The sequence below is a fragment of the Streptomyces sp. NPDC057694 genome (assembly GCF_042799415.1).
In the GTDB taxonomy this organism is placed as follows: Bacteria; Actinomycetota; Actinomycetes; order Streptomycetales; family Streptomycetaceae; genus Streptomyces.
Genome location: NZ_JBHVIX010000004.1, coordinates 125207 through 239527, shown reverse-complemented (window position 1 = coordinate 239527; position 114321 = coordinate 125207). Strand labels below are relative to the sequence as shown.

96 protein-coding genes and 3 pseudogenes (2 of these 99 only partly in view) are annotated in these 114321 nt (G+C 72.1%); 54 read left to right on the top strand and 45 right to left on the bottom strand.

Translation table 11 applies throughout. The annotated features are described in order from the left end of the window. The 3 genes from ACFVDP_RS13250 to ACFVDP_RS13240 form a co-directional block, all read right to left on the bottom strand. Positions 1–174, bottom strand: the 5' end (the start) of a protein-coding gene (locus ACFVDP_RS13250; RefSeq protein WP_383487911.1) for an ATP-binding protein. 2529 nt of this gene lie to the left of the window's left edge; 174 of the gene's 2703 nt are visible here — the first part of the coding sequence; it begins with the start codon at positions 172–174; the stop codon falls past the left edge of the window. 8 nt (positions 175–182) lie between these two features. Next, complete coding sequence (locus ACFVDP_RS13245) at positions 183–668, bottom strand: hypothetical protein (RefSeq protein WP_383487909.1); 486 nt, start codon at positions 666–668, stop codon at positions 183–185. Positions 669–2365: 1697 nt separating this feature from the next. Then, entirely contained in the window at positions 2366–2974 is a 609-nt protein-coding gene (locus tag ACFVDP_RS13240) for a TetR/AcrR family transcriptional regulator (protein WP_383488549.1), read from the bottom strand. 70 nt (positions 2975–3044) lie between these two features. Between ACFVDP_RS13240 and ACFVDP_RS13235 the strand changes: the two genes are divergently transcribed. Next, complete coding sequence (locus ACFVDP_RS13235) at positions 3045–3455, top strand: hypothetical protein (protein ID WP_383487906.1); 411 nt, start codon at positions 3045–3047, stop codon at positions 3453–3455. A 390-nt stretch (positions 3456–3845) separates the two neighbouring features. Beyond that, entirely contained in the window at positions 3846–4592 is a 747-nt protein-coding gene (locus ACFVDP_RS13230; RefSeq protein ID WP_383487903.1) for an SAM-dependent methyltransferase, read from the top strand. A gap of 112 nt (positions 4593–4704) precedes the next feature. On the opposite strand, the gene ACFVDP_RS13225 is transcribed toward ACFVDP_RS13230, so the two are convergent. Further along, a complete protein-coding gene (locus tag ACFVDP_RS13225) occupies positions 4705–5715 on the bottom strand; it encodes a D-alanyl-D-alanine carboxypeptidase family protein (RefSeq protein ID WP_383488546.1) in 1011 nt (336 codons plus the stop codon). A 209-nt stretch (positions 5716–5924) separates the two neighbouring features. On the opposite strand from ACFVDP_RS13225, the gene ACFVDP_RS13220 reads away from it, so the two are divergent. Continuing rightward, positions 5925–6854 (top strand): aldo/keto reductase family oxidoreductase, encoded by a 930-nt coding sequence (locus ACFVDP_RS13220; protein WP_383487900.1) that lies wholly within the window; start codon positions 5925–5927, stop codon positions 6852–6854. Between the two features lie 25 nt (positions 6855–6879). Here the strand turns inward: ACFVDP_RS13220 and ACFVDP_RS13215 are convergent, their stop codons facing one another. Further along, positions 6880–7440 carry a hypothetical protein gene (locus tag ACFVDP_RS13215; RefSeq protein ID WP_383487897.1) on the bottom strand — a complete coding sequence of 187 codons (561 nt, stop codon included), beginning with the start codon at positions 7438–7440 and terminating at the stop codon, positions 6880–6882. Positions 7441–7468: 28 nt separating this feature from the next. Continuing rightward, positions 7469–8368, bottom strand: a complete 900-nt coding sequence (htpX, locus tag ACFVDP_RS13210; RefSeq protein WP_383487894.1) for a zinc metalloprotease HtpX — start codon at positions 8366–8368, stop codon at positions 7469–7471. A 210-nt stretch (positions 8369–8578) separates the two neighbouring features. Here htpX and ACFVDP_RS13205 point away from each other — a divergent pair, with 210 nt between their 5' ends. From ACFVDP_RS13205 to ACFVDP_RS13185, 5 genes are read left to right on the top strand one after another with little or no spacing between them, the layout of a single operon-like run. Next, on the top strand, positions 8579–9637 hold the full coding sequence (locus ACFVDP_RS13205; RefSeq protein WP_383487891.1) for a PIG-L deacetylase family protein: 1059 nt from the start codon (positions 8579–8581) through the stop codon (positions 9635–9637). Next, the gene (locus tag ACFVDP_RS13200; RefSeq protein WP_383487888.1) at positions 9630–10700 is read left to right on the top strand and encodes an ATP-grasp domain-containing protein; all 1071 of its coding nucleotides are present in this window, start codon (positions 9630–9632) and stop codon (positions 10698–10700) included. The genes ACFVDP_RS13205 and ACFVDP_RS13200 overlap by 8 nt, the downstream gene beginning before the upstream one ends. After that, positions 10697–11437, top strand: a complete 741-nt coding sequence (locus tag ACFVDP_RS13195; RefSeq protein ID WP_383487885.1) for a PHP domain-containing protein — start codon at positions 10697–10699, stop codon at positions 11435–11437. Before ACFVDP_RS13200 ends, ACFVDP_RS13195 begins: the two co-directional genes overlap by 4 nt. Then, on the top strand, positions 11425–12918 hold the full coding sequence (locus tag ACFVDP_RS13190) for a glycosyltransferase (protein ID WP_383487882.1): 1494 nt from the start codon (positions 11425–11427) through the stop codon (positions 12916–12918). The genes ACFVDP_RS13195 and ACFVDP_RS13190 overlap by 13 nt, the downstream gene beginning before the upstream one ends. Beyond that, entirely contained in the window at positions 12915–13121 is a 207-nt protein-coding gene (locus tag ACFVDP_RS13185; RefSeq protein WP_383487879.1) for a hypothetical protein, read from the top strand. Before ACFVDP_RS13190 ends, ACFVDP_RS13185 begins: the two co-directional genes overlap by 4 nt. A 38-nt stretch (positions 13122–13159) precedes the next feature. On the opposite strand, the gene ACFVDP_RS13180 is transcribed toward ACFVDP_RS13185, so the two are convergent. After that, positions 13160–14380, bottom strand: a complete 1221-nt coding sequence (locus tag ACFVDP_RS13180) for a hypothetical protein (protein WP_383487876.1) — start codon at positions 14378–14380, stop codon at positions 13160–13162. Between the two features lie 189 nt (positions 14381–14569). Between ACFVDP_RS13180 and ACFVDP_RS13175 the strand changes: the two genes are divergently transcribed. From ACFVDP_RS13175 to ACFVDP_RS13145, 7 genes are all read left to right on the top strand, one after another. Continuing rightward, on the top strand, positions 14570–15967 hold the full coding sequence (locus ACFVDP_RS13175; protein WP_383487873.1) for a DEAD/DEAH box helicase: 1398 nt from the start codon (positions 14570–14572) through the stop codon (positions 15965–15967). A 229-nt stretch (positions 15968–16196) separates the two neighbouring features. After that, entirely contained in the window at positions 16197–17075 is an 879-nt protein-coding gene (locus tag ACFVDP_RS13170; protein WP_383487870.1) for a polyphosphate polymerase domain-containing protein, read from the top strand. After that, positions 17072–17749: a DUF4956 domain-containing protein gene (locus ACFVDP_RS13165; protein WP_383487867.1), complete on the top strand. Its 678-nt coding sequence runs from the start codon at positions 17072–17074 to the stop codon at positions 17747–17749. Before ACFVDP_RS13170 ends, ACFVDP_RS13165 begins: the two co-directional genes overlap by 4 nt. Next, on the top strand, positions 17749–19395 hold the full coding sequence (locus tag ACFVDP_RS13160) for a CotH kinase family protein (RefSeq protein WP_383487864.1): 1647 nt from the start codon (positions 17749–17751) through the stop codon (positions 19393–19395). The genes ACFVDP_RS13165 and ACFVDP_RS13160 overlap by 1 nt, the downstream gene beginning before the upstream one ends. 171 nt (positions 19396–19566) lie before the next feature. Further along, positions 19567–20325 (top strand): response regulator transcription factor, encoded by a 759-nt coding sequence (locus tag ACFVDP_RS13155; protein WP_383487862.1) that lies wholly within the window; start codon positions 19567–19569, stop codon positions 20323–20325. Positions 20326–20372: 47 nt separating this feature from the next. Next, positions 20373–22064, top strand: coding sequence for a sensor histidine kinase (locus ACFVDP_RS13150; RefSeq protein WP_383488543.1), 1692 nt, complete (start codon positions 20373–20375; stop codon positions 22062–22064). Beyond that, positions 22033–22845 carry a fumarylacetoacetate hydrolase family protein gene (locus ACFVDP_RS13145; RefSeq protein ID WP_383487860.1) on the top strand — a complete coding sequence of 271 codons (813 nt, stop codon included), beginning with the start codon at positions 22033–22035 and terminating at the stop codon, positions 22843–22845. The genes ACFVDP_RS13150 and ACFVDP_RS13145 overlap by 32 nt, the downstream gene beginning before the upstream one ends. On the opposite strand, the gene ACFVDP_RS13140 is transcribed toward ACFVDP_RS13145, so the two are convergent. The 6 genes from ACFVDP_RS13140 to ACFVDP_RS13115 form a co-directional block, all read right to left on the bottom strand. After that, on the bottom strand, positions 22829–23524 hold the full coding sequence (locus tag ACFVDP_RS13140; RefSeq protein WP_383487858.1) for a type 1 glutamine amidotransferase domain-containing protein: 696 nt from the start codon (positions 23522–23524) through the stop codon (positions 22829–22831). The genes ACFVDP_RS13145 and ACFVDP_RS13140 overlap by 17 nt on opposite strands. A gap of 111 nt (positions 23525–23635) precedes the next feature. After that, positions 23636–24829 (bottom strand): helix-turn-helix domain-containing protein, encoded by a 1194-nt coding sequence (locus ACFVDP_RS13135; protein WP_383487855.1) that lies wholly within the window; start codon positions 24827–24829, stop codon positions 23636–23638. 165 nt (positions 24830–24994) lie between these two features. Next, a complete protein-coding gene (gene ccrA, locus ACFVDP_RS13130; protein WP_383487852.1) occupies positions 24995–26284 on the bottom strand; it encodes a crotonyl-CoA carboxylase/reductase in 1290 nt (429 codons plus the stop codon). A 27-nt stretch (positions 26285–26311) separates the two neighbouring features. Further along, complete coding sequence (locus ACFVDP_RS13125) at positions 26312–27328, bottom strand: alpha/beta hydrolase (protein ID WP_383487849.1); 1017 nt, start codon at positions 27326–27328, stop codon at positions 26312–26314. A gap of 28 nt (positions 27329–27356) precedes the next feature. Next, positions 27357–31424: an acyltransferase domain-containing protein gene (locus ACFVDP_RS13120; protein WP_383487846.1), complete on the bottom strand. Its 4068-nt coding sequence runs from the start codon at positions 31422–31424 to the stop codon at positions 27357–27359. Then, complete coding sequence (locus ACFVDP_RS13115) at positions 31421–33178, bottom strand: fatty acyl-AMP ligase (RefSeq protein ID WP_383487843.1); 1758 nt, start codon at positions 33176–33178, stop codon at positions 31421–31423. The genes ACFVDP_RS13120 and ACFVDP_RS13115 overlap by 4 nt, the downstream gene beginning before the upstream one ends. Before the next feature lie 221 nt (positions 33179–33399). Between ACFVDP_RS13115 and ACFVDP_RS13110 the strand changes: the two genes are divergently transcribed. Further along, a complete protein-coding gene (locus ACFVDP_RS13110) occupies positions 33400–34815 on the top strand; it encodes an MFS transporter (RefSeq protein WP_383487840.1) in 1416 nt (471 codons plus the stop codon). Here ACFVDP_RS13110 and ACFVDP_RS13105 read toward each other — a convergent pair. Together ACFVDP_RS13105 and ACFVDP_RS13100 are read right to left on the bottom strand one after the other, a co-directional pair. Beyond that, positions 34763–36169 carry an AMP-binding protein gene (locus tag ACFVDP_RS13105; protein ID WP_383487837.1) on the bottom strand — a complete coding sequence of 469 codons (1407 nt, stop codon included), beginning with the start codon at positions 36167–36169 and terminating at the stop codon, positions 34763–34765. The two genes, ACFVDP_RS13110 and ACFVDP_RS13105, sit on opposite strands and share 53 nt — an antisense overlap. Positions 36170–36294: 125 nt before the next feature. Further along, positions 36295–37344 carry a YihY/virulence factor BrkB family protein gene (locus tag ACFVDP_RS13100; RefSeq protein WP_383487834.1) on the bottom strand — a complete coding sequence of 350 codons (1050 nt, stop codon included), beginning with the start codon at positions 37342–37344 and terminating at the stop codon, positions 36295–36297. Between the two features lie 83 nt (positions 37345–37427). On the opposite strand from ACFVDP_RS13100, the gene ACFVDP_RS13095 reads away from it, so the two are divergent. Further along, positions 37428–37883, top strand: a complete 456-nt coding sequence (locus ACFVDP_RS13095; RefSeq protein ID WP_383487832.1) for a GNAT family N-acetyltransferase — start codon at positions 37428–37430, stop codon at positions 37881–37883. Here the strand turns inward: ACFVDP_RS13095 and ACFVDP_RS13090 are convergent. The 5 genes from ACFVDP_RS13090 to ACFVDP_RS13070 all read right to left on the bottom strand — a co-directional run bounded on the left by ACFVDP_RS13090 (position 37880) and on the right by ACFVDP_RS13070 (position 41848). Next, on the bottom strand, positions 37880–38653 hold the full coding sequence (locus tag ACFVDP_RS13090; protein WP_383487829.1) for an NAD(P)H-dependent oxidoreductase: 774 nt from the start codon (positions 38651–38653) through the stop codon (positions 37880–37882). The two genes, ACFVDP_RS13095 and ACFVDP_RS13090, sit on opposite strands and share 4 nt — an antisense overlap. Before the next feature lie 88 nt (positions 38654–38741). Beyond that, a complete protein-coding gene (locus tag ACFVDP_RS13085) occupies positions 38742–39347 on the bottom strand; it encodes a DJ-1/PfpI family protein (RefSeq protein WP_383487826.1) in 606 nt (201 codons plus the stop codon). Beyond that, on the bottom strand, positions 39344–40330 hold the full coding sequence (locus ACFVDP_RS13080) for a GlxA family transcriptional regulator (RefSeq protein WP_383487823.1): 987 nt from the start codon (positions 40328–40330) through the stop codon (positions 39344–39346). Before ACFVDP_RS13080 ends, ACFVDP_RS13085 begins: the two co-directional genes overlap by 4 nt. Positions 40331–40402: 72 nt before the next feature. After that, positions 40403–40798, bottom strand: coding sequence for an ANTAR domain-containing protein (locus ACFVDP_RS13075; RefSeq protein WP_383487821.1), 396 nt, complete (start codon positions 40796–40798; stop codon positions 40403–40405). A gap of 90 nt (positions 40799–40888) precedes the next feature. Further along, positions 40889–41848 carry a helix-turn-helix transcriptional regulator gene (locus ACFVDP_RS13070; protein WP_383487818.1) on the bottom strand — a complete coding sequence of 320 codons (960 nt, stop codon included), beginning with the start codon at positions 41846–41848 and terminating at the stop codon, positions 40889–40891. A 300-nt stretch (positions 41849–42148) separates the two neighbouring features. Here ACFVDP_RS13070 and ACFVDP_RS13065 point away from each other — a divergent pair, with 300 nt between their 5' ends. Next, positions 42149–42490 carry an ANTAR domain-containing protein gene (locus ACFVDP_RS13065; RefSeq protein WP_383487815.1) on the top strand — a complete coding sequence of 114 codons (342 nt, stop codon included), beginning with the start codon at positions 42149–42151 and terminating at the stop codon, positions 42488–42490. Between the two features lie 26 nt (positions 42491–42516). On the opposite strand, the gene ACFVDP_RS13060 is transcribed toward ACFVDP_RS13065, so the two are convergent. Further along, positions 42517–43038, bottom strand: a complete 522-nt coding sequence (locus ACFVDP_RS13060) for a GNAT family N-acetyltransferase (protein WP_383487813.1) — start codon at positions 43036–43038, stop codon at positions 42517–42519. On the opposite strand from ACFVDP_RS13060, the gene ACFVDP_RS13055 reads away from it, so the two are divergent. Beyond that, on the top strand, positions 43037–43612 hold the full coding sequence (locus tag ACFVDP_RS13055) for a helix-turn-helix domain-containing protein (RefSeq protein WP_383487810.1): 576 nt from the start codon (positions 43037–43039) through the stop codon (positions 43610–43612). The genes ACFVDP_RS13060 and ACFVDP_RS13055 overlap by 2 nt on opposite strands. Further along, complete coding sequence (locus ACFVDP_RS13050) at positions 43609–44961, top strand: MFS transporter (RefSeq protein WP_383487807.1); 1353 nt, start codon at positions 43609–43611, stop codon at positions 44959–44961. The genes ACFVDP_RS13055 and ACFVDP_RS13050 overlap by 4 nt, the downstream gene beginning before the upstream one ends. On the opposite strand, the gene ACFVDP_RS13045 is transcribed toward ACFVDP_RS13050, so the two are convergent. Continuing rightward, the gene (locus ACFVDP_RS13045; RefSeq protein ID WP_383487804.1) at positions 44915–45313 is read right to left on the bottom strand and encodes a DUF5997 family protein; all 399 of its coding nucleotides are present in this window, start codon (positions 45311–45313) and stop codon (positions 44915–44917) included. The genes ACFVDP_RS13050 and ACFVDP_RS13045 overlap by 47 nt on opposite strands. Positions 45314–45371: 58 nt before the next feature. On the opposite strand from ACFVDP_RS13045, the gene ACFVDP_RS13040 reads away from it, so the two are divergent. Beyond that, positions 45372–46169, top strand: a complete 798-nt coding sequence (locus ACFVDP_RS13040; protein ID WP_383487802.1) for a LysR substrate-binding domain-containing protein — start codon at positions 45372–45374, stop codon at positions 46167–46169. Positions 46170–46197: 28 nt separating this feature from the next. Here ACFVDP_RS13040 and ACFVDP_RS13035 read toward each other — a convergent pair whose 3' ends face one another. Further along, a complete protein-coding gene (locus tag ACFVDP_RS13035) occupies positions 46198–46776 on the bottom strand; it encodes a TetR/AcrR family transcriptional regulator (protein ID WP_383487800.1) in 579 nt (192 codons plus the stop codon). A gap of 243 nt (positions 46777–47019) precedes the next feature. Between ACFVDP_RS13035 and ACFVDP_RS13030 the strand changes: the two genes are divergently transcribed. The 4 genes from ACFVDP_RS13030 to ACFVDP_RS13015 are packed head-to-tail and all read left to right on the top strand — an operon-like array spanning position 47020 to position 51833. Continuing rightward, the gene (locus ACFVDP_RS13030; protein ID WP_383487798.1) at positions 47020–47598 is read left to right on the top strand and encodes a (2Fe-2S)-binding protein; all 579 of its coding nucleotides are present in this window, start codon (positions 47020–47022) and stop codon (positions 47596–47598) included. After that, a complete protein-coding gene (locus ACFVDP_RS13025) occupies positions 47595–48602 on the top strand; it encodes an FAD binding domain-containing protein (RefSeq protein ID WP_383487795.1) in 1008 nt (335 codons plus the stop codon). Before ACFVDP_RS13030 ends, ACFVDP_RS13025 begins: the two co-directional genes overlap by 4 nt. Then, positions 48599–50728 carry a xanthine dehydrogenase family protein molybdopterin-binding subunit gene (locus ACFVDP_RS13020; RefSeq protein ID WP_383487792.1) on the top strand — a complete coding sequence of 710 codons (2130 nt, stop codon included), beginning with the start codon at positions 48599–48601 and terminating at the stop codon, positions 50726–50728. Before ACFVDP_RS13025 ends, ACFVDP_RS13020 begins: the two co-directional genes overlap by 4 nt. Further along, a complete protein-coding gene (locus ACFVDP_RS13015; protein WP_383487789.1) occupies positions 50721–51833 on the top strand; it encodes an XdhC family protein in 1113 nt (370 codons plus the stop codon). The genes ACFVDP_RS13020 and ACFVDP_RS13015 overlap by 8 nt, the downstream gene beginning before the upstream one ends. A 226-nt stretch (positions 51834–52059) precedes the next feature. Here ACFVDP_RS13015 and ACFVDP_RS13010 read toward each other — a convergent pair whose 3' ends face one another. After that, on the bottom strand, positions 52060–52569 hold the full coding sequence (locus tag ACFVDP_RS13010) for a DinB family protein (RefSeq protein ID WP_383487786.1): 510 nt from the start codon (positions 52567–52569) through the stop codon (positions 52060–52062). A 171-nt stretch (positions 52570–52740) separates the two neighbouring features. On the opposite strand from ACFVDP_RS13010, the gene ACFVDP_RS13005 reads away from it, so the two are divergent. Further along, a complete protein-coding gene (locus tag ACFVDP_RS13005) occupies positions 52741–53622 on the top strand; it encodes a phosphotransferase (protein ID WP_383487784.1) in 882 nt (293 codons plus the stop codon). Here the strand turns inward: ACFVDP_RS13005 and ACFVDP_RS13000 are convergent. From ACFVDP_RS13000 to ACFVDP_RS12985, 4 genes and pseudogenes are all read right to left on the bottom strand, one after another. After that, positions 53540–54889, bottom strand: a pseudogene (locus ACFVDP_RS13000) (nucleobase:cation symporter-2 family protein); the annotation flags it as partial. The gene ACFVDP_RS13005 and the pseudogene ACFVDP_RS13000 sit on opposite strands and share 83 nt — an antisense overlap. A 19-nt stretch (positions 54890–54908) precedes the next feature. Then, on the bottom strand, positions 54909–55895 hold the full coding sequence (locus tag ACFVDP_RS12995; protein ID WP_383487781.1) for an isopenicillin N synthase family dioxygenase: 987 nt from the start codon (positions 55893–55895) through the stop codon (positions 54909–54911). A gap of 209 nt (positions 55896–56104) precedes the next feature. Then, complete coding sequence (locus tag ACFVDP_RS12990; protein WP_383487778.1) at positions 56105–57424, bottom strand: amidohydrolase family protein; 1320 nt, start codon at positions 57422–57424, stop codon at positions 56105–56107. Beyond that, positions 57421–58794, bottom strand: coding sequence for a uracil-xanthine permease family protein (locus tag ACFVDP_RS12985; RefSeq protein ID WP_383487775.1), 1374 nt, complete (start codon positions 58792–58794; stop codon positions 57421–57423). The genes ACFVDP_RS12990 and ACFVDP_RS12985 overlap by 4 nt, the downstream gene beginning before the upstream one ends. A 292-nt stretch (positions 58795–59086) precedes the next feature. Here ACFVDP_RS12985 and ACFVDP_RS12980 point away from each other — a divergent pair, with 292 nt between their 5' ends. Further along, positions 59087–60136, top strand: coding sequence for a chitinase (locus ACFVDP_RS12980; RefSeq protein ID WP_383487772.1), 1050 nt, complete (start codon positions 59087–59089; stop codon positions 60134–60136). Here the strand turns inward: ACFVDP_RS12980 and ACFVDP_RS12975 are convergent. The 5 genes from ACFVDP_RS12975 to ACFVDP_RS12955 form a co-directional block, all read right to left on the bottom strand. Beyond that, complete coding sequence (locus ACFVDP_RS12975; protein ID WP_383487768.1) at positions 60133–60495, bottom strand: hypothetical protein; 363 nt, start codon at positions 60493–60495, stop codon at positions 60133–60135. The genes ACFVDP_RS12980 and ACFVDP_RS12975 overlap by 4 nt on opposite strands. A gap of 47 nt (positions 60496–60542) precedes the next feature. Next, complete coding sequence (locus tag ACFVDP_RS12970) at positions 60543–61223, bottom strand: hypothetical protein (RefSeq protein WP_383487766.1); 681 nt, start codon at positions 61221–61223, stop codon at positions 60543–60545. Between the two features lie 89 nt (positions 61224–61312). Beyond that, positions 61313–61972: a histidine phosphatase family protein gene (locus ACFVDP_RS12965; RefSeq protein WP_383487764.1), complete on the bottom strand. Its 660-nt coding sequence runs from the start codon at positions 61970–61972 to the stop codon at positions 61313–61315. 101 nt (positions 61973–62073) lie between these two features. Continuing rightward, positions 62074–63741: a urocanate hydratase gene (gene hutU / locus ACFVDP_RS12960; RefSeq protein WP_383487761.1), complete on the bottom strand. Its 1668-nt coding sequence runs from the start codon at positions 63739–63741 to the stop codon at positions 62074–62076. A gap of 205 nt (positions 63742–63946) precedes the next feature. Then, a complete protein-coding gene (locus ACFVDP_RS12955; protein WP_383487758.1) occupies positions 63947–64732 on the bottom strand; it encodes an IclR family transcriptional regulator in 786 nt (261 codons plus the stop codon). Between the two features lie 135 nt (positions 64733–64867). On the opposite strand from ACFVDP_RS12955, the gene ACFVDP_RS12950 reads away from it, so the two are divergent. From ACFVDP_RS12950 to ACFVDP_RS12930, 5 genes are all read left to right on the top strand, one after another. After that, positions 64868–65524: a maleylpyruvate isomerase N-terminal domain-containing protein gene (locus tag ACFVDP_RS12950; RefSeq protein WP_383487756.1), complete on the top strand. Its 657-nt coding sequence runs from the start codon at positions 64868–64870 to the stop codon at positions 65522–65524. A gap of 52 nt (positions 65525–65576) precedes the next feature. After that, positions 65577–66008, top strand: a complete 432-nt coding sequence (locus ACFVDP_RS12945) for a hypothetical protein (protein ID WP_383487753.1) — start codon at positions 65577–65579, stop codon at positions 66006–66008. A gap of 444 nt (positions 66009–66452) precedes the next feature. Beyond that, entirely contained in the window at positions 66453–68498 is a 2046-nt protein-coding gene (locus ACFVDP_RS12940) for a flotillin family protein (RefSeq protein ID WP_383487750.1), read from the top strand. Positions 68499–68642: 144 nt separating this feature from the next. Beyond that, a complete protein-coding gene (locus ACFVDP_RS12935; protein ID WP_383487748.1) occupies positions 68643–73529 on the top strand; it encodes a DNA repair ATPase in 4887 nt (1628 codons plus the stop codon). Positions 73530–73618: 89 nt separating this feature from the next. Continuing rightward, on the top strand, positions 73619–74677 hold the full coding sequence (locus tag ACFVDP_RS12930) for a PucR family transcriptional regulator (RefSeq protein WP_383487746.1): 1059 nt from the start codon (positions 73619–73621) through the stop codon (positions 74675–74677). A gap of 3 nt (positions 74678–74680) precedes the next feature. Here the strand turns inward: ACFVDP_RS12930 and ACFVDP_RS12925 are convergent, their stop codons facing one another. After that, positions 74681–76027, bottom strand: coding sequence for a VWA domain-containing protein (locus ACFVDP_RS12925; RefSeq protein WP_383487743.1), 1347 nt, complete (start codon positions 76025–76027; stop codon positions 74681–74683). Further along, positions 76024–76881 (bottom strand): AAA family ATPase, encoded by an 858-nt coding sequence (locus tag ACFVDP_RS12920; protein ID WP_383487740.1) that lies wholly within the window; start codon positions 76879–76881, stop codon positions 76024–76026. Before ACFVDP_RS12920 ends, ACFVDP_RS12925 begins: the two co-directional genes overlap by 4 nt. A 145-nt stretch (positions 76882–77026) precedes the next feature. On the opposite strand from ACFVDP_RS12920, the gene ACFVDP_RS12915 reads away from it, so the two are divergent. The 3 genes from ACFVDP_RS12915 (at position 77027) to ACFVDP_RS12905 (ending at position 79192) form a co-directional block, all read left to right on the top strand. Further along, positions 77027–77524, top strand: a complete 498-nt coding sequence (locus ACFVDP_RS12915; protein ID WP_383487738.1) for a winged helix-turn-helix transcriptional regulator — start codon at positions 77027–77029, stop codon at positions 77522–77524. Between the two features lie 100 nt (positions 77525–77624). Then, positions 77625–78146: an SRPBCC family protein gene (locus ACFVDP_RS12910; protein WP_383487735.1), complete on the top strand. Its 522-nt coding sequence runs from the start codon at positions 77625–77627 to the stop codon at positions 78144–78146. Next, the gene (locus ACFVDP_RS12905) at positions 78146–79192 is read left to right on the top strand and encodes an LLM class flavin-dependent oxidoreductase (protein WP_383487732.1); all 1047 of its coding nucleotides are present in this window, start codon (positions 78146–78148) and stop codon (positions 79190–79192) included. The genes ACFVDP_RS12910 and ACFVDP_RS12905 overlap by 1 nt, the downstream gene beginning before the upstream one ends. A gap of 541 nt (positions 79193–79733) precedes the next feature. Here ACFVDP_RS12905 and ACFVDP_RS12900 read toward each other — a convergent pair. Beyond that, positions 79734–80720 carry a Ppx/GppA family phosphatase gene (locus ACFVDP_RS12900; RefSeq protein WP_383487730.1) on the bottom strand — a complete coding sequence of 329 codons (987 nt, stop codon included), beginning with the start codon at positions 80718–80720 and terminating at the stop codon, positions 79734–79736. Positions 80721–80764: 44 nt separating this feature from the next. Continuing rightward, on the bottom strand, positions 80765–83887 hold the full coding sequence (locus tag ACFVDP_RS12895) for a carboxyl transferase domain-containing protein (RefSeq protein ID WP_383487727.1): 3123 nt from the start codon (positions 83885–83887) through the stop codon (positions 80765–80767). A gap of 98 nt (positions 83888–83985) precedes the next feature. Here ACFVDP_RS12895 and ACFVDP_RS12890 point away from each other — a divergent pair, with 98 nt between their 5' ends. Then, positions 83986–84630 (top strand): TetR/AcrR family transcriptional regulator, encoded by a 645-nt coding sequence (locus ACFVDP_RS12890; RefSeq protein WP_383487725.1) that lies wholly within the window; start codon positions 83986–83988, stop codon positions 84628–84630. Positions 84631–84661: 31 nt separating this feature from the next. Here the strand turns inward: ACFVDP_RS12890 and ACFVDP_RS12885 are convergent, their stop codons facing one another. Together ACFVDP_RS12885 and ACFVDP_RS12880 are read right to left on the bottom strand one after the other, a co-directional pair. Continuing rightward, positions 84662–85369: an HAD family hydrolase gene (locus ACFVDP_RS12885; RefSeq protein ID WP_383487722.1), complete on the bottom strand. Its 708-nt coding sequence runs from the start codon at positions 85367–85369 to the stop codon at positions 84662–84664. 34 nt (positions 85370–85403) lie between these two features. Continuing rightward, positions 85404–85889: an Lrp/AsnC family transcriptional regulator gene (locus ACFVDP_RS12880; RefSeq protein ID WP_383487719.1), complete on the bottom strand. Its 486-nt coding sequence runs from the start codon at positions 85887–85889 to the stop codon at positions 85404–85406. A 210-nt stretch (positions 85890–86099) separates the two neighbouring features. Between ACFVDP_RS12880 and ACFVDP_RS12875 the strand changes: the two genes are divergently transcribed. From ACFVDP_RS12875 to ACFVDP_RS12845, 7 genes are all read left to right on the top strand, one after another. Continuing rightward, positions 86100–87776 carry a glycoside hydrolase family 13 protein gene (locus ACFVDP_RS12875; RefSeq protein ID WP_383487717.1) on the top strand — a complete coding sequence of 559 codons (1677 nt, stop codon included), beginning with the start codon at positions 86100–86102 and terminating at the stop codon, positions 87774–87776. A gap of 86 nt (positions 87777–87862) precedes the next feature. Continuing rightward, complete coding sequence (locus ACFVDP_RS12870) at positions 87863–88675, top strand: MerR family transcriptional regulator (protein ID WP_383487714.1); 813 nt, start codon at positions 87863–87865, stop codon at positions 88673–88675. 265 nt (positions 88676–88940) lie between these two features. After that, positions 88941–89399: a MarR family winged helix-turn-helix transcriptional regulator gene (locus ACFVDP_RS12865; RefSeq protein WP_383487711.1), complete on the top strand. Its 459-nt coding sequence runs from the start codon at positions 88941–88943 to the stop codon at positions 89397–89399. A gap of 74 nt (positions 89400–89473) precedes the next feature. Continuing rightward, the gene (locus ACFVDP_RS12860; RefSeq protein ID WP_383488541.1) at positions 89474–90784 is read left to right on the top strand and encodes an MFS transporter; all 1311 of its coding nucleotides are present in this window, start codon (positions 89474–89476) and stop codon (positions 90782–90784) included. 61 nt (positions 90785–90845) lie between these two features. Next, complete coding sequence (locus ACFVDP_RS12855) at positions 90846–91424, top strand: isochorismatase family protein (RefSeq protein WP_383487708.1); 579 nt, start codon at positions 90846–90848, stop codon at positions 91422–91424. Between the two features lie 158 nt (positions 91425–91582). Then, entirely contained in the window at positions 91583–93085 is a 1503-nt protein-coding gene (locus ACFVDP_RS12850; protein ID WP_383487705.1) for an NCS1 family nucleobase:cation symporter-1, read from the top strand. Positions 93086–93119: 34 nt separating this feature from the next. Next, positions 93120–93845, top strand: coding sequence for an aspartate/glutamate racemase family protein (locus ACFVDP_RS12845; protein WP_383487703.1), 726 nt, complete (start codon positions 93120–93122; stop codon positions 93843–93845). Between the two features lie 10 nt (positions 93846–93855). Here the strand turns inward: ACFVDP_RS12845 and ACFVDP_RS12840 are convergent, their stop codons facing one another. Continuing rightward, the gene (locus ACFVDP_RS12840; RefSeq protein WP_383488538.1) at positions 93856–95778 is read right to left on the bottom strand and encodes an NAD-binding protein; all 1923 of its coding nucleotides are present in this window, start codon (positions 95776–95778) and stop codon (positions 93856–93858) included. Positions 95779–95976: 198 nt separating this feature from the next. On the opposite strand from ACFVDP_RS12840, the gene ACFVDP_RS12835 reads away from it, so the two are divergent. Then, positions 95977–96570 (top strand): uridine kinase, encoded by a 594-nt coding sequence (locus ACFVDP_RS12835; RefSeq protein WP_383487700.1) that lies wholly within the window; start codon positions 95977–95979, stop codon positions 96568–96570. Between the two features lie 19 nt (positions 96571–96589). Here ACFVDP_RS12835 and ACFVDP_RS12830 read toward each other — a convergent pair whose 3' ends face one another. From ACFVDP_RS12830 to ACFVDP_RS12820, 3 genes are all read right to left on the bottom strand, one after another. Continuing rightward, positions 96590–97870 carry a YeeE/YedE family protein gene (locus tag ACFVDP_RS12830; protein ID WP_383487698.1) on the bottom strand — a complete coding sequence of 427 codons (1281 nt, stop codon included), beginning with the start codon at positions 97868–97870 and terminating at the stop codon, positions 96590–96592. A 256-nt stretch (positions 97871–98126) separates the two neighbouring features. Continuing rightward, on the bottom strand, positions 98127–99434 hold the full coding sequence (locus tag ACFVDP_RS12825; RefSeq protein ID WP_383488535.1) for an amino acid permease: 1308 nt from the start codon (positions 99432–99434) through the stop codon (positions 98127–98129). A 328-nt stretch (positions 99435–99762) separates the two neighbouring features. Then, positions 99763–100413, bottom strand: a complete 651-nt coding sequence (locus ACFVDP_RS12820; RefSeq protein WP_383487695.1) for a CatB-related O-acetyltransferase — start codon at positions 100411–100413, stop codon at positions 99763–99765. A 160-nt stretch (positions 100414–100573) separates the two neighbouring features. On the opposite strand from ACFVDP_RS12820, the gene ACFVDP_RS12815 reads away from it, so the two are divergent. Both ACFVDP_RS12815 and ACFVDP_RS12810 read left to right on the top strand, forming a co-directional pair. Further along, the gene (locus tag ACFVDP_RS12815) at positions 100574–101191 is read left to right on the top strand and encodes a TetR/AcrR family transcriptional regulator (RefSeq protein WP_383487693.1); all 618 of its coding nucleotides are present in this window, start codon (positions 100574–100576) and stop codon (positions 101189–101191) included. A gap of 122 nt (positions 101192–101313) precedes the next feature. Then, the gene (locus ACFVDP_RS12810) at positions 101314–103005 is read left to right on the top strand and encodes a tetratricopeptide repeat protein (protein ID WP_383487692.1); all 1692 of its coding nucleotides are present in this window, start codon (positions 101314–101316) and stop codon (positions 103003–103005) included. 37 nt (positions 103006–103042) lie between these two features. Here ACFVDP_RS12810 and ACFVDP_RS12805 read toward each other — a convergent pair whose 3' ends face one another. Then, positions 103043–103537 carry an FBP domain-containing protein gene (locus ACFVDP_RS12805; protein ID WP_383487689.1) on the bottom strand — a complete coding sequence of 165 codons (495 nt, stop codon included), beginning with the start codon at positions 103535–103537 and terminating at the stop codon, positions 103043–103045. An 85-nt stretch (positions 103538–103622) separates the two neighbouring features. On the opposite strand from ACFVDP_RS12805, the gene ACFVDP_RS12800 reads away from it, so the two are divergent. The 7 genes and pseudogenes from ACFVDP_RS12800 to ACFVDP_RS12770 all read left to right on the top strand — a co-directional run bounded on the left by ACFVDP_RS12800 (position 103623) and on the right by ACFVDP_RS12770 (position 110360). Then, positions 103623–104198, top strand: a complete 576-nt coding sequence (locus ACFVDP_RS12800; RefSeq protein ID WP_383488532.1) for a TetR/AcrR family transcriptional regulator — start codon at positions 103623–103625, stop codon at positions 104196–104198. A 32-nt stretch (positions 104199–104230) separates the two neighbouring features. Continuing rightward, entirely contained in the window at positions 104231–105427 is a 1197-nt protein-coding gene (locus tag ACFVDP_RS12795) for a GDSL-type esterase/lipase family protein (RefSeq protein ID WP_383488529.1), read from the top strand. A gap of 27 nt (positions 105428–105454) precedes the next feature. Next, the gene (locus tag ACFVDP_RS12790; protein WP_383487687.1) at positions 105455–106900 is read left to right on the top strand and encodes a glyceraldehyde-3-phosphate dehydrogenase; all 1446 of its coding nucleotides are present in this window, start codon (positions 105455–105457) and stop codon (positions 106898–106900) included. Positions 106901–106971: 71 nt separating this feature from the next. Beyond that, positions 106972–107135, top strand: a pseudogene (locus tag ACFVDP_RS12785) (nitrate ABC transporter substrate-binding protein); the annotation flags it as partial. A gap of 209 nt (positions 107136–107344) precedes the next feature. Further along, positions 107345–107953, top strand: a complete 609-nt coding sequence (locus ACFVDP_RS12780) for a hypothetical protein (RefSeq protein ID WP_383487684.1) — start codon at positions 107345–107347, stop codon at positions 107951–107953. Positions 107954–109146: 1193 nt separating this feature from the next. Continuing rightward, on the top strand, positions 109147–109479 hold the full coding sequence (locus tag ACFVDP_RS12775; RefSeq protein ID WP_383487681.1) for a hypothetical protein: 333 nt from the start codon (positions 109147–109149) through the stop codon (positions 109477–109479). A gap of 199 nt (positions 109480–109678) precedes the next feature. Next, positions 109679–110360: pseudogene (locus ACFVDP_RS12770) on the top strand (ATP-binding cassette domain-containing protein). Here the strand turns inward: ACFVDP_RS12770 and ACFVDP_RS12765 are convergent. Then, the gene (locus tag ACFVDP_RS12765; protein ID WP_383487678.1) at positions 110333–113398 is read right to left on the bottom strand and encodes an NACHT domain-containing protein; all 3066 of its coding nucleotides are present in this window, start codon (positions 113396–113398) and stop codon (positions 110333–110335) included. The pseudogene ACFVDP_RS12770 and the gene ACFVDP_RS12765 sit on opposite strands and share 28 nt — an antisense overlap. A 153-nt stretch (positions 113399–113551) precedes the next feature. Here ACFVDP_RS12765 and ACFVDP_RS12760 point away from each other — a divergent pair, with 153 nt between their 5' ends. Beyond that, on the top strand, positions 113552–114321 hold the 5' portion of the coding sequence (locus ACFVDP_RS12760) for a sensor histidine kinase (protein ID WP_383487675.1). Its footprint extends 985 nt past the window's final position; 770 of the gene's 1755 nt are visible here — the first part of the coding sequence; its start codon is at positions 113552–113554; the stop codon falls past the right edge of the window.

Genomic DNA, 114321 nt, shown 5'->3' with positions numbered 1-114321 from the left:
GGTGAACTCCGGCATGCTGTGCGCGTTCTCCTGGAGGAGTACGGCTGCCTTCTTCCTGAGCCCGAGGTACGACGTGCGCAGTCGCTCACGTTGTTCGTGATGAGGGTCCTCACCCGAGCGCGCGGCAAGAGCGGTCTGCCACAGAGCGGTGCTGGTGTAGTCGTGCTCGGACACGGGGGCGGTCACCTCATTGCTGGCAGGAGCAGACATACGGCGATCACCCACATGGTGAGCACCGAGAGCAGGATGAACAGGACGACGTACGTCTCGTACCAGCGCAGGAAGTTGCCCGGACGGGGCCGTTTCCGGAAGGTGGGGCCGATCAGCTCGTCGGTGATGTCGCACTCTTCGTTGCGGTAGTCGAGCCAGGCCAGCGCGCCGACCGTGATCAGCAGGGCGGTGAAGGCGGCGACCAGAGTGACGAGGGTGAGCAGGCCGATGACTCCGCCTCGTGCGGTGGCCGGATCGAGACCCCACTTCCGGTACCCGACGAACAGGACGAGGGCAGCGCTGACGAGCGCGGTGGCAAGGGTCTGGTAGAGGGCGAGGAACCGGTGCGCGTTCTCGTTGACCGTATGGATCTGCTGGAGGACGTATCGGTACCGCTCCAACGCGAACTCATTGCGGAGCGCGGCCATCTCAGGCCTGCCCTCTCCCGGCGTCGCCATCGCCCTCCCCGTCCCCTCCAGCAGCATAGGCAACTCATGCTTGCCCGGCGCACGTTTCATCGACACCTCGTCGACCGGGCCTCGGGCTCGCAGTGCGCGTCAGCGGCGGTGGACTCCACGCAGCGCATGGAACAGCCGTACCGACTGCACGGCCAACTCGACAGCGTGCGGCGGAACTTCGCACGTACACCCAGCTCGTCGGCGCGAGACGTTGTCGGCCGGAGCGAGGCCTCCTTTTGCATCCCGGTGCAGCCTCCTGTGGTCGGAGAGACGACGTACTTGACGAAGGCGGCTTCGTGTCGGAATGGCGGGGTGAACCCACGACCTTTTCGTCCCTCGGGATGGCCCCTGCCCTTGGGGCGCGGTGCCTGTCACCTGAGACGACCGTCCGCTGACGTCCACGGTTGTTCTGCCTTGCATATCTCTCGTTAACCTGAACACGACATGTTGGGCAGCCTCGGCTTGCAGAGCCTCCACGAGTGCTTGGTGTACCTGGGTGTACGGCAGTCCGGCGTGTGAGGTGCGGACGACGGCGACCGCCCGCTCGACCTTCAAGAGCACCGTGACAGCTTCATCGACGAACTCTGGCTCGACCAAGTCCTCGGCGGCGACGGCATCTTGCCCGTGGTGACCCTCATGGAAGTAGCCGCTTTCAACGAGCGGCCCTTCCGGATTGACGCAATCTTCGTACACAGCGCCAACCCCATTGGCTCCGAGACCGTCGTCCGGTCGCTCACACACTGGGGCTACTTGGTCCGGCGGGCGACGACCTAGGAGTTTGATTTCGAGGTCTGGCCTCATTCTTATTAGGTCGATCACTGGGGAGCCGCAAGGCCGGCCAACGGGCCGTAGCCTCCGGCTGCTCGTTCGCCGGAGTGCGGCGCAGACCGTCACCGTCCGAGCTTGTTGGTGTCAGCCCACCAAGAGGGGCTGGACAGAGAGGGTGTTGCGCTTTGTCTGCGTCTCGGAGAGAGCGAGGACCGCAGCGAGCCCCGCGAACAGATGCGCAATAACGATAGCGATCACAGGGATCACCTCCCCTTCGAGCCAGACAGCCAGCATGAACAGGCATGTAGGTGTGAAGAGATGCAATGCAACTTCTCGGATCCAAGGTGCCCAACTGCGGTCTGCGATTCCGCCTTTGCATCGCCCCGACATCGGAATACTCCGAGAGGCCGACGAAGCGCAACACCGTCCGTGTGAGTGTAGCCGTAGTCGTTCTCCGCAACCCGCGGCGGACGCGTCGGGACCTTCATGCCGTGGCTGCGTGGTTGATGCGTGGGTCTTCTTCAAGGTTTTGGTGCGGGCGCTGGCATGGTGGCGTTGGGCATTCAGGCTGGGGTGGGCTGGCGACGGCGACGCGCGACATCGACGGCCTCCGGCAGTTGCTGGACAGGGCGCACAGCCACGTGCTGCCCATCACGGCTTGTTGGCTCATCGGGAACGGCGCCCCCTCCCATCCGGTGCCGGCCGATCCCCCGCCGGAGGCAGGAGCGGCGCCCCGAGCGGAGCCGGGAAGCCCGCCCGGCGGAGCGCAGCGCAGTAGGGTGCTTGATGAGGTAGAAAAACTTGTAACGGCCTTCCAGCTTCGAGCAGTTGGACTAGGTGTCAGAGCGGGCGGTGAGGGTGCGTCCGTCACCCAGGTTTTCTCGGGCTGGCCTCGACCGGACGGTCACGTCGAGCGGCGGGCTCCTGTCTCATGGCCGACGAGAAGACATCCCGGACGCCAGCGCGCGGGCCGCATCGGCGAAGTACTGCTCGTCGGAGCCTTCCGCGAGGCCGAGGATCACTCCTTGGCCGAGTCCGACGAACAGGGCCCTGAGCGCGGTCACGAGGTGTCGTGCCTGGCCGGGTGTCACGGCACCGTCGGCGTGTGACCTGCCGGTGAACAACTCGACGAGATGGCCCTCCTGGGTGCGGATGGATTCGGCGAACCGGGCGCCCAGGTCCGGGTCGTGCACGGCCATGTCGAGCAAGGTGATCTGCAGGGAAAGGCCGGACCGTGCGTCCGGGGCGTCGAGGCTGCGCCGGTAGCGCCGGGCGAAGGCGTCGGCTGCTTCCAGGAGGTCCAGGCCCGGGGGAACCGCTCGTTCCATCTCCGCGTAGTGGGGTCGCAAATAGTCCGCGATCGCCGCGACCACCAGGCCGCTCTTGCTGCCGAACAGTGAGTAGACGGCGCCGGTGGTCACCTCGGCCCGTTCGGCGATCTCGTCCAGCTTCGCCCGGTGCCCGTCCCGGGAGACGGCCTCCAGCGCGGCATCCAACAGGGCGCGTCGATTGCGCTCCTTGGCCTCGGCCCTCGTCATTCTCATAACTTGATTATTGCCGTAATCTTGTTACTGGAACAGACCGGGACACCTCAGGGGGACAGTGTCGATGGCTCAGACCGCAGCAGCCGCATCGGCCCGCCGTCGGACGGGGATTCTCGCCGACGGCGTCTTCAAGGTGGTCCTTGCCGCCGTCTACGCCGTCGGTGCCGCTCCGCTCGGTGGTCGGCTCGGCGTGCCTGTCTGGCTCATGATCGCCTCGGGGGTGGCCCTGCTGATCGGCGGCGGCGCCGAACTCGCATACCTGCGCAGGCGGACCGTACCGACGTACATGCGGCTCATGATCGGCTACGACAGCTGCTGGGTGCTGGCCACGGTCGTCGGCTTGCTGGTGGCATGGCGGAGCAGCGGTCCGGACAGCGTGGCGGGCGAGATCTGGATCGGCTGTCAGACGGTCGCCCCACTCGTACTCGTTGCGCTGCTGGCAGCCGCCCGACCCGCCGTCCGGCCTCGGGTGTGACCGTCACCGAGCGGACAAAATGACCGCCGTTGTGTGTCGGGTGTTATCGTTGCCGGTGAAGTGACGGCACAGTCGCTTACGGAGATCGAAGGAGGTGAGTTGCATGGTCGCTGTGGAGACCACCGCTGTCTGCGGTGCCCGGATCATCCTCACTTCCCGGGCCTCGTCCTGACCCTCGCCTGCCTTCCTCCTGTACGGGAGTAGTTCCGGCATGCCTGCCGTCCGGCGGGGCCCCGTTCAAGGGTCTCCACATTGTCTCGTCAACTCGCTTCACCACCTCCTTCACCTTCATCTCCAGCTGCCGACCGGCTGACCCCTTGCGCTGACGCGCGCTCTCGGCGCCCTCGAGCGGTCCCCTCACTTCACGGCATGACGGAAAGGAATCAGGTCATGGACCTTCCCCGCATCTTCACCATCCGCGAGAGCGGCCACCGCATCCACAACCCGCTGACCGCGGCCAAGCTCGCCTCCCTGGGGGAGTCGTTGTGCCTCGCTCCCGGGGCCCGCGTGCTCGACCTGGCCAGTGGCTCGGGCGAGATGCTGTGCACCTGGGCGCGTGACCTGGGCTTCACCGGCACCGGGGTCGACATCAGCACCGTCTTCACCGAGCAGGCCCGCGCCCGCGCCGCCGAACTCGGTGTCGCCGACCGCGTCGAGTTCCTGCACGGGGACGCCGCCGGGCACGTCGCGGACCAGCCGGTCGATCTGGCCACGTGTCTCGGTGCCACCTGGATCGGCGACGGCTTCGCCGGAACGGTCGGGCTGCTCGACCGCAGCCTCCGTCCCGGCGGACTGATGCTGATCGGCGAGCCGTACTGGCGGCGGACCCCTCCGGACGAGGAGACCGCCAAGGAGTGCCACGCCACGACCATCACCGATTTCCTCGAACTCCCGGACCTGATCGGGCAGTTCCAGGGACTCGGGTACGACGTCGTGGAGATGACACTGGCCGACCAGGACAGCTGGGACCGGTACGCCGCCGCCCAGTGGCTCAGCATGCGCCGCTGGCTCGACGAGAATCCGGACGACGACATGGCTCCCGAAGTACGGGAGGAACTCACCGACGAGCCCGCCCGCTACGCGCGCTCCACACGTGAGTATCTCGGCTGGGGCGTCTTCGCTCTCATGAAGCGCTGAGTCGTGAAGTGCCGACGCCGTCGTCACTCTCATCGGTGAACATCGGTGAACACTGAAAAGGCCCCGCTCCTCCAGCAGTTGGAGGAGCGGGGCCCCGGCAGGAGCCGCCCGGTCAGTGGGCGAAGCCCCAGTCGAGGATCTTCGCGGCGTCGTCGAAGACCTCCTTGTCGGCCCCGACGATCGCGCCGACCAGCGTGCGGTTGTCCCGCTGCGCGGCGAAGACGAGCGAGTAGCCGGCCTCCGCGCCGCTGCCCGTCTTGATGCCCAGGGCGCCGTCGTAGCTGCTCAGCAGGTCGTTGGTGGTGACCCAGGTGTAGTACCGGGTGTGACCGTTGGCCGCGGGGGCCTCGGTCTCGAACTGCTTCGTCTTCACGATGTCGGCGAACACCGGCTGCAGCATCGCGCGCTGGCCGAGCTTGGCCAGGTCGCGGGCGGTGCTGCGGTTGTCGCCGTGCGAGATGCCGTCGAACGAGTCGAAGTGCGTGCCGGTCATGCCGAGTTGCTGCGCCTCGGCGTTCATCTGGCTCTCGAAGTCGGCGACCCGTGCGGCCGTCGTGTCCCCGGTGCCGAAGCTGTCGGCCAGGGCCATCGCGGCGTCTCCGCCGGACGGGATCAGCATGGCGTGCAGCAACTGGCGGGCCGTCAGCGTGTCACCGGTCTGGAGGTCGGCGGTGCTCGCGCCGTTCTCCTGGACGTAGTCGCGGTACTCCTGCTTCACCGTGATCTGCCGGTCCAGCCACTCCGGGTGCCTGAGCACGACCAGCGCGGTCATGATCTTCGTGGTGCTGGCCATCGACACGCTCTGGTCGGCCTTGGCCCCGGCCCACATCTCCCGCTCCTGGCTGCCGTCACGGGCGTCCAGCAGATAGGCGTTGGCGAGGGCGGTGTCGGGCACGTCCTGGGACTGGGTTCTCGTCTCCGACGCGCTCCGGGCCTGGCCGGCAGGGGCGAGCGTGGCGTCGTCCGCCGACTGGTCGCTCTCTCCGGCGGAGTGGGTGACCGCCGGCGTGTCCGCCTGCGCGATGCTGCCGGCCGCGATCGGTACGACGGCGCCGAACAGGGCGAGCGTCGCGACACGGGCTCCGGTGCGGTGCAGCCGGTTGGGGCGGGCGTGGCTACCCATAGGCATCCCTTCTCCCGGCGTGAGGGGCGCCGGTTTCTTTCATAAGGAAAAGATCAGTGCATACCGAACCTACTTGCGGGTCGACAGCCACTGTCAAGATCGCCATGTCATAACCGGGTAACAGGCCAGATGGTTCTGACGATCCATGAAGATTGCGTGCCGACACCTGGTGGATCTTGTGCCGCCGCGGCGCCTGAGAGGATGCGGGAATGAAGACGATCTCCTTCCCGCGGACCGAACTGCGCGCCTCGAACATCGTCCTGGGGCTGATGCGCATCTCCGAGCTCCCCGACGACGACATCCGCACGCTGTACGGCAGCGCGCGGGACGCCGGTATCAACACCTTCGACCACGCCGACATCTACGGCCCCACGCGCCATGCCTGCGAAGAGCGCTTCGGGCAGGCCGTCAAGCTCACCGCCGCCGAGCGCGAGTCGATCGTCATCCAGAGCAAGGTCGGCATCCGGCCCGGCTACTTCGACTTCTCCAAAGAGCACATCCTGCGCACCGTCGACGAGTCGCTCGCGGCCCTGCGCACCGACTACCTCGACCTGCTCCTGCTGCACCGGCCCGACACCCTCGTGGAGCCCGAGGAGGTCGCCGCGGCCTTCGACGAGCTGCACGCGGCCGGCAAGGTCGTGAACTTCGGCGTCTCCAACCACACTCCGGGGCAGGTCGAACTCCTCAAGACCGCCGTGCGGCAGCCTCTGGTCGCCAACCAGGTGCAGCTGAGCATCACCCACTGCCCGATGATCGCCTCCGGCGTCGCCGCGAACATGGCCGGACTCGACCAGTCCGTCAGCCGTGACAACGGCCTGCTCGACTACTCCCGGCTGAAGGGGATGACCCTCCAGGCCTGGTCGCCGTTCCAGAAGGGCTTCTTCGACGGCGTCTTCATCGGCGACCTCGACACGCATCCCGAACTCAACGCCGTACTCGACGAGTTGGCCGCCAAGTACGAGGTGACGCCGACCGGCATCGCCGTCGCCTGGATCACCAGGCACCCGGCGAACATGCAGGTGGTCCTCGGCACCACCAACCCGGGCCGGGTGGCCGAGTCGGCGGCAGGCTCCGAGCTTCCGCTCACGCGCGAGGAGTGGTACCGGCTCTTCACCGCGGCCGGCCACACCCTCCCGTAACCGGGCCGCAGGGTCGGGGACGCCTCTAGGTCAGGCCGGGGGCGTCCCAGACGGGGAACCACCGGCCGAGATCCGGCTCCACGCGCAGATCGTCGGCGAGGACGGCCCGTACTTCCAGCTCAAGAGGGTTGTCCCGCTTCTGCCCCGCCTTGGGGGCGAAGGGATAGAAGGTGCCGCGTTTGTAGAGGTAGACGAGCGCGACGGAGCGCCCCTGTCCGTCCGTGAAGCCGACCAGGGAGCACAGCAGATGCGGCCCGAACCCGCTCTCCTCCAGCGAGGTGTTCACCGCGTGCAGGTCGTTGACCAGGCCCGCCACGTCGTCCGGCGTGTGACGTACGGCGAGCCAGGTGTATCCGAGGCCGTCCTGGGTGAACGTCACGGGGCCGTCGAGGAGTTCGGCCATGTCGTCCTGGATGCGGGTGAAGGCTCCGCCCTCGACGGTGGCGAAGCAGACGGACCCCGCCCCGGTCGGCGTGAGCGAGGCCGCCGCCTGAAGAGTGATGGCGGCGGAGGGGAGGGCGAAGAGCTGGTCGAGGTCGGGGCGGACCGGTTTGCTCCGGCCGAGGATGGCGTCGAGGAATCCCATGCGGCGTCCTGGTTCCTTCCCGTGGTGCCTACGGGCGGCCGAGCTGCGCCGAGATGCGGCCCAGCTGGTCGAGGCGCTGTTCGAGCGTGGGGTGCGAGGACAGCAACTGGCTCGCGCTCTCCTTGTTGAACGCGGGGGCGAAGAAGAACGCGTTGAACGGCTCGGCCTTGCGCAGGTCCCGGGTCGGGATCCGCGCCATCTGGCCGGTCACCTTGGTCAGCGCCGACGCGAGGGCGGACGGCCGGCCCGTCAGCAGCGCGGCCGCCCGGTCGGCGGACAGCTCGCGATAGCGCGACAGCAGCCGGGTGAGCAGGAAGCTGACGGCGTAGACGACGGCGCTGACCGCGGTGACGATCAGAACGGCCGCGGCCGCGTTGTTGTCGCGGTTGCTGCGGCCCATGCCGCTCCACAGGGCGGACCGGGTGATCAGTCCGGCCAGGACGCCCAGGAACGAGGCGATGGTCATCACCGCCACGTCGCGGTGCGCCACGTGCGACAGCTCATGGGCCAGGACGCCCTCCAGCTCCTCGGGCTCCAGGCGGCGCAGCAGACCGGTCGTGGCGCACACCATCGAGTTCTTCTGATTGCGGCCGGTCGCGAAGGCGTTCGGCACGTCGGACTCGGCGACGGCGACCCGCGGCTTGGGCATGTCCGCCAGCGCGCACAGGCGGTCCACCGCGGCATGCAGCTCCGGCGCCTGCTCCGCGGTGACCTCACGCGCGCCCATGCTGAAGGCGGCGATGCGGTCGCTGAACCAGAACTGGGCGATGAACAGCCCGCCCGCGAACAGCAGGATCACCACCCACGCGCCCTTGAGCAGGACCACGAGCACCCCGACGATCACGACGTACAGCAGTCCGATGAAGAACATGGTCGTGACCATGCGTGTGGTCAGCCCCCGGTCGGGGGCGAAGCGGGTCTGCGCCATGGCTCCTCCAGGTATCCGTACTCAATTCTCCCCCTTTATCGCTGTTGGCGGCATAAACAGTGCCGTGGGAACCGCCCACTTGCAGGAGAGGCTTTCGGCCCCCGCTCACTCCGATATCTGGACGGTACAGTTGCCCGTATGTCGGATATGTCCAGCCATTTTTCCCAGGGCTCAGGTGACAGGGGGCCATCCGCGCACGACGCTCCGCCCGTGCTGTCCGGCGCCCGTCTCCTGCTGGCCGATCGCGACGAGCGCGCGGCGTCCGCCGCCGCCGAGGCGCTGCTGAACCACGGAGTGGCCCATGTGCACACCGTCGGATCCACGGCCGCGTTCCTCGAAGCCGGACGCAGACCTCCCTCCTCCGTACGGGCCTGGGACATCGCCGTCTGGGACACCGGGCTCGGCGGGGACGACGACGCACTGACCGAGTTCCTCGACCAGTGGTACGCGCAGAACCCCGGCGTACCCGTCGTGGTCACCGACGAGACCCCGAGCACCCGGCGCGCACTGGCCGCACTGCGCGGCCGCGCCGCCGACATGGTCGAACGCGACGACCTGCCCGGACTGGTCGCGGCGGTCACCCGGGCCCGGCACGCGACCCCCGCGCACCCGGCCCCCGTCCCGGAACAGAAGCGCGTGAGCATGCTCGTGATCGGCGCCCATCCGGACGACGTCGAGATCGGCGCCGGGGGAGTCATCCACCTGCGGGCCGACGACGGCTGGGACATCACCGTGCTGACCCTCTCCCACGGCGCCGGTGGCGGCGACCCCGAGCGCCGGGGCGACGAGGCCCAGCGCGCCGCGCAGATCATGGGGGCGCGGCTCGTCATGGAGGACCTGCCCGACGGCTCCATGACCGACGACAGCGCCACGGTCCGCATCATCGAGCGCACGGTGGCCGAGGCCCGGCCGGACGTCGTGCTCGTGCACTCCGACAGCGACACCCATCAGGACCACCGGGCCGTGCACCGCGCCACGCTCGTCGCCTGCCGCCGCGTCCCGCGCCTCGCCTGCTACCAGTCGCCGTCGGCCACCGTCTCCTACCACCCCAACCGCTTCGTCGGGCTGAGCGAGTCCGACCTGGAGGCGAAGCTCGCCGCGATCAGGGCGCACGGCTCCCAGTCCGGCAGCCGCTGGTACCTCGACGAGGACCTGCTGCGCTCGACCGCCCGCTACTGGGGCCGCTTCTCCCAGGCCCGCTACGCCGAACCCCTGGAGGTCATCCGTGACGCCACTCCGCTCGGCTTCTTCGCAGGCGACCATGCCTGAGCCGACCCGGCCCGGCCCGACCGCGGGCCCCGATCTCGCGGCGCCCCTCGGCAGGCCGCCCAGAGTGCTGGTCACCGGCGCCGGCGGACCGTCCGGCGTCTGCTTCCTGCGCGCCCTCGACGGCGTCGCCGAGCGGTACGCCGCCGACATCGACCCGCTCGGCGCCGGCCTGTACCTGGTGCCCCGCGCCTACCGGCTGCTGCTGCCGCCCGGCGACGACCCGGCCTTCGCGCAGGCCGTCCTGACCCTGTGCCGCAGATACGCCGTCGACGTACTCGTGCCCACCGTGGACGCGGAACTCGTCGCGCTCGCCCGAGCCGCCGACGGCTTCGCCGACGCCGGGGTGCGCGTCCTGGTCCCGGGCGCGGACGCGCTGGAGACCTGCCTGGACAAATGGCGGCTGGCCCAGGCCTGCGAAGGCGCCGTACGCGTCCCGGTCACCCGCCTGCTCGGCCCCGCGGACGCGAACGCCGACGACGGCTTCGAGGGCGGCTTCCCCGCCATCGCCAAACCCCGCACCGGCTCCGGCTCGCGCGGCGTGACGCTCGTCGAGGACGCGGCCGGCCTCGCCCGGCTCCCGCAGGACGGCTCGTACCTGGTGCAGGAGATGCTGCCGGGCACCGAGTACTCCGTCGACGTCCTCACCGACGGCACCGGACGGGTGGTGGCCGCGGTGCCGCGCGCCCGCGACAAGACCGACTCCGGGATCGTCGTCGCCGGCCGCGTCCTGCACGCCCCCGAACTGTCCGCGCTCGCCGAGGACACGGTGCGCACACTGGGCCTGCGCGGCGTCCTCAACGTCCAGGTGCGCGAGGACCGGCAGGGCCGACCCGCACTCCTGGAGGTCAACCCCCGCCCGCCGGGCGGACTCTCGCTCACCGTCGCCGCCGGGGTCGACATGCCCCGCTGGGCCGTCGCCGGACTCCTCGGCGCCGAGCTGCCCGACCGGATCGCCCACCGCGAGACCGCGATCGTCCGGCACTGGCAGGACGTCGTGCTGCACCCCGGCGAACTGGGCGACATGGGGGACACGCGCGAGACCGGCGCGGGAGACCGGCGATGAGTCCCCGGCCCCCGCTGGTGCTGCGCGCCGACTTCCACACGCACACCGATTTCTCCGACGGCCACGACCCGCTCGACCGGGTCGTCGCCGCCGCCGAGACCGCCGGACTCGGCACCCTGATCCTCACCGACCACGTACGCGCCGACACCACCTACCTGCCCGACTACGTGGCCGCCGTGCGCGCCGCCCGCATCACCACCCCCGTCAGCCTCGTCTGCGGCGTCGAGGCGAAGATCATGGACACCACGGGCCGGATCGACCTGCCGGACGACCTCACCGGCATCGACCACGTGGCCCTCGCCGACCACCGCTTCCCCCTCCCGGCCGGACCCGCCCACCCCGACGAGGTCCGCGAGCGGCTCGCCACCGGTGACCTCACCCCCGAAACAGCCCTCGAACTCCTCGTGGAGGCCACGGCGCGGGCGGTGCGCGCGGTACCGGCGGGCCGCAGCGCCCACGTCGCCCACCTGTTCAGCGTGCTGCCCAAGGCGGGGCTCGACGAGGCGGCTGTGGACGCCGCACTCCTGGAGCCGCTGGCCCGCGCCTGCCGCACGCACGGCGTTCCGGTCGAACTCAACGAGAAGTGGCGCTGCCCGGCCCCGCGCACCGCGGCCCTTCTCGGCCGCGCCGGGGTGCGGCTCGTCGCGGGGAGCGACGCGCACCGGGCGGACGCCGTCGGGGTCTTCCCCTGGGTACGGCAGGCCCTGGCCGAGGCGGAGGCGCGATGCACGTCCTGAGCGTGATCGCGCACACCGTCGCCGAGGTGGTCGTCTTCCTCGGCGCGGTGCCGCTGGTCATCGGCGTGATCCAGTTCCTCCTCATCGGCTTCCAGCGCTTCCGGCACCTGTACGAGGACCGGGACCCGTACCTGCCGCGCACCGCCATCCTCATCCCCGCGTGGAACGAGGCCCCCGTCCTGACCGGCTCCGTCGACGCCCTGCTCGCCCTGCACTATCCGGGCGACCGGCTGCGTGTCGTCGTCATCGACGACGCCAGCACGGACGAGACGCCCGAGGTGATGAGCGAGCTGATCCGCCGCCATCCCGGCCAGGTGGTGCACCTGCGCCGCGAGAAGGGCGGCCAGGGCAAGGCGCACACCCTCAACCACGGCCTCGCCCACGTCCTCGGCGACGACTGGGCCGAGGCGGTGCTCGTCATGGACGCCGACGTCGTCTTCGAGCCCGACGCGCTGTGGCGGATGACCCGGCACCTGGCCGACCCCGAGGTGGGCGCCGTGACGGCGTACATCAAGGAGGGCAGCGGGAAGCAGGGCAACTACCTCACTCGCTACATCGCCTACGAGTACATCACCGCGCAGGCCGCCGCCCGACGCGCCCAGAACGTGCTGGGCGTCGTCGCCTGCCTGGCCGGCGGCGCCCAACTGCACACCCGGGCCAACCTGGCGGCGATCGGCGGCCGGTTCGACACCAGCACCCTCGCCGAGGACACCGTCACCACCTTCGAGACCCAACTGGCCGGGCGCCGCGTCGTCTTCGACGGCTACGCCACCGTGCTCGCCGAGGAACCGGCCGATCTGGCGGGCCTGTGGAAGCAGCGGCTGCGCTGGGCGCGCGGAAACCTCCAGGTCACCCGCCGCTACCGCGACGTCTGGTTCCGCGGCCGGACCTCGGGCGGCACCCACCGGCTCGGCTCGTTCCTGTTCGGGCTGATCTGGTTCTCGCTGCTGGCCACTCCGGTGCTGCTGGTGGCGTGCTCGGCCTCCCTGCTGTTCCTGTACTTCAGCGACTCCGACCGCGCCTGGCTGCTGTTCCACGTGCTGTGGGTGATCAACCTGATCTGCTATCTGCTGATCACGTTGCTCTCGGCCGTGATCGACCCCTCGACCTTCCGCCGCAGCTGGTTCGAGGCGCTGATCTACCCCGGTCTCATCGCCTTCTGCATCCTCGTGATCACCGCGCTGCCCGGGGTCTTCGTCCCGCTGCTCGACCGGATCGGCCTGCTGCCGGAGAACGGCACGGTCCACCCCGTGATGATCGCCGTCTACGCCTGGCTCGCCCTGTCCATGCCCATCGCCTGGCTGGCCAAGCTGCTGACCGGCACCCGGCTGCGCTGGCTGGCACCGCCCCTGCTGCACCTCGCCGGATACGGCTCGCTGCTCGCCGCCTGCCTGGTCGCCTCGTTCGTCCAGGAGATCCGGCACGCCCAGATGACCTGGGACAAGACCGAGAAGACCGGAAAGGTGGCGGCGCAGCGATGACACCTCACGACGGCACCCACGGCGCCGACGGGCCGGGCAGCTCCGAGAACCCGCGGCCGTTCGACGCCCAGGCCCTCGGCGAGCGCGCGCGGCGGCTCACGCGCCGGGACCGGCGCGACGACCACCGGCTGTTCTGGCTGGAGCTCGTCGTGCTGCTGATCATCGTGGTGCTGCTGGTGGCCCGCTGGTGGTGGGTGGTCTGACGGCGCGATCGTCACGCGTGCTCGTCGTGGCCGGAGCGTCAGTCCAGGACGAACGGGTTGGCGCGCTGTCCGGCGAGGGCGAACCAGGCCGTGGTGCCGGTGTGCAGGCTGGCGTAGAGCCGGTCCCCGTCGCCCGTCTCCAGCCCGTCGGACGACGTCGCCACCAGCCCGTACCCGTCCGCGCCGGGTGCGTCGGACTGTGCCGAACGCAGTGACGCGAGCAGCCGGTCCGCCCGCGCCGCGTCCCTTGAGCCGTTCCTGGCCCGCAGCGCGCACACCAGATGGCTGGTCCCCTCGAACCACACCTTCGAGGTGTCGGCGTCGCTGAAGGACACCCCGACGAAGCCGTTGTCCTCCGCCGCGAGCTGCTTCGACGCCCAGTCCAGGGACTTCGCGTGGCGGTCGTCGCGGGTGGCCAGGTACGACCAGGTCTGCGGGTCCTCCGGCACCGGGCTGCGGTTCACCGTGCTGCCGTCGGTGCCGGTACCGGTCCAGAAGGCGCCCTGCCCCGGGTCCCACATCGCGTCGAGGAACGCGGCCGCCGTGTCGGCCCGGCCGCCCCAGGCGTCGTCGTCGACGGCGTCACCGAGCGCCCGGAAGAACCCGGCGACATCGGCGTTGTGCTCGCTGGAGCGCCACGTCACCTTCTTCCCGGCGGAGGTGATGCCGCCCGCGTACCCGGCGGTGCCCGTCGACCGGTGGACGTTGTCCTGGATCCACAGCGCGGCGCGCAGCGCCCCGGAGCGGAAGGCGGCCGTGCCCGTGGCCTTGTGCGCATGCAGCAGCGCGAGACCCGCCCAGGACAGGGTGCCGGTGAAGACGTCGTCGGCCGCGGCCTTCGGCACCTTCGCACCCGACGCGGGCCGGCCCGACTCGTACGACTGGCGCAGCCTTCCGTCGTCCTCGGCGTCCTGCTCCTGGAGCGCCACCAGCGTGCGGGAGAGCGCGGCGGCCCGCTCCAGATCAGCGTCCTTGCCGCGCCGGCAGTACGCGATGATCACGAGCGCGACGTCGTAGGTGAAGGCCACCGTGGAGTGATGGCGCGCCAGGTACCCGCCCGTGTAGCTGCGGGGCAGCCCGCCGGGACTGCCCGCGGCCTCGTCCACCCGCCGGTCGAGGAACGTGTACGCGCGCCCGACGGCGTCCCGCGTAGACCGCCCGGACGCCGTCCCGGATCCTCCGGACGACGAGCAGGCGCCCAGGGCGCAGCCCATCAGCAGTGCGGTGAAGGCGCGGCGTCCGATCGCGAGGGGCGGCATCCCTCTATGGAAGCCCACAAAATGTGTTTATGGGCGCATATGCGATGAGCGTCGGAAGGCGTTCCCGATGCGCCCGGGTGCGACGGCGTCCGGCTGCGGCCCGAACCGGGGATCGCGGCCGCGTGCTAGCGTGATCTGTTTCCCGCCGCGCCTTCCTCGGTACGGTCCCCCTTCTGAGGAAGGCTCCCTGTGAGCGATTCAGCACGTGCCGACTCCGCCCCCACTCCGCCGCTGCCTCCCGTGGCGTCCTTCGCGGAGCTGGGGCTGCCGGCCGAGGTGCTGCGCACACTCGACGAACTCGGCGTGAGCGAGCCCTTCCCCATCCAGGCGGCCGCATTGCCGAACGCGCTCGCGGGCCGGGACGTGCTCGGCCGCGGACGCACCGGATCGGGCAAGACGCTCGCCTTCGGCGTCGGGATGCTCGCCCGGACGGCGGGCCGGCGCGCTCAGCCCAAGCAGCCGCTCGGGCTCGTCCTCGTACCCACCAGGGAGCTGGCGCAGCAGGTCGGCGAGGCGCTCACCCCGTACGCGCAGGCGCTGCGGGTGCGCCTGGCGACCGTGGTCGGCGGCATCTCCATCGGACGGCAGTCCGCCGCGCTGCGCGAGGGCGCCGAGATCGTGATCGCGACGCCCGGCCGCCTGCACGACCTGATCCAGCGCAAGGACTGCCGGCTTGACCGGGTCCGCATCACCGTCCTGGACGAGGCCGACCAGATGTGCGACATGGGGTTCCTGCCCCAGGTCACCGAGATCCTGGACCAGGTGCGTCCCGACGGGCAGCGCATGCTGTTCTCGGCCACGCTCGACCGCGACGTCGATCAGCTGGTCAGCCGCTATCTGCACGATCCCGCCGTCCACGAGGTCGACCCGTCGGCGGGGGCGGGCACCGCGATCGCGCACCACGTCCTGCTCGTGCACGGCCCGGACCGGTACGCCGTGGCCACGGAGATCGCCGCCCGTGACGGCCGCGTCCTGCTGTTCCTGGACACGAAGCACGGGGTCGACCTGCTCACGCGCCATCTGCGCGCCAGCGGGGTGGCGGCCGCCGCCCTGCACAGCGGGAAGGCGCAGCCGCAGCGCACCCGGACCCTGGCGCAGTTCAAGAACGGACAGGTCACCGCCCTGGTGGCGACCAACGTCGCGGCGCGCGGCCTGCACATCGACGACCTCGACCTGGTGGTCAACGTGTCCCCGGCGACCGACCCGAAGGACTATCTGCACCGGGCGGGCCGCACGGCACGGGCCGGCCGCTCCGGCACGGTCGTGACCCTGGTGCTCTCGGGCGAGCGCAGGGAGACGAGCCGGGTCATGGCGGAGGCGGGCGTCCGCGCCACGACCACCAAGGTGCGCTCCGGCGAAGCGGAACTGAGCCGGATCACCGGCGCCCGCAAGCCCTCCGGCGTCCCCCTCGACGGCGGACCCGCCGCGGCCCGGCCCAAGAACCACAACGAACCGTTCCGGGGCCTCGGTACGAGCAAGGACCAGGGCGCTTCCGGGTCCGGTTCCGGCGGCAAGTCCCGCAAGGGGAGCGAGGCCCGCAAGCTCGCCGAGGCCCGCAAGGCGGCCCGGGTGCGGCGCGGCGGCTGAGGCACGACCGACACCATTCGCAGGTGCACACCGGGCGCCGCCAGATCTGGCGGCGCCCGGTGTTTTGTCATGGCCCAACAACGCACCGCACTCTTCACGTTGCTTGCTGTTCACTTTCGGGCCTCTTTCAAGACTCCTGAAATCAACCCGTGATTCTCATGGGCTCTTCATGCGCCGTTGGTTGCGTATGCGAGGCCGGTCGGTCCGCAACGTACGAGCAAGGAGGCGCATGGTGCCCCAGGAGAGCAGCGAGGATCCACTGCATGTGGCCAGTCGGCTGCACGCGTTCAATCGGTTCGAGCTGAAGTACCTGGTCCCCGTGGACCAGGCGGCCGACATCCGTGACGAGTTGGCCGAGCGGATGGATGCCGACCTGCACAGTCCGGTCGGCGGCTACGGCGTGTGGAGCCTGTACTACGACAGCCCTCAACTCCAGTTCTACTGGGAGAAGATCGAGGGTCTGAAGTTCCGCCGCAAGCTGCGCATCCGCCACTACGGGAACCTCGACGGGGTCACCGACGACTCGACGGTCTGCGTCGAGATCAAGCAGCGCGTCAACCGGGTCACCCAGAAGCGGCGCATCATGCTGCCGTACGGCGTGGCACGGCAGTTGTGCGACCACCGGGCGGTCGTGGAGCACTCGCCGAAGGAGAGCGCCTTCATCCAGGAGGTCCTCGAACTCGTCGTACGGCTCAACCTCCAGCCCATGGCCATCACCGGCTACCAGCGCGAGGCGCTCGTCGGGCGCCACGCGGACACGGGCCTGCGGGTCACCTTCGACCGGCGCATCCGCGGCCGGGACCGGGATTTCCACTTCGGCACCGAGACGGCGGAGAACCGGTTCACGATCCCGCCGCACATGTCGGTGATGGAGATCAAGGTGAACGAGCGCACCCCCCACTGGATCACCGACCTCGCCGCGCGCCGCAACCTCAACCTCGTACGGATCTCGAAGTACGTGCAGTCCATCGAGGCGTTCGGGCTCGCACCGCGTTCGGTCTTCCACGTGAACGAGGCGGACTGTCCGCCGCCCACCCCCAATGAAGAGCAACCGCTGGAGCAGCGGTCGGCGCAGCACGACGCGTCGTTGACGGTAGGAGCAAAGTGAACTTCGATCTACAGGAACTCAGCGGCACGTTCAGCGTGGCCGACGTCGTGGCGGCGATGGCGCTGTCGTTCATCCTGTCCACGGTGATCGGCTACACGTACCGGTACACGCACCGCAACGTCTCCTACAGCCAGTCGTACGTGCAGACCCTGGTCATCGTCGGCATGATCGTCGCCCTGATCATGCTGGTCGTCGGGTCGAACCTGGCGCGAGCGTTCTCCCTGGTCGGCGCGTTGTCCGTGGTCCGCTTCCGGAACGCCGTCAAGGAGACCAGGGACGTCGGCTTCATCTTCCTGGCCATGGCGATCGGCATGGCGTGCGGCGCCCGGTTCTACACCCTGGCCGCGGTCGGCGCCGTCGTGATCTGCGCCGTCATCCTCCTCATGTTCAAGTTCAACTGGTTCGCCCTGAACGTGCAGCGCCAGGTCGTCAAGGTGCAGGTCCCGGCCGGTGAGGACTACACCCCGCAGATCCGCGACGTCCTCATCAAGTACACGAGCGAGTTCGAGCTGGTCAGCACCGAGACCATACGCGGCGGAGCGCTCAGCGAGATCTTCTACACCGTGCGGCTGAAGAAGGGCGCCGAGCCCGGCGATCTGGTCAGCGCACTTCAGGAACGTACGTCCGGCCAGCGGGTCACGGTGCTCACCGGTTACGACACGACGGACCTGTGATGAGCGGCGAGACCCCCGTGCGGCGCAGGCGGCGGCTGCGGGACCGGGTGCCCGTACGCCTGCGCCACCACTGGAAGCCGGCCGCGGCGCTGGGCGTCGGGCTCGCCGCCATGGTCGCCTTCCTCGGCGACGCGCGGATGTCCCCGTACGTGACCTCGTCGTCGAGCGTCGAGGCGGACGCCATCACGGACGACGTCGGGGGAACGGTGGACCTGTACGACGCGTCGGCGTCGCACACGATCCAACTGACCTATCAGCAGACCGACTTCAACAAGATGATGAAGGAGTTCAAGGACGACGGGACCAAGGACTACATCGAGGCCGACCTCGTCATCGACGGTGTCTACCTCAATGACGTCGGCATCCGGCTGAAGGGCAACTCCACCCTGTCGTCCCTGCGCGGCGGAGCCCGAGGTGGTCCCGGTGGCGGCCAGGGCATGCCCGGTGCCGGGCAGCAGGGCGCTCCGGCCGGTGGCGCCTCCGCGGGCGCCACCGGCGGAGGAAAGAAGACGGAAGGGGCGGGCGGAGCCGGTGGTCCCGGCGGCGCCGGCGGCATGGGCGGGATGATCTCCTACGACCTGTCGGCCGAGAAGCCCGAGGAACTGCCCTGGCTCGTCAAGGTCGACGAGTATGTCGAGGGCCGCGCGTACCAGGGTGAGCGGGAGATCTCGCTGCGCCCCGGGAGCAACGGCGACGTGCCGCTCAACGAGGCGCTGTCGCTGAAGCTCACCGACCGGAGCGGGCAGAAGGCCGAGCGGTACGCCTTCACCGAGCTGACGGTGAACAACCGGCCGACCGCCACCCGCCTCATGGTCGAGAGCCCGGACACGGACTACGCGGAGAGCGTCGGCAACGGCAACGGCGTGGCCTACAAGGCGCGCGCGGGCAGCAGCTTCGAGTACAAGGGCGACGACCCGACCGACTACGAGACGTCCTTCAAGCAGCTCAACAAGAAGGGCAGCCAGGACCTCGAACCGGTCATGAAGTTCATCAAGTGGGTCGACAGCGCCTCGGACAAGGAGTTCGCCCGCGACCTCCACCAGCACGTCGACGTCGACTCGCTGGCCACCTACGTCGCTCTGCAGAACCTGATGCTGAACGGCGACGACATGGCGGGCCCCGGCAAGAACTACGTGCTCTGGTACGACCTGGACACCAAGAAGTTCTCCGTCCTGGGCTGGGACTACAACCTCACGTTCAGCGGGGACGCTACGGCCGGACCGGAGGACGACGTCGGGATCGGCGGCGGCATGATGGGCGGCGGGGGCGGTGCCGGTGGTGCCGGTGGTGCCGGTGGTGCCGACAACGGTCAGATGCCTGAAGGAATGCCGACGGACATGCCTTCAGGAATGCCCGAAGGGATGCCCGACGGTATGCCGGGCGGCGGCGGAATGGGCGGACACCCTCTGAAGGAGAAGTTCCTCGACTCCGACGCCTTCGACGATGTCTACAAGAAGGCGTACAGCGAGCTGTACCAGAAGCTGTACGGCTCCGGCACCGCGGCCACGGACCTGAAGGACATCGCGGAGCAGGCGCGCAACGCGGGCGCCGACTCCAAGACCCTCGACACCGCCGTGACCAAGCTCCAGAAGACGGTCACCGAACGGTCCGCGGCCCTGGCCGAGGACAAGGAGGTCACCGGCTGAGGATCCCGGCATCCCGGACCGCCCCCGACGGCGCGGCCCGGGATGCCGGATTCCACCTGATTGCAGGCTTTTCACGGCTTTCGTGGACAGGGTCGCTGCCTACCATCGCGCCCCACGACCGCGGCCCGCAGTGCCGCGGGTCCGCCTGTCCGTACTCCGAGGTGTCAGAACGTGATCGACCAGCACGCCCCCACCCGCACGCCCTCCGTCGGGCACACCGTCCTGGTCGTGGAGGACGACGCCAGCATCCGTACGCTGCTCACCTCCGCGCTCGGCGCGGCGGGGTACGCCGTGGCGAGCGCGGCCAGCGGGCAGCAGGCCATGTTCCAGGCCGGCAGCAAGCGGCCCGATCTGATCGTCCTCGACGTGCTGCTGCCCGACACCGACGGCTTCCAGGTCACGCGCGATCTGCGCGCGCAGGGCGTCTACACGCCCGTGCTGTTCCTCACCGCGAGGGCCGGAGTCGAGGACCGCATCATCGGCCTGAGCTCGGGCGGCGACGACTACGTCACCAAGCCTTTCCACGTGCAGGAGGTGCTGCTGCGCATCCGCGCCATCCTGCGCCGCACCGGGACACCGGCCTCCGCGGCCGGTCACCGCCCGCCGCTGCGGTACGCCGACCTGACCCTGGACGAGACGACCCACGAGGTCTCCCGCGCGCACCACCCGCTGAAGCTGTCGCCGACCGAGTTCCGGCTCCTGGCCTGCCTGCTGGAACACGCCGAGCGGGTCCTGGAGAAGGCCGAGATCCTTCAGCAGGTCTGGCAGTACGACTTCTCCGGCGACACCCGGATCGTCGACACCTACGTCAAGAACCTGCGCCGCAAGATCGACCGCGACGCGCCCTCGCTGATCCACACCGTGCGCGGGGTCGGCTACTGCCTGCGGCTGCCGCGTGACGAGGCGGGGACGGGGGCGGGTGCGCGGTGAGGCGGCAGCGCTTCGGGCGTCCGCGCCTGCGGTCACCGGGACGGCGTCTGCGAGCGCTGGGCCGACGGCTGCCGCGCCCACGCTCCCTGCGCGGCCGTCTCGTCCTGATCGCCGGGCTCCTCGCCACCAGCGCCGTCCTCGGGTGCCAGCTCGCCGGACTGACCGTGCTGCGCGGCTGGCTCACCGACCAGGTCGACGGGCGGCTCTCGCACTTCAAGCCGCCGCCCCAGGTCTACGAGGCCGTCGCCGACGACAAGAAGCTCCGGATGCCGCGCTCGGAGAACGCGCTGCCCTCCGACTACCGGGTCTTCTTCTACGACGGACGCGGACGGCTGCTGAGCATCTCACTGGGCACCAGCAGCAACCCGGAACCCCAACTCCCGCAGAACGAGAAGGACTTGAATCTGACGGGGGGAAAGCCGGGCACCATTCCGGCCGAGGACGGCTCCGCCGGGGCGGACTGGCGGGCGGTCTCCTACGCCGGCCCGGACGGCATGCGGGCCGTCGTCGCCCTGCCCCTGGACACCGTGGACGGCGCCACCACCAAGCTCCTCTGGCTCAGCTTCGGGCTCGGCGCCGCCGCAGCCGTCGGTGTCGTCGTCCTGGGCAATGGGGCCGTCCGCCTCGGCCTGCGCCCCCTCACCCGGGTCGAGCGCACCGCCCAGCACATCACCGAAGGCGCCCTGGAACTCAACGTGCCCGTCACGGACCGGGACACCGAGGTCGGCCGGCTCGGCCTGGCCCTCAACACCATGCTCGACCGGCTGCGCACCGCGCTGCACCGCACCGAGAACTCCGAACAGCAGCTGCGGCGCTTCCTCGCGGACGCCGGACACGAGCTGCGCACACCGCTCACCGCCGTGCAGGGCTTCGCCGAACTCCTCCTCGACGAACCGGACATGACCGAGGACCGGCGCCGCGAGGCGCACGAGCTGATCGCCCGCAACGCCGACCGCATGAGCCGCCTCGTGGACGATCTGTTCCTCCTCGCCAAGCTCGGCGAGAGCGCGAGCGGGGCCGGGACCGGCTCCGGGTCGGGGACGGGGGCGAGTCACGACACCGGCGGCACACCCGCCGCGCACCGCGAACCGGTCGACCTGCTCTCCCTTGCGGCCGACGCCATCGCCACCACCGCGATCCGTCACCCCCGGCGCGCCATCGCCCTGGAACCCCTCGCCGCCCCGCCCCGGGACCGCCCCGCCCGGCCCCCGTCCACCGATCCCGCGGCCGACGCCGAGAGCGACCTCGACGTCATCGAGGCGCCGGGCGACCCGCACCAGCTCGCCCAGGTCCTCGGCAACCTGCTCGCCAACGCCTGTACGCACACTCCCGCCGAGGCCCGCATCCGCGTCCGGGTCGGCGCCGTCCGCGTCCCCGGCCCGCCGCTGTGCGTCGTCGAGGTCGCCGACGACGGCCCCGGCATCAGCCCGGAGGAGGCCCCGCACGTCTTCGAGCGCTTCTACCGCGCGACACCGTTCGAGCCGCAGGACCCGCCCGGCGCGACGGAAGCCGCATCCCGCCCCGAAGAGCCGGGCAGCCCCGAGCCCGAGCCCCAGCCCGAACCCGGCTCCGGCCTCGGACTCGCCATCGCCTCCGCCATCGCGACGGCGCACGGCGGGCGGCTCGAACTGGACAACCACCCCGGCGAAGGCTGCACCTTCCGCCTGCTCCTGCCCGACTCGACCACCGCGCCGAAGGACGACACCGATGAGGCTCACCACGCTTCGCGTCACCCGTGACCGCACCGCGGCCGCCCGCATCGACAGGAAGTACCTGACGCTCCTGCCCCACACCGATGTCGGCGCCCTGGTCGCGTCGGACCCGGACTGGGCGCGCGCCGCCGCCGCTCACGACGGCGAGCGACTCCCGCTGCGCGCCACCACCCCGGCGCAGCCCCTGTTCCGCCCCGGCCGGGTCGTCCGCGCGGAGTCCAACTACCCGACGCGCAGCAAGGAGCTGGGGCAGGACCGGCCGACGGCGCCGGCGGTGCGGATCACCTGGCCGGCCGTCACGGCGGGCGCGGAGACCACCGTGCCGCTCCCCGCTCCGGCCCGGCAGGCAGTGCGGTGGGGCGTCGAACTCGGCGTCGTCATCGCCCGCCGGGCCCAGCGCGTTCCGACCGTGGCGGCCTTCCGGCACATCGCCGGGTACGTCGTCACGGTCCGCGTCCACGACACCCTGCTGATCGGTCCCGAACTGGTCACCCCCGACCAGCTGCCGCCCGGGGCGCGCGGGCTGACGCTCACGGGCACGCTCGACGGGCGGCTGGTCCAGAAGGCCAACACCTCGGAACTCCGCTTCGACGTCGCGACCCTCGTCGCGCACGCCAGCACGGTGACCGAGCTGCGCCCCGGCGACCTCCTCACCACGGGCACACCGGGTGGCGCGCTCGACCACCCCCTCGCCCCGGGGCAGCACGTCCGCGCGGCCATCAAGGGCCTGGGCGAGATCGAGGCGTCCTGCGCGGCGGCCGCCGCGCAGGACGCCGTCGGCCGAACGCCGCTCAGCCCAGGCGCTTGAGCAGCTCGGCGGCGAGCGGAACCGAGGAGGCTGGGTTCTGGCCGGTGACGAGGTTGCGGTCGCTGACCACCTTCGGCGCCCACGCGTCGCCCACGAGGACCCGTACACCGGCGTCGGTGAGCCGGTCCTGGAGGAGCCACTTCGCACGGTCGGCGAGACCGGCCTGCGTCTCCTCCTCGTTGGTGAACGCGGCGACCTCGTAGCCCTGGAACGTGTTCGTGCCGTCGTCCCGTGTCGCGGCGAGCAGCGCGGCCGGGCCGTGGCAGACCACCCCGAGGGGCTTGCCGGAGTCGAGGGCGCGGGTCAGCAGCGCACCGGAGTCCGCGTCGACGGCGAGGTCCTCCATGGGCCCGTGGCCGCCCGGGTAGAAGACGGCGGCGTAGTCGTCCAGGTCGACCTCGTCCAGCTTCAGCGGGGACTGCAGCTCCGTCATCGTGGCGAGGAGGCGCTCGATCCGGTCGGCGCCCTCCTGGCCGCCGTTCATCTCCGGCGCGAGGCTGCCCCGGTCGACGGTGGGCACGACGCCGCCGGGCGTGGCGACGACGACCTCGTGGCCAGCGGCCTTGAACGCCTCGTAGGGGGCGGCGGCCTCCTCGGCCCAGAAGCCGGTGGGGTGCAGGGTGCCGTCGGCGAGGGTCCAGTGGTCGGCGCCGGTGACGACGAAAAGAATCTTCGACATGGGGGGTCAGCTCCGTGTTCCGCGAGGGTGTACGTGTCCGTGCCCTCGACCGTAGAACCGAACGGGCCCTCGGATCCACCGGAGACCCGCAAGCGGGGGAGCGCGCGACGGTCAGGGCCGCGCCACGGCACCGCCGCCACCGAGCAGCCGCGCGAGCACCAGCATCGTCTCCAGGCGGCCCTGGGCGCTCGGCTGGGCGTCCCGGGTCACCTCGGCGATCTGCCGCAGCCGGTAGCGCACCGTCTGCTCGTGCACGTACAGGCGCCTGGCCGTCACCACGGCGTTGTCGCCGCTGTCGAGATAGGCGAACAGGGTGCGCAGCAGCGGGCCCCGGCGGCGCTCGGGCAGTTCGAGCAGCGGGCCGAGCGTCCGCACGGCCGCCGCGTCCAGCAGATCACCGGCCCGGGACGCGGTGAGCGTCGCCAGATGGTCGGCGCAGCGCAGCGGCCGGCCCACGGGCAGCACACCGCGGCGGACCAGGTCGACGGCGTGCAGCGCCCAGCGCAGCGAGTCCGCGGCCCGGCCGACCGGCACCAGGGGGCCGAGCGCCGCGCCTCTCGTGCGCAGCAGCGGGAACCCGACGCGTTCGCCGGGCACGATCAGATACGGGGCCTCGGGCGCGTCCTGCACCAGCACCTCGTCGGGGAGCGCGGCCGCGGGCGCCGCCGTGCCCGGCGGCAGGGCGACCACGGTGACGGCGTCGGGCAGCGGCCAGGCGGCCGCCTCGGCGAGAGCGGCGAGCGAGTCGCCGTCGACGGTGAGGTCCGCGACCAGCGCGTCCCGCAGCCGCGCCCGCCGTCCGTCGAGGAGCGAGCGCGGCCCGTCCTCCTGGGCGAAGCCGCCCAGCGCGGACTCGGTCGCCGTGCGGATCAGCACGAACGTCGTCTCGATCAGGCACTCCAGCGTCGACTCCGGCCAGTGGAACTGGTACGCGGCCCTGATCAGCCGTCTGCGGGCCACCTGGCCCGCGACGCCCAGGGCCGTGCCCAGCGTGTCGACCGGGTAGCCCGCCCGGCAGTGCTGGGCGCCGATCCGCTCGTAGAAGGCGGTGAGATCCGACAGCGGGGCGGCCGAGCCGGGGCCCGGTGCGCCCAGCGCGGCGAGGAACAGGTGCACGGTCCGGTCGACGACCCGGCGCACCGAGAAGTCCCGGGTGCGGTTGAACGCGTCGGCGTACGCCGGGAGCCGGGCGGCGACCTCGTGCTCCATCTCCGCGACGGCGGCCGGGACGTACCGGCCGAGCAGGCGGCGCAATTCGTGCGGGGGAGGCGCGGAGGGGAACGGCTGCGCCAGAGCGGTGGTCATGGGGGTTCTCCAGCAGAGGCGGGGATCCTGGGGGGAATCTGTAGGGGTTCTGCGGGGGTACGCCATGGTGGGGCCCCCGCGCCCAGGGCGCCAGACGCAACCTGCCTCCGTACTGAAGACTGTCATATACCTGACAGTTCTGATGGCCCCCATGCTCACCGGCCCCTAGGAAACCGGCGCGGGCCCGCTGATTCCCAGTCCGGTGCGCGGCGCGAGCGCCAGCACCCCGACCTTGCCGATGTGCCGGCCGCTCTGCACCAGGCGGGCCGCCTCCGCCGTCTCCTCCAGCGGGTACGTCACCGACAGCGCGGGCCGCAGTCGGCCCAGCTCCACCAGGCGCTGCATGGCGGCCAGTTCGTCGAGGTTCACGCCGTGGCTGCCGATGACGCGCTTGAGCCGCATCCACAGGTAGCGGTTGTCGAACTCGTGCTGGTAGCCGGTCGTCGAGCCGCACGTCACCACGGTGCCGCCGCGCCCGACCACGTACACGGACACGCCGAAGGTGGCCCGGCCGACGTGCTCGAAGACGATGTGCGGGTCGTCGCCGACCGCCTTCCTGATCAGCGTGCCGAGGCGGCGCCCCGGCACGGAGGGGTCGTCGGGCACCCGGCCGTCGAGACCGATCTCGCGCCGGTCGATCACGACATGGCAGCCGAACTCCTTTGCGGCGCGCGCCTTTTCCTCGCTTCCGACGACACCGACGGCGATGCCACCACCGGCGCGCACGAGCTGCGCGGCGTACGCGCCGAGGCCGCCCGCGGCGCCCCAGATGAGGACGACGTCGCCCTGCTTCATCCGGGCGCCCCGCTCGCTGACGAGCATCCGGTACGCGGTGCCCGCGCACAGCGGATTGCTGGCCGCCTCCTCCCACGTCAAGTGCGCCGGTTTGGGCAGGAGTTGGTTGGCGCGGGCGACGCAGTAGTGGGCGAGGCCGCCGAAGTTCGTCTCGAAACCCCAGGCGAGCTGGGAGGCGCCGCGCATGCCGTCGGCGTGCGTCGCCGGGTCCTCGTCGTCGACGTACACGGGCGAGACGACCACCCGGTCGCCGACCCGCCAGCGGCGGACTCCCGCTCCTGCGCGCACGACCACTCCGGCCGCGTCCGAGCCGATGACGTGCTGCGGGGCGTCGTGCCGTGCCGCCCAGCCGCCGTCGCGGCCGAACCTGCGCAGAAAGTCGAAGGTGGGCAGCGGCTCGAACATCGCCGACCACACGGTGTTGTGGTTGATGCCGCTGGCGAGCACCGCCACCAGCACTTCGTCCGGGGCGAGTTCGGGCATCGGGACCCGGCCGACGTGGATCGACTTGCGGACGTCCTTGTCGTCGACACCGGTGAACGTGCCGACGTCCTCGGCCCGCAGATGCGCGGCCACGTACGTCTGCGGGACCGGTAACCCATCGAGGATCTCGGGCGGCGCGTCGGCCAGCACCGCCTCGGCGAGCGGATCGTGTTCCATGACGTTCCTTCCGGGCGTGGGGAGAGGTCAGTTGCCGGGGAGTCCGAGGCCTGCGGCGAGCGTCGGCCACGAGGTCCTGAACTCGGCCTGCCAGGACGACCAGGCGTGCGTGCCGCCCTGGTACAGATGTGTCTGCGCGGGCACGCCGAGGTCGGCCAGACGTGCGGCGAACTTGTTCGCCTGGCCCCACAACGTGCCCTCCAGGACGGCGCCTTCGAGATTTCCGAAGTCGGTACTGGGGACGCCGCTGCCCTGCGAGAGGTACAGACGGGTGCCTTTGAGGCGGTCGGCGAGGGCGTAGGGGTTGTGCGCGTTCCAGTTCGCCCGCTGGAGGAGGGAGCTGCCCCACAGGCTGCCGGGCAGTTGCAGCTCGCGGGCCACGATCGCGCCCAAGACGGTGACCATGCCGAGCGCGGTCGTGTCGAGCACCCCGCTGTACGAGGCGGCCGCGGCGAACGTGCCGGGCCTGCGCGCCGCGAACGCCAGCGCGCCGTAGCCGCCGGTGGACACCCCCGCGACGGCCCGCCGCTCGCCCGCGTGGAACGCGCCGCGCAGCAGCTGCATCACCTCGTCGCCCTGGAACGTCTCGTAGTCGGGCGAACTCCGCCCGAAATTCCACCAGTCGGTGGGGATCCCGGTCGGACCCGAGGACGGCATGACGGTGATGACGTCCCTGTCGGCGAGGAACGTCTCGATGTCCGTCTCCCGCGTCCACGACGTGTAGTCGTCGTGCGCCCCTTGCAGCAGATAGAGGACGGGCCGCTCCCGGTCGGGCGCGCTCGCGTACGAGGCGGGCAGCAGGACCCGCACCGGTACGTCGGCGCCCACGGCGGGGGAGCGGACGGTCAGGTCGACCGTGCGCGCGTCGAGCCAGGTCTGCCCGACGATCGTGGCCCCGTCGTCGGCCCGCACCCCCTGCCGGACGGCCGTGGCCTGCGCGCCCTGCGCCGTCGACGCGCCGAGCGCGCCGCCGGTGGCGAGGAGGGCGACGGCGGCCACGAGCGCCGTCGAACGGGCGCGGACCGGTCTGCGGTGACGGCGCATGAGGACTCCAAGTGGGTTGTCGGACGGTTCAGTTGGCGGCGAGGTCACGGGCCAGGGCTGTGGCCAGCTCGTCGACCACCGGTGGATCGAGCAGCGCCAGGTGATGGCCGGTGAGCGGGGTGACGGTGAGATCGCGGCAGTACGCGTCCCAGCCGAGCGCCGCGTCGGTGCGCTCGTAGCGGACGTCGCGCACCGTGTGCGGCGCGGGCAGCGTCGCCCGGTACAGCAGGGTGCGGCCGCCGTACGGCTGTGGCGTGTGCCGTTCGCCGCTGCGCAGATCGAGGTACGAGGTCCGCTGGTGGGCGAGGACGGCGGCGGGTAGCTCGACGGCCTGCTCGAGGAGCTTGAGCACCAGGTCGACCTGGCCGGTGTCGTCCAGTGTCCCCAACGCGTCGTAGGGCAGGTCGAGTTCGGCGCCGTAGGTCGTGGCGATGTACGCGGCGAAGTCCGCGAAGCGGCGCCGTGCCTCGTCGGCCGGGGTGCGGGCCGGCGGCGCCGGGAGCGGCAGCACAGAGTCGACGAGAATGAGCGCCGGGACCGTACCCTGCCGGGACAGCAGCCGCGCGGTCTCCTGGGCGACGAGCCCGCCGTACGACCAGCCGCCCACCGCCCAGGGACCCTCGGGCCTGACCGCGCGGATACGGGCGGCGAACTCGGCTGCCCGGGCCGACACGTCGTCGGGCCGTTCGACGCGGTCGAGGCCGAACACCGGGCGCCGCCCGTCGAGCCGCGCGGCGAGCCGCCCGTACACGTCGCTCGAACCACCCGCGGCATGGCACAGGAAGAGCGGAGCGCTGGGTCCGTCGCCGGGGAACGTGCGCAGGAGGCCGGGGGTGCCGGAGTGCTCGGCGGTGGCGGGCGTCGCGGAGGGGTCGGGGAGGCGCGGCGGCGCCACGTTCCCGGTGTCGTCCAGCAGCTCCGCGACGCCCCGCAGCGTCCCTTGCCGCAGCAGCGCCCCGGCCTCCACGGCCACCCCGAACTCCCGCTCCACGGCTGTCCGGATGCGCACGGCGGTGAGGGAGTCGAGGCCCAGTTCGGTGAGCGGCACGTCGGGGTCGAGACGGTCGGGCCCGAAGCCCATCACGCCCGCGACCAGGGCCCGCAGGCGGTCCAGTGGGGTCGTGCCGCCCGGCTCGGAGTCCGGCTCCGGGACCGGCGCCGGAGGTGTCTCGCCGAACCAGAAGCGGCGGTGCCGCCAGCGCGGTGAGGGCACATCCACGATCCGGCCGCCGTCGTGCAGCGTCTCGCGCGCCGACGGCACCGGCACCCCGTGCACGAGCAGCGACGCGAGCGAGGTGCGGAACGTGAGGGCGTCGTCGGTGTCGCGGCGCAGCGTCGGCACGATCAACGCGTCCGGCGCGCCCGCCGCCTCCAGGGTGCGGATCAGCGGATGCAACTGCGTTGGATGCGGGGCGACGTCGACGAAGACCCGGTGCCCGTCCTCGGCCGCCGCGCGCACCGCCTGCGTGAACCGCACCGGGCGGCGCATGTTGTGCCGCCAGTACGCCGTGTCGCAGGGGTCGCCGGCCCGCGGGTCCTCCAGGACCGTGGAGTAGCGGCGGCACAGCGGTGGCCCGTGGGGCACCGCGCCCATCTCCCACGCGAACTCGTCGAGCAGCGGCTCCACATCGGGCGAGTGCCCGGCCGCGGTCACCGGCAGGGCGCGCGCGAAGCCTCCGTCGCCGGTCACCCGGGCGACGAGCGCCGCGACGTCGGCGGCCGAACCGGTGACGACGCACTGTGCGGGTGAGGCGTGCACCGCGATGTGCACCGACGGCAACGCTGATGCTGCATTGGTGACTTGCTCCGCCGGAAGGTCGACGACGGCCATCGCGCCGCCCCGCAGCGTCGCAAGCAGCCGGGAGCGTACGGCGACGATCCGCGCCCCCGTCGACGGGTCGAGGGCCTGCGCCGCGACCGCCGCCGCGATCTCCCCGAGGGAGTGGCCGATCACGGCCGCGGGCTCGACCCCGTAGGACCGCCACAGCTCGGCGAGCGCGACCTGAAGCCCGTACAGGACCGGCATCACGACGGCGGTCGACGAGAGGTCGAAGCCGGGTTCGGTCGCGGCGCGCAGGGAGACTCCGGCGTGCTCGCGCAGGATCGGTTCGAGCCGGTCGACGGTGGCCGCGAACACCGGTTCCGAGGCGAGGAGCCGGCGGCCCATGCCGGGCCACTGCGATCCGTAGCCGGAGAACACCCACACCGGGCCCGGGGCGCCCGCGCGCAGGGGTGGCCGGTCCGCCGTGACGAGGCGGGCGTCCGGGGCTCCGGCGGCGAGGCGGTGCAGGGCGCTCGCCGCGTCGGCCCGGTCGCGGGTCACGACGGCGGCGCGCACCCGGCCCCGGCCGGTGCGGCCCGCCAGGGTCCTGCCGACGTCCGCGAGGCGGGCCGGCGCGCTGCCGGGGGAGTCGAGCCAGTCGGCCAGCTCGCCCGCCTGGGCGCGCAGCCGGGACCGGGTCGGCGCGTCGAGCAGCAGCACCGACGGCCGGTCGGCCGGGCCCGGGCGGTCCGGGAGCGGGGCGCGGTACTCGGCGAGCGCCACATGCGCGTTCGTGCCGCTGAAGCCGAACGCGGACACGCCCGCCGTCGCCGTGCCCGAGTAGCGGGGCCACGGCTCCGGCTCGGCGACGACCCGCAGGCCGAGCGCGTCGAGGTCCAGGTGCGGGCCGGGCGCGGTGAAGTGCAGTTGCGGCGGCAGCTCGTCGTGGTGCAGGGCGAGCACCGTCTTGATCAGCCCGGCGATCCCCGCGGCGGCCTCCAGGTGCCCGAGGTTCGTCTTCACCGAGCCGAGCAGCAAGGGCTGCTGAGCATGGCGGCTCCGGCCGAGCGCGGCGCCGAGCGCGGCGGCCTCGACCGGGTCGCCGAGCGGGGTGCCGGTGCCGTGCGCCTCCACGTGATCGACCAACCGGCCGCCGGAACCGTGCACTTGGCGCAGGAGGGCGCGCTGCGCCGACCCGTTCGGCGCGGTCAGGCCGTTGGAGCGGCCGTCGCTGTTCACCCCGGAACCGGTGATCACGGCGAGGATCCGGTCGCCGTCCCGCTCCGCGTCCGCGAGCCGCTTGAGGACGACGACCCCGCAGCCCTCGCCGCGCACCATGCCGTCGGCGGCCGCGTCGAACGCCTTGCAGCGGCCGTCCGCCGCCAGCGCGCCCGCCCGCTGGAAGCCGAGCGTCACGGCGGGCGACAGCAGCACGTTCACCCCGGCCGCGAGCGCCACGTCCGACGACCCGTCCGCCAGGGAGCGCACCGCGTGGTCGACGGCCACCAGCGACGAGGAGCACGCCGTGTCCACGGCCAGCGAAGGGCCCCGCAGATCCAGCAGATACGACAGCCGGCCCGCGGTCACGCTCAGCGCGCCGCCCGACGCCGTCCACGGAGTCACCGACTCCGGCCGGGCCGCCGTGAGATGCGCGTACTCGGTGCCGCTGACCCCGACGAACACCCCGGTCCGCGACCCCGCGAGCGACGGCGCGGGCAGCGCCGCATGGTCGAGGGCCTCCCGCGCCACCTCAAGGAGCAGCCGCTGCTGCGGATCGAGCGCGAGCGCCTCGTCGACGCCGATACCGAAGAACTCGGCGTCGAAATAACCGACTTGATCGCCTTCGTCGTTCCTGAGGAAGCCGCCGTGCCGGGACAGCTCGGCGGGCAGCGCGGAACCCGGCGGCACAAAGGGATCCCAGCGGCCCTCGGGCGCCGTCGTGACGGCGTCCCGTTCCTCGGTGAGCAGCCGCCAGTACGCGGCCGGGGAGTCGACGCCGCCGGGAAAGCGGCAGCCGAGACCGATCACGGCGACCGGTGAACTCCCATCGTCAGAAGCCCTGTTGCCCCGGACCGGAGCCTCCGGTTCCTGCGGCTGTCCGGGTTGCGTCAGCGCCGCCACGAGCGCGGCCGGTGTCGGCGACTCCCACAGCAGGGTCGCGGGCAGCCGCCGCCCCACCGTCTCGCCGAGCAGCGCCGTCAGCGCGACGGCGTCCCGTGAGGTGAGGCCCAGTTCGGCGAGCGGCCGGTCGTCCGTCACCTCCTCGGGCGCCACCCCGTACCAGGCGCCGAGCCGCGTGACGAGCAGCTCGCGGATCTCCTCGGCGCCGCTCATCCCGCCACCTCCGCGGGGAACGGCCGGAGGTCCCCGGCGAGGAACCGCTCCCGGCACGCCGCCCGCGCCACCTTCCCGCTCGACGTGCGCGGCACCGTACCCGCCGGGACGAGCAGCAACTCGACCAGCCGCAGGCCGTGTTGGGCGGCCATCGCGCCGCGCGCCGCCGTCAGGGCGTCCCGCACCGCCGCCCCGTCCGGCTCCGTACCGCGCCGCGCCTCGGCGACGACCACCAGCTCCTCGCCCTCCTCCACCCCGGCGGGGTGCGGCACGAGGAAGGCCGCGAGCCGGTCCCTGCGCACCGCCTCCACCACGGACTGCACGGTCTCCTCCACGTCCTGCGGATAGTGGTTGCGGCCGTCGACGACGATGAGGTCCTTCAGGCGGCCCGTCACCAGCAGCCGCCCCTCGTGCAGCGCCCCCAGATCCCCGGTGCGCAGCCATCCGTCGCGGAAGGTCTCGGCCGTGCGCGCGGGCTGCTTCCAGTAGCCCGCGCCGATGTTCGGCCCGCGCACCACGATCTCGCCGACCCGGTCCGCGCCGAGCTCCGCGCCCGTGCGCGGGTCCGCGATCCGCACCTCCTGGCCCACCGGCCGCCCGCAGTCGGCCAGGCGCGCGGTCCCGCCCGGCTCGATCCGGCCCGCCGCGAGCGCCGCCGCGTCGCACTCCACCGTCACCGACGGCTCCGCGGGCCCGTCCGCGGTCACGAACACCGTCGCCTCCGCAAGCCCGTACGCGGGACAGACCGCCCGCGCCGCGAGACCCGCCGCGCCGAACACCGTCCGGAACCGCTCCAGCGTCCCCGGCCGCACCGGCTCGCTGCCGTTGAGCAGCGCCGCCACCCGGTCCAGGCGCAGCCCGGCCACCTCCTCGGCTTCGATCCGCGTGACGCAGTAGTCGTACGCGAAGTTCGGCGCGGCGCTGATCGTCCCCGGGTAGCCGCCGAGGAGTCGCAGCCAGCGCACCGGCCGCTCCAGGAACGCCACCGGGTCGAGCAGCACCGAGGAGAACCCCGCGTACACGGGCGCGGCCACGCTCAGCACCAGACCCATGTCGTGGAAGAGCGGCAGCCAGCCGACCGACGTGCTGCGGCCCGCCGCGGCGCCGAACGCGGTCACCGCCTGACGCGCGTTCGCGACGACGTTCGCGTGCGTCACCATCACCCCGGACGGGCTGCGCGTGGAGCCCGACGTGTACTGGAGATACGCCACGTCGTCGGGCGCGGGGCGCGGCAGCTCGGCCGCCGGCGGGGCCGCGCCCGGCGCCCGCGTGTCGAGCACCGGGATCCGGCCGCCGACGAACGCCTCCACGGAACCCCGCGACGGGCCGTCCGTGAGCACGCACGCCGGTTCACAGTCCTCCAGTACAGCCGTCAACCGGCCCTCGTGGCCCGGCAGTTCGGGGCCGAAGAGCGGCACCGCGATCACGCCCGCGTACAGACAGCCCAGGAACGCCACCGCGTAGTCGAGGCCCTGCGGCAGCAGCAGCGCGACCCGGTCCGCCGGGCGCACCGTCCGCGCGAGGAGACCCGCGACCGCGCGGGCCCGCTCGTCGAGCGAGCGCCAGCCCAGCGTGCGGTGCACACCGGGCGAGTCCGGCTCGGGGAAGTCGACCTGGGTGAAGGCCCGCCGGGCGGCGCGCTCCGTCGCCCAGTGCCGCAGCCGGTCGGTGAGCAGCGGCGCGTCGGCGTCGGCGTCCTCGGATGGCGGGCCGGGCAGGGCGGCGGCGGTCGGGTCAGTCGTCGGGGAGGTCATGACGGCAACTCCACGGAGGTGACGGACGGTGGGGCAGAGGCCCAAGATTCCGCTTCGGTGCGTGCGGCAGAAAGACGAGGCGCTGACAGTTCGCGCGGCACCGGCTGTCAGCCGGATGACAATCCGCGCACCCGGAATGGGCATCCCGCGCAGCAGTGCGACCGCCCCTCGGGCCCGGACAATCCCCCTGTCCGACAGGCCCGGCGGAAGGGGAGCGGCACATGCACCGGGGACGACTGTCGGCGCTCCTTGTCCTGCTGTCCCTCGCCGGATTCCTCACCACGCTGGACAACACCGTCATCAATGTGGCGCTGCCCACCGTGCAGGACGACCTCGCGCTCGGCGTCGCGGGCCTTGAGTGGGTCGCCACCAGCTACGTCCTGTCCTTCGGGGCGCTGTTGCTGGCCGGCGGCCGCCTCACCGACCTCGTCGGGCGCCGCCCGGTGCTCGCCGTGGGCCTCGCCGTGTTCACCCTCGCCTCGGCGGCGGCCGCCCTCGCCGACAGCGGCTCCACGCTCGTCGCGGCCCGCGCAGTGCAGGGCGCCGGGGCCGCGCTCGTCATCCCCGCGTCCCTCGCGGTCGTCGCCGCCGACCTGCCGGCCCGGCGCCGCGCCACCGCCGTGGGACTGTGGACGGCCTCGCTCGCCGTCGCCCTCGCGCTCGGCCCGGTCATCGGCGGCTTCGTCACAGAACACTGGGGCTGGCACTGGGTGTTCCTGCTCAACGTGCCGTTCGGGGTGCTCGCCCTGCTGCTCGTGCCCGCCGTCCCCGCCGCGCGCGGGAGCCGCGCCGCGCGCCTGCCCGCCCTCCTGGACCTGCCCGGCGTCGCCCTCTCCGCGCTCGCCCTGTCCCTCCTCACCTACGCCCTGGTCAAAGGCGGCGAACACACCTTCAGCACCCCGCCCGTCCCTCTGTGCCTGTGGCTGGCGGCGGCCACCGGGGCGGCCTTCCTGGTGGTCGAGACGCGCACCTTCCTCCCCCTGATCGATCTGCGGATGCTGCGCGACCGCTTCCTCGTCGGCGGTGTCGCGGCGCAGGTGATGTGGGGCATCGGCGTCAACGGCGTCTTCTTCTTCACCGCCCTCTACCTCCAGCACGTGCTCGGGTTCTCCCCGGTGAAGGCGGGCCTCGCGTTCCTGCCGCTGGCCGGGGCGCTGCTGGTGTGCACCCCGTTCGCGGAGCGCGCGGCCCGCTTCGCCGGCGCCCACCGGTCCATTGCCGCCGGTCTCGCCCTGGTCGCGGCGGGCCTGCTGCTCGTCTCCCGCACCGGCGCGCACGCCTCGTACGCGCAGTTGCAGCCGGGACTCCTGCTGATCGGCGCCGGCTCGGCGCTCACCACACCGCTGACCGTCCGCTCCGTCGAGGGAGTTCCCGCCACCCGCACCGGCATGGCGTCCGGCCTGGTCAGCGCGGCGCGCGAGATCAGCGGTGTGTTCGGGGTCGTCCTCGTCGGCATCGTGCTCACCCGCACCGAGCGCGCCGCGCTGCGCGACGGCGCCGACCCGCGCGACGCGTTCCTCGACGGCTACGACACGGGGCTCCAACTGGCCGCGGGATGCGTCCTGTTCGGGGCGCTGGTGACTCTCATCGCTCTACGTCGTCCAGGGCGCCACCGGCGCCGTCGCCCCCGTCGATGAGCGTGCCGGACGGGTCGGGGAGCAACGTGACGAACCCGTCGGGCCCGCGCACCGCGAGCCGCCCCGTCCGCAGCCAGCCGCCCGGCAGCAGGTCCCTGACCTCCCCGACGCGAAGCCTGCTGACCTGAGGCCCGCGCAGCAGCAGTTCGCCGGCGTGCCCCGGCAGCGCGTCCGCGCAGAGGGTTCCCTCCACCGCGATCCGCACCTGCGTGCCGGGCAGCGCGAGCCCCGCCGTACCCGAACGGGCGTCCGCCGTCGGCGGGTTGGCGAGCGCGACGCCGCACGCCGCGTCCGGCCCGTACGCCTCGACGATCCGGGCCCCGAACGTCTCGCGCACCTGTCGACCGGTCGCCGCGTCCAGCGGGGCGGTGAGCACCGCGCGGACCGTGGCGAGCGCCTCCCGCTCATGGGCGGGCCGCTCCAGGAGCCGGACCAGGGCGGCGGGCGGCGCCGCGAGCACGGTCGGAGCGGCCCGCCGCGCGGCCCGCAGCACCGCCGCCGGAGCCGGGTCCGGCACCAGCACGGTGCGCGCCCCCACGAGCGGCGCCGCCAGCGTCGCGAGGACGAGCCCCGGGGCCGTCCACAGCGGCGCCAGCGAGAGCAGACGACTCCGGTGCCTGGACAACTGCGGATACCAGGCGGCGAGTTGATGCGCGGCGGCGACGAGGTGCCGGTGGCACAGGGCGATCGGGGCGCCCTCACGCCCGTACCGTACGACCGCGATGTCGTCCGGTTCCGAGCCGCGTGACCAGGGCCGGTCCCGCGTCGCGGGCAGCGCCCCGACGCGGTGGCCGACGAGGTCCCGCCAGCCGACCACGACCGTGCTCGGCCGGCGCTTCACCCGCGGGCGGCCGACTGCGGCCGACGGTGCCGGGCGGGGCCGCGCCACATCCACCGTCACCAGCACCTCGCACCCCCACGACCCCGCGACCTCGTCGCCCAGCCCCCGCGGCACCACGGCGACCACCGGCCCCGCCCGGCCCGCGACGGCGGCCCCCGCCGACCGGTGGTCCGCCGGATCCCACGGCACCAGGACCGCCCCGACGCGCCACGCCGCCTGGCACAGCACGACCAGCTCCGGGCAGTCCGGCAGCAGCGCGAGCACCCAGGTGCCGCGCCGCACCCCGAGCCGTTCCAGCGCCGCCGCGACCCGCAGCACGCGTCGGCGCAGCGCACGGAAACCGGTCCGGCGGCCGTCGTGGGACAGCGCCGTGCGGGCCCCGAACCGGCGGGCCGCGTCGTCGAGCAGCGCGGACAGCGGCACCGGGGGCACGGACAGGGACGGCGGCACCCCGCGCGCGTAGAACCGCAGACCCGGCTCGCCCTCGGGGCGTCGCGCGAACACGTCCGTCATGCACGGATCGTGCCGCAGCCCGCACCACGGCCTCTTGTGCGCGGACCCCGAACGTACGGGAGCGGCCTTGTCATTTGGCTGACAAAGCCGCTCCCTGTGCCGTTCGCCGGTACCGCCCCCTGGTGTCACTCGGTCTGGCCGGCGTTCTGCGGACCCTTCTGGAGCCGGGCCCGACGGCGCATCTTGGCCGGCCACTTACGGGTGTCGCGCGGCTCCACGTACGGCTCCTGCCCCTCCGGCAGACCACCGGAGATGGCGCGCTGCCGGGCCAGTTCCGCGTCGAACTCCAGACCGAGCAGGACCGCCAGGTTCGACAGCCACAGCCAGACCAGGAAGATGATGACGCCGGCCAGGGTGCCGTACGTCTTGTTGTACGAGCTGAATCCCGCCACGTACAGGGCGAAGACCCCGGAGGCCAGCAGCCACAGCAGCACCGCGACGACGCTGCCCGGGCTCAGCCAGCGGAAGCCGGCGCCACGGACGTTGGGCGCGCGCCAGAACAGCAGCGCCACCATCAGCACCACCAGCACGAGCAGCACCGGCCACTTCGCGATGTTCCAGGTGGTGACCGCCGCGTCCCCGGCGCCGATCGCCTCACCGGCCCGGCGCGCCAGCGGTCCTGTGAACACGACGATCGTCGCGCTGAGCGAGAGCAGCACCATCAGCGTCACCGTCAGCGCCAGCCGCAGCGGAGTGACCTTCCACACCGGGCGGCCCTCCGGCAGGTCGTACACGGCGTTCGCGGTGCGGATGAACGCGCCGACGTAACCGGACGCCGACCAGACGGCCGCCACCAGGCTCACCACTGCGACGACCCCGCTCGTGCCGCCCGCGCCCTGGAGCTCCACCACGGCATTGCCCAGCAGATCCCGTACCGGGCCGGGCGCGAGATGGCGCAGGTTGTCGAGCACGCTCTTGGTCGCCGTCTCGCCGATGACGCCGAGCCCGGAGATCAGCACCAGCAGCGCGGGGAACAGCGACAGCACGCCGTAGTAGGTGAGGGCGGCCGCCTTGTCGGGCAGATCGTCGTCGAGGAACTCCTTGGCGGTGCGGCGCACCACGGCCCACCACGAGCGGGCGGGCAGATCGGTCGGGTCCCGGGGCTCCTGCGTCTCCTGCGGCTCCTGTGTATCCGACCCGTCCCGCGCCTCGTCGCTGTGCCGCTCACCGGTCATGACGTCTCCTCGGGGCTGATGGGCCGGTCCGCGCTCCGGGTGCCCGCGACGGCGCCTCCCACGCCCCCGGTAGGGTCACCGTCATGGCGGACTGGGAGATAAGGCCTGCTCAAGAGGCCGACATCGAGACGATCGTGGAACTGCGGGCCGTGGTGATGCGCCCCGATCTGGAGCGGCTCGGCCGGTTCGATCCGCAGCGCGTGCGGCAGCGGTTCCGGGACGGGTTCGTGCCCGCGTACGCCTGGGTGATCGAGGTCGGCGGCGCGTTCGCCGGGTGCGTCGCGCTGCGCCCGGCCGAGGACTGCCGCTGGCTGGAGCACTTCTTCCTCGAGCCGCACCTCCAGGGCAGCGGCATCGGCACGGCCGTTCTGCGCCACCTCCTCGACCGCTGCGACCGGGACGGCGTCGTGGTCCGGCTCGATGTGTTGCAGGGCAGCCAGGCGCAACGCCTGTACGAGCGGCTCGGGTTCACTGTCGAGTCCGAGGACCCGGTCGACGTGTTCATGGTGCGCCGCACGCCGGACGTCAGGGCGGGCTAGCCCGCCAGATGGACGCCGAGCCCGTCGCGGCCCGGCGCGTGGTCCGGCCGCAGCACGAGGTCCTCGTCGTACGCGCCGCCCGCCTCGGTGCGGTACGCCAGTGGCTCGGCGTCGGGCAGCGTACGCAGCCGCTCTTGCAGCGCGGCCGACGTCCGGGCGTAGTCCGCCGCGTCGTGCCGGTCGGCGCCGTGGACCACGAACGGCGCGAGCGGCGCCATCCCCGTGTACCAGAACGTGCCGTGCAGCAGCGGGAACAGCACCTCGTCGACATGGCCGTGGATCCCGCGCGGCCCGAATCCGGCCGGCCGGGCGCCCACCGACGTGACGACCAGGGCGCGCTTGCCGGTCAGACCGCCGTCGCCGTAGCGGCGGGTGTGCCCGTCCGGCGCCTTCACCCCGAAGCCGAGACCCTGCACCAGGACCCTGTCGAACCACCCCTTCAGGATGGCGGGCGGCCCGAACCACCACAGCGGGAAGTGCAGGACCACCACGTCGGCCCGGGCCAGCTTCTCGATCTCGCCGCGGATGTCGGCGCTCAACTCGCTGTTCGTGTACGCGCGTTCCTGCGCGGCCCCGACGAACAGCCGCTCCCCGCCGGGCGACGGGCAGCCGAAGTCGTCGGCGTCGAGCACCGCCTTCCACTTCATGGCGTACAGATCGGAGACCTCGTACGAGTGCCCGAGCCCGTCGAGGGTGCGCAGGGCGTCCGTCATCAGGGAACCGTTGAGGGAGCGCTGTTCGGGATGGGCGAAGACCCAGAGGATGTTCATGTCCTCGATCGTGCGCGCCCGCCCCCGGACTCCATCAGTGGCCAGATGGCCACGAGGCATAAGAATCCGGCCAGTCGACGGTGACGGCTCAGGCGCCCGGTTCGTCCGCCATGTACGGCGGCGCCGGATCGTACTGGAGCGCACGCCGCACCGCCCGCGCGTGGTCACGGCCGTGCAGCCGCCCGACGAGCCAGAGCGCGCTGTCGATACCGGCCGAGACGCCCTGGCTGGTCAGCACCGTGCCGTCGACGACATAACGGGCGTCCCGCACGACGGTGACCCCGCCGAGCGCCTCCAGTCGGTCCTCCGAAGCCCAGTGCGTGGCGACCCGCCGCCCTTGGACCACTCCCGCGGCATGCAGCAGAAGGGCCCCGGTGCACACGCTGTGCACCCACCCCGCCGACTCGGCCCGCCGCGCGATCCACCCGGTGACCACCGGGTTCTCCAACTGGGCGGTGCGCGCCCCGAGCCCGCCGGGCACCGTCACCACGTCCAGCGCCGGATGATCGTCGAGCGTGTGGTCGGCCAGCACCCGCAGCCCCTTGGCGAAGCGCACGGGCCCGTCGCGCTCGGCGACGAGCACCGCCCGGTCGACGTCCCCGCGCAGCCGCGCGGACGTGGTGAACACCTGCCACGGCCCTACGACATCCAGATCCTCTGCGTCGTCGAAGACGAGCACTCCGTACACCGTCATGATGGAACTCCCTTGCTGAGTGGCTGGGTCGAGCGGAAGCGGGCCCGGTACTCGGACGGCGCCACTCCGAGCCGCCGGTGAAAGGTGCGCCGCAGCGTCTCCGCCGTGCCGAAGCCGTTCCGCCGCGCGACGGCCTCCACCGGCTCGTCGCCCTCGGCGAGCGACCGCTGGGCCGCCTCCACCCGCACCTGCTCCACGTACGCGGCGGGGGTCACGCCCACTTCCGAGGTGAAGCGGCGCTGCAGGTGGCGTGGGCTGAGCGCGGCGTGCGTGGCGAGGTCGTCGACGCAGTGCCGGGCACCGGGATCCGCGTGGATCGCGGCGACGGCCGCCCGCACCGGGTCGGTCTCCGGGGGCCGGGTGGACATCGCCACGCTGAACTGTGCCTGGGTGCCGGGGCGGCGCAGGAAGAGGACCAGTTCACGGGCGACGACGTGCGCGGTGTCCCGCCCCAGGTCGTCCTCGACCAGCGCCAGGGCGAGATCCATGCCGGCGGTGACCCCGGCGGAGGTCCAGACGTGTCCGTCGCGGATGAAGACGGGGCCGCAGTCCGCGCGGATCTCCGGGTGCTCCGAGGTCAGTTGACGCTCACGGGCCCAGTGCGTGGTGACCCGCCGCCCTGTCAGAAGACCGGCGGCCGCGAGCAGGAACACGCCGCTGCACACCGAGGCGACGCGCCGGGCCCCGGACGCCGCTTCGCGCACCCAGTCCACCAGTTCCGCGTCCTCGCGTGCCGTGTCGACTCCCCGGCCGCCGGCCACCACCAGCGTGTCCACGCCCGCCGGGTCCCGTCCGGGCACCGGGTGATCGGTGTGCATGAGCAGTCCGCTGCTCGCGCGCACCCCACCGCCACCGGGTGCGACGACCTCGCAGGCGTAGGAGCCGCCGAGCCGGGCGGCGTGCTGGAACACCTCGTACGGTCCGACGAGGTCGAGCGACTGGAATCCTTCGAAGACCACGAAAGTGATGCGGCGCTGAGTCACCCCTCAACGATCTGACGCGGTCACGGATGGCGTCAACGACACGCACCCCACGGATCGTGCCATCGCATCCGGCTACTCCGTGGGCGGCCGCTCCGGCGCCGGGTCCGGCTCCCGCTCGGCCGGTGTGCAGCGCCGGACGACCTGGGCCTCCAACTCCTGCCGGACAGGGCCGGGGAGCAGGCCGGTGCGGGGGTAGTCGACGAGCAGTCGCGCCAGGTGGGCCGTCGTGACGCCGGTGCGTGCGGCGACCTCGTGCAGGGTGTCCCGGGCCTCGGCGGGCGTCATCCGGCCCATCGTGAGGATCACGCCGACCGCCTGGTCGATCCCGGCGTGCGCGGAGACCGAGCGGCGCAGGCCGGCGATCTCGGCCTCCATCCGCGCGACGAGCCGCTCGGGCGGCTCGGTGCCGTCGTCGGATCCGGTCTTGGCGTCACGTGCGTCACGTGCGTCACGGGCGTCGGGTTGCAAGGCGCTACCTCCGGGGGCCAGGGGGGTGTGCGTCGGGGCGGGCAGGGACGGTCGTCAGAGGTCGGTCAGGGGGGGGCGATCAGTGATCGGTCAGTTGCCGGTCAGCGTGTGGTGCGGGGGGCGCCCGTAGGTGTCGCGGTAGAGCGTCGCGAAGCGGCCGGGGTGGTAGAAACCCCAGCGTGCGGCGATGCCCGTGACCGTCACACCCGTGGTCGGATCGGCGTCGCGCAGGTCGGCGTGGGCCCGCTCCAGACGGACCCGGCGCAGATGTGCGAGCGGCGTCGTGTCCAGATGGCGGCGGAACGCGTACTGCAGCGCCCGGACGGTGACATGGGCCGCGGCGGCGATCTCCGCCACGGTGAGCGCTTCGTGCGCGTGCTCGTCGATATGGGCGACGGCGCGCCGCAGCGTGGCCGAGTGCGCGTCGTGGCGGTCCGTCCCGGTCGGATCGATGAGCGCCGTGTTGGGGAAGGCGGCCAGCACGCTCGCGGCGAGGTGCTGGGCGGCGGTCGACACGACCAGCGGCTCGGCCGCCATGTCGGGATCGCCGAGCACGTGGTCCCGTACGTGGTTGACGGTCCGCCGCAGATACGCGGCCGCCGATGCGGAGGTCGGCCGGTGCCCGAGGAGCTTCACCGGACCGGGCTCGGCCCGCGGGTCGATGGCCGCGACCCTGGTCAGCAGCTCGGGGTCGAGCATGGTGATGTTGTAGCGCGCGGCGCAGATCCGCCCCTGGTACGGCAGTTCGGGCGGGGCGAACGAGACGACGTCACCGGGGCCGAAGGCGTCCTCGACGTCCCCGAACCCGTGGTCGCGGATGGTGCCTTCGTGGACGAGGCACAGGCAGATCTTCTGCAGCGGCGTCACGTCGTAGCTCATGTCGAAGTCGAGATCGAGCTCGTCGACGGTCACGCCGGGCATCGCGTCGCGCCTGATCCGGGCCCGGCCGGCGTCCGGCGTGCCGTTGCCGATCCGCATCCGCGCGTAGTTCCGGGAGAGGAAGTCCTCCGTCACCTCGAGATCGCTGCTGTCGAAGTGCAGGGTGTCCATGCCTACCTCGCCTCATGCTCCACTGCCTTGTTCCAGCAGAGAAGAATATGACTGTCGGCTGTGTCACCGCCACGAAACCCCCTTTCGGGGGCCTCGCCCGCTTCGTTTTCTGGACAGCCCCGACCTGCACTTTTCGTTTGCCGTGTCGTGTCGGCGGTCGCCGCTGAGCAGAGTTGTGTTCGTGCCGTGAACGGCACCACGACGAGGCGCGCGCAGACGCGCGGAACAGGAACGGAGGCGCGCGGCGACGTGACGCGTCAGGACGGCCGGTGTCCGAAAATCACCGGGCTGCAGGACGAGATGCGTCAGCTGCAGCAGGCCATCGTCTCCCACACCGTCGTCGACCAGGCGATCGGTGTGGTCATCGCGCTCGGCGGGCTCACCCCCGACCAGGGCTGGGCCGTCCTCAAAGAGGTCTCGCAGCACACGAACACCAAACTGCGGGAGATCTCCGGGCAGGTGGTCGCGTGGACCTACGGCGGAGAACTGCCGGACGACACCCGCCAGGCCCTCGACATCGCACTCCTGCGGGCGCGAAGCCTGGACGACAGGGACAGCAGCGACAACAGGGACAGTAGGGACAGCAGGGACGGCAAGGACAGTACGGGTGGAGAGGGCGGAGGCCGGGAGTCGGCCGGCTGATCACCGCGCCCGCCCTCCCGTCCGCCTCAGCCCAGCCGGCGCCGCATCAGCGTCAGATCGAGCCACTTGCCGAACTTCGTGCCGACCTCCCGCACCGTCCCCGCGTGCGTGAAACCGTGCCGCTCGTGCAGCCGGACCGAAGCGGCGTTGCTCGCCTCGATCCCGGCGATCATGACGTGCAGGCCCGCGGCCTCCGCCGACGCGACCAGCGTGCCGAGAAGGCTGGATCCGATCCCACGGCCGTGCTCGCCCTCGGCGACGTAGACCGAGTTCTCCACCGTGTGCCGGAACCCGGAGTAGTCCTTCCAGGGGCCATAGACCCCGAACCCGACGACGTCCCCCTCGCTGTCGGCCACGTACGCGGAACCGCGCTCCAGATGCGCGCCGAGCCAGGCCGCGCCCTCGTCCCGGGACTGCGGCGTGTCCGTCCACAGGGCCGTGCCGTGCACGATGGCGTGATTGCGGATGCCGAGGACGGCGTCCAGATCGGCCGCGTGCGCCGCGCGGACCTTCACGGACCCCGGCCGCGTCTCATATCGTAGATCCATGTCCAATATGATAGATCCCCTGGTGGAGCGGATCGGCGCCCGCATCCGCGCGGAGCGCGACCGGCGTGACTGGACCCTCGCGGAGCTCGCCGACGCCTCCGGCGTCTCGCGCGCGATGATCCACCGGATCGAGCGGGGCGAGAGCAATCCGACCGCCGTGGTGCTCGGCAAGCTCTCGGCCGCGTTCCGGCTGAGCGTGGCCACGCTGCTCGACCCGGACGGCACGGCCGAGGCCGAGCGCGTCCGGCGGGCCGAGGCCGCGCCGCAGTGGCTCGACCCCGAGACGGGATACGCGCGGCGGCAGATCTCCGGTCCGGGGTTCCCCGCCGAAGTGGCCGAGGTCCGGCTGCCCGCCGGAGCCGAAGTGCCCTACCCGGCGGCCGCGTTCGCGTTCCACCGGCAGATCATCTGGGTGCTCGACGGGCATCTCACCTTCCGCGAGGGCGAGTCCGTGCACGAGCTGTCCGCCGGAGACACCGTCGAACTGGGCGCCCCGGCACCGTGCGTCTTCGTCAACTCCACGCAGACCGAATGCCGTTACGCGGTCGTGCTCGTCCGGGACGAGGCGCCGTGAGCCTGCCCCGCGGCGGGGTCGCGCTCCTCGGCTGCACCGCGGGGATCGCCATCGCCAACAACTACGCCGTCCAGCCCGCACTCGGCGACATCGCCCGCGACACCGGCACCTCGACGGCCGCCGTCGGCCTCGTCACCACGGCCGCGCTCGCCGGCTGCATCGCCGGTTTCGCGTTCCTGCTGCCGCTCGTCGACCGGGCGGCGCCGCGCCGGCTGGTCACGGGGCAGCTCCTGCTCCTGAGCGCCGGTCTGCTGCTCGCGGCGAGCGCGCGCACCCTCGGGCCGCTGCTCGTCGCGTACGTCGTCGTGGGCGCCGGGGCGAGTGTGAGCGCCATGGCGTCGGCGATCGCCGGGCGCGGGGTGCCGGGGGAGCGGCGCGGCGCGGCCGTGGGGCTCGTCGCCGCCGGGATGTCGGCCGGGATCCTGCTCAGCCGCCTCGTCGGCGGGGCGCTCGCCCAGACGTTCGGCTGGCGCGCGATGCTGCTCGTCTTCGCCGGGCTCGTGCTGGTCTGCGCGGGCGGCGCGTGGTGGCGGCTGCCGGCCGGTCGGCCCGCGCCGCGGGGCGGCTATCTGGCGACGCTCGCCGCGCTGCCCGGACTGCTGCGCCGGTACCGCACCCTGCGCCGGGCCGTCGTCCAGGGCAGCCTGTGGTACTTCGCCTTCAGCCTCGTCTGGGTGGCGCTCACGGTGCGGCTCGCGCAGGCCCCGTACGGCCTCGACGCCGCGGCCATCGGGCTCTACAGCCTCGCCGGGGCGCTGGGGTTCGCCGCGCTGCCGGTGGCCGGGCGGCTGGGTGACCGGTACTCGCCGCGCGCGGTGATCTGCGTGAGCATGGGCGTGGCCGCGGTCGGGGCCGGGGTGCTGTGCGCGGGGCTCGGGCGGCCGGTGCTCACCGGGGCGGGGCTCGCGCTGCTCGACGCCGGGTGCTTCACCGCGCAGGCCGCCAATCAGGCCCGGATCCTCGGGGTCGATCCGGGGCGGGGCGGGAGCCTCAGCGGGGTGTATCTGCTGCTGTACTTCAGCGCCGGCGCGGTGGGCTCCGCCGTTGCCGCGCCCCTGGTCTCCCTGGGATGGGCGGTGGCGGCCGGGGTGGTGCTGGCGGCGTTGGCCCTGGCCGGGCTTCTCGCGGTGGTGGAGAAGGTGCCGGCCGGTGGGGCTTCTCGCGCAGTTCCCCGCGCCCCTGAAGGCTGCGGCTTCGCCGCATGCCTTCATCGATGGAGGTGGCGCACGAAGTGCGCACCTCCAGGGGCGCGGGGAACTGCGCGACCAGCCACGACGCACCCGCAGACGAAAGAGGCGCGGGTCAGTCCTCGGAGCGGCGAGCGGCTTCGTCGGCGTGCTTCTTCTTGATGCGGACGGTCTCCTTGCGGACGTCGGCCTGCGTGGCCCGCTCCTGCTGGAGCCACTCGGGGTTCTCGGTCTTGAGAGCCTCGATCTGGTCCGTGGTGAGGGCCTCGGTGACGCCGCCGCGGGCCAGGCCCGCGATGGAGACGCCCAGCTTCTGCGCGACGACCGGGCGCGGGTGCGGGCCGTCGGTGCGCAGCGCGACGAGCCACTCGGGCGGGTCGGACTGCAGCGCGGCCAGTTCGGCGCGCGAGACGACGCCGTCCCGGAACTCGGCGGGCGTGGCATCGAGGTACACACCCAGCTTCTTCGCCGCGGTGGCGGGCTTCATCGTCTGGGCGGTCTGGTGCGAACTCATGAGGTCAAGGGTAACGAGCCCCGAAGAAACGTCCGACCACGCCGGGTAGCCTGGCTGCGTGACAGGCACGGAAGAAAACCCCGCACCGCCCGCGGCCCCCGGGTTCAGGCTCGCGTACGTTCCCGGAGCCACCCCCGCCAAGTGGGTGCGGATCTGGCGCGAGCGGCTGCCCGACGTGCCGCTGGAGCTGGTCCCCGTGTCCGCCGCCGAGGTGTCCGACATTCTGCGCGGCGGCGCCGCCGACGCCGGTCTGGTGCGGCTGCCCGTGGACCGTACGTTCTTCAGCGCGATCCCCCTGTACACGGAGACGACCGTCGTCGTGGTCCCCAAGGACCATGCCGTGGCCGCCGTCGAGGAGGTCACCCTGGACGACCTCGCGGACGAGATCGTCCAGCACCCGCTCGACGACGTACTGGAGTGGGCGGAGCGCCCGCCGGGACAGCCTGCGTTCGAGCGGCCGGCGACCACCGCCGACGCCGTCGAGCTGGTCGCCGCGGGCGTCGGCCTGGTCGTCGTGCCGCAGTCCCTGGCCCGGCTGCACCACCGCCGCGACCTCACGTACCGCACGGTCACGGACGCGCCGGGCTCCGACGTCGCGCTGGCCTGGCCGGAGGAGCGGACCACCGACGAGGTCGAGGACCTCATCGGCATCGTGCGCGGCCGCACCGTCAACAGCTCCCGGGGCCGCACCCAGGCCCCCGCCGAGCGCCCCGCCAAGAAGAAGCCCGCCACCCCGGGCAAGGGCGGCGTGGGCCGTCCGCAGCAGAAGGCGGCCGGCGGCCGCAAGCAGGGCGGAAAGGCACAGGGCGGCAAGCAGGCGGGCGGCAAGCGGGGCAAGCCTCGCAAGCGCTCGTAGGCACGGACGTCTGCGGGGCCGTGGCGGGTCAGCGCGGCGCCCCGGCCCGCAACCCGTCCATCACCAGATCGAGCAGGCGGCCCGCGCGTGACTGCCAGTCGCCCCGCGCGTCGATCTGCCACAGGCCCGCTATCGCCAGCATGAAGTCGTCGGTGCTCACACCGGGGCGGATCGTGCCCGCCTCCTCGTTCGCGGCGAGGAGGAGGGTGACCGCGTCCGTGAGCAGGCCGTGGGCGATGCTCTTGAACGCGCCGGGGGCCGTCGTCGCCTCCCGCAGCGCGTTCGCGAGACCCGCCTTCGCCATCGCGTACTGGGCGAGCCGGTCCATCCACTCCCGCAGCGCCACCTCCGGCGAGCGGGCGCACAGCAACTGGGCCGCGGTGTCGGCGACCTGCTGCACCTCGTACCGGTACACCTCCAGGACGAGCGCCTCCCGGCTGGGGAAGTTGCGGTAGAACGTCCCCTGCCCGACGCCGGCCTTCTTCGCGATCGCGCTCAGCGGCGCGTCGGCCGACCGGGTCAGCTCCGCCAGGGCCACCTCCAGGATGCGCTCGCGGTTGCGCTGGGCGTCCGAGCGCAACGGTGCCGGCTTGTCCGGGTGGCCCACGCGTCCTCCTTCGGCTCTGGCGCGGAAACGTCCTTGCTGAGCGGACAGTTGTCCACTACGGTCGATGACCGTAGAACGGACAGGTGTCCACTTAGGTTCACCATAGTCCCCCGACGCACCCCCACACCGAGTCGTCCCACCGAGTCGTCCCACCGGGACGTACGTCAAACCGCCGCCCCCACCCTGCGTACAGCGCCGATTCTCCTCGCACCAGAGCAACGCAACTGCGAAAGAAGGCTGTTCATGGCTCCGGCCGACAACTCCGCGTCCAGCACGATCACTTTGCACGTCAACGGGGAGAAGCACACCCTGCCCGTCGATCACCGCACCACCCTGCTCGACGCCCTGCGCGAGCGGCTCGATCTCACCGGTACCAAGAAGGGCTGCGACCAGGGGCAGTGCGGAGCCTGCACCGTGCTCGTCGACGGACGCCGCGCGGTGTCCTGTCTCCAGCTCGCGGTCGCCGCCGAAGGACGCGAGATCACCACCATCGAAGGCGTCGCCGAGGGCGACCGGCTGCACCCGGTCCAGCAGGCGTTCCTCGAACTCGACGGGTACCAGTGCGGCTACTGCACGCCCGGCCAGATCTGCTCGGCGCTCGCCGTCCTGGACGAGCACGCGGCGGGCTGGCCCAGCGCGGCCACCGGCGACGTGCGGCCCGAGGCCGGGCCGCCACCGCTGACCCCGGAGGAGATCAGGGAACGGATGAGCGGCAATCTGTGCCGCTGCGGCGCCTACGGGTCGATCGTGCGGGCGGTCGAGCAGGCCGCCCGGACCACGACCGCGCAGCCGACCGCCGAGGCGAAGGAGCAGCTGGCATGAAGGAGTTCGGATACGAGCGGGCGCACGACGTCTCCGGCGCCGTGGCGGTGCTCGGCGCCGACCCCGAGGCACGCTTCCTCGGCGGCGGCACCAACCTCGTCGACCTGATGAAGGCCGGGGTCGAGCGCCCCGCGCGCCTCGTCGACGTACGGGAACTGCCCCTGGACCGGATCGAGCCCACCCCCGACGGCGGGCTGCGGATCGGCGCCACGGTCACCAACAGCGACCTCGCCGCCCACCCCGAGGTCCGCCGGCGCTACCCGGCGCTCAGCCAGGCCGTCCTGGCCGGCGCCTCCGGGCAGCTGCGGAACATGGCGACCGTCGGCGGCAATCTGCTCCAGCGCACCCGCTGCGCCTACTTCACCGACGTCAGCAAGGCGTGCAACAAGCGGGTGCCGGGCAGCGGTTGCCCCGCGGTCGAGGGCGAGCACCACAACGCCGCGGTCCTCGGCGCGAGTGAGCACTGCGTGGCCGTGCACCCGTCCGACATGGGCGTCGCGCTCGCCGCCTTCGACGCGGTCGTGACGTACGAAACGGCCGAGGGCGAAGGGGAGTTGGCGCTCGCCGACTTCTATCTGTCCGTCGGTGACACCCCGCACCGGGAGACGGCCCTCCCCGCCGGCGCGCTCATCACCGGGGTCGTCCTGCCGCCCGCGCCCGTCGCCACCCACTCCCGCTACCGCAAGGTGCGCGAGCGCGCCTCGTACGCCTTCGCCATCGGCTCGGTGGCCGCCGCCCTCGACGTGCGGGACGGGGTCGTGCACGACGTACGCCTCGCGTTCGGCGCGGTCGCGTCCCGGCCGTGGCGGGCCAGGACCGCCGAGCGTGCGCTGCTCGGCGGGCCCGCGACCGGCGAGGCGTTCGCCGCAGCGGCCGACGCCGAACTCGCGGCGGCGAGCCCGCTGCCGCACAACGCGTACAAGGTGCCCCTGATGCGCAACCTCGTCGTGGCCATGCTCACCGAACTGACCGATCTCGATTCCGACCAGGAGGCCGGCCGATGACCACCACAGCCACGACCACCGGGCAGCGCTCGGTCGGCTCCGCGCGCACCCGCATCGAGGGCCTGGAGAAGGTCACCGGCACGGCCCGCTACGCGAGCGAGCTGCCGTTCACCGAACTCGCCCACGGCTGGCTGGTGCTGTCGACGGTGGCGCGCGGCCGGATCCGCGCGATCGGCGACGAGGCGGTCCGTGCCATGCCCGGCGTCCTCACCGTCCTGCACCACGGGAACGCGCCACGGGTGTCCACCGACTACGTCGGCCAGCTCGGCGCCCCCGACCCCATCCTCGGCGTCTTCCAGGACGACCGGGTGCCGCACGCGGGCTGGCCCGTCGCTCTCGTCGTCGCCGAGACGTCCGAGCAGGCCAGGGAGGCCGCCGAGGCGCTCGCCGTCGAGTACGACGTCGAGCCGCACGACAGCGTGTTCCGCGCCGACCACCCCGCCGCCTACACGCCCGAGGCCCAGACCCAGGCCAAGGGCGACCTGGAGGCCGAGCTCGCCGCGTCCGCCGTGGTGCTCGACGCCACGTACACGACGCCCGAGCAGCACCACAGCGCCATGGAACCGCACGCGTGCACCGCCCGCTGGGAGGACGGCCGCCTGGAACTCGTCGACTCCAACCAGGGCAGCATGTGGGTCGCCGACGAACTGGCCAAGCTGTTCTCGCTCGACCTGTCGGCCGTCCGCGTCCGCTCCGAGCACGTCGGCGGCGCCTTCGGCTCCAAGGGCGTCCGGGCCCACCACGTCGCCGCCGTGATGGCCGCGACCCAGCTCCAGCGCCCGGTCCGGATCTCCATGACACGCCGTCAGGTCTTCGCGGCCACCGGCTACCGCAGCCCGACCGTGCAGCGCGTGCGGCTCGGCGCCGGGCCCGACGGGCGACTGCGCGCCCTCGGTCACGAGGCCACCAGCATGACCTCGACCGTGAAGGAGTTCATCGAGTCGAGCGCCGGGTACGCCCGCGCGATGTACGCGGCCGACGCGCACCACACCGTGCACCGGGTGGTGCCGGTGGACGTGCCGACGCCGACGTTCATGCGGGCGCCGGGCGAGGCCCCCGGCTCGTTCGCCGTGGAGTGCGCGCTCGACGAACTCGCCGAGAAGCTCGGCATGGACCCGATCGCGCTGCGCGTGCGCAACGAACCCGAGGTGGGGCCGGTCTCGGGCCTGCCGTTCAGCAGCCGCAACCTGCTGGCCTGCTTCGACGAGGGCGCGCGCCGGTTCGGCTGGGCGGAGCGCGATCCGCGGCCCCGCACCCGCCGCGAAGGCAGCCTGCTCATCGGCACGGGCGTGTCCGCGTCGACGTTCCCCTCCGGGGTCGCCCCGTCCACGGCGTCGGTGACCGCCGAGCAGGACGGCACCTTCACGGTCCGGATCACGGCCTCCGACGTCGGTACGGGCGCGCGCACGGCCCTGTCGTCGATCGCCGCGGACGAGCTGGACGTGACCCCCGACCGGGTCCATGTCCACATCGCCGACAGCGACTTCGGGCCCGCCTGGGTCTCCGGCGGATCGATGGGCACCCGCTCCTGGGGCTGGGCCGTCATGGCCGCCGCCCGCGAACTGCGCGAGACGCTGCCGCTCGCGCCCGGGGAGATCCCGGAGGGCGGCATCACCGCCCGCACGGACACCGCGGGGCTCGTCGCCGAACTCGCGCAGAAGGAACGGCACTCGTTCGGCGCGCAGTTCGCCGAGGTCTCCGTGGACGTCGCCACCGGCGAGGTCCGGGTGCGCCGCCTCCTCGGCGTCTTCGCGGCGGGCCGCATCATCAACCCCCTCACCGCGCGCAGCCAGTTGACAGGCGGCATGACCTGGGGCATCTCCATGGCGCTGCACGAGGAGGCGGTGCGCGACCAGGCGTCCGGCGGCCACGTCGGCGCGGACTTCGCGGGCTACCACTTCGCGGCCAACGCCGACATCCCCGCCGTCGAGGCCGACTGGGTCGAGGACCCCGACCCGGACGACCCCGTCGGCATCAAGGGCATCGGCGAGATCGGCATCGTCGGCACCTCCGCCGCGATCGCCAACGCGGTGTGGCACGCGACCGGCGTCCGCCACCGCGATCTGCCGCTGCGCCCCGACCGGATCATCGAGGCGGAGGCGCGCCGGGAAGCACCGCATGCTTGACCTGGCCACCGAACTGGCCGAATGGGTCGCCCAGGGGCGGGAGTTCGCCGTCGCCACCGTCGTCTCGGTGAGCGGCAGCGCACCCCGCCCGCCGGGCGCGGCCCTCGCCGTCGACACCGCGGGCGAGGTCATCGGCTCGGTCTCCGGCGGCTGCGTCGAGGGCGCCGTCTACGAACTGTGCGAGCAGGCCCTCGCGGACGGCGTGCCGGTGCGGGAGAGTTTCGGGTACAGCGACGACGACGCGTTCGCCGTGGGCCTGTCCTGCGGCGGCGTCGTCGAGGTGCACGTCGTCCCCGTACGCGCCGGGTCCGCGTCGCGTACGACGGTGGAGGCCGCCCTCGTGCTCGCGGCGCGCGGTGAGGCGGTGGCCCTGGCCCGGGTCCTCGACGGGCCCGCGCCGCTCGTCGAAGGCGGCGGGCTGCTCCTTGTACGTCCCGACGGCTCGGCGGAGGGCGCTCTGGGCTCCGCCGACGACGCGGGGCTCGCCGCGCAGGCCCGGGCCCTGCTGGACCTCGGGCACACCGCTGTCTGTGCGGTCCCGGAGAGCTCGGCGCGCTGCGGCGCCGACGTCACCCTGTTCGTCGAGTCGAGCGTGCCGCCCGCCCGGATGATCGTGTTCGGCGCGGTGGACTTCGCCGGGGCGCTGGTGCGCGTGGGCAAGCTGCTCGGGTTCCATGTGACCCTGTGCGACGCGCGCCCGGTGTTCGCGACGGCGGCCCGCTTCCCGGAGGCCGACGAGGTCGTCGTCGAGTGGCCCGACCGCTATCTGCGGGCCACACCGACCGACGAGCGGACGGTGCTGTGCGTCCTCACGCACGACGCCAAGTTCGACGTGCCGCTGCTGGAGGTGGCGTTGCGGCTGCCCGCCGCGTACGTGGGGGCCATGGGGTCCCGGCGCACGCACGCCGACCGTGCGCGGCGGCTGCGCGAGGCGGGGCTGACCCCGGCGGAGCTGTCCCGCCTGCGGTCACCCATCGGCCTGGACCTCGGTGGGCGCACGCCCGAGGAGACCGCGGTGTCGATCGGGGCGGAGATCGTGGCGGTTCGCCGGGGCGGGAGCGGGGTGCCGCTGGTCGCGGGGCGGGGGGCGATCCATACGGGGTGAGGGGTGGTGCGGGGCGGCACCCGGCTGCGGTTCGGTTCCCCGCGCCCCTGGGTTGCACTTCGGCTGACGGTCGGTGGTCGCTTCTCGCGCCGTTCCCCGCGCCCCTTATCGGGTGGTCGGTCGGCTGACGGCCGGTGGCCGCTTCTCGCGCCGTTCCCCGCGCCCCTGAGGCGTGCGCTGCGCGCAGCCTCCCCCCCCGGGAGGGAGGCGGCACTTCGCGTGCTTCCTACGCCCCCACCGTGCCGTCGATGCCCTCGCGCAGGAAGTCGGCGTGACCGTTGTGGCGGCCGTACTCCAGGAGCACGTGCACCATCACCATCCGCAGCGAGACCTCCTCGTCCCAGCGCGGCTGACGGCCGGCGACGTCCAGGGACGCGGCCTCCCGCTCGATGCGCCGTGAGACCTCCACCTCGGCCTCCCACGCCGTGAACGCCTCGGCGCGGGTCGAGGCGCTCGCGTCGTACGCCGCCTGGAAGTCGACCTCGTCGGACCAGACCATCGGCGCGGCGTTGTCCTCGAACACCCGCCGGAACCAGGCGCGCTCCACCTCCGCCATGTGCCGCACCAGACCGAGCAGCGACAGCGTGGACGGTGCCATCGACCGCTGTCGCAGCTCGTCGTCGGTCAGGCCCTCGCACTTCATGGCGAGCGTCGCGCGGTGGTAGTCGAGGAAGGCGCGCAGCGTGTCGCGTTCCGTGCCGAAATGCGGAGGTCCTACCCGGGTGTCGATGGTCATGGGGTGTCCTTCGTGGTGAGACCTGACGGCGTGCGCGCGTGCCCGGTGACCGTACCGGGTGGGGTGATCTTGGGAGAAGTGGTTTCCCGCGGGCCGGTCGCGCCCGGTGACGCGCTGGTACGGTGCGCGGGTTCACCGCTGAGAGCCGAGAGCCGAGAAGGGGTCGCGACGATGCTGGCGTCGGAGGTGTCGCGCGCGGTGCCCGCGGCCCTGGCGATCGCCGCGTCACTCGGGCTGCCGGCCGACGACGCGATCGTGCTCCAGAACTCGAACAAGCTGACTCTGCGGCTGCTGCCCTGTGACGTACTGGCCCGGGTGGCACCGGCGGCGGACCAGATCGCCCGCTTCGAGATCGAGCTGGCGCGACGGCTCACCGAGGCCGGCTGCCCGGTGGCCGCCGTCGACCCCAGAGTGGCGCCCGACGTCCATGAACGGGACGGCTTCGTCGTGACGCTGTGGACCTACCACGCGTCAGTGGCGCCGACGGAGATCGCGCCGCCCGACTACGCGGACGCGCTGCACCGGCTGCACACCGGGATGCGCGAACTCGACGTCCCCGCACCCCACTTCACTGACCGGGTCACGCGGGCCCGGCGCCTCGTGGCCGACCGTGATCGCACTCCCGCGCTCCCGGCAGCGGACCGGGAACTGCTCGGCGACACCCTGGACGACCGATGCCGGGCGATCGCCGAGCGCGGCGGCGCCGAGCAACTGCTGCACGGTGAGCCGCACCCGGGGAACGTCCTCGCCACCCGGCACGGGCCGCTCTTCATCGACCTGGAGACGGTGTGCCGGGGACCGGTCGAGTTCGATCTGGCCCACGCGCCCGACGAGATCGCCGAGCACTATCCGGGCGTCGATCGCACGCTGCTGCACGACTGCCGGATGCTGGTGCTCGCGATCATCGCGACGTGGCGCTGGGATCGAGACGACCAGTTGCCGGACGGGCGCAGGCTGGGCACGGAGTGGCTCGACCGGATCCGGGCCGAACGTGTCCACAGTCGGCCGGCGCCCCGGAACCGACCGGGGTCCGGCCCGAACGGACGCCGTTGAAGGCGAGGTTGAGCCCGAAGGCCAGCAGAGTCGCGCTCGTCACCGGCGACCCCAGTACGATCCCCACCCCTTCCGGGAACCGCGAATAGAGGTCCGGCGCGACCTCCGGCGCCATGCCCACGCCGATCGACACCGCCACGATCAGCAGGTTGTGCGTGCCGTCGAAGTCGACCTTGCGCAGTGTGCCGATGCCGACCGTCGCCACGGTCGCGAACATCACGAGCCCGGCGGCGCCGACCACCGGCTGGGGCAGCCCGGCCACCAGCGCGCCCAGTTTGGGGATCAGACCGAGGACGACGAGCATGCCGCCCGCGACCGTCGCGACGTGCCGGCTGCGTACCTTCGTCATCGTCACCAGGCCCACGTTCTGCGCGAACACCGTGTCCAGGAAGGCGTTCATGACACCGCCGAGCACCCCGGACAGGCCGTCGGCGGCGAGACCGCGCGCCATGTCCGCGGTGGTCAGCCGCTTGCCGGTGAGGTCCGCGACGGCGATGAGATCGGCCGTCGACTCGGCGAACAGGACCAGCATCACCACACACATCGAGAGCACGGCCACCGCCGGGAACTGCGGCGCCCCGAAGTGGAACGGCGCACTGACCCCGACCCAGTCCGCCGTCCGTACGGCCGACAGGTCGACGAGACCGAACGGCACCGCCACCGCCGTGCCCGCCAGCAGCCCGAGCAGCACGCCCGTCTGCGCCAGGAAGCCGCGCCCGAACCGGGCCACCAGCAGGATCACGATCACCACGAACGCGGCCAGCGCGAGCCGGGAGGGAGCGGCGTGGTCGGCGGCCTCCGGATCGTTGCCGACGACCAGGTTCACCCCCACCCCGATCAGCGCGAGGCCCACCACCGTGATGACGACCCCGCTCACCAGCGGCGGGAAGAACCGCACCGCCTTCGCGAACGGATAGGCGATCAGCAGCCCGAACACCCCGGCCGCCAGCATCGACCCGTACACGGCCTGGATGCCGTACTCCCCGGCGATCAGGATCATCGGCGTCACGGTGGTGAACGCGGCGCCCGCCATCACCGGCATCCGCACCCCGAGGATCCGGCCCACCCCGGCGCCCTGGATCATCGTGACGATGCCCGCGACGAGCAGATCGGCGTTGATCAGCACACCGATCGTCGCCGCGTCGAGCCCGGCGGCCGCGCCGAACACCAGCGGCACGGTCACACACCCCGTGTACATCACGAGCACATGCTGAAACCCCAGAACCGCGAGCCGCCCGAACCCGGCCCTCGCCCTCGTCGCAGGCATCGTCACGTCAACGACCCTCCTATCGGGCGAAGTTGGCAGCGATGCGCTGCTGGATGTAGTCCGCGGCGGTGATCGGCGGATAGCGCCGCTCCGGCCCCTCGATCACCGCGTCACGGTCCGCCTGCGCGAAGAAGGCGATGCTGTAGCGGGCCGACCGGTCGTCGTCGGGGCCCGGCGACTTCACCCGGTGGAAGTTGGACGGCAGCCGGTCGTCGCTCCAGCGCGTCAGCATGTCGCCGATGTTGCAGGTGATCACGGAGTCGGCCGGCTCCACCGGCGTCCACTCCTGCGCCTCGGCCTCCTTGCCGGGGCACACCTGGAGACCGCCCTGGCCGTCGCGCTGGAACAGCAGCGTCAGGCAGTCGAAGTCGGTGTGCGCGCCCGCCCGCCACACGTCCGCGGGAATCTCGGCGTCCGCGGGGACGGCGAAGTAGTGCAGCATCCGCAGCGTCGACTGGTACTGCGCGCTCTGCGGGTCGTGGGCCCGCGCGAAGAAGTCCTCGGGCAGCCCCAGCTTGTCGGCGAAGCAGCCCAGGACGCGCATCGCGAGCTCCCGGCACCGCGCCTCGAAGGCGAGCGTGCGCGCCTGGAAGCCGGGCAGCACGTCGTCCGGCCACAGCCGGTCCATGTGCGGCCGGGTCACCTGGTACGACTCCTTCTGGTCCGGCGTCCCGACCGACGGCCGGACCTGGGTCATCGACTCCCAGCCGGAGTTGAGCCCCTTCTTCAGCCCGTGCCGCGCCTTGGTGTCCTCGGGAAGCCCGAAGAACGCGGCGGCGTCGGCGAACGCGCCGTCCACGAGGGGCTGTTCGATACCGTGGTTCATCAGTTGGAAGAAGCCGATGTCGGTCGCGGCCGCCCACAGCTCCTCGGTGATCTCTGCCCTGCGGGCGTCGAAGTCGGTGAGGTCGATCCGGCGGATCTCCCGGGCGGAGGTCTCCGTCCCGGCCCCGCCCATGCGGGTCTCCTTGTCCAACTCTGCAAGCTGGTAGGTAGTGTTGGTCATCGCGGCTTTCGCTCCTGAGGAGTGAGGTCCCACGGGATGCAGTCACCGCCCCTGCGATCCCCACCGCGGACGCACAGAGGTCCGCGGGCACGGTCACGGCGGACCCCGTCCGGGCCCGGCGCCGTGGGCTGGCACGGTCCCCGGAGGACCGGGGCCGTACGCGATGACCTCACCCTGCCGGGCCCGTGTTTCGTCCGGGGACCGTGCCGTTACGGGGCCGTAAAGGCCGTCAGCCGGGTCGCCAACTCGGCTCCGGGCAGCCGCACATGCTCCCCGTCCTGGACCAGCATCTCGCCGCCGACCAGCACGGTGGCCACGGTCCTGCTGCCGGCACAGGTCAGCAGCGTGGCCCCCGGATCGCGTACGGGAAGGCAGGCGTAGTCCCGGTCGAAGCGGTGCAGCACCAGATCCGCCTGCATGCCCACCTGGACCCCGTCGGGCCGCTCCTCCAGGCCGAGTACGCGGTTGGCGCCGTTCGCGGCCAGCGCGAACATCTCGGGGAACCCCAGCAGATCGGCCTCGCGGTGCGCGGCCCGCTGGAGATACGCGCCGATGCGCAGGGCCTCCAGCATGTCCTGCGTGTCGTTGCTCGCGGCCCCGTCCACCCCGAGCCCGACCCGCAGTCCCGCCGCCAGCATCTCCGGCACGGGGGCGATGCCGGAGCCGAGCCGCATGTTGGAGAGCGGGTTGTACGAGACGCCGACGCCGTGCCGGGCCAGCGTCGCCCGGCCCGCCGCGTCCAGCTCCACGCAGTGCACGGCCAGCAGCCGCTCCCACAGGAACCCGGCCCGCTCCAGGTACTCGACGGCCCCGGCCCCGGCGTGTTCCCGGCACATCGTGTCGTCGGTGGTCGTCTCCAACAGGTGGAGGGACACCGGAAGTTGACGCTCATCGGCGAACGCCCGTACCGCCGCCATTCCCTCCGGTGTCAGACAGCGCGGATTGGGCACGGCCACCCCGACCGCCACCCGGCTGCCGCGCGCGGCCCCGATCAGCTCGTCCGTGTGCGCCAGGGCCTCCTTCAGCGGCTGCATCAGGCGCGGATCGAAGCCCCACTTGCGGCTGCCGTCGGCCCGGTCGGCGACCCCGCGGCACAGCACGGCCCGCACTCCGCTGTCGCGCAGCGCCCGCAGCACCGCGTCGTGCACCTCGGGGGAGGGGTGCGGCCACATGTGCTCGACGAGCGTCGTCGTACCGCTGCGCAGGGCCTCGGCCGCGGCGGCGGCAGCGGTCCAGTACGCCCGCTCGGGGGTCAGCCGGACCGCCTCCTCACCCACGGCGCTCAGCCACGAGAGCAGCGGCAGCCCCTCACCGATGCCGCGCAGCCCGGCCTGGAAGAGATGGGTGTGCGTGTTGACGAGACCCGGGGTCAGATGGGCGCCCGCCCCGTCCAACACATGCTCTCCGTGCGGCAGATCGCCCGTCGGTACGAGGGCGTGGACGCGGCCGTCGACGAGGTGGACGTCCGTCCCCGGATGCCAGGCGCCGCCGCTGAAGACGGTGACGTCGGTGATCGTGTCGAGGCTCATCGCGCGGATTCCTTCCGGGGGCGGAGCTGGAGGGCCGGTGTGTGGTGGAACAGCAGGTTGAGGAGGAAGGCGACGATGCCTGTGACGGCGATGCCGCTGTCCAGGACGGTCCGCGCGTACGAGGGCAGCGGCGCGTAGAAGTCGGGGGCGCCGACCGGGATCATGCCGAGCCCGAACGCGAGCGCCACGGTCAGCAGATTGCGGGAGTCGGTGAGGTCGGCCCTGGAGACGATCCGCAGCCCGACCGCGCCGACGGTGCCGAACATGACGAGCGACACCCCGCCGAGCACCGGCCCCGGCACGGCCGCGACGGCCGCGCCGAGCACCGGCACGAAGGCCAGGAGGACCATCAGCGCCCCCGACAGGGCCACGACATGGCGGCTCTTCACCCGCGTCACGCTCACCAGGCCCACCGACTGCCCGAACGTCACGATCGGGAAGGACGACAGGGCGCCCGAGACCACGGTCGCCGCGCCGTCCGCACGCAGCGCCCGCACCACGGTCGGCGCGTCGTCGCCGCGCCCCACGATCTGCCCGACGGCGAGGGTGTCACCGACCGACTCGACCATGTTCACCAGCTGCACGACGAGCATCGCGGCGATGGCGGGCACCACGAACGTGGGTGCTCCGAACGCGGCCGGTTCCGGCACCGTGACGGCGGCCGCGCCGGTCACCCCCGATCCGTCGAACAGGCCCATCGGCACGGCCAGCGCGGTCCCCGCGGCCATCGCGACGAGCACCGAGAACCGGGCGACGGCGGGCGGCGCGAGGCGTTCGACGAGTACGACCAGGACGACGGTCACGGCGGCGAGCGCGAGCCCCTTCCCGCCGCTCCCGCCGCCGCTCACGAGCCCCGCCGCGGACGGCACGAGCGAGAACCCGATGACGGCGATGACCGTCCCCGTCACCAGCGGCGGGAACAGATGCAGACAGCGCCCGAACCACGGCGCGACCGCCAGCGTCACCAGACCCGACACGATGGTGGCCCCGAACACGGCGGCCAGCCCGTGCTCCTGTCCGATGAGCACCGCCGGAGTGATGGCCGTGAACGTCGATCCCATGACCAGGGGCAGCCGCGCCCCGGCGAACCCCTTCAGGCCCAGTGACTGGAGCAGCGTCGCGAGGCCGCTCACCAGGAGATTGGCGGTGATGAGGAGCCGTATCCGGTCCTCCGGCAGATGCAGTGCGGTGCCCACGAGCAGCGGCATCGTGGCCATGCCCGCGTAGGCGACCAGCAGGTGCTGGAGGCTCAGCGGGACCAGCCGGCGCAGCGGCGGTCGTACGTCCACGGGGTGCTGGCCCTGCACGGGTGCGACGGCATCGGCAGCGGTGTCGGCATCGGTGTCGGCGGCGCGCGCGGAGACAGCCATCGTTCCTCCCTGAAAGCTCGGTGGAAGACGGCTGGTTCGCAGCCGGGGCGGTGAACGGCCCGGCGCACACCGGCCGTTGCAGCCATGACCGGTGTGCGGGTGACGGTAGGCAGCGGGTGTTTCGAGGGCGTTGCCGTCAGGAAACCGGCGCCGATCGTGCGCCGCGCACCTCCCGCCGGATTGGTCCAGACCCATTGACGAAAGGTCTGGACCTCTTTACCGTGCGACGTGCTCGCGACAACCAGGCACCCCCCACACCTGTCCGGCGTTCAGCGATCCCACGGGAGCCCCCATGCCCTTCCGTCCCCGCACCCCCCGCCTCCTCGCCGCCGCCCTCACCGCGGCCGCGACCGTCACCACCCTCCTGGTCACCGCACCGGCCGCGCCCGCCGCCGACACCTGTGCGACGAAGCCGAGACCGTCCGGCAAGGTCCTCCAGGGCTACTGGGAGAACTGGGACGGCGCCGCCAACGGCGTGCACCCGCCCTTCGGCTGGACCCCCATCACCGACCCCGCGATCGCCCAGCACGGCTACAACGTCATCAACGCCGCCTTCCCCGTGATCCGCTCCGACGGCACGGCCCTGTGGGAGGACGGCATGGACACGGGCGTGAAGGTCGCCACCCCGGCCGAGATGTGCCAGGCCAAGGCCGCCGGTCAGACGATCCTCATGTCGATCGGCGGCGCGACGGCCGGCATCGACCTCAACTCCACCGCTGTCGCCGACCGGTTCGTCGAGACGATCGTCCCGATCCTGAAGCAGTACAACTTCGACGGCATCGACATCGACATCGAGACCGGCCTCACCGGCAGCGGGAACATCTCCCAGCTGTCCACGTCCCAGTCGAACCTGATCCGCATCATCGACGGCATCCTGGCGCAGATGCCGTCCGGCTTCGGTCTGACGATGGCCCCCGAGACCGCCTACGTCACCGGCGGCAGCGTCACCTACGGCTCGATCTGGGGCGCGTACCTGCCCGTCATCAAGAAGTACGCGGACAACGGCCGCCTGTGGTGGCTCAACATGCAGTACTACAACGGGTCGATGTACGGCTGCTCCGGCGACTCCTACTCCGCCGGCACCGTCGAGGGCTTCACCGCCCAGACGACCTGCCTGAACCAGGGACTCGTCGTCCAGGGCACCACCATCAAGGTGCCCTACGACAAGCAGGTCCCCGGTCTGCCCGCCCAATCGGGCGCCGGTGGCGGCTACATGACGACCGGTCAGGTAGCGCAGGCGTGGAACACGTACGGCGGTGCGCTGAAGGGCCTGATGACCTGGTCGATCAACTGGGACGGGTCGAAGGGGTGGACCTTCGGTGACAACGTGAAGGGGCTCTAGCGCGGGGCGCCCCAGCCGCCCGTCCTCGCCTGCTCCTGCCGGCGCACGCGCCGCGTCATGGTGACGGCGGGGACGGCGAGCGCCAGCAGGACCGGCGTGACGGCCATGACCCCGAACCAGATGATGAGGGCGAGATAGCCGAGGCCGGACTTCGTGCTGTCCGAGTCGGCCTGGACGAGGAAGACGACGCTGATCACGAGCGCGACCGCCATGAGGGCCCCGACGGCGATCGCGAACCGGGTGAGCAGGGTGGCCCGTCGCCGGTAGTCGTCGGTGATCTCCTGGACCTGTGGCGGCGCGTAACTCCAGCGCGGGCCGGGTCTCGGTGCCGGGTGGCGGGGCGGCCGCTGCTCAGACATGAGGCACAGTTCTACTGTGCCCGGCGCCGGAGCGCCACCCGCGCAGGTCACTTCTTCGCGGAGTCCCACGCACCGGCGTGGAAGCTGTGCAGCAGGGCGGCCAGTGCCGCCCCGAGCCGCCAGTCCACATCCGGCGCGTGCACATGCAGCTTGTCGCCGCGGGACCGGAACTCCAGCGGGACCTGTCCGTGCGCGCGCCATCTGATGCGCCGCGGAGCACGGGCGAATCCGCCTTCGTTGCCCGGGACGCTGTCGAACACGGTCATCACGAGGACCAGCACCATCAGGGGCAGCGCCAGCCACCACAGCCACCACCACACGATCCGGCCCTTGAAGCCCACCGAGTCGGGTCTGCCGGGCTGGGCGACGGTCCAGCGGGTGCGCAGTCCTCTGCCCCGGAGTGCCTTCTCCCGCACGACGGTGCCGACGAGCTCGCCGTGCGCGCCGAGCACCTGGAACCTCGCGACGCCGCCGGTGGCCGACTGGGTCACCACGGTGCCCACCCGCTCCCGCCGGCCGTCGTCGGCCCACATCAGGATGGAACGGGCCCCGCTGCCACGGGCCGCGCGGTACGCGGGGACGCCTCCCGGAGGCAGCGCGCGCTCCACATAGACGGCCGACGGCGCCCCTCCCGACCCGTTGGCGAAACTGACCATCGGCCCCAACTTCGCCTGGGCGTAGTCGTCGCTCCGTTTCGGGCCTCGGTACATGGTCAGTACGTTGCTCATCCGGTGCGCTCCTCTGTGGGTGGCCGGGAAAGGCTCAAGTTTCACCCATGAGGCAGCCATCAGGTGGCAAAAGTGGCCATGAAGTGGGGTCAGGCGGTGACGGCGGCGCCCGTCGGTCCGTCGGCGTCCGGGGCGGGATCCGCCGGGCCGAGCGGCTTGCCCTCCCACAGCAGGCAGCGCCAGCCGGCCTCGGGGGTGCCGTCGAGGATGACGACGCCGGTGTTGGCGAGCGGGTGGGACGCCGAGTGGGCGACGTCGACATTGACGGCGCGGGCCGCGACCCAGGTGCGGATGGCCGCGCCGTGGCTGACCATCGCCACCGACCCCGCCCCGGACCCGGCCGCCTCGGCGACGACCGCGTCGAAGCGGCCGAGGGCCTCCGTGCCGTTCTCCGCGCCCGGCATCCGGCGCTCGACGTCACCGTCCGCCCAGGCGAACGCGGTGGTCATGTAGATGCCCGCGGCCTCGTCGTCCCCGCGCATCTCCAGCTCGCCGGCGATCAGCTCCCGCAGACCGTCGCGCACCACGGGCTCCAGACCCCGGGCCTCGGCCAGCGGCGCCGCGGTCAGCTGGGTGCGCAGCAGCGTCGAGACGTACAGCGCGTCGATCTCCTCGCCCGCCAGGGCCACGGGCAGCGCGGCGGCCTGCTCCTGCCCGAGCGGGGTGAGGCCGGGGCCGGGCACCGCGGTGTCCAGGAGGTGCTTGAGGTTGGACGGGGTCTGGCCGTGGCGGATGAGGATCAGACGCATGCGGGGCGGGCCTCCAGGTCTCCGGGAATGATCGGTGGAACCTCTCCACTGTGTCATCCGCCGTACCGGGCTGGCCCGCCCCGTGCCCCTCTGGGCAGGTGTTACTTGTCGCCCTCGCGCATCGGCACCCGCACCCCGCGCTCGTCGGCGACCTCCACCGCGTGCTCGTAACCGGCGTCGACGTGACGGATGACACCCATCGCCGGGTCGTTGGTGAGGACGCGCTCGATCTTGCGGGCGGCCAGCTCGGTGCCGTCCGCGACGCACACCTGACCGGCGTGGATGGAGCGGCCCATGCCGACGCCGCCGCCGTGGTGCAGGGACACCCAGGAGGCGCCCGAAGCGGTGTTGACCAGCGCGTTCAGCAGCGGCCAGTCCGCGATCGCGTCCGAGCCGTCCTTCATGGCCTCGGTCTCGCGGTACGGGGAGGCGACCGAGCCCGAGTCGAGGTGGTCGCGGCCGATGGCGACCGGCGCGGACAGCTCGCCGGAGGCCACCATCTCGTTGAACTTCAGGCCCGCGAGGTGGCGCTCGCCGTAGCCCAGCCAGCAGATACGGGCCGGAAGGCCCTCGAAGGAGATCCGCTCGGCGGCCATGTCCAGCCAACGGTGCAGGTGCTTGTTCTCCGGGAACAGCTCCTTGATCGCCTTGTCGGTCTTCGCGATGTCCTCCGGGTCGCCGGACAGGGCGGCCCAGCGGAACGGGCCGAGGCCCTCCTCGAACAGCGGACGGATGTGCGCGGGCACGAAGCCGGGGAAGTCGAAGGCCCGGTCGCAGCCGGCCTTGCGGGCCTCGTCACGGATGGAGTTGCCGTAGTCGAAGACCTCCTTGCCCTGGTCGAGGAAGCCGACCATGGCCTCCACGTGCAGGCGCATCGACTGCCGGGCCTTCTCGGTGAAGCCGGCCGGGTCCGCCTCGCGCTCCTTGTCCCAGTCCTCGACCGAGATGCCGACGGGCAGGTAGGCGAGCGGGTCGTGGGCCGAGGTCTGGTCGGTCACGATGTCGATCGGGGCGCCGCGGCGCAGCAGCTCCGGAAAGACCTCGGCGGCGTTGCCGACGACACCGATGGACAGGGCGCGGCGCTCGTCACGGGCCTGCACCGCCAGCTCCAGGGCGTGGTCGAGATTGTCGGCCTTCACGTCCAGGTAGCGGGTGCCGATGCGGCGGTCCACGCGCGACTCGTCGACGTCGACGCAGAGCGCGACGCCCTCGTTCATCGTCACGGCCAGCGGCTGGGCGCCGCCCATGCCGCCGAGACCGGCGGTCAGCGTGATCGTCCCGGCGAGGGTGCCGTCGAACTTCTTGCGGGCGACCGCGCCGAAGGTCTCGTACGTGCCCTGGACGATGCCCTGCGAACCGATGTAGATCCACGATCCGGCCGTCATCTGGCCGTACATGGTGAGGCCCTCGGCCTCCAGCTTGCGGAACTCCTCCCAGTTGGCCCAGTCGCCGACCAGGTTGGAGTTGGCGAGGAGCACGCGCGGCGCCCACTCGTTGGTGCGCAGCACACCGACCGGCTTGCCCGACTGGACGAGGAGGGTCTCGTCGTCCTTCAGCGTCTTCAGGGTGCGCACGATCGCGTCGTACGCCTCCCAGGAGCGGGCCGCCTTGCCGGTGCCGCCGTAGACGACGAGCTTGTCCGGGTGCTCGGCGACCTCGGCGTCGAGGTTGTTCATGAGCATCCGCAGGGCGCCCTCCTGCTGCCAGCCCAGGGTGTTGAGCTCGGTGCCGCGCGGGGCGCGTACGGGGCGAGGGGCGGAGCCGGTCATGAGACCTCCAGAAGAGCCGGTGTTCCCGACGGTACGGGGCGCCGCGGGGGAACGGGTGGATCACCGCCCCGGACGGGGAACGGTTCGTGCTTCCGCCATCACAGAAGACGGCGGAGGCCCCGACCAGTACGACGGCGGACATGTCTCGGATCCGAGACTGCTTCGTGGCGCGGCGCCCGGGCGGGACCGCTTCCGGACGCGGGGCTCACGCGGGGGAGTGGCCGAGCATCGCCGCAGTCAGCCGGGCCGCCGCGCGCCGCAGTCGGTCCGCGATCTCGTCGACGGAGTGGTGGCCCGCCGCCCGCCGCCACGTGGTGGACAGGGCGGCGACGGGCTGCCCGAGGTGGTCGAAGGCCGGCGCCGCCAGCGAACGCATCCCCTCCGTCACCAGGCCGACCTCCTCCGACCAGCCCCGCTCCCGCTCGACGGCGAGGCCGCTCCGCAGCTCGGCGGGGGTGCGCGGACCGCGGCCCGTGCGGGTGATCAACGGCCCCGAAGGGAAGAGCGCGCGCACCTGCGCGGGCGAGGAGTGGGCGAGCAGGGCGCGGCCGTTCGCCGTCAGATGGGCGGGCAGCCGGACACCGACGTCGGTGACGAGGTCCGGCGCGGGCTCCGGGGCGTGCGACGCCGACGGCAGTTCCTTGAGCAGATACACGCTCTCCGCCCCGTGCAGCACCCCGAGGTGCACGGGCTGCCCCAACTGCTGGGCGAGGGCGCGCACCAGCGGGCGGGCCAGGCGCTCCAGGGGCTCGTGCCGCAGATAGGCCGAGCCGACCTCGAAGGCCGAGACCCCGAGCCCGTAGAGCTGCCCCTCCGGGATGTACGTGACGAATCCGCGGTCCACCAGGACGGTCAGGATGTGGTAGACGCTGGAGCGCGGGATCCCCAGGTCGGCGGCGAGCGCCGGGGCGCGCACCGGACCCGGCCTGCTGGACAGGTGGAGCAGGATGTCCAGGGCGCGGCCGACGGCCGGGGAGGCGCTGGTGGGCATGGGGGCGGCACGGCCTTTCACTACGGGGTCTCACGGCGGCGGGCTGCCTGGCGCCCGACGATACGTCGCACGGCGACGATCCAGGAACCTGTGAAGAGCGGCGGAGTGGCGCGCCGGGCCGCGTAGCGTGCTCGCGTGGACCTCTTCTCACGTACCTGGACGGACCTGCTCACGGCGGTCGGGGACCTGGCGGACGACGACTTCGCGCGGCCGTCCGGCTGCGCGGGCTGGCTCGTCCGGGACCTGGTATGCCACCTCGTCATCGACGCGCAGGACGTGCTGATCACCCTGGTCACCCCCGCGGACACCGAACCGACCCGGGACGCGGTGACCTACTGGACCATCGACGACCACCGGCCGGGCGAGGACGACCCCCTCGCCGCGCTCACGGTCCGGCTCGCCGCCGCCTACGAGGACCCGGGGCTGCTCAGGTTCCACCTCGACGACGTCGGCTCCGCCGCCGGACGCGCCGCGCGGCTCGTGGATCCGGCGCTGCGGGTCGGCACCCGCGACGAGGTGCTGACCGCGGGCGACTATCTCGACGCGTATGTGCTGGAGTGGACCCTGCACCACCTCGACCTGATCGCGTGCCTCCCCGAGGCACCCCGGCCGTCGGCCGAAGGGCTCGGCCGGGCAAGGGAGTTGCTGGAGTCGATCGCCGGAGCGGCGTTCCCCGCGGCGCTCCGCGACACCGACGCGCTGCTGCTCGGCACCGGGCGGCGCGCGCCGGGCGCGGCGGAGCGGGCGACGCTGGGGGAGATGACGGACCGGCTCCCGGTGGTGCTCGGATGACAGAGTCCGCGGCGGGCGGACGGATGGTGAACGAGCAGGGGGAGAAGCGCTGATGGCGACATGGGGGCTGGTCGTCGAGACCACCGTCGGCACCGGGGAACGCAAGCACATCGAGGCCGCCGTCGCGGCCCTGGTGGAGGGGGCGCGCGAGGATGCGCTCGCCGAACTCGAGCGGCGGGCCCGCGCGTTCGTGCCCACACACCCGATGACCCCGAAGCGACGCAGGCTGTTCCGGCAGGCGGACGGCTTCCTGCTCGTCGTCGACGGGGCCTGGCAGACGTTCAGTACGCGGTTCACGCTGGCCGAACTGATCGACGACTCGGCGGCGCCGGTGAAGGAACCCGAGCCGGAGCCCGTACCCGTACCCGTACCGGAGCCCGAACCGCAGCCGGAAGCTGCGCCCCGGCCGGATCCCGTCGTGCGCCACGACGCGGACGGGATCCCGGTGAAGCCCGCCTGGCTGGGACGCACCGATCTGCCCTGACGGTCCCTCACCGGACCGACAGGTGTCGCTCCCCGGCATCAAGAGCGCGTAAAGGTTGCCGGAATGCGGCAATGCGCGTGACCTCGGTGCCGGGAGAGGATGAGGACGGCAGAAACGGGGGCCGGACCCCGGTGCCGCGCCTCGGAAACGAGGCCGGGTGCCGGGGCGGAGCCGAGCACGGCGGTGAGTAGGGGGGCGTAGGGATGGGGGAGTTCCTCACGGCCGGCTTCGGGACGGACGCGGGCATGCGCACGGCGCGCCCGACGGACCGCATCGCTCCCGATGAACCCGGGCCGTCGTCGCACGGCTCCGGCGCGATTCACCCGGCTACCGCGGCAGGCGGTCCCGGGCGCCGGTAGGAGCGTGCGGCACGGCCGCCTCCGCCCGCGTTCTCTCATCTTCTTCACGGGGTGCCGTCAGCCCCCGGATCCAAAGGATTCCACCATGGATGCCACCACCACGGGCATCGGCGTGTCCGTCGTCGCTGTCCTGATCGTCCTCGTCGTCCTGCTGCTGGTGTTCACCAGACTGTTCCGCAAGGTGGAGCAGGGCAAGGCGCTCATCGTCTCCAAGATGCGCAAGGTGGACGTCACCTTCACCGGGCAGGTCGTGCTGCCCGTCCTGCACAAGGCCGAGGTCATGGACATCTCGGTGAAGGTCATCGAGATCACCAGGACCGGCCGCGACGGCCTGATCTGCCGGGACAACATCCGCGCCGACATCCGGATCTCGTTCTTCGTGAAGGTCAACAAGACCGTCGACGACGTCATCCGCGTCGCCCAGTCGGTCGGCACCGCGCGGGCCAGCGACGTGAAGACGCTCCAGGAACTGTTCCACGCGAAGTTCTCGGAGGCGCTCAAGACCGTCGGCAAGGGCATGGACTTCACCGACCTCTACACCAAGCGCGAGGAACTCCGCTTCAAGATCATCGAGGTCATCGGGGTCGACCTGAGCGGCTACCACCTCGAGGACGCGGCGATCGACTACCTGGAGCAGACGCCGCTCAGCCAGCTCGACCCGCACAACGTCCTCGACGCCCAGGGCATCCGCAAGATCACCGAGCTGACGGCGATCGAGCACGTCAAGACCAATGAGTTCCAGCGCACCGAGGAGAAGGAGATCACCCGGCAGAACGTCGACGCCCGGGAGACCATCCTCGAACTGGAGCGCCGCCAGGCCGACGCCGAGATCAAGCAGAAGCGGGAGATCGACACCGTGCGGGCCCGCGAGGAGGCCGAGACCGCGCGGGTGGTCGAGGAGGAGCGGCTGCGCGCCCAGGGGGCGTTCCTCGCCACCGAGGAGAAGCTCGGCGTGCAGCGCGAGAACCAGGCCCGTGAGGTCGCCGTCGCACTGAAGAACCGCGAGCGCGTCATCGCCGTCGAGAACGAGCGCATCGAGAAGGACCGCCTCCTCGAAGTCATCGCCCGCGAGCGCGAGACGCAGCTGACGAGGATCGCCGCCGAGAAGGAGGTCGAGGCGGAGAAGCGGGAGATCGCCGAGGTCATCCGCGAGCGCGTCGCCGTCGACCGCACGGTCGCCGAGCAGGAGGAGTCCATCAAGAAACTCCGCGCCGTCGAGTCGGCCGAACGCGACCGGCAGGCCGTCATCATCGCCGCCGAGGCGGAGGCGCAGGAGAAGCTCGTCAAGGACATCAAGGCCGCGGAGGCCGCCGAGCAGGCCGCCACGCACCGTGCCGCCGAGCGACTCACCCTCGCCGAGGCCGAGCTGAAGTCCGCCGACCTCCAGGCTCAGGCCAAGGTCAAGCTGGCCGCGGGCATCCAGGCCGAGACGGCCGCCGCCGGCCTCGCCGAGGTCCAGGTGCGCGAGCAGGAGGCCGACGTCATCGAGAAGGCCGGACGCGCGGAGGCCGAAGCGACCGGGGCGCGGATGCGGGCCGAGGCCGAGGGCGGGCGGGCCAAGGCCCTCGCCGAGGCGGAGGCCATCGGTGCCAAGCTGAAGGCCGAGGCCCAGGGCATCAACGAGAAGGCCGCCGCCATGGCCGCCCTCGACGACGCCTCGCGCGGCCACGAGGAGTACCGGCTGCGGCTCCAGGCTGAGAAGGAGATCCGGCTCGCAGGGATCGACGTGCAGCGGCAGGTCGCCGAGGCGCAGGCCACGGTCCTCGCCACCGGCCTGGAGAGCGCCGACATCAGCATCGTGGGCGGCGAGTCCGTCTTCTTCGACCGCCTGATGTCGTCGATCGCGCTCGGCAAGGGCGTCGACTCCTTCGTCCAGCACTCCGAGACCGCGCAGGCCCTCGCCAAGCCGTGGCTGGACGGCTCGTCGAACTTCACCGACGACCTTTCCAAGATCCTCGGCTCGGTCTCCACGGCCGACGTGCAGAACCTGACGGTCTCCGCGCTGCTGATGAAGATGATGCACGACGGCGGCGAGCAGTCCGGACAGCTGCGCGAACTCCTCGACAAGGCCAGCCAGTTGGGCGTGGCCGACCTACCGCTCGGCAGGCTGAACGGCGTACAGCACGCCTGACCGCACAGAGACCGCACAGACCGGCCGGGACCGCCGTACGGGGGTCGGCAGTCCCGGCCGCACCATCGATCCGCGCCTGCGTCACGCAGGATCCGAGCGTGCGTCACGCACGAAGCGCGCATCACGCAGGAAAGGACGCCACGCATGGAGACCGGCACGGCCCGGAAGGCCGACGGCCCCGACGCGGGCACGTACGAGGTGCTGCGCGGCCGGCTCGCCGCGCAGGCCCGCGAACTGGCGGACCGCGCGGGCGCGTTGAACGACCGGCGCGGCGCCGCGTTCGGCTCCACGGAGCTGACGCTCACCGGCAGCGGCGCCCTGCGCACCGAGGCCCCGCGCCTGGCCCGCGACGTCGTCGCCGTCGGCGGCGCCCTCCTCGTCGGCCTGCGCGACGTGCTCGGCACCCAGCCGCCCGAGGTCGGGGACATCTTCGCCCTGCACGCCCCCGACGGCGACCTGACGCGGCTGCCCGAGGACACCGTGCCGGGACTCCTCGACGACCCGGCGTTCCGTACCGAGTTCGCCGCCCTCTTCCGCTACTACCGCGACAGCCGACTCCTCGAACTGCGTCTCGTCGACGGCAAGTTGCTCGCGGTCTTCCAGACCGGCGACAAGGCCGACGACATCCGCGTCCTGCGCTGGGAGCACGACGGCCGCGGCGCCGCCCGCTTCGTCGACGCGCGCGGCGACCGCGACGACGTCCGGCCGCCCGCCCACGACATCACCTGGCAGCCGACGACCCGCGAGGACCACGTCCTCGGCCGCCACCCGCACATCGCGATCCCCGGCGGCGAGATCTGGGTCTCCACTGTCGGCGGCAGCCTCACCGTCAAGACCGAGGACGACACCGAGACCGGCGCGGGCATCCACGCCGAACCCGTCGACGAACCGCTCCAGGCGCTCGCCGACGCCGCCGTCGCACACGCCCGCGTCGGCCCGCTGATCCTGCTGCGCGTACGCCCCTACAAGGAAGAGGCGGACCGCCACCTCGTCTTCAACACCCTGACCAAGGCCGTCGTCCGCCTCGACGGCATCGGACAGGCCTGCCGGGTGCTCCCCGACGAACAGGGTGTCGTCTTCCCCGGCGGCTACTGCCTGGCCACCGGCGCCCACAAGACGTTCGACGCCGTCGACACAGGCGGCCTCGCCTACGAGCGCACCGTCCGCGCCCCCGGCGGCGAGGACGTCCTCTACGTCTTCCGGGCCCGCGCCGCCGGCCGCACCCTGCTGCTTCCGTACCACCTCATCCGCAAGGAGATCGCCACCCCGCTCACCGGCCGCGGCCACGCCCTCTTCGACGACGGCACCCTCGTGCTGCTGCGCGACGGCGCCGACCGCGAACCCGGCAGGTCACACCCGGTGCAGAGCTGGGCGACGCCCTTCACCGCCGACACCCACGAGAGCGCGGCCGGCTCCGGCGACCCGGAACTGGCCCGGATCGGCAACGCCGACCTGGTGCGCGGCATCGCCGACTGCCTGTCCCTCGTCCACACCGTCCGGGAGGCCGCGGCCACCCCGACCGCCACCGCCTACGAGGCCCTCGCCGCGGCCTGCGAACGCGTCACCGACACCTTCCCCTGGCTCACCGAGACCGGCGAACTGCGCGCCCCCGTCGACGAGTTGCGGTCCACCGCCGTCCGCATCGTCACCGAGTACGAGACCGTGCGCGCCCTCACCAAGAAGGCCGCCGACGCCTACGACGAGGCCGCCGCCCACCTCACCACCCTCGTGCGCCGGATCCGCGGCGAGGCACCCCGCAGCGCCCACGAATGGGTCGAGCGGCTCACCGAACTGCGCCGCGCCCAGGGCCGCCTGCTCACCCTGAAGGAACTGCGCTACGCCGACGTCGAACGCATCGACGCCCTCGCCGCACAGCTCGCCACGGACCTCGCGTCGGCGGGCGCCCGCGCCGTCGCCTTCCTCGCCAGGCCCGACGCCCTCGCCGCCCACCACGCCGACCTCGACCGGCTCACCGAGCAGGCCGGACAGCTCGCCACCACCGCCGAGGCCGCGCCGCTCGCCGAGCGTGTCGCCGAACTCGCCGAGCAGCTCCAGACCGTCACCGATGTCGTCGGCGGCCTCGACATCGACGACGCGACCGTGCGCGCCGACGTCCTTGAGCGCATCGCCGAGGCCCTCGCCGGGGTCAACCGGGCCCGCGCCACCCTCGACGCCCGTCGCCGCGAACTCGCCGTCCACGAGGGGCGGGCCGAGTTCGCCGCCGAGTTCTCGCTGCTCGGTCAGGCCGTCACCGGGGCGCTCGCCGCCGCCACGACACCCGAGGCCTGCGACGACCAGCTCGCCCGCCTGCTCCTGCGCCTGGAGAACCTGGAAGGACGCTTCGCGGACAGCGACGACTTCCTCGCCGACCTCGACGCCCGCCGCGTCGAGATCCACGAGGCGTTCGCCGCCCGCAAGCAGACCCTCGCCGACGCCCGCGCCCGGCACACCGAACGCCTCGCCACCTCCGCGCAGCGCATCCTCGAAACCGTCGCCCGGCGCCTGGCCGACCTCGGCTCCCTCGACGAGATCAGTACGTTCCTGGCCTCCGACCCGATGGTCGCCAAGGTCCGCCGCACCGTCGAGGCCCTGCGCGAGCGCGACGACCAGGTCCGCGCCGACGAACTCGACGGCCGCCTCGCCGTCGCCCGGCAGGACGCCCTGCGCGCTCTGCGCGACCGCACCGAGCTGTACGCCGACGGCGGCGCCGCGCTCAAGCTCGGCCGGCACCGCATCGCCGTCAACACCCGGCAGCCCGAACTCGCCCTCGTCCCGCACGGCGACGACGGCATGGCCTACGCCCTCACCGGCACCGACTACCGCGCCCCCGTCGACGACCCGGCCTTCGCCGCACTCCGCGCCCACTGGGGCCAGTCGCTCGCCTCCGAGAACCCGGCCGTGTACCGCGCCGAACACCTCGCCGCCCGCCTCCTCGCCGAGCGCGGCGCCGAGGACCTGCTCGCCCGCGAAGACCTCCCCGCGCTCGTCCGCACCGCCGCCGAGGAGGCGTACGACGAGGGCTACGAACGCGGCGTCCACGACCACGACGCCACCGCGATCCTCACCGCGCTGCTGGGCCTGCACACCGGCGCCGGACTGCTCCGCCACACCCCGGCCGTCCGCGCCGCCGCCCAGCTCTTCTGGGCGCACGCGACGACCGAGACCCAGCGTGCCCAGTGGACCCGCCGGGCGGTGTCGCTGGCCCGCGCCCGCGACACGTTCGGCCTCGCGCCCGCGATCGACGACTGGTGCGCGGAGGTCGCCGAGCGCATCGGGCCCGACTCCGGGAGCTCCGAGGACGCCGGACACGTCGCCGCCTACCTCTTCGAAGAGCTCACCACCGGACCCGCCGGTTTCGTCACCGCCACCGGCGCCCGCACTTTCCTCGACAAGTTCCGCCGTGCCGTGGACAGTTCGGCCTACGAGGACGACCTCGCCGCCGTGGGCGACCTCGGCGCGCGCCGCTCGCTCGTCGAGGCGTGGCTGACCGCGTACGCGACCGCCGTCGGCGACGACGCCGGTGAACTGCCGGAGGCCGTCGCGATCGAACTCTGCCCCGACCTCCCGCGCCACGACGCCGACGCGCCCCTGACCGCCACCGTCGACGGACTGCTCGGCACCCACCCGCGGATCGACGGACGACGCCTCACCTTCCGCCTCGACGAACTCCTCGCCCGCACACGGGACTTCCGCGAGCACACCGTCCCCGGCTTCCGCGCCTACCAGCGGCTGCGCACCTCGCTCGTCGCCGCGGAGACCGGCCGGCTGCGGCTCGCCGACCACCGGCCGCGCGTCCTGCCCACCTTCGTCCGCAGCCGGCTCGTCGACGAGGTGTACCTGCCGCTCATCGGCGACAGCCTCGCCAAGCAACTGGGCACGGCAGGCGGCCTGTTGCTGCTGATCTCGCCGCCCGGCTACGGCAAGACGACCCTCGTCGAGTACGTCGCCGACCGGCTCGGCATGCTCCTCGTCAAGGTCGACGGTCCGGCCCTGGGCCACGACGTCACCTCCCTCGACCCCGCCGAGGCCCCGAACGTCACCGCCCGCCAGGAGATCGAGAAGGTCAACTTCGCGCTCGAAGCGGGCAACAACGTCCTGCTCTACCTCGACGACATCCAGCACACCTCGCCCGAACTGCTCCAGAAGTTCATCGCCCTGTGCGACGGACAGCGCCGCATGGACGGCGTGTGGCGGGGCGAGCCGCGCAGCCACGACCTGCGCGGCAAGCGGTTCGCCGTGTGCATGGCCGGCAACCCGTACACCGAGTCCGGGCACCGCTTCCGCATCCCCGACATGCTCGCCAACCGCGCCGACGTGTGGAACCTCGGCGACGTCCTGACCGGCAAGGAGGAGGCGTTCGCGCTGAGCTTCGTCGAGAACGCGCTCACCGCGAACCCGTACCTGGCCCCGCTCGCCGGCCGCGACCGCGCCGACCTCGACATCCTGCTGCGGCTCGCTGCCGACGACCCCACGGCCCGCGCCGACCGGCTCGCCCACCCCTACGCCCCGGCCGAGACCGAGCAGATCGTCTCCGTGCTGCGTCATCTGCTGACCGCCCGCGACACGGTCCTCGCCGTCAACGCCGCCTACATCGCGTCGGCGGCCCAGTCCGACGACGCCCGTACCGAACCGCCCTTCCTGCTCCAGGGCTCGTACCGCAACATGAACAAGATCGCCGCCCGCATCGACCCCGCCATGAACGCCGCGGAACTCTCCGCCGTCCTCGACGACCACTACACCGGCGAGGCCCAGACCCTCACCTCCGGCGCCGAGGCGAACCTCCTGAAGCTCGCCGAACTGCGTGGGCGCCTGAGCCCCGAACAGACGGCTCGATGGGACGAGTTGAAGGCGGCCCACGTCCGGGCCCGCGCCCTCGGCGGCGCCGACGGCGACGATCCCGTCGTCCGTGCCGTCGCCGCACTCGGCCTGCTCGCCGACCGGGTCGCGGCCGTCGAGTCCGCCATCACCCGGGCCACGGACCCCCGTCGGCCGCCCGCACCGACCGTGGCACGTCACGCGCACCGTCCGTGAACCGGCGAACCATGGGCCCCCGCGGAAACGTCTCCGTCGACGGTGCGTTAAAAAGACGGAGCCGACACAGCACGACAGCGAGGGCGTCCATGGCCGATCACGACATACCCGACCACTACCTGGACGGGTTCGCCACGCTGCTCTCCGACGCCTCCGCAACCGGCCGCCGCCTCACCCGCGACGAACTCGACACCCGCCGCGCACTCGGCGAACAGGCCGCCGACGCCGGATACGGACTGCGCGCCCTGATCGCCGCGCACCTCGCCGGCGCGCGCACGAACTGGCCGGCCGGCGCGGTCGCCCCGGACAGCGTGATGACGGCCGTCGAACAGGCCGTCGACGCCTTCGCCGAGGGCTACGAACGCGCCCAGCGCCAGGCGATGCGCCAGGAGGAGGCGGCCCGCCGCGAGTTCATCGACGACCTCCTCTACGGCCGCAGCGACATGGGCCAACTCGCCGAGCGCGCCGAGCGGTTCGGGCTGCGGCTCGCCTACGAGCACGCGGTCGCGGTCGCCGAGGGCGAGTTCGCCTACGACGAGGGCGACGCCGTGGCCCGCGGTGTGGAGCAGGCGATGATCAGCCGGTTCGGAGACCGGGACTTCCTGCTCACCACCAAGGACGGCCGCCTCGTCTGCGTCGCCCCCGGCCACCAGGACGAGATCCTCGCCTTCTTCGCCAAGCAGGCCTATGCCGCCACCGACGGCGGCCACGTCGCCATCGGCCGCCCCCAGCCCGGCCCCGGCGGTGTGGTCCAGTCCTACGAGGAAGCCCTCAGCACGCTCGAACTCGCCGAGCGCCTGGAGTTCCACGAGCCGGTGCTGCGCTCCGCCGACCTGCTCGTCTACCCGGTGCTCACGCGCGACCGGCAGGCCATGGCGGACCTCGTGCGCTCCACGCTCGGGCCGCTCCAGCAGGCCCGCGGCGGAGCCCAGCCGCTGATCGACACGCTCACCGCCTACTTCGACTCCGGCTGCGTCGCCGCCGAAGCGGCCCGCCGGCTGAAGCTGAGCGTGCGCGCGCTGACGTACCGGCTGGCCCGCATCCACAAACTGACCGGCGCCGACGCCGCCGATCCGGTCTCCCGCTACACGCTCCAGACCGCGGTGATCGGGGCCCGGCTGCTGGACTGGCCGAACCGCCCTCTGTAGCCGCTAGACCGGCAGCAGCCTGCCCACCAGGGCGCTCAACTGGCGTGCGTTGCGGCACTCGTACATCTCCACGACGTCGCCGTACAGTCCGGCCGCCGAGTCGCCTGTGTCCCACTGGGCGCGTGACTCGGGGTTGAGCCAGTAGGTGCGGCGGGCGGCGCGGACGATGCGGCGCAGCGCCGGCAGGTTCGGGTCCTGCTGGTTGTTGCGGGCGTCGCCGAGGACGAACACGGAGGTGCGCGGGCCGACCGCGGCGCCGTAGCGCTCCACGAACTCGCCGAGCGCCGTGCCGTAGTCGCTGCTGCCGTGCCAGCCGGTCAGCGTCGCCTCCGCGGTGATCCGCCCGCTCAGGCCCTCCGGGTCGGCGGCGCCATGGGCGATGAGGTCCGTGACCTCGTCCATGCGGTTGACGAAGGCGAACACCCGGATCTTGCTGAACTGGTCGTGGAGCGCCTGCACCAGCAGCATCGTGAAGTTCGCGAACCCCGCGACCGAGCCGGACACGTCGCAGAGCAGCACGAGTTCGGGACGCGACGGGCGCCGCCTGCGCAGCACCGGGTTCATGGGCACGCCACCGGTCGACAGGGAGCCGCGCAGCGTGCGGCGCAGATCGATGTGGCCGCGGGACGCCCGTCGTCTGCGGGCCGCGAGCCGGGTGGCGAGCTTGCGGGCCAGCGGGTGCACGGTCCTGCGCAGCTCGGCGAGCTGGTCCTTGCCCGCGTACAGGAAGAGGGTGCGGTCCGGCGTCTGCACGGGCATCCGGCGCGCGACCTCGTCCCGGTCGCGTGCCTCGGCGACCCTCCGCCGCGCCTCGTCGCGCACCTGCGTACGGAACTCCTCGATGCGGCGCCGGATCTCGTCGGCCTCGATACGGTCGGTGAACGCCCCCGATCCGCCGCCGCCCGCCCGGATCCCCGCCATGATCTGTGCGAGCAGCGTCTGCGGGCGCAGCCGGTCCAGGGTCTGCTGCGAGGAGAAGCCCGAGCCGCCGTCGTAGCCCCCGAAGCCGTCCACGGCCTCCGCCGCGAGGGCGGCGAGCGCGGCCCGGTCGTGCGCGGCCAGCGCCTCGGCCAGCCGGGCGCGCAGCTCGTCGCGGTCGGCCGGTCCCGACGGCCGCTCCGGCGCCCCGACCGCGCGCGGGAAGTACAGGTCGAAGACCGGGTCGAAGACGGCGCGCTGCCCCTGGTCGTGCAGCAGCGCGGCGGCAAGGCCCTCGCGCACGTGCTCGCGGTTGTCCAGGCCGAGCGCGGCGATCGCGCGGGCGGCGTCCACGCTCTCGCCGGTGCCGATCCGCACACCGTGCGCGCGCAGCGCCCGGACGAGGGAGGTGACGCGGTCCGCGGTGCTCACACGGCGTCCAGATCGAGCTTGGCCGCGGCCGTCTGCACGTCCTCCTGGTGTTTGAGGACGACCCCGAGGGAAGCGCGTACGACCTCCTCGTCGAGCCGGTCCGCGCCGAGCGCCAGCAGGGTCCGCGCCCAGTCGACCGTCTCCGCCACGGACGGCACCTTGCGCAGGTCCATCGCGCGCAGCGCGCCCACGACCCGCACCAGCGACTCGGCGAGGACCGCGTCCAGCTCGGGCACCTTCAGCGCGACGATCCGCCGCTCCAGGTCCTCCTCGGGGAAGCCGATGTGGAGGAAGAGACAGCGGCGGCGCAGCGCCTCCGACAGCTCACGCGACGCGTTCGAGGTGAGGACGACGAACGGGCGGCGCGTCGCCTCGATCGTGCCCAGCTCCGGCACCGTCACCTGGAAGTCGGAGAGCACTTCGAGCAGCAGCCCCTCGACCTCCACGTCCGCCTTGTCCATCTCGTCGATGAGGAGGACCTTCGCGTCGTCGCCGCGGATCGCCGTGAGCAGCGGGCGCGGCAGCAGGAACTCCTCGCTGAAGATGTCCGTGCGCGTCTGGTCCCAGGACTCGTCGCGCCCGGCGGTGATGCGCAGCAACTGCTTGGCGTGGTTCCACTCGTACAGGGCGCGGGACTCGTCGACGCCCTCGTAGCACTGGAGGCGGATCAGGCGCGCGTCGCTGATCGCGGCGACCGCCTTCGCCAGCTCCGTCTTGCCGACGCCGGCCGGGCCCTCCACGAGCAGCGGCTTGCCGAGTTTCGCGGCGAGGAAGACGGTGGTCGCCACCGCGGGGGAGGCCAGATAACCGGTCTCGGCCAGACGGGCGGTGACATCGTCCACGGACGTGAACAACAGGGCCTCCAGAGCGGTGCGTCGCGGACTGCCAGCTGATCAGGTCACCGGGCGGCGGACAAGCGGGTCAGGCGGTTTCATGGCGCACATCACGTGCTGGGTCTCGTACAGGGACCTACTGAGGCGGCCTCCGTATCCTGGCCCCATGAGGCGCACTTCCTTTGCCGACTGGCCCTGCTCCATCGCCCGCACCATGGACCTCCTGGGCGACTGGTGGACGCCGCTCGTGCTGCGCGAGGCGTTCTACGGGATCACCCGCTTCGACGTCTTCCAGCAGGAGCTGGGCATCGCCCGCACCACCCTCGCCGAGCGGCTGCGCCGCCTGGTCGAGGAGGGCCTGATGGAGAAGCGCGCCTACGAGACGGCGCCGGTCCGCCACGACTACGTCCTCACCGAGAAGGGCCGCGACTTCTTCGGTGTCCTCGCCGCCATGAACGCGTGGGGCAACCGCTGGCTGTCCGGCGAGGAGGGCGCGCCCGTCGTCTTCGAGCACGACCGGTGCGGGCAGGTCGCGGAGGCGGCGGTGGTGTGCGGCGACTGCGGCGAGCCGATGACGGCCGCGGACACCCGCCCGCGGATGGGCCCCGGCTACCCGGAGCGGCTCGCCCGGCGCCCCGACATCGCGGCCCGCTTCACCCGCTGAACAACTCCCGCCCGAGGGGCCTGTCCCTCTTGACGCAGTGAGTCCATCTACGAAACTCTCGTGGTCAGGGCCTTCCGCCGGACACAGAGAGGTGACCACCATGGAGTGGACGGGTGCGCGTTACGCGGACACCCCGACCGTCGAGGTGCGACGCGTGATCGCCGCGCCGCCGGAGCGGGTGTGGGAGCTGGTCACGGACATCGGCCTGATGCCGCGGCTCAGCGAGGAACTCCAGGCGGCGGAGTGGGCGGGGGAGACGGGCGGGCCCGAGACCGGCGCCCGGTTCGTCGGCCGCAGCCGGCACCCCGCCTTCGGCGAGTGGGAGACCACGTCGTACGTCGTCGAGTGCGCGCCGTGCCGGGTGTTCTCCTGGGCGGTGTCCGACCCCGAACTCCCCAGCGCCGTATGGCGGTTCACGCTCGACGCGCGGGACGACGGGTCCACCGATCTGACGGAATGGGTCCAGCTCGGCCCCGGACGCTCCGGCCTCAGTCACGCCATCGACCGGATGCCCGAGAAGGAGCAGAAGATCGTCCATGTGCGGCTCAAGGAGTTCGAGCGCAACATGGGTGCCACGCTCGACGCGCTGAAGGCCCTCGCCGAAGGGACCGGAACCCTCTGATGCGTACCTCTACGACCATCGAGGCGTCCGGCGGGAACTGGCGCGAGACCGTCGACTTCGTGACCGAGGCCGAGAAGCTCGGCCTGGACATCTGCTGGGTCGCCGAGGCGTGGGGATCCGAAGCGCCGTCCCCGCTGGGCTACTTGGCGGCCCGCACCGAACGCATGCTGCTCGGCTCCGGCATCATCCAGCTCGCCACCCGCACCCCGGCCGCCATCGCGCGCGCCGCGATCACCCTCTCCAACATCTCGGAGGGCCGTTTCCTGCTCGGCCTCGGCCCGTCGGGTCCCCAGGTGATCGAGGGTCTGCACGGGGTGCCGTTCGCGCGGCCGCTGGCCCGGATGCGGGAGACCGTCGAGATCGTGCGGCTGGCGGCGAGCGGCGAGAAGATCGCCTACGACGGCCGGGAGTTCACCCTCCCGCTCCCCGGCGGGGACGCCCGCCCGATGCGGCTGTCCATGCGGGCCGAGCACGAACTGCCCATCTATCTGGCCACGTTGTCGCCGAAGATGCTGAAGCTGACCGGCGAGGTGGCGGACGGCTGGCTCGGGACGAGCTTCGTTCCCGAGGGCTCCAAGGAGGCCTATTTCGACCACCTCGACGCCGGTCTCGCCTTGGCGGGGCGCACGCGTGCCGACCTGGACATCTGCCAGGGGGCCGAGGTGAACTTCGCCGAGGACGAGGATTCCCTGCGGGCCGTCGTGGCGAGCCGCAAGAAGGAACTCGCCTTCAGCCTCGGCGGCATGGGATCCGCCTCCACCAACTTCTACAACCAGGCGTACAGCAGGCAGGGCTGGTCGGAAGCGGCCGCGGCGGTGCGGGAGCGTTGGCAGGCCGGGGATCGTGACGGGGCCGCTGATCTGGTGACCGACGAGATGGTGCTGGCCACGACGCTCATCGGTACGGAGGAGATGGTGCGGGCCCGGTTGAAGGTGTGGCGGGACGCCGGGGTGAACACGGTTCGCCTGTACCCGGCGGGTGACTCGCTGAACGCGCGGCTCGCCACGTTGGGGCGGGCGATCGATCTGGTACGGGAGGTCGGCTGACGGCGGGGTTCGCCCCTGGGTTGCCGTTCGTCTGCGGGCCGGTGGGGGCTGGTCGCGCAGTTCCCCGCGCCCCTGGGCAGTTCTTCGGCTGCGGCCCGGTGGCCGCTTCTCGCGCAGTTCCCCGCGCCACTGAGATGCGCACTGCGTGCGCCATCTCATCAGAGGCGCGCCACCCGCCCCACAGCGAGAGACGCGCCCCGCCCCTCCGCCGGAGACGGGCCCCCGCCCCTCACCCAGAAGCACGCCCCCGACCTTCAGGAGAGGCGCGCCACCCGCCCCTGGTCAGATGCGCCCCGGCCTTCAGGAGGGGCGCGCCCCCCTGCCTCGGGTGGAGGCGCGCGAAGCGCAGCCTCAAGGGGAGGCGGCGCGAAGCGCCTGCCTCAGGGGCGCGGGGAACTGCGCGAGAAGCGGCCACCGGCCGTCAGTCGACAAACAACTCAGGGGCGCGGGGAACTGCGCGAGAAGCGGCCACCGGCCGTCAGCCGACAAACAACCCAGGGGCGCGGGGAACTGCGCGACCAGCCACGACGGGAGGTGGGGGTCAGCGTTGGCCGGCCACGCGCAGCACCCGCGGAGCGGCACCGGCCCCGGGATCGGCCCACCACGCGCTGTCCCCCTCGATCCGCCGCAACAGAATCCCCTCCCGGATCGCCCAAGGACAGATCGTCAGTCGGCGAATCCCCATCAACTTCATCGCGGTGTGCCCGACCAACGCCCCGGCCAGCGCCTGCGCAGCCCGAGGCGCGGAGATGCCGGGCAGCTCGGCGCGCCGCGGCACCGGCAACCCGGCGAGATCCGTCACCGCGCCTCGCAGATCCGCCCGATGCAACTCCCGCCGCACAAAGGGCCCGTGCCGCCCCGGAGGAGCCCCGCACAGCCGGGCCAGCTGAGTGAACGTACGCGACGTGGCCGCGGCCGTGATGGGCCCCTCCCAGCGGATCCGGGCGGCGACATCCCGCAGCTGATGCCGCACGTGACGGCGCAGCGCCCGCAACTCCTCCTCGCAGGGCAGCTCGGCATCGTGCAGATGCTCGCGGGTCAGCCGTCGCGCCCCGAGCGGCAGCGACACCGCGAAGTCCGGCAACCGCCCCCGCCCGAAAGCGACTTCGAGCGAACCGCCCCCGATGTCGAGCACCCCGAGCGGCCCCGCCCGCCAGCCCATCCAGCGCCGGGCGGCGAGGAAGGTCAGCTCGGCCTCCACCTCACCGGGCAGCAACCGAAGACGTACGCCCGCGCCCTGCTCCACGGCATCCAGCACCTCGTCGCGGTTGGGCGCGTCGCGGACGATCGCCGTGGCGAACACGAACGGCTCGTCACTGCCCCACCGCTCGGCCTCCGCGCACGCCTCCGCGACCGCCTCCACGATCCGCCGCACCGCGCGCGGCCCGAGTCTGCGGTCGCCGTCGACCTCTTCCGACAGCCGTAACCGCCGCTTGGCCGTGTGCACCGGCAGCGGAGCCCCGTCCCGGGCATCCGCGATCGCGAGCCGCACCGTGTTCGAACCGACATCCACCACACTGATTCGCATGATCGTCGAAGTACCCCTCTCGGATGCGGGCAAAGCCGCGGCGCTCAGGTGTCGAGCGCGGAGAGTATCCAACTCCGCGACCGTTCGGGGTCGATGACGGCGTCGATCTCCAGCGCGGCGGCCGCGTTGACCGCCTTGCCGTGCTCGTACAGCTCGGCGACGCGCGCCTCGAAGGCCCGCTCCCGCTCGGCCGGGTCGGCGATGGCGGCCAGCTCGCGCCGGTAGCCGAGCCGTACCGCGCCCTCCAGGCCCATTCCGCCGAACTCCCCGCTCGGCCAGGCCGCCGTCGCGAGCGGCGCCTGCGTCGAACCGCCCATCATCGCCATCGCGCCGAGCCCGTACGCCTTGCGCAGCACGAGACAGACCAGCGGCGTCGTCAGCCGCGCGCCCGCGACGAACAGGTCCGCGAACTGCCGTACCGTCGCCGTGCGTTCGGCATCCGGGCCGACCATGAACCCGGGCGTGTCGCAGAGCGAGACCACCGGCAGCCCGGACGCCTCGCACCGGCGCAGAAATCGGGCGGCCTTGTCGGCGGCGTCCCGGTCGACGGCCCCGCCCAGATGGGACGGGTTGTTGGCGACCAGGCCGAGCGGCCGGCCCTCGATCCGCACGAGCGCGGTGACGATCCCGGCGCCGAAACCGCGCCGCAGCTCAAGGACCGATCCCGTGTCGGCGAGCCCGTCGATCGCGGCCCGGATGTCGTAGGCCCGCCGCCGGTTCTCGGGCACGGCATGCCGCAGCATCCGCTGGTCCGGTGCCTCCCAACTCTCCTGCGCACCCTGGAAGTACGAGAGGTAGGTGCGGGCCGCGCGGACGGCCTCCGCCTCGTCGGCGACCGGCAGGTCCACCACCCCGTTCGGCACCTGCACCGACAGCGGCCCGATCTCCTCCGGCCGGTACACACCGAGCCCGCCGCCCTCGATCATCGCGGGGCCGCCCATGCCGATGTTCGCCTCCGGGGTCGCGATCACGACGTCGCAGCAGCCGAGCAGCGCCGCGTTGCCCGCGAAGCAGCGGCCGGACGCGATGCCGACCAGCGGCACCCGCCCGCTGAGCCGCGCCATCCGGTGGAACGTCGGCACGTTCAGGCCCGCCACGACGGTGGTGTCGGTGTCGCCGGGCCGCCCGCCGCCCCCTTCCGCGAACAGCACGACGGGCAGCCCGCGCTCCTCGGCGAGTTGCAGCATCCGGTCGGTCTTGCGGTGGTTGTTGTGGCCCTGCGTCCCGGCGAGCACGGTGTAGTCGTACGACATCACGACGGCCGCCGCGCCGCAGATCCGGCCGGTGCCGGTGACCATGCCGTCGGCGGGTGTCGCCCGGATCAGCTCCGCCAGCGGACGGCGCTGCCGCTGCGCCGCGACGGCGAGTGCCCCGTACTCGGTGAACGAGCCCGGGTCGCACAGCTCCTCGATGTTCTCGCGGGCGGTGCGGCGTCCGCCGGCGTGCCGCTTGGCGACGGCCTCGGGCCGGTTCTCGTCGAGCCCGAACGCGTGCCGCGCCCGCGTCTCGGCGAGGTCGGACCGCACCAGGTCGGGGTCCAGGTCGGCCGTCGCCTCCAGCTGCTCGGGGCCGTCCTGCGTCACGTCCAGGAGTACCAGCTCCGCACCTTCCGCGACGGTCTCCCCGACTCCCGCGCGCACGGCCCGGACGACTCCGGAGCGGTCGGCCCGCACCACGTGCTCCATCTTCATGGCTTCCAGCACCAGCAACACCGCACCGGTGGAGACCAGTTGACCGGTCTCCACCTCGATTGACGTGACCGTGCCGCTCATCGGTGCCGTGACCGTGCCCGGCTCGGCGTCGGCCGTGTCCGGCAGCGCGCAGGCGGGGACCAGCTCGGGCAGATGACGCCGCACGAAGCCCGTGTCGATGCCGCCCGCCGTGAACCCGGGGTGCGCAAGAAGACCGCCCAGTACGGGGATCGAGGTCCGCACGCCCTCCACCGTGAACTCGTCCAGGGCGCGCCCGGCCCTTGCGCACGCCGCCGCGAAGCCGCCCTGAGGCGCGTGTGCGACGACCTTCGCGAGCAGCGAGTCGTAGCGCGCCCCGATCTCCGTGCCGGTGCGCGCGGCGGTGTCGACCCGGATCCCCGGGCCCGTCGGCACGTCGTACCGGGTGATCCGGCCGGCCGACGGCCGCACCGACCCGTCCGGGTCCGTCACCTCGGCGTTCACCCGCACCTGCACCGCGAAGCCACGGACCGGCGGCGGCACGTCGAGTCCGAGAGCGGCGAGGGTGTCGCCCGCGGCGATGCGCAACTGCGCCGCGACGAGGTCGACGCCCGTCACCTCCTCCGTCACCGTGTGCTCCACCTGGAGCCGCGGATTGGCCTCGATGAACACGAACTCCTCGTCCCGGACGAGAAATTCGACGGTGCCGAGCCCCTGGTATCGGGCGGCGCGGGCGAGGCCGAGCGCGGCGTCGACGAGCCGGTCCCGTACCGCCGCGTCGAGCGCGGGCGCCGGCGCGATCTCGACGAGTTTCTGATGGCGGCGCTGCGCGCTGCAGTCCCGCTCCCACAGGTGTCCCACCGCGCCCGCGCCGTCGGCCACGATCTGCACCTCGATGTGGCGGGCCCCCTCCCACAGGCGCTCCACATACAACTCGTCGCGTCCGAAGCCTTGTTGAGCCTCCGAACGGCAGCGCTCCCAGGCCTCGGGAAGCTCGCCTTCGGTCCGTACGACCCGCATCCCGCGCCCGCCGCCCCCGCCGACCGCCTTCACCATCACCGGCCCGTCCGCGAGGAACGCCCGCGCCTGCTCCAGGCTCGTCGCGCCGTCCGTGCCGGGCAGCACCGGCACCCCGGCCCCGACGGCCAGCGCGCGGGCCCGCGCCTTGTCCCCGAACAGCTCCAGGGCCTGCGGCGACGGACCGACGAACACGACGCCCGCCTCGGCGCAGCGCCGCGCGAGCTCCGCCGACTCGCTCAGGAACCCGTACCCCGGATGCAGAAACCCGCAGCCCGACCGGCGGGCGGCGGCCACCAGTGCCGCCGCGTCCAGATAGCCGCCCGCGGCGAGCGGGACCACGTCGTCGGCCCGCCGCACATGCGCGTCGTCCCCCGGCTCGTGCACGGCGACCGCGCGCAGCCCGAGATCGGCGGCGGCGCGCAGCACCCGGACGGCGATCTCGCCCCGGTTGGCGACGAGTACGGCGGCAGATCCCATGGAACCCTCCGGAGGAAGTGGTGCGGGCGGGAGAAGCGGCGTTGGACGGGCTCCGACATGCTCATTGACACTGACGTCAACGTCAATACTCTGACGCTGTGGCAGCACAGAGACGGCAGGCGGCACAGGAATGGGCGACCCGCACCGCCCGCGACCGCACGGACGCACCCGCCCGCGGCCGGCTCCTCGACGCGGCGGAGGCGGTGTTCGGGCGGCTCGGGTTCGGGCCCGCGACCATCGCCGACATCACCGCGGAGGCCGAGGTGTCGCGGGCCGGCTTCTACGTCTACTTCGCGTCGAAGGACGAGGTGTTCCGGGTGCTGGCGCGGCGGGTGCGGGACGCGTTCCTCGCCGCGCAGGACGTACCGGGTGTGGACACCGACGACGTGGCGGCGGTCGCCGAGGCGTCGACGGCCGCGTTCATCGCCGCCTACGCCCGCCATCTGCCGCTGCTCGGCCTCCTGGAGCAGCAGGCGCGGGGGGACGCCGAGGTGCGTGCGCTGTGGGAGGAGATCCGCGAGCGGCCGGTGCGCCGCGCGGCCCGCTACGTGCGCCGGGTCGCGGCCGAGGGGCGGGCCCGCCCGGTCGTCGACCCGCTCACCCTGTCCCGTGCCGTCGGCGGCATGAGCGTGGAGTTCGCCCGCACGGTGGCGGCGCGCCCGGCCTCGTACGACGCGGCGGTACGGGACGTCACCACCATGTACCTGAACCTTCTCGGCGTCGAAGCCTCGGCCCAGCGGTAGCGAGCGACAGCAAAGCGCCCAACCGGAATGATCAGGACGACGGAGCCGACCGTTCGAGCCAGTCGCACGCGGCCCGCGCAGTGAACTCCTCCTGGCCGCCCTTGAAGAGCAGGTCCGCCGCCGTGAACGCCGGATCGTCCGCCTGCGCGGCCACGTACGGCACCGCGATGCAGCGCATGCCCGCCGCGTGGGCGGCGCGGGCGCCCGGTGCGGCGTCCTCCAGGACCACGCACCGCGCGGGCGGCACGTCCAGGCGGCGGGCCGCTTCGAGGAACACGTCGGGCGCCGGTTTGCCGTGCGGGACCTCGTCCGCCGAGACGTACCGCGACAGCTGCCCGCCGAGGCCGGTGCCGGTGAGGATCGCCTCGATGGCCTCGGGCGACGAACCCGACGCCACGATCATCGGCACCCCGGCCGCGTGCAGACGCTCCACGAACAGCCGCATCTGCGGGAAGACATGGGTGTCGGCGCGCGCCAGGTCGAGGTAGCGGGTGTTGAGGTCGTCGAGCAGTTCGGAGACGGGCGCCTCGATGCCGTACCGCCGCTTCCACAGGCCGATCGACTCCAGGGTGGAGATGCCGACGTACGTCTCGTTGTCCGCCCAGGTGTAGTCCGTGATGCCGTGACGGGCCAGCGTGCCGAGGGTCGCCCGGTAGTAGTTGGGCTCGCTGTCGACGAGCGTGCCGTCGAGGTCGAAGACGACGGCGGTGCCACGGAAGGGGCGGGTGAGGTCGGTCATGCCTTCCAGCATGCAGGACAGCGGCCCCGAGTGATCACCTGCGGTCCGCTGCCGCCGCCCTGCCGACCGACTCGACGAGCGGCAGCAGCCGGTGCGGGACCCGCTCGCGCAGCGCCACCTCGGTGCGGGTGCGGACCACGCCGGGCAGCCGGTTGAGCTGCTGGACGACGTCCTCCAGGTGCGCGGCGTCACGGGCCGCGACCCGGGCCAGGAGATCGCCGCCGCCGGTGATCGAGTGCGCCTCGATGATCTCCGGGACACCGGCCAAGCCGTCGGCGACATCGGCCAGGTGGCCCTGTGTCACCTCGATGTGCACGAAGGCGAGCACCGGGTGGCCGAGCGCGGCGGGGGAGAGGGCGGGCGCGGCACCGGTGATCACACCGTCCCGCTCCAGCCGGTCGAGCCGGGCCTGGAGCGTGCCGCGGGCCACCCCGAGGATTCGCGCGTACTCGCGGACGCTGGTGCGCGGCTGCTCGAGGAGGAGCCGCAGGATACGGGTGTCGAGCTGGTCCACGGCCATCGGCGACGGCTCCTTCGGATGAGCTGGTCGATCAACTCCGACTGTACCAATGGATCAGTACAGAATGCTGCCTGTGGCCGTTGGTCAGTGAGCGCCCCGCCATGATGCACCAGTGGCCTCTCGCTCATGATCAGGCATGCCCACGTGGCGGCCGGGGCGTGCCCGCGCGTTCAGCGCCCTTCGATGACCACCGTCTTCTACCTTGTCCGGATGAATCAGCAACCCACGGACCAGGCGCTCGTGCCTCCTCCGTCCGCCACCACGATCCGCGAGGCCGCCGACTGGTGGCGGGACGCGGTCATCTATCAGGTGTATCCGCGCAGTTTCGCCGACAGTGACGGCGACGGCACGGGTGATCTGGAGGGGATCCGGCGGCGTCTGCCGTATCTGAGGGAGCTGGGGGTGGACGCGGTGTGGCTGTCGCCGTTCTATGCCTCTCCGCAGGCGGACGGCGGATACGACGTCGCGGATTACCGGGCCGTCGATCCGATGTACGGCACGCTGCTGGACGCGGATGCGGTGATCCGGGACGCGCACGGGCTGGGCCTGCGGATCATCGTGGACCTGGTGCCGAATCATTCCTCGGATCAGCACGAGTGGTTCAAGCGGGCGGTGGCGGAGGGGCCTGGATCGCCGGTGCGGGAGCGCTACCACTTCCGTGCGGGCAAGGGTGAGAACGGCGAACTGCCGCCCAACGACTGGGAGTCGATCTTCGGTGGTCCGGCGTGGACGCGGCTTGCGGACGGCGAGTGGTACCTGCACCTGTTCGCGCCCGAGCAGCCGGATCTGAACTGGGAGCATCCGGCGGTCGCGGACGAGTTCCGGTCGATCCTGCGGTTCTGGCTCGACATGGGGGTGGACGGGTTCCGGATCGATGTCGCGCACGGGCTGGTGAAGGCGGAGGGGCTGCCTGACCTCGGTGGTGGCGATCAGTTGAAGTTGTTGGGCAACGATGTCATGCCGTTCTTCGACCAGGACGGGGTGCATGCGATCTACCGTTCATGGCGGAAGATCCTGGACGAGTACGACGACGAGCGGATCTTCGTCGCGGAGGCCTGGACGCCGACCGTGGAGCGCACGGCCAACTACGTCCGCCCTGACGAGCTGCACCAGGCCTTCAACTTCCAGTATCTGAGCACGTCTTGGGACGCCGGGGAGCTGCGTACCGCCATCGACCGCTCCCTCGACGCCATGCGCCCCGTCGGCGCTCCCACCACCTGGGTGCTGTCGAACCACGACGTGACGCGGCATGCGACGCGCTACGCGAACGCGCCGGGGCTGGGGACGCAGATCAGGACCGCGGGCGATCGTGAACTCGGCCTGCGGCGGGCCCGTGCGGCCACGCTGTTGATGCTGGCGCTGCCGGGATCGGCGTACATCTACCAGGGCGAGGAGTTGGGTCTGCCGGACGTCACCGATCTGCCGGACGAGGTGCGTCAGGATCCTTCGTTCTTCCGGGCGCAGGGGCAGGACGGGTTCCGTGACGGCTGCCGGGTGCCGATCCCGTGGACCCGGACGGGGTCGTCGTACGGCTTCGGTGAGGGTGGCAGTTGGCTGCCGCAGCCCGAGAGTTGGGGCGAGCTGAGCGTGGAGGCGCAGTCCGGCCAGGAGGGTTCGACGTTGGAGCTGTACCGCACGGCGCTGGCTGTGCGGCGGGCGCAGGCCGGGCTCGGTGCGGGCGACAGTGTCGCCTGGCACGACGACACTCCTGCCGGACTGCTGCACTTCGAGCGGCCCGGGTTCGCCTGCACGGTCAACACCACCGCCACGCCCGTGCGCATCCCCGCCCCCGGTACCGTCCTGCTCGCCTCCAGTCCGGTCACCGTCGAGGACGGCGTGATCGAACTGCCCGCCGACTGCACCGTCTGGTGGCGGACAGGCCGCTGATCCCGCCGGGCGGACACCCGGCCCGTCGGCCGGACCGGACCGCGCCTTGACCCTGACACCGTGTGAGCCCGTGGAGTAGACCCATCATGTTCACCATCGGAGACTTCGCCCGCCACGGCCGCGTATCCGTCCGCATGCTGCGCCATTACGACGCGCTCGGACTGCTGCGCCCGGCCCGGGTCGACCCCGCCACCGGCTACCGCCACTACACCGCCGCCCAGCTCTCCCGGCTCAACCGCATCATCGCGCTCAAGGATCTGGGCCTCACCCTTCAACAGGTGGGGGAGATCCTCGACGAGAAGGTCGACACCGGAGAGCTGCGCGTCATGCTGCGGATGCGCCGCGCCGACCTGGAGGCGGAGATGGCGGCGGCCGCGGCCCGGCTGACCCAGGTGGAGGCGCGGCTCCGGTCCATCGAGAGCGAGGGACACATGTCCGCCGAAGACATCGTCGTCAAGAATTTGCCGCGCGTACGCGTGGCCGAACTCACCGCCGTCGCCCCCGACTTCGAACCGACCAGCATCAGTGCGGTCATCCAGCCCCTCTACGACGAGCTGTTCCGGCGGCTCGACGCGGCCGGCATCCGGCCCACCGGGCCCGGTATCGCCCGCTACGAGGACGCGCCAGGCGGCGGCATCCTCGTCCACGCGGGCGTCGAGGTGTCCGCCGCACCCCGCGAGGACGGCGACCTGCACGTCCTCGACCTGCCGCCCGTCGAACGCGCGGCGACGCTCGTGCACCACGGCGCGATGGACGCGGTACTGCCCGCCGTGCAGCACCTCGCCCGCTGGATCGACGCCCACGGTCACCGCTCCGCCGGCTATCCCCGGGAGATCAGCCTGGAGTGCCCGGCCGACCACGACAAGTGGGTGACCGAACTCCAGGAACCGCTCGCCTAGGGCCTGTCTTCAAACTCCCCTCTGCCCCGCGACGCCTGGCACGCACTCTCGCCGCACCGGGCGCAAGGCCAAGTACGTCCAGTACGAGGCCGTGCACCCGGCGCGCCGAGAGCACGCACCAGACGCCGCGGGGCCGCCCTCCGGGCGACGAGGGGAGTTTGAAGACAGGCCCTAGGACCTGCCCGCCCCGGAGTCATCCTTCTTGGGCAGCCCAGACTGTGCAGCCTTGATTGCGCAGTCTGGGCTGTCGATCTACGGTGGAGGCATGACCGACAAGGAAGAACCCTCCGAGGCCGCCGTCCAGGCGGCCGCCGAGGTGTGGGTGGTGGTCGGACGGCTCCGCCGCAAGCTCCAGTCCCTGCTCGGAGGCGTGGACGGGGAGAGCGACCTCTCCCCGGGGCAGGCCTCCGTCCTCGCCCGCCTCGACAAGATCGGCCCCGCCTCCGCGAGCGACCTCGCCGCGGTCGAGGGCGTGCGGCCGCAGTCCATGGCCAAGACCGTGATCGCCCTGGAGACGGCCGGACTCGTCGAGCGGCACCCCGACCCCGCCGACGGACGCCGCCAGCTCGTCACCCTCACCGGGCCCGGTCTGGAGCGACGCCAGGACGACCGGGAGGCCCGCCGTGCCTGGCTCGCCCGGGCCCTGGACGAGCGCGGGACCGAGGAGCAGGTGCGCGCGGTGATCACCGCCATGGCCCTGCTCGACGAGGTGGCGCAGGCGTGACCGGTATAGCCGAGCGCGTCAGGCGGGCCCGGACCGGCGACCCCGGCGGCTTCGACCGCCGCCTCGTCGCGCCGATGATCCTGGGCACGGTCCTCAACCCGATCAACTCCTCGATGCTCGCGGTGGCGCTGGTCCCGATCGGCCACGCCTTCGGCGTGCCGCCGTCGCAGACCGCCTGGCTCGTCTCGGGCCTCTACCTCGCCACGGCCGTCGGCCAGCCGGTCATCGGGCGTCTCGTCGACGCGTTCGGGCCGCGCCTGCTCTACCTGATCGGCACCGCCCTCGTCGGCGTCGCCGGACTGCTCGGCGTCCTCGCGCCGAGCCTGTGGGTGCTCGTGCTGTCCCGGGTCCTGCTCGGCTTCGGCACCTCCGCCGCGTACCCGGCGTCGATGTCCCTGTTGCGCTCGGAGTCGGAGCGCACCGGGCTGAAGAGCCCCAGCGGAATCCTCGCCGCGCTGACCGCCTCCGGGCAGGTCATCGCCGTCGTCGGGCCGACGCTCGGCGGAGTCCTGATCGGCCTCGGCGGCTGGCACCTGATCTTCGCCATCAATGTGCCACTGTCCGTGATCTGCCTGTTCCTCGGTGCCCGCCGGCTGCCCAAGGGCGCGCCGAAGGGAGCGCCAGGACGCACCGACGTGCCGGGCATGCTGCTGTTCGCCGCCGCGCTCACCGCGTTCATGCTGTTCCTGATGGAACCGGGCCTCGCCCACTGGTACCTGCCCGCGCTCGGCCTCGCCGCCGGCGCCTGGTTCGTCCGCCGTGAGCACGGCGTCGCCGAGCCCTTCATCGACCTGCACGTCCTGCGCGGCAACACCCCGCTCCTGGCCACCTACGGCCGCCAGCTCCTCGCGTACACCACCTCGTACGCCTTCCTGTACGGCTACGGTCAGTGGCTCCAGGAAGGGCGCGGGCTGAGCGCGTCGCAGGCCGGACTGCTCCTGCTGCCGATGTCCGCCATGGGCGTCGCCGTCACCGTCCTCACCGGCCGCCGCCGCGAGATCCGCGGCAAGCTCGCCGTCGGAGCGGTCGTCCAGCTCATCGGCTGCGCGGCCCTGCTGCCCCTGGGCGGCGACAGCCCCGTCTGGCTGCTGGCCGTCGTCGGCCTGCTCTTCGGCGTCCCGCAGGGACTCATCGGGCTCGCCAACCAGAACGCCCTGTACGCACAGGCGGACCCGGCCCGGATGGGCTCGTCGTCCGGACTGCTGCGCACCTTCACCTACCTCGGCGCCCTGCTCGCCTCCGCCGCCAACGCCGCGTTCTTCCGCGACGGCGCCACCAGCGCCGGGCTGCACAGCATGGCCTGGATGCTCATCGGCGTGGCCGCGCTGTGCCTGGTGGCGAGCGTCGCCGACCGCTCGCTCGCCCGCGTCGGGCGCGACACCTGAGACCTTCCCCGCCGCATTCCCCCCCCGGCAGCAACCCCCTTATAAGGAAAGTGAGTTCAGCATGGCCCTCACCACTCTCGACCCCCGTACCGCACTCGTCGTGGTCGACCTGCAGAACGGCGTCGTCGGCATCCCCGGCGCCCCGTACGCCACCTCGGACGTCGTGGAGCGCAACGTGCGGCTCGCCGACGCCTTCCGCGCCGCGGGCCTCCCGGTCGTCCTCGTCCGCGTCTCCTTCGCGGCGGACGGCGGCGACGTCGTCCCCGGCCGCACCGAGCGGGCGCCGCGCACCGCGAACCCGCCCGCCGGCTGGGACCAGGTCGTCGACGTGCTCGCCGGACACCCCGAGGACATCGTCGTCACCAAGCGGAACTGGTCCGCCTTCTACGGCACCGACCTCGACCTGCACCTGCGCCGCCGCGGCATCACCCAGGTCGTCGTGACCGGCGTCGCGACCAGCATCGGCGTGGACTCCACCGCCCGCGCCGCCCACGAGCACGGCTACCACGTCACCCTCGCCACGGACGCCATGACCGACATGGACGCGGAGGCGCACCGCAACAGCGTCGAGCGGATCTTCCCGCGCCTCGGCGAGACCGGGACGACGGACGACGTCCTGAAGCTCCTCCCCGTGCATTAATCCTTGGACGATCACACACGCAAGTCCTGTGCAGTATGGCGTTTTTCACCAAGTGATCACCGGCCGGAATCTGTTGACCTGCTGAAAACCCCACCCGTAACGTCCACTCCGCAGCAACGGAAGATTCATTTCGTATAGCGGAACGGGAGGGGTCTTCGATGGCCACTGCTGAGCAACGGACCTCACCCCCGGCCCCGGAGCCCGTGACGGCGGCCGGGGTGCACATCAGCCCCCGCCTCTACCACCACGATCTGGCTCCCACCAAGACGCAGGGCCGCAGCTGGGGCGCGTACAACGTCTTCACCCTCTGGGGCAACGACGTGCACAGCCTCGGCAACTACGCCTTCGCCATCGGACTGTTCGCGCTCGGTATGAGCGTGTGGGACATCCTCATCGCGTTCGCCATCGCCTCGGCGCTGCTGTTCGCACTGCTCACCCTCTCCGGACGGATGGGACACCGCACCGGTGTCCCGTTCCCGGTGATGAGCCGGATCGCCTTCGGTGTGCGCGGCTCCCAACTGCCCGCCGTGGTCAGGGGAGCCGTCGCCATCGCCTGGTTCGGCATCCAGACCTATCTCGCCTCCCAGGTGCTGCGCACCCTCCTGAAGGCGCTCTGGCCGGGCGTGGCCACGTACGACACGAACTCCTTCCTCGGCCTGTCCACGCTCGGCTGGATCTCCTTCCTCGCCCTGTGGCTGGTGCAGGTCCTCATCGTCAGCTTCGGGATGCAGGTCATCCGCCGCTACATGGCGATCGCCGCCCCCACCGTCCTCGTCACCATGCTGGCGCTCGCGGTGTGGATGTTCGTCAAGGCCGACGGGTCGATCGCCCTCAGCGGCGACACCCACTTCACCGGCGGCGCCCAGTGGCTGCACATCTTCGAGGCCGCCGCCCTGTGGGTCGTCGTCTACGGCACGTTCGTCCTCAACTTCTGCGACTTCACCCGCTCCGCGACCTCCCAGCGGGCCATCGTGCGCGGCAACCTCATCGGCATCCCCGTGAACATGCTGTTCTTCGCGGGCATCGCCGCCGTGCTCAGCGGCGCCCAGTTCCGCCTCGACGGCGAGGTCATCACCAGCCCCACCGACATCGTGCGCACCATCCCCAGCACGGCGCTGCTCGCCCTCGCCTGCCTCGCCCTGCTGATGCTGACGGTCGCGGTGAACCTCCTCGCCAACTTCGTCGCCCCCGTCTACATGCTGGTCAACCTCTTCCCGCAGCGCCTCAACTTCCGCAGCGCGGGCCTGGTCAGCGCCGTCGTCGGCCTGGTCATCCTGCCGTGGAACCTGTACGACAGCCCGGTCGCCGTCACCTACTTCCTCGGCGGACTCGGCGCCCTGCTCGGCCCCGTCTTCGGCGTCGTCATGGCCGACTACTGGCTCCTGCGCAAGGCCCAGATCAACGTCCCGCACCTGTACACCGAGGACCCGGCCGGCACCTACCACTACCGGCGCGGAGTCAACCCGAAGGCCATCGGCGCCTTCGTCCCGGCCGCCGGGTGCGCCGTCGTCGTCGCCCTCGTCCCCTTCTTCTCGGGCATCGCGGGCTTCTCATGGTTCATCGGTGCGCTGCTCGCCGCCGGGCTGTACCTGCTCGTGAGCGACCGCACGCAGACCTACGACCACGTCGACGGCGAGCCCATCGCCGTCGCCGCCGAGTGACCGCCGCTTCCCGGCGCCTTCCTGGAGAACCCCCATGCGCATCCTCGTAGTGAACGTCAACACCACCGCATCGATGACGGAGAGCATCGGCCGGCAGGCCGAGGCCGTCGCCGCGCCGGGCACCGAAATAGTCCCGCTCACACCGGACTTCGGCGCCGAGTCCTGCGAGGGCAACTACGAGAGCTACCTCGCCGCCGTCGCCGTCATGGAGAAGGTGCGCGCCTACCGCGAGCCGTACGACGCCGTCATCCAGGCCGGATACGGCGAACACGGCCGCGAGGGACTCCAGGAACTCCTCGACGTTCCGGTCGTCGACATCACCGAGGCCGCCGCGAGCACCGCCCAGTTCCTCGGCCACAAGTACTCCGTCGTCACCACCCTCGACCGGGCCGTGCCGCTCATCGAGGACCGGCTCAAGCTGGCGGGCCTCACCGACCGGCTCGCCTCCGTCCGCGCCAGCGGACTGCCCGTACTCGCCCTGGAGGCCGACCCGGACGCCGCCGTCGCCGCGATCGTCGAACAGGCCGTCGCCGCCGTCGAGTCGGACCGCGCCGAGGTCATCTGCCTCGGCTGCGGCGGCATGGCCGGCCTCACCGAACAGGTCGTCGCCCGCACCGGCGTCCCCGTCGTCGACGGGGTGGCCGCGGCCGTCACCATCGCCGAGTCCCTGGTGCGGCTCGGCCTCACCACGTCGAAGGTGCGCACCTACGCGCCGCCGCGTCCCAAGCAGATCCGCAACTGGCCGCCACGCACCAGCTGATGACGTGCCATCACGTCTGATCCGCGCGGTCCGCGGACCGCTGCGGGGCGGGGCCGCGGCCGAGGAGTTCGGCCAGGCCCTGCCGGGTCGCGGCGAGGACGACACGGTCCCGCGGATCGAGCACATGCCCGGGATGCAGGTTCCACACCAGGCCGGTGGGGCGGGGCGCGCTCTCGTCGTCCTCCGGGCCCGCGGACAGATCGGGGCGGCGCTCGGCCGGCTCCGTGGCGTCCAGCGCGACCACCCGCCAGTGCCCGGGGCGGAACGACTCGGCGATGGTGCGGCCCTCCAGCTGCGGATACCCCGCCACCTCCAGGACGGCGAACAGCAGCACACTCCGCTCCACCGGGATGGCGCCCAGGATCTGACGTCCCATCATGGCCCCGGCGAAGGCGGGTGCGGCCAGCGTGGACACGCTGCGGCTGCGGGTCAGGGCGCGCGGGTGCGCGGCACGCAGGGTGCGGTAGACGGCGGCGGCGAACGCGTCGTCGTACAGGCGCAGCACCACCCGCAGATCGGGCTTGAGCGCGCGGGCGGACAGCGCCGCCTCAAGGTTCGTCGTGTCGACGCTGGTCAGGGCGAGCAGAGCGGCCGCGCGATGGACCTTGGCCGCCTCCAGGACCCCGTCCGACGCCGCGTCACCGATCACCGTGGGCACCCGCATACTGCGGGCCAGCGGAATCCCCCGCGCCTCCGGGTCCGCCTCCACGCACACCACGGGGATGTCGAGTTCCCCGAGCCGGGACAGCACTCGTGTGCCCACCTTGCCGAGGCCGAGCAGCACGATGTGCCCGGACAGACCGCGGGGCGGACGGCGCAGCGCGGCGGAGGTACGGAACGTGCCCAGGGCCTCCAGGACGGCGGCGAGCAGCACCGGCAGCAGCAGCAACCCCGCGAGCCCGGTCAGGAGTTGGAGGACCTTGCGGGCCGTCGGCTCGCCGATGGCCGGGTCGTCGATGGCGAACAGGTCGAGCAGAGTGAGATAGCCGGCGCGCAGCGGATGCATGTCGCCGGTGGCCCAGGTGGCGATCGCCATGCCGAGCACGCTGGCCGTCAGGCCGAACAGCGACCAGCGCAGCCGCTTGGAGAAGAACGAGCCGAACGGCATCCCGCGGCCGGCCGACGACCAGCTCTGCGCGGTGCGCTCGGCCGGCGTGATCGTCTCCAGGACGACGGTGCCGCGCCCGGTCGCCGCGGCCACGTCGTCGTCGCCGGGCAGGAGCCGCGGCCCGTCCCGTCCGTCGGAGTCCGAACCCTCCGATCCCGCCGGGTCGTTGGTGGTCGCCGACAGCAGGGCGAGGGTCGCGAGGCCCGGCGCGGACACCTGGCCCGGGCCCGGCGGATTGCGCTCGACGGCGCGCAGCAGCAGCCCGTCGGCCTGCACGATCTTGCTGGTCCCCGCGACGGCACTGGCCGCGAGCGCCGGTGCGGCCGTGTCGGCGTCGGACAGCACCGTGGTCGAGTTGTCCACGGACCCCGGGGCGAGACCGGGTGTGGCCAGGGCCGCGGCCTGGTCGAGGAGGTCGGCGAGATGGCGGCCCAGGCTGCGGTTGTAGAGCCGGATCACCAGCCGCAGTTGCGGGTTGAGGCGGCGGGCGACCAGCGCGGCCCTGATGTTGATCTCGTCGTCGTCGTGCACGAGCGCCAGCGCCCGCGCCTCGGTCACGCCCGCGTCCGCGAAGGCCTGTTCGTCGAGCACGGCCGCCTGCTGCACGCGCGGCGGCGCCGCCGGTTCGTCCGGATCGGGCGCTCGGCCCAGCACCGACTGCATCCGCGCCAGCAGCGCGGAGGCACGGGCCCGGGCAGCGGGGGCGACGCGTCCGGCGCCGTCGCCCGGAGCGCCGGGGACGACCACGGTGACCTGCTCCCCGTACAGCGCGCGCAGTTCGGCGGCGAGCCGCTCGGCCAGCGCGTCGTCACCGCACACGATCATGTGGCCCCGGGACTGCGGGGCCGCCGAACTCTGCGGGGGCTGCGCGTTCTGTGTGGACGGTGGGGGAGCGGGAGGCTGGTGGGGCACCGTGTTCATGGGATCAGTCAACCGGCTGGAGGGACAGCAGGGCTACGTTTGGCGAGGACCCGCCGCCCGAACCCTTCCCTGTGCGCGCCCGATCGGTCACGATGACCTGTCATGACGATGATCCGGACAGCCGCCGACCACGTGGCCGCTGCCCTGCCCTCCCGCACCCGCCACGGGTTCGCGCTCGTCGCCCTCGAAGGCCTGGGGGGCTCGGGCAAGTCGACCCTGGCCGCCGCTCTCGCCGAGCGGTGCGACGCCGCCGTCGTCCACGGAGACGACTTCTACCGGCCGATGGACCAGGCAGAACGTGCCGCGCTCACCCCCGCGGAGGGAAGCGACCGCTACTTCGACTGGCAGCGGCTGCGCGACGAGGTGCTGTTCCCGCTCGCCTCGGGCCGCGTCGCGCGGTACGGCCGCTACGACTGGGGAAGCGGCGCGCTCGCCGCCGGGGAGACGCACACCGTTGCCCGTTCGGGCATCGTCGTGGTCGAGGGCGTCTACACGGCCCGCCCCGAACTTGCTGGTTTCTACGACCTGCTGGTGTACGTCGACACCCCGCCCGAGGAGTCCATGCGGCGGCTGCGCGAGCGCGGCCACGACCACGGACCCCTCGACTGGGAGGCCCGCTGGCGGGAGGCCGAGGAGCACTACACGGCCACCACGCGGCCGCGCGAGCGCGCCGACCTCGTCGTCGCCGGGTACTGACGACCCGGCGCGGCGGCCGTCAGCAGACGCTGTCGGCCGGCTTGGGGTTGCCGAGGCCGAACAGCGGGCGAAGGCGCAGCCCGGCCCAGGTGCCGACGAGGGCGATGCCGCCCCAGAGCCAGCCGTGCAGCGAGCCCGACGCGATCCCGGCGAGGTAGGCGCCGATGTTGCAGCCGCCCGCAAGGCGCGCGCCGATGCCCATGAGGACACCGCCGATGACCGCCGCGAGCGCCGTGCGGGCGGGGATGCCCCGGTGCAGCTGCCAGACACCGCCGGCCGCCGCGGCGACGGCGGCGCCGACCATGATGCCGATGTCGGTGAGGCTGTTCTTGTCGGCGAGCACCGGACCCGCCAACTGGGCGGAGCTGCCCGGCTGCTGCCAGAACGCCCAGCTCTCCGGGGAGGCGCCGAGCACCCCGGCCAGCTTCGAACCCCACAGCGCGAACGCGCTGGTGATGCCCCAGGCGCCGCCCGACACGAGCAGCACTCCGGCGCCGAGCAGGGCCAGCACGACGGCGCCCGCGGCGAGCGGCCAGGAACCCCGCACCGTGCGGGCGAGCGTGCCGCGCGCGGACGGCGGCGTGCCGATCGGCGGCGGATTGCGGCGGGCCTGCACGGCGCGCGCGACGAACCAGACCGCGGCCAGCGCCACGATCGTCAGCGCCCAGGAACCGAACCAGCCGACATGGTCGGACAGCACGTACGGGTCGAACGCCGGCAGATCGCTCCAGAGCCCGAACTGCCAGGCGGCCAGGGTCGATCCCGTGATGAAGCCGAAGAGCGTGAGCACGATCGTGCTCTGGCCCGAACCGACGGCGAACAGGGTGCCGGAGGCGCAGGCGCCGCCCAGCTGCATGCCGACCGCGAAGAGGAACGCGCCGATCAGCAGGCCGACACCGATCGGCCCCGCGCTGGGCGCGGGCACCGAGCCGAACAGCCCGCTGCCGGTGCCGATGATCAGCGCGAAGAGGGTCGCGGTGGTGCCGAGGAGCAGGGTGTGGGCCCGCAGCCCCGCGCCGTTGCCGACGGCCACCAGCTGCCGCCAGGCGGAGGTGAAGCCGAACCGGGAGTGGAACAGGGCGAAGCCGAGCCCGATGCCGAGCAGCAGCAGTACGCCCGGCTTGGCTCCGTGCCGGGCGAAGACGTACGCGATGAGCGCGGCGCCGACGACCCCGGCCACGGCGAGCGGCACCCGCCGCACCGGCGGGGCCGCCTCGGCGTCTGGCGCCGGAGCGGAGGTGGGAGCGGGGGAGAGCAGGCCGGCACGGGGCGGCGCCCCGGCCACGGGAGCGGTGGTCAAGAGGGACTCCGGGAAGGGGAGGAAGAGAGGTCGGACCAGAGAGGACCGCGCGCACGGCGCGGCAGGGCGTCAGCGGCGACAGAGCGCGTCGTCGACGCTCCACGGCGTTGCCGCGAAGAGCGCGAGAGCCAGCTGACGGGCGGGTCCGAACATGTGCGCCACTCTAAGGACCGCGGTGGAAAGTGAGAATCCCGTCTCATATGACGGAAGGGGCGGCCCGCTCGGCGGGACGCCCCTTTCCACTGCACGGCACGGATCAGGCGGTCGCCCGCAGATCCTTGCGCTGCTTGACGTATCCGCCCAGGGCCAGCGCGCCGACCAGGACCGCGGAGACGTACAGCTGGTCGCGGCCGCTGTCGGTGGTGGCCATCGCGACGAACACGCCGACGATCGCCAGCAGGGCGACCCAGGTCAGGTACGGGAAGCCCCACATGCGTACGGTCAGCAGCTCGGGCGACTCGCGCTCCAGACGGCGGCGCATCCGCAGCTGGGTGAGGCAGATGAAGACCCAGCCGACGAGGACGGCGACACCGGTGGTGTTCATCAGCCAGGTGAAGACGGTGTCCGGCCACCAGATACCGGCGAAGACCGCGAAGAAGCCGAAGGCGCAGGAGGCGAGGACCGCGGCCATCGGGACACCGCGGTTCACCGTGCCGATGAGGCGCGGACCGAGGCCCCGGCTCACCAGCGAGTACGCCATGCGCGACGAACCGTAGATGTTGGCGTTCATCGCGGACAGCAGGGCGACCAGGATGACGGCCTGCATGATCGTGCCCGCGGCCGGGATCCCGAGCTGGTCGAGGACGGTGACGTACGGGCCGTCGGTGGCGACGGACGGCTTGTCCCAGGGGACCAGGACGACGACCAGGGCCATGGAGCCGACGTAGAAGAGGGCGATGCGCCAGACCGCGGTGCGCACGGCGCGGGCCACGTTCTCGCGGGGCTTGTCGGACTCGGCGGCGGCGATGGTGACGGTCTCCAGACCGCCGTACGCGAACACGGCCGTCAGCAGACCCGCGATCAGTCCGGCGCTGCCGGTGGGGAAGAAGCCGCCGTCGCCGGTGAGGTTCGAGGTGCCGGGGGCGTCGCCGAAGACACCGCAGATGCCGAGCACGCCGAGCACCAGGAAGGCGCAGATCGCGGTGACCTTCAGCGCGGAGAAGACGAACTCGAACTCGCCGAAGTTGCGCACGGCGAGGAGGTTGCTCGCGCAGAAGAACGCCATGAAGACGGCGACCCAGCCGTACGCGGGCAGGAACGGCACCCAGCCGTGCATGATCTGCCCGGCCGCCGTCGCCTCCGCCGCCACACCGCAGCAGAGCATCGTCCAGTAGGTCCAGCCGGAGGTGGCCCCGGCCCAGGCGCCGAGTTCCTTCTCCGCGTGCACGGAGAAGGAGCCGGTGGCCGGACGGGCCGCCGACATCTCGCCGAGCATCCGCATGATCAGCATGACGACCGCGCCCGCCGCGGCGAACAGCAGCACGACGGCGGGGCCCGCGGCGGCGATGCCCGCGCCGGAGCCCACGAAGAGGCCGGCGCCGATCACCCCGCCGAGGGCGATCATGGAGAGATGGCGCTGCTTGAGCCCGTGCGAGAGCCCGGTCTCCGCCGCCGGATCGGGAGCCTGGGTGGAGTCCGGGCGCCGGTCGGCGACGGATGTGGGGGTGCTGGTCAAGGTCGTACCTGTTCTGCGCTTACCGGGGCCGTCGGTCCGCGGATGCGGTCCGTGGGGCGGCCCGTGGCGGGTCGGCTGGTCCGTGATGTGAGACGAAGTCGGCCCAGTATGCGGGCACCAACCGGTGACCGAAACTCGGTGTTCGGTATGCGGACACCATGATCACGGGCAGTGCCGGGACGACCTCAGTGGACCCTGCTACCCGCACGCGCCGGGCTCATGCCCCGGCGTGCGGAGCGGCGGCCTCCAGCTCGTCCACGGTGCCCGACATGACCGTCCGGACGTGTTCGGTGAGGTGATCCAGGGGCCAGTCCCACCAGGCCACCGAGAGCAGCCGGGCGACCTCGTCCGGGGTGTAGCGGGTGCGGATCAGGCGGGCCGGGTTGCCGCCCGCGATCCCGTAGTCGGGCACGTCCGAGGTGACCACGGCGCCCGCCGCGATGATCGCGCCGTGCCCGATCCGGACGCCGGGCATGACCGTCGAGCCGTACCCGAACCAGACGTCGTTGCCGACCACCGTGTCGCCGCGGCCGGGCAGCCCGGTGAGCAGGTCGAAGTGGTCCGACCATGAGCCGCCCAGGGTGGGGAACGGGAACGTCGAGGGGCCGTCCATGCGGTGGTTGGCCCCGTTCATCAGGAACCGCACCCCGGTGCCGAGCGCACAGAACTTGCCGATGACCAGCCTCTCGGGGCCGTAGTGGTACAGCACATTGCGGGTCTCGAACGCGGTCGCGTCGTCCGGGTCGTCGTAGTACGAGAAGTCGCCGACCTCGATCAGGGGTGAGGTGACCAGCGGCTTGAGCTGCACCACGCGGGGCTGGCCCGGCATCGGGTGCAGCACGGTCGGGTCGGCGGGAGTGAGGGGCATGCGGTGACGGATTCCTTCCGGCGGGACGACTGTGCGCTATCGCTACAGGTGATGCATTAAGATCGTGTCACGTCGGCTGCCGCTCGGCAACGCGCTTTCCCGGGGCATCCCAGGGGGCATTCCACGGGACATTCCAGGGCAGAGGGGATCCTCAACTCCTATGACGGACGACGAAGTTCAGCCACCCACCCGTAGACCGGGCGGTCGGACGACCCGCGTGCGCGCCCAGGTGCTCGACGCCGTTCGCGCCGAACTCGCCGAGCGCGGCTACGACGGCCTCACCGTGGAAGGCGTCGCGGCCCGTGCGGGGGTGCACCGCACCACGGTCCACCGCCGCTGGCGGGACATCGGCGGCCTGCTCGCCGATGTGCTGGACGCGGCGGGCGAGGACGACTGGCGGTCCCCCGACACCGGCTCGCTCCACGGCGACCTCGTGGCCCTCAACCGGGAGATCCAGGACGCGCTGACAGTGCGCCCCTCGCTCATGGAGGCGCTCGTCGCCGCCTCGTTCCGCTCCGCACCGGCGGCCCGCGCCCAGCGGCAGCTCTGGGAGGACCGGTACACGCGCTGCGCGGACATCGTCGACCGGGCCGTGCGCCGCGGTGAACTCCCCGAACGTACGGACGCCAGGCGGCTGTTGGTCGCCGCCACCGCGCCCGTCTACCACGAGCTGCTGCTCCTGCGCTCCGACCCCGACCCGGAGCTGCCGGAGCGAGCGGCGGCCGGAGCCGTGGCGGCGGCGCGGGCCGGGGTGTTCGCGCAGGGACGCCAGATGTAGGGGGAGTGGGTCGTCAATCCCACGGTCCGTGAGGTCGTACGGCGGGCTGGCACGCGCGCGGGCCGTCCCGGTAGGACAGGGGCATGGGCGAAAGCCCCCGACCGTGACGAGGAGCGCCGCACATGGACCACCAGGACTACTTCGACCTCGGCCATCACACGCGTCCCGTGACCACGACCTCCACCGCGGCGCAGACCTGGTTCGACCGCGGCCTCAACTGGACGTACGCCTTCAACCACGAGGAGGCGGCCCGCTGCTTCGAGGCGGCCGCCGCGGCCGACCCCCGGTGCGCCATGGCCGAGTGGGGCCTGGCCTATGCCCTCGGCCCCAACTACAACAAGCCCTGGGAGTTCTTCGACGCCCACGAACTGGCCGAGACCGTCGAGCGGACGCACGCCGCCGTGCAGCGCGCTCTCGCCAAGGCCGAGGACAGTGAAGTCGGCCCGGTCGAGAGGGAGTTGATCGAGGCGCTGCGGGCCCGTTATCCGCAGGCCGTCGCCGCCTCCGCCGAGGAATGCGCCGTCTGGAACACGGCGTACGCCGACCGTATGCGCGCCGTGCACCGGCTCGCTCCTGACGACCTCGACGTGGCCGCCCTGTACGCCGATGCGCTCATGAACCTCACCCCCTGGCAGCTGTGGGACATCCGCTCCGGACAGCCGGCCCCCGGCGCCCGCACCGTCGAGGCGCGCGAGGTCATCGAGCGGGCCATGACCGGTGAGGCGGGGGCGTACCACCCGGGGCTGCTGCACGCGTACATCCATCTGATGGAGATGTCCCCGACCCCCGAGGCGGCCCTGCCGGCCGGTGACCGGCTGCGCGGCCTGGTGCCCGACGCGGGGCATCTGGAGCACATGCCCTCGCACCTGGAAGTCCTGTGCGGCGACTACCGGCGAGTGCTCAGCGACAACACGGCGGCGATCGCGGCCGACGAGAAGTACCGAGCCAGGGCAGGGGAGTTGAACTTCTACACCCTCTACCGGTGCCACAATCTCCACTTCAAGCTCTACGGCGCGATGTTCCTCGGCCGCCGACAGGACGCGATGGACACGGTGCGGCGGCTCGAAGAGGCCGTCCCCGAGGAGCTGTTGCGCGTACAGAGCCCGCCGATGGCGGACTGGCTCGAAGGGTTCCTCGCGATGCGGGTGCACGCCCTCGTCCGCTTCGGCCGCTGGACCGAGCTGCTCGAACTGCCGCTGCCCGGCGATCCGAAGCTGTACTGCGTGACCACCGCCATGCTGCACTACGCACGCGGCGTCGCCCTCGCGGCCACTGGCCACGTGGACCGGGCCGGGACCGAGCGGGATCTCTTCCGCGCCGCAGTCACCCAGGTCCCCGACACCCGGATGCTGTTCAACAACACCTGCGCCGACATCCTGGCGATCGCCGCGCAGATGCTCGACGGCGAACTCGCCTACCGCGCAGGGGACTTCGAGGGGGCGTTCGCCGCACTGCGGCGCTCCGTCGAACTGGACGACACCCTGCCCTACGACGAACCCTGGGGCTGGATGCAGCCGACCCGGCACGCCCTCGGAGCGCTCCTGCTCGAACAGGACCGGGTCGCGGAGGCCGAGGCCGTCTACCGCGCCGACCTGGGACTCGACGACACCGTGCCGCGCGCCCTGCAGCACCCCGGCAACGTGTGGGCGCTGCACGGCCTCCACGAATGCCTGGTACGCCTCGGACGGGACAGCGAAGCGCGCATCGTGGCACAGCAGTTGACGATCGCGGCCGCGCTGGCCGACGTACCGGTCGAGGCGTCGTGCTTCTGCCGCACGACGGCCGTGACCGACTGCTGCTCGGGGGAGGGCTGATCAGGTGCTCGGGGAGGGCTCGCTGGGGGAGGGCTGATCAGGCGGTCACCTTCGCGATGAACCCCGCGACGTTCGCCACGGTCCGCTCGATCTTCTCCTCCGTCGTCAGGGTCTCGTGCATGCGCGCACCGGCGCCCGCGTCCTTCAAGCCGCGCACGTAGAGCGAGCAGGCCAGGTCGCTGCACATGTAGGCACCCACCGAGTCGCCCTGCTTCCCGGCCTTGCCCGCCTTCGGCGCGACCAGCAGGGCGACCCCGCCGGTGTGCGTCGTGACGCACAGCGAGCACATGCTGCGCCGCGTCTGCCACGACATCGCCGACTGGGCGCCGCGCAGGGTGACGCCCTGCGGGCGGCCGTCGATCTCCGCCACCAGATAGGCGCGGTCCGGCGCCTGCGGGTCGCGCCAGCCGAAGAAGTCGAGGTCCTCCCACCGCTGGTCCGCCAGATCGCGCGGCACGGACAGGCGCTTCGCCTCGCCCTTGCTGCAGTTCACGAAGGCGCCGCGGATGTCTGTCTCGGTCAAAGGCTTCATACACATGAGGCTAAGTTGCCTAAAGGTTTTAGGCAAATGCATAATGGTTGTGGTCGAGCGGGCTAATGGTTTCGGAAGGATGGCTATGGTGCGTGCGGGGCTCAACGCGGAACGGCTGGCACAGGCCGGGGCCGAGCTGGCCGACGAGGTCGGCTTCGAGCAGGTGACCGTGTCGGCGCTCGCCCGGCGCTTCGACGTCAAGGTCGCGAGCCTGTACTCGCATGTGAGGAACTCGCACGACCTCAAGACCCGGATCGCGCTGATCGCCCTCCAGGAGCTCGCCGACCGGGCCGCCGACGCGCTCGCGGGCCGGTCGGGCAAGGACGCCCTGACCGCTCTGGCGAACGTGTTCCGGGACTACGCCCGCGAGCATCCGGGCCGGTACACCGCCGCCCAGTTCCGCCTCGACCCGGAGACCGCCGTCGCCAGCGCCGGAGTGCGGCACTCCCAGATGATGCGCGCCCTGCTGCGCGGCTACGACCTGACGGAACCCGACCAGACGCACGCGGTCCGCCTGCTCGGCAGCGTCTTCCACGGCTACGTGAGCCTGGAGATGAGCGGCGGCTTCAGCCACAGCGCCCCCGACTCCGACGTGACCTGGACACGAACCCTGGACGCGCTCGACGCCCTGCTGCGCAACTGGCCCGAGGAGAAGAAATGAGCGACCCCATGACCGACCCCATTCCCGACCCCATGAGCAACTCCGAGAACAGCTCCACGAGCAGCCCTTTGGCCACTGTCCCGCTCACCCCCGAGCTGCTGCGCGGCGCCCTCGACGTCGAGCGCACCCCGCTCGGCCTGCTGCCGCACCGGCTGCCCGCCTGGGCCCGCGCCCAGAACACCGACGGACAGCTCGCCATGGCCGAGTCCCAGCCGTCGGGCGTCCGCGTCGCCCTCCGCACCCGCGCCACCACCCTCGAGCTGGACACGCTGCCCACCAAGCGCGTCTACGCGGGCGTCCCACCGCGCCCCGAGGGCCTGTACGACCTCTTCGTCGACGGCCGGCTCGCCGGGCAGGGCAGCGTGAACGGCGGGCACACGCTCACCATCGACATGACCGCCGGCACCTTCGAGCACACGCCCGGGAAGTCCGGCACGCTGCGCTTCACCGATCTCCCCGACACCGTGAAGAACGTCGAGATCTGGCTGCCGCACAACGAGACCACCGAACTCGTCGCCCTGCGCGCCGACGCCCCCGTCGAGCCCACACCCGCGCCGGACCGCCCCGTCTGGCTGCACCACGGCAGCTCCATCAGCCACGGCTCCGACGCCGCGAGTCCCTCCGCCACCTGGCCCGCGCTCGCCGCGTCCCTCGGCGACGTCGAGCTGATCAACCTGGGCTTCGGCGGCAGCGCGCTGCTCGACCCGTTCACCGCGCGGGCGATGCGGGACACCCCCGCCGACCTGATCAGCGTCAAGCTCGGCATCAACATCGTCAACGCCGACGCGATGCGCATGCGCGCCTTCACCCCCGCCGTGCACGGCTTCCTCGACACGATCCGCGAGGGGCATCCGGACACCCCGCTGCTCGTCGTCTCGCCGATCCTGTGCCCGGTCCACGAGGACACCCCGGGGCCCAGCGCGCCCGATTTCGGCGACCCCGCCGACGGCCGTGTCACCTTCAAGGCGATGGGCGACCCCGCCGAGGTTCCCCTGGGAAAGCTCACCCTGCGCACCATCCGCGCCGAGCTGGCCCGGATCGTCGAGCAGCGTGCGGCCGACGACCCGCACCTTCACTACTTGGACGGCCTGGAGCTCTACGGCGAGGCCGACCACGCCGAGCTGCCCCTGCCGGACGACATCCACCCCGACGCGGCCACCCACCGGCGCATCGGCGAGCGCTTCGCCGACCTGGGGCTCGGCGCTCTGAGCGGGCGGGTTAGCATATGAGCGCCATCTAGCTCGAAAGAGATGATCGTGACTGTCAACGACGACTCGTTCACCAATTGGAAGCACCGCGAGGAGACCGCGGAGGCGATGATCCCGATCATCGGGAAGCTGCACCGCGAGCGGGACGTGAACGTCCTGCTGCACAGCCGCTCCTTGGTGAACAAGTCGGTGGTGAGCATTCTCAAGACCCACCGATTCGCCCGGCAGATAGCCGGCGCAGAGCTCTCGGTCGCCGAGACCATGCCGTTCCTGCGCGCCCTGTCCGCCCTCGACCTGGGGCCCTCCCAGATCGACCTCGGCATGCTCGCCGCCACCTACCAGAGCGACGAACGCGGCCTGAGCGTCGAGGAGTTCACCGCCGAGGCCGTGGCCGGCGCCATCGGCACCGGCAGCATCGAGCCGGGCGCGGGCCGCGACGTCGTCCTCTACGGCTTCGGCCGCATCGGCCGCCTCGTCGCCCGCCTGCTCATCGAGAAGTCCGGCTCTGGCAACGGCCTTCGCCTGCGCGCCGTCGTGGTCCGCGGCGGCGGCGAGTCCGACCTGGTCAAGCGCGCCTCGCTGCTGCGCCGCGACTCGATCCACGGCCCGTTCCAGGGCACGATCACGGTCGACGAGGCGAACAGCACCATCGTCGCCAACGGCAACGCGATCAAGGTGATCTACGCCAACGATCCGTCCGAGATCGACTACACCGCGTACGGCATCAACAACGCGATCCTCATCGACAACACCGGCAAGTGGCGCGACCGCGAGGGCCTGTCCACGCACCTGCGCCCCGGCATCGACAAGGTCGTCCTCACCGCGCCCGGCAAGGGTGACGTCCCGAACATCGTGCACGGCGTCAACCACGACACGATCAAGCCGGACGAGCAGATCCTGTCCTGCGCCTCCTGCACCACCAACGCCATCGTGCCGCCGCTGAAGGCGATGGCCGAGGAGTACGGGGTGCTGCGCGGGCACGTCGAGACCGTCCACTCGTTCACCAACGACCAGAACCTGCTGGACAATTACCACAAGGCCGACCGCCGCGGCCGCTCCGCGCCGCTCAACATGGTCATCACCGAGACCGGCGCCGCCTCCGCCGTCGCCAAGGCGCTGCCCGACCTCAAGGCACCCATCACCGGCAGCTCCATCCGCGTCCCCGTCCCGGATGTCTCCATCGCCATCCTCAGCCTGCGCCTGGGCCGCGAGACGACCCGTGAGGACGTCCTCGAATACCTGCGCGGTGTGTCGCTGACCTCGCCGCTCAAGCGGCAGATCGACTTCACCGACTCGCCCGACGCGGTCTCCAGCGACTTCATCGGCTCGCGCCACGCGTCGATCGTCGACGCCGGCGCCACCAAGGTCGACGGCGACAACGCGATCCTCTACCTCTGGTACGACAACGAGTTCGGCTACTCGTGCCAGGTGATCCGCGTCGTCCAGCACGTGTCCGGAGTCGAGTACCCGACGTTCCCGGCCCCCGTCGCCTGACTGCCCGGCGCGAGGTGACGCGCCGCGCACGCTGTGGCATCAGTGGGACGGCTGAGCACCCGGGGGTTCTCATGCGCCGCACGCACCGCACGTTCACCGCACTGGCCGCCGTGGTTCTGCTCGCCGCCGCGGCGGCCTGCGGCTCCGAATCCTGTGGATGACCACGGCGCAGGGCGGTGCGGCGATCGTGCCGGGTGTCGTCAGCGGTCAGTTCCAGTTCGGATTCTCGAATATCCGTGTAAGTAACCACTAGAGCCGCAGGTCACGAAGACCTGCGGCTCCAGCGGTTCTGGTCGGTGCGCTGGCTCGCCCCGGGCCAGTTCGGCACCCACCATCCCTCGTGAACGATGTGGGTCAACTGCTCGGCTCCGAGGCCGTCGTCCGCCCGCTCGTCGAGGCCATCACGGGCGAGCCCATCGAGCGGTACGAGCAGGCGCTGGCCGCATGACCGGGCTCGGGCCGACGATCGGCAACCCGCACGTCGGCTACGGAATCCGGGTCCGCCTCGACAACGCGAAGGCCAAGTCCCTCGCCGCCGCCGACTTCACCTGCCCCTGCGGCCACGCAGAGGACGCCGTCGGCTACGCCGAGGCCGAGCTCGCCAAGGGCTACCCGGGCACCGCGGGCATGCTCCACTGCTCCGCCGCGCCCGCGCCGAAGCAGTCACGCCGTCTGCGCCCGCCGACCCAGCCGAGCGCCGTGAGCGGTACGCCGCCGCCTTGTTCGAGTTCGCCATCGCCACGACCGGCAGACACCGGCGCGAGTCTTCGAGCTGCCGGGTGGGCGGGGCATCGCCGCGTGTCGCGCGCAGCCCGGGTGGGATCGGCCGAGCAGACCTCGGCGAGCCACGGGCACCGGGGGAATCCCCCGAACTCTCTGGGAAGCGTCGTGACCGGCCCGCCCCTTGGCGTCGCCGTCATCGTCTGGCCGTTCGCCTCCACGCTCCTGCTCGCCGCACAGCGGGCAGGGCTCGCCCCCTATCGCTTCGCCCGCCCACGCGGCCCCCAAAACCGCTCGCATACCTGCAATGCCAACAGGATCCAGCCCGCATAGAACGCATCACCCACGGGGTCCCCCGCATGGAACACCCCCCGCAAGACCGCCCACACCAGCACGCCCCACACCGCCGAGATCACGAGCGCCACAGCTGCCCAGCGAAACGTCTGCATGCCGCTCAACTATCCCTGAAGGAGGGCCCGATGACACCCGCACTCCGCACCGCCCGCCGGCTCACTGCCGCCGCCATCCGACCTGGACACCATCCTCGCAGGATCCCGCTGCGACGCATGGCTCGTCAGCCGCGGTACCACTCACGGTCCGAAGTGCCCGACGACCTCGACGAGGAGCAGCGCCGCATGAACCAGCCCGGGCTGATCCCCACTCCACGAACCGGCCAACTCCAGTGCGGGCGGGTGGAACCCGGCGAGCCCGCCCGCACCCCGCCCGCTACAACCGACCGCATCTCGCTGGACGACCTGACCAGCGACCAACTCGACGACCTATACGCCCGCGCCGAACAAGCAGGGACCGAGCGCGACAGCGCGTACAGCGAACGCGCCCGCCTCGTCGCCCTCCTCGCCGCCATGACCACCGCGCCGTTGTCGCCCCGGCCGAGGACATCGACGAGCCCGGATGGCAGATCGTCTACCTCAACCTCGGTGGCCAGCAGGCGTCGTGGCACAACTCCCCGCGCGACGCCGACCTGTTCGTCGCCGTCGAGCACGTCTCCGGCGAAGACCCGCGGGCGCAGTGGGACGGCCACACCGCCGAGGAGAAGTACTCCAGGATCGCCACCCTCAGCGTCGACGATCTTCTGGCCACGCAAAGGGACCGTGGCGTCGACCGAACTCCCTCGCCCGCTCATTGAGCCGCCGACGCAGCCACGTCATCCACAACACCAACGGGGTCGCGACAACCCCCATCCCCAGCGCCATCCACCAACCGATGCCGCTGAAGCGCCAAACCAAGACCATCACGACGTAGATCGCTATCGCGATCAGGACATACCGCGCTCTCTTCGAAAGATTCATTCGGACCGGATACCCCCATCCCTGCGAACACAACGAAGGGGCGCGCGCCCGACGTCTCCCCAGACCAGCGCACGCCCCATTCGGTGGGCCCAACGTACCGCCCCACGCACCACAGGAGCACCCGATGAACCCCACCGCCGCACCATCGTCCTCCACTGGACCGACCTCCGCGAAGCCGCAGGCGCGCCCGTACAACTCGGCGCCTTCGGAATCGGGTTGAAGGGCCACCTCGCCCGCCTAGGCGACGCCGAGCAGCAGGAGTACAACGCTCACGAGGCCGCCCACACCCGCGCCCAAGAGCGCGACCCGCTCAAGCTCGGCGACCGCCCCGTCCCCGTTCGGCTGCACATCATCGACACCATGCGCGCCGTCGAAGCCGCGCTCACCGCCTGCGCCGACGGCATCGCCCACCAGGACCGGCTCCGGCAGGCCGCGCTCGCCCGCGCCGACCTCGCCGACCCGCGACGGTGGCGGCACACCGGCCGCCAGGCTCCGGACAGTCCGGAGACGTGCCGGACGCCAGCCGCTGCTCCATCGTCGTGTGCATGAGCGAGAAGCACCGCCCGCAGGGCACCGCCGGTAGGCCGGCGATACGCGTCAACGACGCTGTAGACGCGTTGAGTCAGAACGCGACGATTTTGCGAAGAAGAGCTTCCTGGCTGTGATCGGCGCTGCTGTTGGCGCGGTCGTTCGCTGCGCGCTCACCACGCTGCTGGATCGGGGGCACGATGTTCATGGGCCGTAAGGAATGGGAGCGTGGAGACGCCTTCGTGACCATGAACCGGGACGGGTTCTACGAGTACGTACGTTCCATGTACGTCGAGTACGAGAGCCGAAGTATCCGGAGATCGTCAGCCAGGCCAAGAAGCTCGACAACACGTCCACGCTGAAGAAACAGACGATCAGCGACGTGCTGAACGGCCCGACCGCCGTTGCCCAGTCCATCGAGAGCAGGCTCCAGATCGGCGACGCGAACAGCGGGTACGTCGTCGGCGCCGCGATCAGCCAGTTAACGAGCGCCGAGCGCCGGTCGCCGGTCGCGGGCCGGGCCTACCCGTGGGAGCTCTCGGGCGGCATGCAGCAGCGCGTCGCGATCGCGCGGGCCCTGGCCTACGAGCCCGAGGTGTTGTTGATGGACGAGCCGTTCGCGGCCGTGGACGCGCAGACCCGGGCTGTGGCGGGAGCGGGGGATGACGGTGCTCTTCGTGACGCACGACATCGACGAGGCCGTGTATCTGGGGGAACGGGTGCTGGTGCTGAGCAAGTCGCCGACGGTGATCAGGGAGGAGGTTGTGGTGGAACTTCCTTTGGAGCGGGATCAGTTGGGGACGCGGGCGGATGCGCGGTTCACGGGGTTGCGGAGTCGGGTGCTTGAGCTGATTCGGGGGGATCGCGTCGAGGGTCAGGGGGTGTCGAAGAGCGCGGGATAGTGGTGCCGGAGCACGCGGCGCAGAGGGTCCATCGGATTCGTGATGTCCCCGGGGTCGAGACTCCGTACAAGGGTGTCGAGCGCATCGCTCGTCTCGTGCCGAATGCGGGCGCGGTCCCGCTCACGCGCCGTGAACAGCACGTCGCAGATTCTCGCGAACTGGGGAGCACCCACTGGCAGGAAGGCCAGACCGGCGTGCACGCGTCTGTACAAGTCGTTCAACTCCGCGTCGGACATCGCCGTGACGTCGTCGAGAAGAAGACGCAGCAGGCTGTGCGCGACGGATGTCGCGGGCTCTGCGGAGCGCGGAGTGAAGGTGGTGACCGCGACCCCCAGATTGGCGAACACCGGGTCCATCGTGTGCCGGACGATCGAGTCCGTCGTGGTGCCCGTCACGGACACCTTGTGCCAGATCTCGTCCCAGTACGTGCGCTGCCACGTCCTCCCGCCGGTTCCCTCGCCGAACCCGAACAGCCAGTTGGCGTCGATGGGCTCAGGACGCTCAAGAACCTGGTCCTCCCGCAGAATGATCTCCAGTGCCCGAGTCCCGTCCGCACCCCAGTAACGCCGTGTCGTGAAGCTCAGGGCGAAGTCCGTCCACTGCGCCTCGTCCATCGCGGAGCGCCACAGCAGACAGTGCCGGCCCCACGAGTGCACGGCCGCCTGCACGTCCGGGAACAGCTCGGCTGCGGTCGTCCGCCCGCGCAGCACCAGGACCATCAGGACGAGATTCGACTCGTACAGGCCGTGCCGGGCCGCCGTACGCAGATCGTCGGGCCGGTAGGCGGGATACTCCTCGACCGTACGGGTCCGATGATGCTCGCGCAGCACTTTGATCAACTGGTCCGCGAGCCGGCCGCGTTCGACCTGTGGGATCTGCCCCGCCAGTTCCCGCAGGAACCGGAGCATCTGCCGCGACGCCAGCGGCGCGTAGGACAGCAGCGTGTACGCCAGGCCGTCGTCGATCCGGCTCTCGCCCAGCGACAGGCCGGGGCGCTGCGCCATCAGGTCCGTGAGCAGTCGCACCGCGAGCCGGACCGCCAGGTACTCGCCGAACGTCGCGTGCAGGAACTCGTACGTCGCAAGAACCTGGCCGCCACGGACCGACTGGGCCCGCTGAACGAAGAAGAACCGGCCGAGCGCGATCTCGGCAGCCCCGAGCGGGGCGCGGAAACCGGCGGACACGGAGGCGTGCTTGCCGAGCAGCGCGGTGAGGTCCTCGTCCAACTCGGCCGCCGACACCCACTGGCGGCGCCGGTTGAGCAGGGCGAAGGCGACCAGCGACAGCCGTTGCAGCTCCTGCTCGACGCGCCCCTCGGTCTCGGCGTCCGGCACCGCGTCCCGGGTCGACTTGCCCACCTCGCGTCGCGCGAACGAGGACAGCAGCTCTTCGTACAACTCGGTGACGGCGAGTGGAGCCCCGTCCCGGTTCAGTCCGCCCTCCGTGGCGTCGTAGAGCGCCAGCATCGTCAACAACAGCGGCTGCGAGGCGAGTTCGGCGTGCTGAGCCACAGCCTCCCAGTTCAGCGGTCTCAGAACATGAGCGTTGGCGTCGTTCCAGATGGCCAGCCACCGCTGGATCTGCTCCGGGCGGAACGGCTCAAGCCGCAGCGCCACCATGCCCTCCGGGTAGCGGGCCCGGTCCGCGACGGTGGTCCGGCTGGTCACCACGGCCAGCACGGACCGGCCCTGCTCGGCCTCTCGCTGCTGGAAGCGGGCGACACGGACCAGGAAGTCGTTGTGGTGCACGCCCGTGGTCTGGAGCAGTTCGTCGAAGCCGTCGAGGAGCAGCACCGGCGTCGAGCCGCCCGCGGACCGGACAAGCTCGGGCCACGTCGTTCGCTCGCCCGTCGTCGCCCGCACCGCCAGCTCGATCTGGTCCTGGAGCTCGTCCTCGGCGCGTACGTCCCGCAGCGGCACCCGGACCGGCAGGAACCCGGCCTCCGGCAGCCGCGCCGCGAGCACCCGGGTCAGCACCGACTTGCCCGCCCCGGGCTGCCCCAGGACGAGGAGCGGTGCGTGCGCGAGAGCCGGGTTGGTGAGCGCGCCCGCGAGATACCGCGTCAGGTTCTGGTGCACCTCGAACCGCTGCCACCAGGACTCGTCGGCCGGCCCCGACTGCCCCTGCGGCTCCGCCACCCGGAAGTACGGGTCGAGATACATCTCCCGCAACGACGGGACGCGAATTCCCTCGGGCGCCGTGGTCGCGTCGAGCACCGGACGCCCGAGAGTGGCGATGTGCGCCCGGGCCAGCGCCGCGGCGACATCGACGGGAGGAGTGAGATGCGCGGCGGAGTCGGCCAGCAGGGTTCGTACGCCGTCGAGGGAACGGCGGACCTCTGCGCGGGTCGCCTGGTGCTCGTTCTGCGTGATCCAGAGATTGAACTCCGGTGCGGCGAGAGCGAGTTGGGCGTACAAGTCGCTGTATTTGTGCACAGCGTCGCGGACCAGCGCGCTGTCCAGTGCCGCCATGGCCTCGAACTGCCCCTGGTCTCGCAGTTGCTCCCAGACCCGCAGCCCGGTCAGGAACTGCCGGAACCGATCGCACACCGTCGCGTAGAACGACTGGAGATCGGTGGTCAGAGATTCCGGCGGGTGGTGCGGCGCCGGGAACAGCACGTCGGCGGAGAGCAGTTCCCGCACCAGATCGTCCCCCGCAACCCCCTCCGCCCCCACCAACCGCAACTGCTCCCCCCGCGTCAACTCCACATCGTCGAGCGAGAACGGCAGCCGCGCCTCCTCCAGCGCCTCGAACCATGCCACCACCACAATCACTGTGTGCGCGGCCCGCAACACCTCGGTCCGTTCGGCCCGTCTTCCGGCCCGCCCGAGCCGCTCGGCGACACCGTGCACGGCGTCGCGTCCGGCCCCGATGATCCGGCCGCGCCCCGACACCATCCCGAGCAGCATCCCGCTCGCCCCGCCGGTCGCCAGATTCAGCGCACCGCCAACTGCCCTGTCCAGAGCGGCGATCCGGGCCGATTCCACACCCAGCAACGCCAGGGCGTCCGCGAACGACAACACACTGCGCGACCCCACCACGACCCCCGTCGTCCCGCCGGCCCGACCACCGGCCCCGTCCTGACAACTCTAGGGAGACGAGGCCCGGCACGGTGCGACAACGTTCAGGAAGATGCAGTACGTACCTCACCTGTTTACGCTCCGTGGCCTCGATGGCTTACGGTGTGGCGCGTGGACAGTCAGGGTGAGCGCAGGCTACGGCTGCGCCTGACCGGGGCCGCGGCCCTCGCCGCCGTATCGGCGGCGGCCGGGACATGGGCGTACGGCCGCAGTGGCGCGTCCGCGTCGGACCTCGTCCGCGACCTCGCGGTCGGCGGCGCCTACGTGGTCGCGGGTCTCGTCGCCTGGCGGCGCAGGCCCGCCAACCACACCGGTCCGCTGATGACGGCCGAGGGCATCACCTGGTTCTTCGGCAACCTCCAGGGTTCTGCCGTGCCGGCCCTGTTCAGCTTCGGCGCCTGGTGGGAAGCGCTGAACATGGCGGTGCTGCTGCACCTCGTGCTGTCCTTCCCCGAAGGCCGCCTCACCACCGTCCTCACCCGCCGCCTCGTGCAGGGCGCGTACGCCCTCGTCGCCGTCGGCGGGCTGATCCGTACGCTCCTCTTCGACCCGGCGCTCAACACCGACGCGACGTACCTCGACTGCGTCGACTGCGGCCCGAACCTCATCGCGGTGCCCGCCTGGAACGGCGCCTTCGACGCGTTCGACACCGCCTACCACGCGGCGGGCTGGGTCATCTCCGCCGTCGCCGCCGTGGCCATCGTGCAGCGCTGGCGGCACGCCTCGGCCGCCCGCCGCCGCGCGCTGCTGCCCGCCTGGGTGGGCATCGGCACCGCCGTCGTCTTCCTGATGTGGGACATGCTGTTCTACGTCGTCCCCTGGTTCGGCGACTCCGACTCGCTCACCGCACAGGCCGTCTACCTGCTCTCCGACCTCTCCCA

What these genes read in the sequence shown, in the direction of transcription:
- ACFVDP_RS13245 (WP_383487909.1), bottom strand. Translation starts at nt 668, where the DNA reads ATGGCGACGCCGGGAGAGGGCAGGCCTGAGATGGCCGCGCTCCGCAAT.
- ACFVDP_RS13240 (WP_383488549.1), bottom strand. Translation starts at nt 2,974, where the DNA reads ATGACGAGGGCCGAGGCCAAGGAGCGCAATCGACGCGCCCTGTTGGAT.
- ACFVDP_RS13235 (WP_383487906.1), top strand. Translation starts at nt 3,045, where the DNA reads ATGGCTCAGACCGCAGCAGCCGCATCGGCCCGCCGTCGGACGGGGATT.
- ACFVDP_RS13230 (WP_383487903.1), top strand. Translation starts at nt 3,846, where the DNA reads ATGGACCTTCCCCGCATCTTCACCATCCGCGAGAGCGGCCACCGCATC.
- ACFVDP_RS13225 (WP_383488546.1), bottom strand. Translation starts at nt 5,715, where the DNA reads ATGGGTAGCCACGCCCGCCCCAACCGGCTGCACCGCACCGGAGCCCGT.
- ACFVDP_RS13220 (WP_383487900.1), top strand. Translation starts at nt 5,925, where the DNA reads ATGAAGACGATCTCCTTCCCGCGGACCGAACTGCGCGCCTCGAACATC.
- ACFVDP_RS13215 (WP_383487897.1), bottom strand. Translation starts at nt 7,440, where the DNA reads ATGGGATTCCTCGACGCCATCCTCGGCCGGAGCAAACCGGTCCGCCCC.
- htpX (WP_383487894.1), bottom strand. Translation starts at nt 8,368, where the DNA reads ATGGCGCAGACCCGCTTCGCCCCCGACCGGGGGCTGACCACACGCATG.
- ACFVDP_RS13200 (WP_383487888.1), top strand. Translation starts at nt 9,630, where the DNA reads ATGCCTGAGCCGACCCGGCCCGGCCCGACCGCGGGCCCCGATCTCGCG.
- ACFVDP_RS13195 (WP_383487885.1), top strand. Translation starts at nt 10,697, where the DNA reads ATGAGTCCCCGGCCCCCGCTGGTGCTGCGCGCCGACTTCCACACGCAC.
- ACFVDP_RS13190 (WP_383487882.1), top strand. Translation starts at nt 11,425, where the DNA reads ATGCACGTCCTGAGCGTGATCGCGCACACCGTCGCCGAGGTGGTCGTC.
- ACFVDP_RS13185 (WP_383487879.1), top strand. Translation starts at nt 12,915, where the DNA reads ATGACACCTCACGACGGCACCCACGGCGCCGACGGGCCGGGCAGCTCC.
- ACFVDP_RS13180 (WP_383487876.1), bottom strand. Translation starts at nt 14,380, where the DNA reads ATGCCGCCCCTCGCGATCGGACGCCGCGCCTTCACCGCACTGCTGATG.
- ACFVDP_RS13170 (WP_383487870.1), top strand. Translation starts at nt 16,197, where the DNA reads ATGGTGCCCCAGGAGAGCAGCGAGGATCCACTGCATGTGGCCAGTCGG.
- ACFVDP_RS13160 (WP_383487864.1), top strand. Translation starts at nt 17,749, where the DNA reads ATGAGCGGCGAGACCCCCGTGCGGCGCAGGCGGCGGCTGCGGGACCGG.
- ACFVDP_RS13145 (WP_383487860.1), top strand. Translation starts at nt 22,033, where the DNA reads ATGAGGCTCACCACGCTTCGCGTCACCCGTGACCGCACCGCGGCCGCC.
- ACFVDP_RS13140 (WP_383487858.1), bottom strand. Translation starts at nt 23,524, where the DNA reads ATGTCGAAGATTCTTTTCGTCGTCACCGGCGCCGACCACTGGACCCTC.
- ACFVDP_RS13135 (WP_383487855.1), bottom strand. Translation starts at nt 24,829, where the DNA reads ATGACCACCGCTCTGGCGCAGCCGTTCCCCTCCGCGCCTCCCCCGCAC.
- ccrA (WP_383487852.1), bottom strand. Translation starts at nt 26,284, where the DNA reads ATGGAACACGATCCGCTCGCCGAGGCGGTGCTGGCCGACGCGCCGCCC.
- ACFVDP_RS13125 (WP_383487849.1), bottom strand. Translation starts at nt 27,328, where the DNA reads ATGCGCCGTCACCGCAGACCGGTCCGCGCCCGTTCGACGGCGCTCGTG.
- ACFVDP_RS13120 (WP_383487846.1), bottom strand. Translation starts at nt 31,424, where the DNA reads ATGAGCGGCGCCGAGGAGATCCGCGAGCTGCTCGTCACGCGGCTCGGC.
- ACFVDP_RS13115 (WP_383487843.1), bottom strand. Translation starts at nt 33,178, where the DNA reads ATGACCTCCCCGACGACTGACCCGACCGCCGCCGCCCTGCCCGGCCCG.
- ACFVDP_RS13110 (WP_383487840.1), top strand. Translation starts at nt 33,400, where the DNA reads ATGCACCGGGGACGACTGTCGGCGCTCCTTGTCCTGCTGTCCCTCGCC.
- ACFVDP_RS13105 (WP_383487837.1), bottom strand. Translation starts at nt 36,169, where the DNA reads ATGACGGACGTGTTCGCGCGACGCCCCGAGGGCGAGCCGGGTCTGCGG.
- ACFVDP_RS13100 (WP_383487834.1), bottom strand. Translation starts at nt 37,344, where the DNA reads ATGACCGGTGAGCGGCACAGCGACGAGGCGCGGGACGGGTCGGATACA.
- ACFVDP_RS13095 (WP_383487832.1), top strand. Translation starts at nt 37,428, where the DNA reads ATGGCGGACTGGGAGATAAGGCCTGCTCAAGAGGCCGACATCGAGACG.
- ACFVDP_RS13090 (WP_383487829.1), bottom strand. Translation starts at nt 38,653, where the DNA reads ATGAACATCCTCTGGGTCTTCGCCCATCCCGAACAGCGCTCCCTCAAC.
- ACFVDP_RS13085 (WP_383487826.1), bottom strand. Translation starts at nt 39,347, where the DNA reads ATGACGGTGTACGGAGTGCTCGTCTTCGACGACGCAGAGGATCTGGAT.
- ACFVDP_RS13070 (WP_383487818.1), bottom strand. Translation starts at nt 41,848, where the DNA reads ATGGACACCCTGCACTTCGACAGCAGCGATCTCGAGGTGACGGAGGAC.
- ACFVDP_RS13065 (WP_383487815.1), top strand. Translation starts at nt 42,149, where the DNA reads ATGCGTCAGCTGCAGCAGGCCATCGTCTCCCACACCGTCGTCGACCAG.
- ACFVDP_RS13055 (WP_383487810.1), top strand. Translation starts at nt 43,037, where the DNA reads ATGTCCAATATGATAGATCCCCTGGTGGAGCGGATCGGCGCCCGCATC.
- ACFVDP_RS13060 (WP_383487813.1), bottom strand. Translation starts at nt 43,038, where the DNA reads ATGGATCTACGATATGAGACGCGGCCGGGGTCCGTGAAGGTCCGCGCG.
- ACFVDP_RS13045 (WP_383487804.1), bottom strand. Translation starts at nt 45,313, where the DNA reads ATGAGTTCGCACCAGACCGCCCAGACGATGAAGCCCGCCACCGCGGCG.
- ACFVDP_RS13030 (WP_383487798.1), top strand. Translation starts at nt 47,020, where the DNA reads ATGGCTCCGGCCGACAACTCCGCGTCCAGCACGATCACTTTGCACGTC.
- ACFVDP_RS13025 (WP_383487795.1), top strand. Translation starts at nt 47,595, where the DNA reads ATGAAGGAGTTCGGATACGAGCGGGCGCACGACGTCTCCGGCGCCGTG.
- ACFVDP_RS13020 (WP_383487792.1), top strand. Translation starts at nt 48,599, where the DNA reads ATGACCACCACAGCCACGACCACCGGGCAGCGCTCGGTCGGCTCCGCG.
- ACFVDP_RS13015 (WP_383487789.1), top strand. Translation starts at nt 50,721, where the DNA reads ATGCTTGACCTGGCCACCGAACTGGCCGAATGGGTCGCCCAGGGGCGG.
- ACFVDP_RS13010 (WP_383487786.1), bottom strand. Translation starts at nt 52,569, where the DNA reads ATGACCATCGACACCCGGGTAGGACCTCCGCATTTCGGCACGGAACGC.
- ACFVDP_RS13005 (WP_383487784.1), top strand. Translation starts at nt 52,741, where the DNA reads ATGCTGGCGTCGGAGGTGTCGCGCGCGGTGCCCGCGGCCCTGGCGATC.
- ACFVDP_RS12995 (WP_383487781.1), bottom strand. Translation starts at nt 55,895, where the DNA reads ATGACCAACACTACCTACCAGCTTGCAGAGTTGGACAAGGAGACCCGC.
- ACFVDP_RS12990 (WP_383487778.1), bottom strand. Translation starts at nt 57,424, where the DNA reads ATGAGCCTCGACACGATCACCGACGTCACCGTCTTCAGCGGCGGCGCC.
- ACFVDP_RS12985 (WP_383487775.1), bottom strand. Translation starts at nt 58,794, where the DNA reads ATGGCTGTCTCCGCGCGCGCCGCCGACACCGATGCCGACACCGCTGCC.
- ACFVDP_RS12980 (WP_383487772.1), top strand. Translation starts at nt 59,087, where the DNA reads ATGCCCTTCCGTCCCCGCACCCCCCGCCTCCTCGCCGCCGCCCTCACC.
- ACFVDP_RS12975 (WP_383487768.1), bottom strand. Translation starts at nt 60,495, where the DNA reads ATGTCTGAGCAGCGGCCGCCCCGCCACCCGGCACCGAGACCCGGCCCG.
- ACFVDP_RS12970 (WP_383487766.1), bottom strand. Translation starts at nt 61,223, where the DNA reads ATGAGCAACGTACTGACCATGTACCGAGGCCCGAAACGGAGCGACGAC.
- ACFVDP_RS12965 (WP_383487764.1), bottom strand. Translation starts at nt 61,972, where the DNA reads ATGCGTCTGATCCTCATCCGCCACGGCCAGACCCCGTCCAACCTCAAG.
- hutU (WP_383487761.1), bottom strand. Translation starts at nt 63,741, where the DNA reads ATGACCGGCTCCGCCCCTCGCCCCGTACGCGCCCCGCGCGGCACCGAG.
- ACFVDP_RS12955 (WP_383487758.1), bottom strand. Translation starts at nt 64,732, where the DNA reads ATGCCCACCAGCGCCTCCCCGGCCGTCGGCCGCGCCCTGGACATCCTG.
- ACFVDP_RS12945 (WP_383487753.1), top strand. Translation starts at nt 65,577, where the DNA reads ATGGCGACATGGGGGCTGGTCGTCGAGACCACCGTCGGCACCGGGGAA.
- ACFVDP_RS12940 (WP_383487750.1), top strand. Translation starts at nt 66,453, where the DNA reads ATGGATGCCACCACCACGGGCATCGGCGTGTCCGTCGTCGCTGTCCTG.
- ACFVDP_RS12935 (WP_383487748.1), top strand. Translation starts at nt 68,643, where the DNA reads ATGGAGACCGGCACGGCCCGGAAGGCCGACGGCCCCGACGCGGGCACG.
- ACFVDP_RS12930 (WP_383487746.1), top strand. Translation starts at nt 73,619, where the DNA reads ATGGCCGATCACGACATACCCGACCACTACCTGGACGGGTTCGCCACG.
- ACFVDP_RS12915 (WP_383487738.1), top strand. Translation starts at nt 77,027, where the DNA reads ATGAGGCGCACTTCCTTTGCCGACTGGCCCTGCTCCATCGCCCGCACC.
- ACFVDP_RS12910 (WP_383487735.1), top strand. Translation starts at nt 77,625, where the DNA reads ATGGAGTGGACGGGTGCGCGTTACGCGGACACCCCGACCGTCGAGGTG.
- ACFVDP_RS12905 (WP_383487732.1), top strand. Translation starts at nt 78,146, where the DNA reads ATGCGTACCTCTACGACCATCGAGGCGTCCGGCGGGAACTGGCGCGAG.
- ACFVDP_RS12900 (WP_383487730.1), bottom strand. Translation starts at nt 80,720, where the DNA reads ATGCGAATCAGTGTGGTGGATGTCGGTTCGAACACGGTGCGGCTCGCG.
- ACFVDP_RS12895 (WP_383487727.1), bottom strand. Translation starts at nt 83,887, where the DNA reads ATGGGATCTGCCGCCGTACTCGTCGCCAACCGGGGCGAGATCGCCGTC.
- ACFVDP_RS12885 (WP_383487722.1), bottom strand. Translation starts at nt 85,369, where the DNA reads ATGACCGACCTCACCCGCCCCTTCCGTGGCACCGCCGTCGTCTTCGAC.
- ACFVDP_RS12880 (WP_383487719.1), bottom strand. Translation starts at nt 85,889, where the DNA reads ATGGCCGTGGACCAGCTCGACACCCGTATCCTGCGGCTCCTCCTCGAG.
- ACFVDP_RS12875 (WP_383487717.1), top strand. Translation starts at nt 86,100, where the DNA reads ATGAATCAGCAACCCACGGACCAGGCGCTCGTGCCTCCTCCGTCCGCC.
- ACFVDP_RS12870 (WP_383487714.1), top strand. Translation starts at nt 87,863, where the DNA reads ATGTTCACCATCGGAGACTTCGCCCGCCACGGCCGCGTATCCGTCCGC.
- ACFVDP_RS12865 (WP_383487711.1), top strand. Translation starts at nt 88,941, where the DNA reads ATGACCGACAAGGAAGAACCCTCCGAGGCCGCCGTCCAGGCGGCCGCC.
- ACFVDP_RS12860 (WP_383488541.1), top strand. Translation starts at nt 89,474, where the DNA reads ATGATCCTGGGCACGGTCCTCAACCCGATCAACTCCTCGATGCTCGCG.
- ACFVDP_RS12855 (WP_383487708.1), top strand. Translation starts at nt 90,846, where the DNA reads ATGGCCCTCACCACTCTCGACCCCCGTACCGCACTCGTCGTGGTCGAC.
- ACFVDP_RS12850 (WP_383487705.1), top strand. Translation starts at nt 91,583, where the DNA reads ATGGCCACTGCTGAGCAACGGACCTCACCCCCGGCCCCGGAGCCCGTG.
- ACFVDP_RS12845 (WP_383487703.1), top strand. Translation starts at nt 93,120, where the DNA reads ATGCGCATCCTCGTAGTGAACGTCAACACCACCGCATCGATGACGGAG.
- ACFVDP_RS12840 (WP_383488538.1), bottom strand. Translation starts at nt 95,778, where the DNA reads ATGATCGTGTGCGGTGACGACGCGCTGGCCGAGCGGCTCGCCGCCGAA.
- ACFVDP_RS12835 (WP_383487700.1), top strand. Translation starts at nt 95,977, where the DNA reads ATGACGATGATCCGGACAGCCGCCGACCACGTGGCCGCTGCCCTGCCC.
- ACFVDP_RS12825 (WP_383488535.1), bottom strand. Translation starts at nt 99,434, where the DNA reads ATGATCGCCCTCGGCGGGGTGATCGGCGCCGGCCTCTTCGTGGGCTCC.
- ACFVDP_RS12820 (WP_383487695.1), bottom strand. Translation starts at nt 100,413, where the DNA reads ATGCCCCTCACTCCCGCCGACCCGACCGTGCTGCACCCGATGCCGGGC.
- ACFVDP_RS12815 (WP_383487693.1), top strand. Translation starts at nt 100,574, where the DNA reads ATGACGGACGACGAAGTTCAGCCACCCACCCGTAGACCGGGCGGTCGG.
- ACFVDP_RS12810 (WP_383487692.1), top strand. Translation starts at nt 101,314, where the DNA reads ATGGACCACCAGGACTACTTCGACCTCGGCCATCACACGCGTCCCGTG.
- ACFVDP_RS12805 (WP_383487689.1), bottom strand. Translation starts at nt 103,537, where the DNA reads ATGAAGCCTTTGACCGAGACAGACATCCGCGGCGCCTTCGTGAACTGC.
- ACFVDP_RS12800 (WP_383488532.1), top strand. Translation starts at nt 103,623, where the DNA reads ATGGTGCGTGCGGGGCTCAACGCGGAACGGCTGGCACAGGCCGGGGCC.
- ACFVDP_RS12795 (WP_383488529.1), top strand. Translation starts at nt 104,231, where the DNA reads ATGAGCAACTCCGAGAACAGCTCCACGAGCAGCCCTTTGGCCACTGTC.
- ACFVDP_RS12780 (WP_383487684.1), top strand. Translation starts at nt 107,345, where the DNA reads ATGACCGGGCTCGGGCCGACGATCGGCAACCCGCACGTCGGCTACGGA.